Source organism: Bordetella genomosp. 11 (genome assembly GCF_002261215.1).
GTDB lineage: Bacteria > Pseudomonadota > Gammaproteobacteria > Burkholderiales > Burkholderiaceae_B > Bordetella_C.
In genome coordinates this window covers 1-114,922 of sequence record NZ_NEVS01000002.1, presented here as the reverse complement: position 1 = coordinate 114,922, position 114,922 = coordinate 1, and the positions used below count along the sequence as shown (strand labels likewise).

The window sequence follows — 114,922 nt, the reverse complement described above, 5'->3', positions numbered from 1 at the left end:
GGGGTCGGTATTCGAAATGGCATCGATCTGGCCCGTCTTCAGCGCGGTGATGGCACCGGCGCCGGCGCCCACGCCGATGATGGAGACATCGGAGGCCTTCAGGCCATGCTTGGCCAGGAAGAAGTTGACCACCATGTTGGTCGACGAGCCGGGCGCGGTTACGCCGATCTTCTTGCCTTTGAGGTCCGCCGGCGACTTGTAGTTCGCCATGGTCTTGGTCGACACGCCGAAGCCGATCATCGGCGCACGGCCCTGCAAGACGAAATCGCGGTAGAACTGCCCTTTGGACTGCAGGTTCAGGGCGTGCTCGAATGCGCCCGAGACAATATCCGCGCTGCCACCCACGACGGCCTGCAGCGCCTTGGCGCCGCCGGCGAAGTCGGCGATGGTGACATCCAGGCCTTCATCCTTGAAATAGCCGCGGACTTCGGCGATGGTAAGGGGCAGGTAGTAGGTCAGCGGCTTGCCGCCGACGGCGATTGCGACCGCTTTCTTTTCCAGCTTCTGCGCCCGCACGATGGCGGGGGCCAGGCCCAAGGCGCCAGCCGCGCCGGCAAGCTTGAGCCATTCACGTCGAGTCACGGACATTTTCTTGTCTCCAGGTGATGAATCCTATGTGCCGATGGCGCCCGAGGCAGTCAGGGCGGCGATAGCCGCAGCATCATACCCCAGCGATTTCAGTACTTCCTCGGTATGTTCCCCTAAGCGCGGGCCCAGCCACCGTGTGGCGCCGGGCGTTTCCGACAGCTTGGGGGTGACGGCCGGCAGCTTGACCGGCGTGCCGTCCGGAAAACTGTGCTGTTCGATCATGCCGCGTGCCAGGAACTGCGGGTCGCGGAACATATCGGCCACGCTGTAGATCTTGCCGACCGGCACATCCGCCTGTTGCAGCACGTCCAGCGCCTCGTCGATGGTGCGCGTATCGCACCATGCCTGGATGGCGCCATCGATGTCGCCCACCCGCCGTGCCCGGCCGTCATTGCGCGCCAGCGCGGGATCGTGAGCCAGATCCTCGCGGCCGATGGCGAGCATCAGGCGATGGAAGATGGCATCGCCGTTGCCGGCGATCACGATATTCTGCCCATCGCGCGTGGTGTACGTATTGGACGGCACGATACCGGGCAAGGCGCCGCCCGTGCGTTCCCGCACCACGCCGGCGACGTCGTACTCCGGCACCAGGCTCTCCATCATGTTGAAAACGGCCTCGTAAAGGGCCACATCCACCATCTGGCCCTGGCCGCCGGCGCTGCCGTTCCAGCGTCCGCCCGTCGCGTCGCGATGGCGCAGGGCCATCATGGCACCGATGACACCGTGCAAGGCGGCGATCGAGTCGCCGATCGATATGCCCACGCGCACCGGCGGGCGATCCGGATGCCCGGACACATAGCGCAGGCCGCCCATGGATTCCCCGATCGCCCCGAAGCCGGGACGATCCCGCAACGGCCCGGTCTGGCCATAGCCCGACAGGCGGACCATGATGGTGGCCGGATTCAGCGCCCGCAACTGCTCATAGCCGAGGCCCCATTTTTCGAGGACGCCGGGGCGGTAGTTTTCGATGATCACGTCCGCGTCCAGCGCCAGCTTCAAGGCGATCTCGCGGGCCGCGAGGTCCTTCATGTTCAGCGCGACGGAACGCTTGTTGCGCGCCTGTACCGTCCACCACAGCGAGTTGCCCTCGTGCAGGTGACGCCAGGTACGGATCGGGTCGCCGCCGCCCTTGCCGTCCGGGCCATCGGGGGTTTCGATTTTGATGACATCGGCGCCGAATTCGCCGAACAGGCGCGCGGCGAAGGGCCCCGCTATCAGGGTACCCAGTTCAAGGACTTTCAATCCGGCCAAGGCCGACATGGCGGCAGTCTCCGTTGTCTTCGCCAACTGGCGCGCGGGTCCGCCGACCCGGCCTGCCGAGGCTTTTGCTTCTATGCTTTTGGGCTGTCGAGCCGGTCGGCGCGATGGGCGTGGCCGCGCCGAACGATGCGGTCGCGGCCCGCCGGTCGCGAAATCGACAGACTCACGGCGGTCAAGTGGATTTGCGCTCCATCAAGGCCCATGCGATCGTACCCGCGTCCACGTACTCGAGCTCGCTGCCGGCGGGCACTCCCCGGGCCAGGCGCGTCACGGACAGGCCGCGTTCGCGCAGGGCCTCGCCAAGGAAATGCGCGGTGGTCTCGCCCTCCGCCGTGAAATTGGTCGCCAGGATGACCTCCGTCACGGCGCCGTCGGTCGCGCGCGTCAACAGGCGCTCGAAATCCAGTTCACGCGGCCCGATGCCTTCCAGGGGAGCAACCCGGCCCATCAGCACATAGTACAGGCCGCGATAGCCGTGGCTGGACTCGATCATGTTCAAGTCCGCGGGCGTTTCGACGATGCACAACTGGGAGGGATCGCGCTTGGGATTGCTGCACGTGGCGCAGATCTCTTCTTCCGTGAAGTTGTTGCAGCGGGCGCAATGCCGCAGGTTGTGCACCGCCGACGCCAAGGCCTGGCCGAGCAGGTCCGCGCCGCGCGGATCGTGCTGCAGCAGGTGATACGCCATGCGCCGGGCCGAACGCACGCCCACGCCGGGCAGGCGCCGCAGCGCCTCGATCAACGCGCGCAGGGGTTCGGGTTCGGGAAGGGAAGGATCCATGGGACATGCGGACGCCGGCCGGCACGCGTGACGCGTGCGCCGCCGGCGTGCCGGCTGTTCAGAACGGGAACTTCATTCCCGGCGGCATGGGCATGCCGGCCGTCACCGAGGACATTTTTTCCTGGGCGGTGGCTTCGGCCTTGCGCAGCGCATCGTTGAAGGCGGCCGCGACCAGGTCTTCCAGCATGTCCTTATCGTCGCCGACCAGCGAAGGATCGATCACGATGCGCTTGACGTCGTTGCGGCACGACATGGTCACCTTGACCAGGCCGCCGCCGGACGTTCCTTCGACCAGGATGTCGGCCAGCGCTTCCTGCGCCTTCTTCATGTTTTCCTGCATCTGCTGGGCCTGACGCATCAGCCCGGCCAATTGTCCTTTCATCATGATGGAAGCATCCTTTTCAGCGGATAAACAAATAGAGGGTGGCGTGGGCGCCTAACGAGGCGCCGCCGCCGGTGGATCGACGTGGCGGATGGATCCGGGCACGACCTGGGCGCCGAAATCCGCGAGCAGGGAACGCACGAAGGGGTCGGCCTCGACCGCGGCCTCGGCGGCGCGCTGCCGTTCGGCGCGCTCGTGTTGCGCCACCGCGTGCGCGGTGGCATCGCCGGTGGCGCCCACCAGGACATCCAGCCGCAAGCTTTGGCCGAAGTGTTCGCATAGCACCGTCTGCAGGCGCACGCGGCTGGCGCTGTCGGCCAGCGTGCGGACGGCGACGCGAAGCATAACGGTATCGCCCTGCACACCGTGCCACTCGCTCTGCCGGGCCAATTCGGCCGCCAGGCCGGTCACGGGCAGGCGCGCCGCCAATTCCGGCCAGGTAGCCTCGGACATGTCCGTCACGCGCGGCCGCTGGCGAGCGCGGGCGCCGGGAGCGCGCGCGGGGCGCACCGGCGCGGCATCCCGCATGGCGGGCGCACGGGCACCCGTAGCCGCCGCCAAGGTTTCGAAATCGTCATCGTCGGGGCTTGCGATAAAGCCCCCGTCATCGGGGCCGGAGGACGGATAGCCGCCTTCCGCGTCGTCGGGAATGACTTCATCGACCCATGCGGGCGGCGCATCGTCATCGCGCGGCGCGCTGCGGGCCGCCGCATCGGGACCTGCGGCCTGGCCGGAGGTGGATTCCGGCGCCTCGTCCCACGGGGCGATAACGGCTGTCGGCGCGGGCGCGGGGGCGGTGGCCGCGGCTGGCGGTGTCACCGCCAGGGCGGCCGCGCCGGCCGAAGGCATTGTCGACGCCGGTCGGTTCATCGCCATTCCGGCCGCGGGCTCGATTGGGTCCGATACGCTGGGCGTCGTCGAGCGGTTCGATGGCGTCGCGGCGGCCACTGCCATCGGTGCGACAGGCTCAGCCGGAGCAACCGGTGTGGCCGGCGCAGTCGATGCAGACGGCGCAGTCGATACGGACGGCGCCGCGGCCCCGCGCGGCTCGACCGGTGCGGCTGCCGCAACGGGCGCGGGCGCGGGCGCGGGCGCGGGCGCGGCCGCGGATGCCGTAGAGCCTGTCGTGCTCGACGCCGGCGGCATGGCCGGCAAGGGTTGCGGCCCGGCCTCCCCGCTGAGGGATAGCATGCGCAGGCAGGCCATCACGAAGCCGGCGTATTCGTCCGGTGCAAGTGCCAGTTCACCGCGACTGTGCACGGCGACCGAATAGAAAAGCTGCACCGCGTCGGGATGCAGGCTGCGTGCGAGGCGGGCGATATCGCCCGCCAGCGGATCGTCCGACGAGATGGCGCCCGCCACGCGCTGCTCGATGGCCACCCGCGACAATAGCCCCGCCAGGTCCGCCAAGGCACCGCCATACGACAGCCCGCGGGTCGCCAGCTCGTCCGCCACGGCCAGCACGGCCGGCGCATCGCCGGCACCGAGCGCGTCCAGCAGGCGTACCAGGTGCCGCTGGTCGATGGTACCCAGCATGCCTCGCACGGCTTCCTCGGTGAGGTTGCCCGCGCTGTACGCAATGGCCTGGTCGGTCAGGGACAACGCATCGCGCATGGAGCCGGAAGCGGCCTGGGCGATCAGCCGCAACGCCGGCACTTCGAAGGCCAGTTGTTCGTCGCCCAGCACCTGGCGCAAATGGCCGACGATGGAGTCGGGCGGCATCTGCTTCAGGTTGAACTGCAGGCAACGCGACAGCACCGTGACCGGAATCTTCTGAGGGTCGGTCGTCGCGAGGATGAACTTGACGTGCGGCGGCGGCTCTTCCAGCGTCTTCAACATGGCGTTGAAGGCATGGCCGGTAAGCATATGCACTTCGTCGATCATGTAGACCTTGAAGCGCCCCGCCCCTGGGGCGTATACCGCCTGCTCCAGCAATTGCGTCATTTCATCGACGCCGCGATTGGAGGCCGCATCCAGCTCGAGGTAATCGACGAAGCGGCCGGAATCGATTTCCGTGCATGCCTGGCACACGCCGCACGGCTTGGACGTGACGCCCGTTTCGCAATTGAGGGACTTCGCCAGGATGCGCGACAGCGTGGTCTTGCCGACCCCACGGGTGCCGGTGAACAGCCAGGCATGATGCAGCCGCTGGGTATCCAGCGCGTGCGTCAGGGCGCGCACCACATGATCCTGCCCGACCAGGGTATCGAACGAGCGAGGCCGCCACTTACGGGCCAATACGAGATAGGTCATGGGTGGATTGTAGAGCGGGCGGCGCGCAGAACAAGAAAGGACGGAACGATGCCGGGCACCTGATCCGTCCTTTCTGGCGTATGCGGAAGGCGAGCCTTACTCCGGCACTGACCCTAAACGGCTATGGCTGCTTCGTTCCCGACCTGACCAGGTTCACCGCCGGACCATGCGAAGGGGCCCGCCAATCGAGATTCTAGCAGGTCGCGGCGCCCCACGCCCTGGCGCGCGCTGTGCCCGCGTCCGGCAGGCGGTTCATCGTGCGCGCACCCCGGCGGGCGGAGCGGGCGGCGTCACCCATGCGCCGAAGCTGCGCCAGGTAATCGCGTCCGCATTGGCAATAAATTAGGGACATAGAGGAACCGGCCTGTTACCCACCGGCACGAAGCCCCCGCATTGATCGGACCCCGCATCAATAACCACATGGAGTTTCGAAACATGAATACCGGTTCAGTACCGCACATCGGAACAACCTATACGGCCGTGCCTGACGGCGCCATGCACGATACGCTTACGCACCTGGAAAGACGCCTGGCGAAGGAAGACATCGCATCCATCAATGTCCGAGGGGTACACGGCCGCCCCAGAGTCGATAAGGACCGCCTCGTCGCCCTGGCCAGACGCGTTTATGCAGATCCCGCCGAGCCCGACAAGATAAATCCGCCGGCCTATTTCCGCGGAGAGCCGGTGCGGGGCAAGGAGTCGCAAATTGAGTCGACGAATCGCACGCCTGGGCACAGATCCGTGGACAGGCAGGCCGAGGACATCCTGGAGGACAGGCTGTACAACATGGTGACAACCACGGAGATACCGAGCCGGCAAATGACCGCTTTGCTCGAGGAGGCCAAACTCGTGGTCGCCCAGCGCGGCGTCGATGGCGAAGCGCAAGTCGCCGAAGCCATCGAAATCATCGACGCGGTACTTCGCAATATCCAGGGCTTTGAAAAGGCAGGAACATCCGCACAGGCCGGCAAATTCGCCGAGGTCTATTCCCACGCCGTCAAAGAGGCTTGCGAGCTTGCGGTAGGAAACGGCCGAGACCCATATCCCCTGATAGACCAATTACCTCACTGCCACGAAACGGCTGAATCATTCGATAAGAAATTCGACCGCGCGATGGAATCCATACGGCCGCAGGCCCGTTTCATGGCCGAAGAGCTGAAGAATGTTCTGCGCCCTTATGCGCAGATTTCGCGTCCGGACGAGACGCCCGGCGAAGCCAGGAAATTGCCGGACGAAATGCCGGGTGAATCCTCGACCTGGTGGCAAAAGGCATAACGCCATCCGAGGCTCTGTGCGCCGGCATGGTTATGCCCCATGCCGGCCTGCATGCGGCGCATACGCGGCGGGACTTCGACGTCCCGCCCGTATCGCGATTGCCCGGTCTCCCCGGCATTCGCAACGTCCCGGTGGTAATCCCGTCCGCAATGCAACACAAATGGGGACGGGCCGGAACCGCCAGGCCACCCTATGCACGAACGGCCCGTATTGACCGGCTCCCGGATCAATAGCTACATGGAGATTTCAACTATGACCATCAGCGGAAATTCATTGGTAAATGCCATCGTGTTCAGCCGCGACCCGGCGTATCTGGCGCAACGAAACCAAGACGACGCGGAGTTGCAACTTATCACGGGGGAAGATCGCTCGTTTCTCAATGCCCGCGGGATATCGGGAAATGCTCTCTATGACGCGGACCGCGTCATGTGCGTGGCCGAACGCATTTATGCGGATCCCGCCAACCCTGACAAAAGAATGCAGGTTTCGGATCTCGCGTACTACGGCGGAGAGGTCGCCAAGCACAACGAGTCCGCCATCACGTCGCTGGGTTTCATGCTCCGGCAGCCGTTCCTGGACGAGACGGTCAAGGCAAACATGCAGCAGACGCTGGACAACCTTGTTTCGACCCGCGAAACCGCGAAGGGGCAAATGACCAATCTGTTGGCCGAAGCCAAGCTTCTCCTCATGCAGCGTGGGGTCCATGAAGAAGCGCAGGTCATCGAAACCATGGAGATGATCGACGCGGTCCTGCGCAATATGCAAAGCGTCGAAGGGTCGAGCTCGTCGGGATACGCCGCTAAATTTCTCGACCTCTACTCCAAGGAGGTCAAGCGTAATTGCGAGATCGCGGTAGGCCGGGGAAGAGACCCCTTCCCCATGATGGAACATATGTCCAAATCCCGCAGTAGCGGCGCCCCGGACGAGCAAAGGCTGCAAAAAGCGATCGAATCGGTACAGCCGCAGGCCCGCGCCATGGCCGACAAACTGAAAGAGCTCCTGGCTCCTTTTGCGCAGCCGCTACACCAAGATGCCTCCCCGGCGCCCACCCAGGACAAAGCCCAGGGCAAGGTACTGGGCACGTGGCAACTGGCCTAAGGGCTGCGTTAACCGCCTGTCAGCCCCGGACGGCACAGGCTGCGCCCCGTAGGCGCTGCCGACCGGCCACGCCTACTTCGAGATGGCCTTCACGATCTGGTCGGTGTTGAATCGCATCAACTTTTCATAGGTCGGCACGGGGCCCTTCGAGTCCGACAATGCCTCGGGGTAGAGCTCTCCGCCTGGCCGGGCCCCCGTCGCCTTGGCGATCTGCTCCACCAGTCGCGGATCGTTCGAGTTCTCGAAGAAATAGACTCGTACGTGCTCCTTGTTGATCTGCTCGATCAGCTTGGCGACGTCGGCGGCCGAGGCTTCGGTCTCGGTCGACAAGCCCTGCGGCGCGAGGAACTGCACCCCGTATGTCTTGCCGTAGTAGCCAAAGGCATCGTGGCTGGTCAACACTTTGCGGCGTTCGGCCGGCACGGCCGCCAGGTCCGCGCGGATAGCCGCGTCCAGCGCCCGCAAGCGCGCACGATACGCATCGGCGTTGCGCTGGAAGGCAGGCGCGTCGTCCGGGTCGGCCTTGGCCAGGGCCCGCTCGATGTTGCCGACCCAGACCAGGACGTTGGGAATGCTGTTCCACACATGAGGATCGATGACGCGCTTGCCGTCCTCGTCGAAGGTATGCGTTTCGATTCCTTGCGATACGACCACCGGCGGCGCCTTGGCGCCGGCCGCTTTCGCCAGCCGCTGGAACCAGGTTTCCAGGCCTTCGCCGCTGATAAAGGTGACGGCGGCCGCGCCCACCCTCCTGGCATCGGCGGGCGACGGCTCGAAGTCGTGCGGATCGCCGTTCGGCGGCACCAGGCTCCTGACGGCGACGTGGTCGCCCCCGACATGCTTCACCACATCGGCCAACACCGTAAAACTGGCGACGACGTCGATAGTCTTTGCAGCCGCCGCGTTCATCGCCGCGAAGAAGATGACGGCGCTACCGGCCGCCGTGCGCAATACGCGTTTTCCTATCATGCCGACATTCCTTTGCTCTGAATCAGCCCGCCAGGCGCGGACGCTTTAACCGTCGCGCCAGAATGCCCGAGGGCGCTCCCAGCAGCGACAACACGTAGATCCCGCTGATCACCAGGATGATCGTCGGGCCCGATGCGAGTTCGAGGTGATAGGACAGCAACAATCCCAGGAACCCCGAGAATGCGGCCACCGCGGCGGCGATCATGGCCATCGCGGTCAGCGTCCTGCCCCAGAGCTGCGCAACCGCCGCGGGCAGCATCATCATGCCGACCGCCATGAGCGTGCCCAGCGTCTGGAAGCCGGCCACCAGGTTGACGACCAGCAGGAACAGGAATAGCAGGTGGTAGAAGGCCCCATGCCCCTTGACCGAGCGCAGGTAGCCGGGATCGAAGCATTCGGCGACCAGCGGCCGATACACCAGGGCCAACGCGACCAGCGTGAAGGACGCGATGCCCCCGACCATGAAGATGGCATCCCGGTCGATAGACAGGATGGTGCCGAACAACACATGCAGCAGGTCGATGTTCGATCCGCGCAGCGATACGATCAGCACCCCCAGCGCCAGGGAAGCCAGGTAGAACGTCGCGAAACTGGCGTCCTCTTTGAGGGCGGTTCCGCGACTGACCACGCCCGACAACAAGGTGACGCTCAATCCCGCGATGACGCCGCCGATTCCCATCGCGAACAGGGACAGCCCGCCGGAGACAAGAAACCCGATCGCCGCGCCCGGCAGCACGGCATGGCTCATGGCATCGCCCACCAGGCTCATCCGTCGCAGCATCAACACCACCCCGACGGGCCCAGCTCCCAGACCCAAGGCCACCGAGGCCACCAAGGCGCGGCGCATGAATCCATATTCCGCGAAGGGAAGCACGACCGCCGAATACAGGCTCATGCCCTTGCCTCCCCGCGCACGCCGGCATTCTCGTCGCAGGACTCCGTCAAGCCCAAGCCGCGCGCGCGCAGCAGGTTTTCCTGTGTCATGACATCCGCTGTTTTCCCCCAGGCAAGCGGGCGGCGGGAGATCAGCAGCGTTTCAGGAAAATACGAGCGCACCAGGTCGAAGTCGTGCAATACGGCGATAACGGTGCGGCCGTCGCCGTGCCAGCGCCGCACGATGTCCAACAGGTCGCGCGTCGTGGCGGCGTCGATGGCGGTAAAAGGCTCATCCAGCAGGACGACCTTGGCATCCTGAAGCAGGAGCCGCGCAAACAGCACGCGCTGCATCTGCCCGCCCGACAACGACCCGACCTGGCGGCGCTCGTAGCCATCCAGGCCCACGGCAGCCAGCGCGCCTGCCGCCTCTTCGGCGATGGCCCGCGTCACGCCCCGGAAGGGTCCGATGCGTCGCCAGGCACCCAGCAGCACGACATCGGCCACCGTAAGCGGGAACTGCCTTTCGATCGTGCTCGCCTGCGGCAGGTACCCGAAGTCCTCTGTCCTGAGCGTGCCGCGATCGATAAGCCCGTCGATGTGGCATCCCTCTTTCATCAATGCCTTGAGCAGCGTCGACTTGCCGGCGCCGTTCGGTCCGACCACCGCCGTCAGGCTACCCGGGGAAAAGACCCCTGATAGATGGTGCACGGCAGGACGCCGGTCGTACGCCAGGGTGACGTCGGATAAGCGGATGGCGTAGCCCGTCATGGCAGCGCCACCGCCCAGGCGATCGCAAGCCATAAGCCGCAAAGAACGGTCGACACGCACAACAAGCGGTACACGGCCGGCCGGGCCAGAAAGGATCGCTGGTAGACCAGGTGGCGCTGCGCGGAATGCTCTGTGGGCTGCATGGCGATGGCGGCCCAGGGGGGACAGGGCGGCACGAAAACGATGAAAAGACGCGGATGTGAAAAGAGTCAGACGATGAGTAATGTTATAACATTACTAATCTGACGAGAAGCTGGCGTGGACTTGCGCAAACGGCCGGCACCGCCCCCACCCTTCCCGCGCCGGCCAGCCCCGTCGGCGAGCCGTGTCCGGCCATCGCGCCAGGCACCCGCGCCACGTCAGGCCGCAAGGCCGCCGACGCCGAGCGCGACGGCGATTCATGATATAGTTTCGGCCGCACTTAGCCCGGAAAATCAAGGCGTTAGGACTGGCTTCCCAGCTAGCGCCAACGTGCCCGGCCCCCGCCGTTCCAGGCCCGGCCGCTCGTTGCCCCCTAAACGCGAAGCAAGGCGCCATAAAAGACCGGCAGCCGGGGGCTCGCCAACCCGGGAAAAGCACGTCTCGCCGTAGTTAAATGGATATAACCGGCCCCTCCTAAGGGTCAATTGGTGGTTCGATTCCACCCGGCGAGGCCACCCGCTTTTGCACCGCAATCGATGTTGAAGGCGAGCCGCCTACGGCCTGGCCTATTTGCCGCACCGGTTTGCTGGGCATGTTTGCCGGGCCTGTTCGCTGGCTATTCGCGCCCAGCCATCGCCCCCTCTCCCCACGCTATCGACCGCCCGCCCCACTCGAAATCCCCCATTGGCCTGCCCTGACCGGCATGTAATATTCGGTCACGGATCCGCACGCCCTAAGAGTTGTCCTATGGATGCCCTAGAACAGTGCATCACGGCAGCTTAAAAAGATTGTTTAAATTGTCAGGCTAACCCTATAATTCGATTCAATTTTCTGACGCGCTGCCCGCTGGCGCGCCGTTTTGCTTTCCGGATCCGTCCTACCTATGGCGCAATTTCCGACACGTTTGGTCCTGACAGTGGCCGCCCCGTTGCTGGTTGCGGCATCGCTTCTGGTCTCGCCCGGCGCGCATGCCGCCTCCGACCCCTGCAAGGTCAATGCGAAGTCGGCCGCTTGCAAAGCCGCCCAGGCCAAGACCGCGCCGAAGAAAACCACCACGACCACGGTAACCAAGTCGACGACCACCGCGAAGTCCGGCAACAAGACCACGGTGGCGAAAACGCAGAGCAAGACCACCACGGTGGCGAAGAAGACCGCCGGCGGCAAGACGAACACCACGATGCGCAAGGACGTGGTCGCCGACACGACCACCAAATCCGGCAAGACGGTCGTCCGCCACACCACCGCCGCCACGCACAGCAAGGTATCCGCGGCCGCCGCGCCCGCATCGACGTCGGCGCAGGCCGCGGCCCTGCGCTCCAGCGTGGCCTACGTGCAGGATCTGGCGACCTCCACGGTGCTGTTTTCGAAGAACGAAGACACCATCCGCCCCATCGCGTCGATCTCCAAGCTGATGACGGCGCTGGTGGTGGTCGATGCCAACCAGCCCATGGACGAGGTGCTGGAAGTCAGCGATGACGACATCGACCGCCTGCGGCATGCCGCGTCGCGCCTGCCCGTGGGTTCGCGCCTGAGCCGCGCGGACATGCTGCACGTTGCGCTGATGTCGTCGGAGAACCGCGCCGCGCATGCGCTGGGCCGCTATTACCCCGGCGGTATGCCCGCCTTCGTCAAAGCGATGAACGCCAAGGCACGCGAACTGGGCATGATGGACACGCACTTCGTCGAGCCCACCGGCTTGTCCAGCGAGAACGTTTCCTCGCCGCGCGATCTGGTGCGCCTGCTACGCGCGGCATCGCAGCGCCCGCTGATCCACCGCTACACCACCGACACGGAATACGACGTCGACATGGGCAAGGGGCACGTGCGCACCTTCCGCAACACCAACGCGCTGGTACGCAACGCCGACTGGGACATCAAAGTATCGAAGACGGGCTTCATCAACGAAGCCGGCGAATGCCTGGTCATGCTGGCCCACATCGGCGGTCGCGATCTGGCTATCGTGCTGCTAGACTCCCAAGGCAAATACTCGCGCATCGCCGACGCGGTGCGCATCCGCAAGTTCGTACAGAACGAAGTCGCGATGATGTGATGCGTCCCACGGGACGCCACCCGGGGTGGACGGACACGGCCCTGGCGGCGCGCCCGGATGGCGGCGCGGCGGCACATCGCGTATGGCGACCCCGCGCCGCGGTGCATCGCATCAGGAACGCCAGGCCGATCCGCGGATCACGCTGCAGAAGTTGCCGCGATGGAAATGCGGTTCCTTGTCCGCGATGACATCGGCCTTGACGTTGCCGAAGGTGGTATCCGGCTTGTGCTTGATGCCGTCGTAGAAGGTCTGGATGATGTTTTCCTTGAAGCGGTCGCCGCGCGGATGCGCATGCACGACGGCCTCGCGGTCGGCATCGCTGAACGCGGAATAATCGATCCCCAGCACATCCATCTCCACCCCCGCGGTTACCAGCGCGACGACGGGGTGCATATGTTCCGGAATGCCGGGCGTCGTGTGCAGCGCGATAGCCGTCCACACCAGATCGACGTCCTGCGGCGGGATGCCCCGTGCCTTCAGGAAATCGCGCGCCACATTGGCGCCGTCGACTTCGAACCGCAGATGATCGCTGGCATGCCGGTGCGTCAACCCCATGTCATGGAACATCGCACCTGCGTAGAGCAGCTCCGGATCGAACTTCAGGCCGCGCCGCTTGCCGGCCAGCGAGGCAAAGTAATACACGCGGCTGGAATGGTGGAAAAGCAGGGGGGACTCGGTATCGCGGACCAGCTCGGTGATCTCGCGGGCGAGTTGGCTATCGGGGACGGTGATGCCGCCTATGGTCGGGGTCATGATCGCTGCTCCAGGAAAAGTGGGTACAGCCATTGTGGGATTGCCCGCCCATGGCATCAATTGGCGTAACACGCCGTATACTGCCATTTTCCGTCGCATCGGGACATGGCGCCCGCGGCTCTCGAAAAATGCCGAAATCCATTGCTGTCCTGGCCCTGCCCGGCGTCCAACTGCTGGATGTCTCGGGGCCCTTGGATGTATTCGCCCAGGCCAACCAGGAGGCCGGCCGGCAGTACTACACGCTGCAGGTCGTCGGCTGCGAACCCGGGCCGATACGCAGTTCATCCGGTACGCGGATATTGCCGGACCTGGTGGCCGGCCAGGCGGACGTCCGCTTCGATACCCTGCTGGTCGCCGGCGCGCCGCACGCGCATGAAGTGCGCTTGCCCGCGCAGTTGGCCCAGTGGCTGCGCGAATGCGCGCCGCGATCGCGGCGCTACGGTTCGGTCTGCACGGGAGCGTTCGTGCTTGCCGCCGCGGGCCTGCTGGACGGCCGCCGTATCACCACCCACTGGGCCGCCGTGCAAACCCTGACGCAGGCCTACCCGTCGATCACGGTGGACGAAGATGCGCTATACGTGCGCGACGGCAAGCTGCGCACCGCCGCCGGCGTAACGGCCGGGCTGGACCTCGCCCTGGCGCTGGTCGAGGAAGACCTGGGCCGCGAGATCGCCCGCCGCGTGGCCAGCCAGTTGGTCATGTTCTTCAAGCGCCCCGGTGGGCAATTGCAGTTCAGCCGCAAGGGCGAAACCCATCCCGCTGGCCGCTCCGTCCTGCAAGAGGTGCAGCGCTGGGTCGTCGCCAACCCGGGCCTGCGGCATGATGTGCCCAGCCTCGCGCAGCACGCCGGACTCAGTCCGCGCCACTTCGCGCGCCTGTTCCGCACGGAAACCGGCATCACCCCAGCCGCATGGGTGGAAGCGGCGCGCGTATCGGCCGCCCGCTCCATGCTGGAAAGCGGCGCCCGCAGCCCCAAGCAGGTCGCGGCGGAATGCGGCTTTGCCAATGCGGATACGCTGCGGCGCACCTTCTACAAGCATGTCGGCGTGACCCCGGCGGAATACCGCCGCCGCCACGCGCACCCGCAGGACGCATGAACCCGACCGCGTGGCGGTGGCGAAGTCCCGGCGGCGCCGTGGCAGCCTTATCGAGCCGTCGCGCGCCCGTACCGAGCCGGCGTAACTCCCGTTCGACTATTTCGCCTACTCGAGCCCGACGGAAACGGGATGCGCGCCCAGCAGGTCGACCAGTATCGCGGGCGCGATACCGATAAGGTAGCCGCGCCGGCCGCCGTTGATATAGATCGTGGGATAGTCCAGCACGCTGGCCTCTACCCAGACGGGCATGCGCTTGCGCGTCCCGAAAGGCGAGGTGCCCCCTACCTGGTAGCCGGAATGGCGCTGCGCCGCTTCCGGTTGGCAGGGCGCGACTTTTTTCAGGCCGGCCTGCCGCGCCAGGTTCTTGGTGGAGACCTCGCGGTCCCCATGCATCAGCACGATCAGGGGCCGGGCGGATTCGTCCTCCATGACCAGTGTTTTCACGACCGCATGCGGGTCCAGGCCCAGCTGCCGCGCGGCCTCTCCCGCGCCGCCGTGGTCGACGTAGTCGTAGGTGTGCTCGCTGTAGGCGACCTTGTGCTGCTTCAGGAACTGCGTCGCCGGAGTTTCGGATACGTGTCGGGTCTTGCTCATGGCGTCATTGTAGGGATGTGGCGGCACGACGGACGGCCGGCTGCAAATGGAAAAAGCCAGGCTCGCGCCTGGCTTTTTGCCATCGCGCTCGTATCGATTATTCGAGCTTGATGTTCTGCTTCTTCACGATTTCCTTGGCCCAGTCGTATTGCGCCTTGATCTCTTTGGCGAATTCCTCGGGCGTATTGCCGGACGGTTCGGAACCTTGCTCGTCCAGCGCCTTGATCACCTTGGGATCCTTCAGGGCCACCACGGCGGCATCGCGCAGCTTGTTCACGATGGCCATCGGGGTGTTGGCGGGCGCCAGCAGGCCATACCACACCGGCTGGTTCACCGCGGGATATCCCACTTCGGCGAAGGTCGGCACATCCGGCAGGGACTTGATGCGCTTGGGCCACGCCACCGCCATCGCATGGATTGCCTTGGCCTGGATCTGCGGCATGGAAGACGGCAGGTTATCGAACAGGATTTCGATCTGCCCACCCACCGCGTCGGCCAGCGCCGGTCCGGATCCCTTGTAGGGAACGTGCACGATGTCCGTGCCCGTGGCCAGCTTGAACGATTCGCCCATCAGGTGCAGCACGCCGCAGGTGCCCGAGCTGCCGTAGGAATACTTGCCCGGGTTCTTCTTCAGGACATCCAGGAATTCCTTGAAGTCCTTGACCGGCATCTTCTTGGGATTCACCGAGACCACGTTCGCGGTATTGGCGAAGTTGGTGACCGGCTGGAAATCCTTGATCGGATCGTAGGGAAGATCGTTGGGCCGGCAGGCGGGATTGACCGCCATCGTCGACACCGTGGCGATGGATAGCGTGTAGCCATCGGGCGCGGCCTTGGCGCCTTCGGCCGCGCCGATCGCGCCACCGGCACCGCCCTTGTTCTCGATGACCATGGGCTGGCCCAGTTCCTGACTCATGCGCTGGGTGACCAGGCGCGCAATGATGTCGGTGGAACCGCCCGGGGCGAAAGGCACGATTACGCGTATGGCGTGGCTGGGATAGTTGTCGGCGGCCTGCGCGGACGTGGCCAGGCTGCCCGCGCCCAGCGCAATGGCCCACGCCAGCGTGCGGATTTTCATCATCGATCGATCTCCTGTGTGTTCTTCAACCCGCCCTTTGCGGGCTGATTTGGTAGCGGCCGTGCATTTCTTTCGCCTCATGGGCGACGTGCACACTCCTGCACAATCGCGCAGAATAGCAGCAAATGTTTACATGAGGTACCGGGGCAACCCCGAGGTACCCGTTCTATCGCCCACACCCCCATGTCCGTCGCACTGCTGGTTCTGCCCGATTTTCTGCTTGTCGCCCTGGGCTGGGCGCTTCATCACAAACTTCGCTTCGAACGCGATTTCTTCACGGGCCTGGAACGGCTGGTGTACTTCGTCCTGTTCCCCGCTTTGCTCTTCCAGGCCATCGTGCGCACGCCATTGACGGCGGCCAGCGCGCTGATGCTGCTGCAGGCGGTGGCACTGGTGCTCGTGGTGGGCTATATCGCGGCATGGCTGGCGCTGCCGGTCCTGAAGCCGGAGCGCATGGCCTATGCGTCCGTCGCGCAGTGCGCCTACCGCTTCAACACTTATATCGGCCTGGCGCTGGCCGCCAACCTGGGCGGCACGCGAGGCCAGACCATCATGGCGGTACTGGTGGGGCTGGCCGTGCCCATCGCGAATGTCATGGCCGTGCATGCGCTGGCGCGCCACAACGGCGGCAACCTGGGTCGCGAGCTGATGCGCAACCCGCTCGTGGTTTCCACGCTGGCGGGCCTGGCCTGCAATTTCGCCGGCCTGCAACTGCCCGGGCCCGTCGATATTTTCCTGGCGCGGCTGGGCGCCGCGGCAATCGCCGTGGGTATTCTGTGCGTGGGCGCCAACCTGTCCTGGGAAGGCGGACGCCGCCACGGCAAGCTCATCGCCTGGATGCTGGTGGTGAAGCTGCTGGTGCTGCCGTTGACGGCCATCGCGGTGGCACGCGCGCTGGCGCTGCCGCCGCTGGACGCCCGCATGCTGCTGGTATTCGCCGCCCTGCCCACGGCATCGGCCAGCTACGTGCTGGCCATGCGCATGGGCGGCGATGGCCGCCTGGTCGCCGTGGTGATTTCGCTGGGCACGCTGGCCTCGGCCGCCAGCATCCCGATGTGGCTGGCGATGGCGGGATAGCGGGCGGTTGCTCGCCCGCTTTACGGCTTACGGCTTGCGCCTGGCGTTGGTCATGTCCGCGGGCACGACCCACTGCCGGAACTGCTCGTCGGTGACATGGCCAAGCTGCAGCGCGGCTTCTTTCAACGACAGGTTTTCCTTGTGCGCCTTCTTGGCGATCTGGGCGGCCTTGTCATAGCCGATGTGCGGATTCAATGCCGTTACCAGCATCAGCGAGCGATCGACCAGCTCGGCGATGCGCTCCCGATTCGGTTCTATGCCCTTGGCGCAGTGTTCGTTGAAGCTGTGCATGCCGTCGGTCAGCAGGCGCACCGATTGCAGGAAGTTGTGGATCAACATCGGCTTGAACACGTTCAGCTCGAAGTTCCCGCTGGCGCCACCGATGTTGATCGCGACGTCATTGCCCAGCACCTGCGCGCCCAGCATGGTGATGGCCTCGCACTGCGTGGGATTGACCTTGCCCGGCATGATGGAGCTGCCCGGCTCGTTCTCCGGAATGCTGATTTCGCCCAGCCCGGAGCGCGGGCCGCTGGCCAGCCAGCGCACATCGTTGGCTAGCTTGATCAGTCCGGCCGCCAGCGTCTTGAGCGCGCCATGCATGAACAGCAAGGCCTCGTGCGAGGCCAATGCCTGGAATTTGTTGGGTGCCGATACGAAGGCGGCGCCGGTGTCGTGCGCCAGTTGCGCCGAGACACGCGCGCTGAATTCCGGGTGCGCGTTCAGGCCGGTGCCCACGGCCGTGCCGCCGATGGCCAATTGGTGCAGGCCCGGCAACGCCGCCCTTATTTGCTGTTCGGACAAATCCAGCTGCGCGACGTGGCCGGACAGCTCCTGGCCCAGCGTCAACGGCGTCGCATCCTGCAAATGGGTGCGGCCGATCTTGACGATGTCGTAGAACGCCGCGCTTTTTTCCGCCATCGTGGCGCGCAGCGCCTTCAGCGCCGGCAGCAGGTGCTGTTCGACCTGCACGGCGGCCGCGACGTGCATGGCGGTGGGGAAAGTGTCGTTGGACGACTGCCCTCGGTTGACGTGGTCGTTCGGATGTACCTTGCGGCCCTCGCCTCGCTCACCGCCGAGGATTTCCGAAGCGCGGTTGGCCAGCACCTCGTTCATGTTCATATTGCTTTGCGTGCCCGAACCCGTCTGCCAGACCGATAGCGGGAATTCGTCCGGCCACTTGCCGGCGATGACTTCGTCCGCGGCCTTTGCGATGGCATCCGCGATGCCGCGGTCCAGCTCGCCCAACTGGGCATTGACCTGCGCCGCCGCCTTCTTCAGCCGCGCCATCGCATCGACCAGGGGGACCGGCATCTTCTCGGTGGAGATCGCGAAGAACTGCAGCGACCGCTGCGTCTGCGCGCCCCAGAGGTGGTCGGCGGGAACGTCGATGGGGCCGAAGGTATCTTTCTCGGTGCGGGTCTTCATGAGGATGCAGCTCCGTTGTTCGCCCGCGCCTCGCGCGCAGGCGGTTCCTATAATCCCCTGTTTTTACCACTCGACCCGCGCCATGTCCGCTGCCCGCAGCATCACTCTGCATTTGCCCGACGACCGCGCCACCGACGAGCTGGCGCGGCGCTTCGCCCCGCTGCTTAGCGGTGCCGGCCCCTCGGCACCCGGGGGCCGCATTCACCTTTCGGGCGACCTGGGAGCGGGAAAAACCGCCTTCGTCCGGGCCCTGTTGCGCGAAAGCGGCATTAAGGGCCGGATCAAAAGCCCCAGCTACGCCCTGCTTGAAACCTATAAAGTTTCTAACTTATACTTCTATCACTTTGATTTTTATAGATTTAGCGATCCGCGCGAGTGGCTGGACGCAGGATTCCGCGATTTACTGCGGGATGATGTGGTCGTCCTGATCGAATGGCCGGAGCGGGCAGCGGGGCTTTTACCCCCTCCCGATCTGCACATCGACCTGGCTTATGCCGGGCAGGGACGGGATGCCACATTGACCGCGCATACCGCTCGAGGACAACTATGGCTGAACGCGATTGTCCCCCTTCAGGCGCCCCGGCCCACCGGCGCGCCGTCTCCCGGCGACGCCTGATCGGCGCCGCCGCCACGCTGCTCGTCCTTCCCGTCATTCCACGCCTGGCGCAGGCTGCCACCATCCTGGCGGTACGCACGTGGCCGGCGGACGAATACACCCGCGTAACGCTGGAACTGGACAGCGAACTGAAGGCGGAACAATTCACGCTCGAAAATCCCGACCGCCTGGTCGTGGATATCCAGGGGCTGTCCATGAGCCCGTCGCTGAACGAGCTGGCGGCCAAGATCCGCAAGGACGATCCATACATCCGTTCGCTGCGCATCGCGCAGAACCGTCCCAACGTCGTGCGCCTGGTCTTCGACCTGAAGCAGGCGGTGGCGCCGCAGATCTTCACGCTGAAGCCGGTGGCCGACTACCAGTTCCGCCTGGTGCTGGACCTGTACCCGAAGGTGGCCCAGGACCCGCTGATGGCCATCCTGAAAAAACCCGCCGGGCCGGATGTCGACGACCCGTTGGCGCGCATCCTGGAAGACATCTCGCGCAACCCGCCCGGGCCGGCCACGGCCACCATTCCGCCGCCCGCGCCGCTGCCCAATACGCCGCCGGCCGTGGCGCTGCCGCGCCCGTCCGATCCTTCGCCCAAGCTCAGCGGGCGCAAGCGCATGCTGACCATCGCGCTGGATCCCGGCCATGGCGGCGAGGATCCCGGCGCCAGCGGGCGGACCGGCCTGCGTGAAAAAGACGTGGTCCTGCGTATCGCGCACCGGCTGAAGGCATTGATCGACGCCCAGCCCAATATGCGTGCCTATCTGACGCGCGACGACGATTACTTCGTGCCGCTGCACGTGCGCGTGCAGAAGGCGCGTCGCGTGCGCGCCGACCTGTTCGTGTCCATCCACGCCGACGCCTGGATCAAGCCGAGCGCGAGCGGGTCTTCGGTATTCGCGCTGTCGCAGCGCGGCGCGTCCAGTGCCGCCGCGCGATGGATGGCGAACAAGGAAAACGCCGCCGACCTGATCGGCGGCGTCAACCTGGGTTCGCACGACGAGCAGGTCGCGAAGGTGTTGCTGGACCTGTCCACGTCAGCGCAAATCCACGATTCCCTGAAACTGGGCAGCGTGCTGCTGGAAGAGATCAAGAAGATCAACCGCCTGCACAAGGACGATGTGGAACAAGCCGGATTCGCGGTGCTGAAGGCGCCCGACATCCCGTCCATCCTGGTCGAGACGGCTTTCATCAGCAATCCCAACGAGGAAGCGCTGCTGAAGTCGTCGTCGCATCAGGACAAGCTGGCGATGGCGATGTTTACCGGCATCCAGCGCTACCTGACCTCGAACCCGCCGCTGGCGCGCGTGGGTGACGTCACCTGAAGCGATACCGCGCCGCCGGCGCGGTATCAACCATGCGTTGTCCCGCCATGGCGGCGCCGGAAGACCTTCCATAGCCCGGCCAGCACCAGCGGCAGGATGGCCGCCCCCAGGCCGATCAGCACGATCAGGTTCAGGCGTTCCTTGACCATCGGGATGTTGCCGAAGAAATAGCCGGCCGTCACCAGGCTGCCCACCCACAGGATCGCGCCGGTGATATTGAACAGCTGGAAGCGTGCCACGCTCATTTCCGCCACGCCGGCCACGAAGGGCGCGAAGGTGCGCACCAGCGGGATGAAGCGCGACAGGATGATGGTCTTGCCGCCATGTTTCTCGTAGAAGGCGTGCGTGCGCATCAGGGCCGTGCGATCCAGGAAGCGCACGTTCATGGAGAACACCCGCGGCCCGATGTAGCGCCCGACGGCATAGTTCAGCGTGTTGCCGGTAATCGCCGCCACGATCAGCAGTACGCCCAGCAGCATGGGATCGATATGGCCGGAGGCCCCGAACGCGCCGGCGATGAACAGCAGGGAATCGCCTGGCAGGAAGGGAAGGACTACGAAGCCCGTTTCTCCGAAAACGATCAGGAACAGCACCAGATAGACCCAGGAGCCGTACTGGGCGACCCAGACTCCAAGAGTCTGGTCGATGTGCAACACCATATTCAGTAAATCGAGCATGCGGGCGGAATCAGGTTAGGAGACGGGGGCGTAGCCCGCGACTATAGCCGACCCGGGACCGGGGCTAAAATCAATCGCAAACCCTAGTCATACCCGCCCATGCCCGATCGCCGCCCCATCGCCGCCCTACCCGACCTTTTGATCAGCCAGATCGCCGCTGGCGAGGTCATCGAACGCCCCGCGTCCGTCCTGAAGGAGCTGCTGGAGAACGCGATCGACGCCGGCGCCAGGGCCATCGAAGTCAGGTTGGAAGGCGGGGGCATCCGCCGCATCGCCGTCACGGATGACGGCGGCGGCATCCCCCCGGCGGAGCTGCCACTGGCGCTGCGCCGTCATGCGACCAGCAAGATCGCCACGCTCGATGAACTGGAAGCGGTGGCGTCCATGGGGTTTCGCGGCGAAGCGCTGGCATCCATTGCATCGGTGGCGCAGGTAACGCTGATTTCGCGCACGCGCGAAGATGCGCATGCGTCGCAGATCGACGCCAACAGCGGGGAAATCGCGCCGGCCTCCGGGCCACCCGGCACCACCGTCGACGTGCGGCAGCTGTTCGACGCCGTGCCGGCGCGCCGCAAGTTCCTGCGGGCCGAGGCAACGGAGTTCGGCCATTGCCTGGATGCCATGGAACGCATCGCCCTGGCGAACCCGGGCGTCGCCTTCCGCCTTTTTCATCACGACCGCGCGCATCGGCAATGGCTGCCCGCGGACGCGCCGCAACGCATCCGCGACGTTTTGGGCGCGGAGTTCGCCGACCAGGGGGTCCTGATCGATCGGGCGGTCGGGCCCGTCGTGCTTACCGGCATGGTCACGCGGCCCACGGCCGCGCGGGCGCGCGCCGATCGCCAGTACCTGTACGTGAACGGACGTTTCGTGCGCGATCGTACGGTCAGCCACGCATTGCGCAGCGCATATGCGGACGTCCTGCACGGCGATCGCCAGCCGGCCTATGTGCTGTTCCTGGATATCGACCCCGCGGCGGTGGATGTGAACGTGCATCCGGCCAAGCACGAGGTACGTTTCCGCGATAGCGGCGCGGTGCATCGCTTCGTGTCCCAGGCAGTCTCGGATGCCCTGGCGCAGACCGGCGGCAGCAGTGTGGCCGAAGGGCGGGACACCATGGCGGCAGGCGCGGATACGGCCATGCAGCGGGATACCGCGCTGCCCTCCGGCGCCGCGGCGCCGTACCGGCCATACACCGGGGGAGCCGGCGGCGCGCCGTCCGCGGCGTATCGCGCCCCCAATCCCGCATTCCCGGCCGCCAGGCCCCATACCCAGGTGCCTTTCCGGCTGCATGGCGCGCCGGCGGCCGGGACGGCCGACTGGCAAAGCCTCTATCGTCCGCTGGAAGACAGTACCGGCGATGGCGCGCGGGCAGGCGCGGCAGACACGGCGTCCACGGCTGTCGTGGACTATGCCTCGGCCATGACGGACGGCGCGGCCGTGCCGTCTGCCCTGCCCTTGCGCGAACCGGGTCCCGGCAATGCCGCGCTCCCCGCCGACGAGGAACACCCGCTGGGCATGGCGCTGGCCCAGCTGCACGGCATCTACATCCTGGCGCAGAACAAGCGCGGGCTGGTGCTGGTCGATATGCACGCCGCCCATGAACGCGTCGTCTATGAGCAGCTGAAGACCGCCCTCGACGCGCGTACCATGCCGCGCCAGGACCTGCTTGTGCCGGTAGTATTCAATGCGCAGGAAAAGGACGTGGCCCTGGTCGAGGAGTGCGAGGACCAACTGGAAGAACTGGGATTCCGCATGCGGCCCGCGGGGCCGGCATCCATCGCGGTGCGTTCCGTGCCCGCGCTGCTGGCGCGGGGCGATGTCGAATCCTTGGCACGCGCGATGTTGCGAGACCTGGCGACCGTCGGCGTATCGCGCCTGCTGACCGAACAGCGCAACGAACTGCTGGCGACCATGGCCTGCCACGGCTCCGTGCGCGCCAACCGGCGCCTGACCATCGAGGAAATGAACGCCCTGCTGCGCCACATGGAAGCCACCGAACGTGCCGACCAATGCAATCACGGCCGTCCGACGTGGGTGCAATGGTCCCTGTCCGACCTGGACCGGCTGTTCCTGCGTGGCCAGTAGCCGAGCCGCGCTCATGAATATCGACCGCCCGCGCGGCGACACCGCGCGCACCGCGGCCCTTCGCATCACGACATGACGCCCCGCCCCATTCTTTGCCTGACCGGACCGACCGCCGCCGGCAAAAGCGCCGCCTCGCTGGCGGTGGCCCGACGCTGGCCGCTGGAGATCGTCAATGTCGACTCCGCGACGATCTATCGCGGCATGGATATCGGCACCGCGAAACCGGACGAGCACGAACGCGCGCGGGTCCCGCAGCACCTGCTGGATATCCGCGACCCGGCGCAATCCTATTCGGCCGCGGAGTTCCGCGCCGACGCGCTGCGATTGATCGGCGACATCCATGCGCGCGGCCGCATACCCCTGCTGGCCGGCGGCACCATGCTCTACTTCAAGGCCTTGCGCGAGGGATTGGACGATCTGCCTTCCGCGGATCCGGCCCTGCGGGCCTCGCTGGATGCCCGCGCCAGGGAGATCGGCTGGCCGGCCATGCGCGAGGAGCTGGCACGCCTGGATCCCGCGACCGCGGCACGGCTGACGCCCAACGACAGCCAACGCATCCAGCGGGCCCTGGAAGTCTGCATCGTCAGCGGCCGCCCCATGTCCGAACTGCTGAAGCGCGCGTCCGACTCGCGCGCGAATGCGCCGGTGGGCGGCAGCGGCGGCGAAGCGGACACGTACCGCTACATCACCATCAGCCTGGAGCCCTCGGACCGTGCGGCCCTGCACGCGCGCATCGCGGCGCGCTTCGACCAAATGCTGGACCGGGGCCTGGTGGACGAAGTACGGGCCCTGCGCGCGCGCGGCGATCTGCACAGCGGCCTGCCCTCGGTGCGCTGCGTCGGCTATCGGCAGATATGGTCATACCTGGATGGCGAGGTCGACCTGGACGCGGCGCGCGCCAACGGCATCGCGGCGACGCGCCAATTGGCCAAACGGCAGTTGACCTGGCTGCGCGCGCAGCCGGGACGCATCATCGTCGATTGCCTGGCCGGGGATGCCCCCGAACGTGTCGAGGCCGCCTGTGCGGATGTAATGGAAGGCCGCATCGACCGTCCGGACTGAAAAGACATCCGCCCGGCCGTCGCTTCCACCTGCCCCGATTGCGCGCCGTACCGCCCGCTTATCGCACCACGGTCTGCGGGGCGTCGCCCTGCCGGGCGACGATCTCGCCGATGCGCGTCGCGGTTTCGCCGTGTTCGCGCAGGGTTGCCACGACGGCATCCGCCTGGCTGGCATCCACGACGATGACCATCCCGATACCGCAATTGAACACGCGGTGCATTTCCGCGTCTGCCACGCCGCCTTGCTGCTGCAGCCAGCTGAACAATGCCGGCATCTGCCAGGCGTCGCGATGCAGCGTCGCGGCGACGTCGTCCTGCAGGATGCGGGGGACGTTTTCCACCAGGCCGCCGCCGGTAATGTGGGCCAGGCCCTTGATGGCCGTGCCGTGGCGCGCCATGGCGGCCAGCACCGGCTTGACGTAGATGCGGGTAGGCGCCATCACCGCGTCGACCAGCGGCTGGCCATGGAAGTCCTGGTCAGGCCGCGCGCCGGCGCGATCCAGGATCTTGCGGACCAGGGAATAGCCGTTGGAATGCGCGCCGCTGGATGCCAGGCCCAGGATGGCGTCGCCCGGACGGATCGATTTGCCGTCGATGATGGCCGATTTTTCGACCGCGCCGACCGCGAAGCCGGCCAGGTCATATTCGCCATCGGGGTACATTCCCGGCATCTCGGCGGTTTCGCCGCCGATCAGCGCGCAGCCGGCCAGTTCGCAGCCGCGGGCGACGCCGCCGACCACGGCCGCGGCCGTATCCACCGACAACTTGCCGCAGGCGAAGTAATCGAGGAAAAAGAGGGGTTCGGCGCCCTGGACCAGGATATCGTTGACGCTCATGGCCACCAGGTCGATGCCCACGGTATCGTGCCGGTTCCACTGGAAGGCCAGCTTCAGCTTGGTGCCGACGCCGTCCGTGCCGGACACCAGGACGGGTTCGCGGTATTTCCCCGGGACTTCGAACAGCGCGCCGAAGCCGCCGATGCCGGCCAGCACGCCGGGCCGCATGGTGCGGGCCGCCAGCGGCTTGATGCGGTCGACCAGGGCGTCGCCCGCATCGATATCGACACCTGCGTCGCGGTAGGTCAACGGGGCGGAAGGTTGATTTGTCATGAGGAAAACCGTGGGGTATGTAAAAATTGCGGGATTTTTTCGAGTCAGCTTTCCGGATTTTACGATGAGCCCACCATTTCTTCGCCGGCAGGCGCCGGGACGGCCCTTCCGACGCGCCGCGCCCCGTGCCCGCGACGGCGGGGCCGCCTTGTCCAAATGAATCGCCAGCTGCTGCTAGACGTCCTTCCCGAGCCGGCGCCTTCGCTCGGAAACTACATCGCCGGTCCGAATGGACAGGCGCTGGACGCGGCGCGCCGCCTGTCCCCGGGCGGGGCGCTGTACCTATGGGGCCCGGCCGGCTGCGGACGCAGCCACCTGCTGCGTGCCATCGCCGGCGTGCCCGGCGGCCGTTATATCGGCGCCCGGGACGCTGCGGCGGAGCTGGCCAGGCTGGCGCAGGCCGGTCCCGGCGACCCCATGCCGGCCATCGTGGCCGTCGACGACCTGCACCGCATGGACGACGCCGGACAGGCCGCGCTGTTTGCCTTGTACAATCGCTGGCGCGAGTCGGCGGCAACCCAGCATGCTTTCGCCCTGGCCGTCGCGGGCGACCGGGCGCCACTGGCCATGCCGCTGCGCGAGGACCTTCGCACCCGGCTCGGGTGGGACCTGGTATTCCGCCTGGATCCGCTTTCCGATGCCGACAAACTGGCGGCGCTGTCCGCGCAGGCCGCCGAACGCGGCCTGCAGCTGGCGCCGGAAGTCATCAACTGGATGCTTACCCATTACGAGCGCGACATGCGCCGCCTGGCCGCGCTGCTGGACGCCCTGGACCGCTATTCGCTGGCGACGCGCCGGCCCCTGACCATACCGCTGCTGCGCGCAATGCTGGCGGATCCGGATACCCCTACCTCATGACTGCTGTACGCCTGGCCCTCTTCGATCTCGATCACACGCTGCTGCCCCTGGATAGCGATTACCAGTGGGCGGACTTCCTGGCCCGCACCGGCCGCGCCGGCGACCCGGACGAAGCGCGGGCGCGCAACGAAGACCTGATGGTGCGCTATAACCGCGGCGAGCTGACGGCGGAGCAATCGGCGGAGTTCATGCTGGGGCTGCTGGCCGCGCATACGCCGTTCGAGCTGGCCCTGTGGCACGAGCAGTACATGGCCGAGGTCATCCGGCCGGCCATCGAGCACACGGCCACGCGGCTGGTGCAGCAACACCTCGAAAACGGCGACCTGTGCGCGGTGGTCACCGCGACCAACCATTTCGTCACCGCGCCGATCAGCCGCGCCTTCGGCGTGCCGCACCTGATCGCCACCGTACCCGAATACATCGCCGGCCGCTATACGGGCCGCATCGCGGGCACGCCCAGCTTCAAGGAAGGCAAGGTGGTACGGGTAAACGATTGGCTGGCCGGCATGGGGCTGACCCTTGCGGATTTCTCCGAAACGTTTTTTTATAGCGACTCGATCAACGACGTGCCGCTGCTCGAAGCGGTCACCCGGCCGGTGGCGACCAATCCCAGTCCCGCGCTGCGCGAGCTTGCGCAGGCGAACGGATGGCAGGTGCTGGATCTGTTTGCCCACATGGAAGATGCGAAGTCCTGAATTCGATGATCACGGAAACCATAAAAAAATTCGTCGCCCGTCTCTTCCCGGGGCGTGGCCCGCTGCGCATCCCGAAAGAGCGCCATGGCATTGACCGCCGCAATGTATCGCGGCATGCCATCAAGGTGTGCGAAGTCCTGCGGCAGGCCGGCTACGAGGCCTACATCGTCGGCGGCGCGGTACGCGACCTGATCGTCGGCATCGAGCCCAAGGATTTCGACGTCGCCACCAACGCCACCCCGGAAGAAATCCGTCCGCTGTTCCGGCGCGCCCGCATCATCGGGCGCCGCTTCCAGCTGGTGCATGTGGTCTTCGGCCAGGAGATCATCGAGACCTCGACCTTCCGCGCGCTGGCCACGGAAGATACGGAAACCGACGAACACGGCCGCATCCTGCGCGACAACGTCTTCGGCAGCCAGGAGGAAGACGCGGCACGACGCGACTTCACGCTGAATGCCCTGTACTACGACCCCCTGACGGAAGTCGTCATCGACTACCACAACGGTGTCGCGGACCTGAAGAAACGGGTCGTGCGGATGATCGGCGATCCCGCCAAGCGCTATCGGGAAGATCCGGTACGCATGCTGCGCGCGGTGCGCTTCGCCGCCAAGCTGAACGGCGTTATCGACGACCAGACGCGCGCGCCCATCCAGTCCATGTCCAGCCTGATCGAGAACGTTCCGGCATCGCGGCTGTTCGACGAAATGCTGAAGCTGCTGACCTGCGGCCATGCCATGGACTGCCTGCGGCAGTTGCGCGCCCAGGGCCTGCATCACGGTGTGCTGCCCCTGCTGGATGTAGTGCTTGAACAGCCGCAGGGCGAGCAGTTCGTCGAACTCGCGCTGGAACGCACGGACGCCCGCGTGCGCGCCGGCAAGACCATCAGTCCGAGCTTCCTCTTCGCCGCGCTGCTTTGGCAGCAGGTGGAAGTCCGATGGCGCGACTTGTGCAAGCAAGGCGAGCTGCCGATTCCCGCGCTGCTGCAGGCGGCGGATTCCGTACTCGACGAACAGACCGAAAAGCTGGCCATCCAGCGCCGCTTCTCGGCCGATATGCGCGAGATCTGGTTCATGCAGCCGCGCTTCGAGCGCCGCGTGGGCAAGACCATCTACCGCATGCTGGAGCAGCCGCGCTTCCGCGCCGCCTGCGATTTCCTGCAACTGCGCGCCGCGGCCGGCGAATTCGACAGCGTACTGGCGCAGTGGTGGATGGACCTGGCCAATGGCGACGACGCCACGCGCGCCCAAATGATCGACGAAGCATCGCGCGCGCCGCGCGCCAAGGGCGAGGACGCCGCCCCGCAGCGCCGCCGGCGCACGCGCCGGCGCAGCGGTGGCGCCGGCCAGGCCATGGCCGCGCACGGCCACGACGAGTAAGCCGATGGCGGTGTCCGGATCCGACGCCGAACAACGCGCGCCATTGGCCGGCCACGCGCCAGGCGCCACCGCCTACGTCGGCCTGGGGTCCAACCTGGGGGACAGCATCGCTTCCCTGCGCCAGGCCCTGGACGAACTGGCCGCGACGCCGGGTATCGAGGATTGCGTCGCATCGCCTTTCTATCGGTCGGCGCCGGTCGACGCAAGCGGCCCCGACTTCGTCAACGCGGTCGCCCGGTTGCGGACCACCCTGGGGCCGCTGGACCTGCTGGATGTCCTGCAGGGCATCGAACATCGGCATGGACGCGAACGCCCCTATCGGAATGCCCCGCGCACGCTGGACCTGGACCTGCTGATCCACGGCGACGTCCGGCTGGAAACGCAGCGGCTGACGCTGCCCCATCCGCGCATGCACGAACGCGCCTTCGTGCTGCTGCCTTTGCGCGATCTCGCGCCGGCGATGATGCTGGGCGAAAACACCCTGGATACATGGCTGGCCCGGTGCGGCGACCAGGCCATCCAACGCATGCCCGACCAGCCAGGCGAACGTTGACCTAGCGTCTGGCCAGCGGCAGGGAAGCGCCCGAGGCGGCCGTATCGCCGCCGCCCCGCCCCGCCAGCAACACAGCCGCCGCGGCGATCTGAACCGCCATCGCGGCGGCGAACAATCGCCATCCGTGTCCGCCATCCAACGACGGGCCAGGCTGTCCGGCGTACAACAGCATCCCGAAAACCGCCGGCGCGAAGGCATAAGCGGCTTGGGCGATCGCCACGATCAGGCCCACTACCCTCGAGACATCGGCCTCTGCAAAATCGGCTTGCGCGATGGCGGGCGGCAGCGACGTGGCGTTGCCGATGCCGGCGCCGAACAGCGCGACTCCCAGGACGATGAGCCACACCTGCCCACCCCACGCGCCCCACAGGATGGCTGCGCCCAATGCCTGTACCGCATAGCTTGCCGCCGCCACACGGCGACGGTCGCTCATCCGTAAAGTCCCTGGTGCGGACGGGACGCCGCGGGGCGAGACCATCCGTACCGCCAGCGAACGCCCCACGATGGCGCACGCGGTACAGCCGCCCATCAGAATCCCCGCGGCCTGCGCGCCCAGGATGGGGGCAAGCTGGGTGAAAAGGTGGGCCAGCAAGCCGATCTGCGCGAATAAGCCCAACGCCATGGCGCCCGCCAGGGTCAGGAAGGCCCGGTCGCGCCATAGCGCTTTGCGCGGCGACTCTCCATGCGGGCACCGATGGCGCGCCGGTCCCGCGGGCGCGGCGATGCCGCCGTCCGGCCGCTGCCCAAGACTTTCTGGGGTACGCGAGAACACCGAGCGGCTCATCGCCGCGACGACGAGGAACATCGCCACACCCACGCCTGCCGCCGCCGCCGGAAACCCCCAGGCATGGATCAGGGCCACCCATAGCGGCGAAAAAATCACCCCGCCCACGCTGGCGCCGTTGTACGCGCTGGCCAGCGCCCCCGGGCGGCCGGCCACATACCAACGCGCGATGATGGCATTGACGGCCACGGCGCCCATCGCCACCCAACCCGCCCCGCTGAGCAGGGCGGCGGCGAACAATTGCCAGCTTTGCCACGCCGTCGCCCAGCCGAACACCCCGATGCCGGTCATCAGCGCGCCGGCCGCGGTCGTCGACGCCAGTCCAAGGCGAGCATGCAGGCGCGGCAAGTTCGCGGCCACCAGCGCGCCCACCAGGAAATGCAAGGTGACCGCCGTCGAGATCAAGGCCAGCGGCCAGCCTGTCCGGGCCGCTACCTCGGCCAGATAGACGGGCGGCCCGTAGAAGCCCGTTCCCCAGCCGAAAACCGCCAAGACGAAGGCACACCGTACCACCCGTGTGCCGAGGAACCGCGAAGGCCGCGGCGCGGATTCGATATGCATGCGAGACGCTCCAATCAGCCTTAAGGCGCCACGACAGCCGCGGCAGCCGCGGCTGCCGGCACATTCTGAATCGGATCGGCGCGCCGATGCTACGGCGCCTGCCGTAGCGTGCGCGTGGCCGCAAAAGCGAAACGCCCCGAACGCTGGATCCATCTCCAACATTCGGGGCGCGCGACTTCGGAACGAACGGTACGCATAAGCGCCGGGCCTCTCCCGCCGACCGCCGAGGCCATCGCGGAACCGGCGGCTGCGACGCCCAGCCATGGCCGGGCGTCGCGGCTTACGGGCGCATCAGACCACGGCGACCGGGATCTTGCCGATCCTGGCCTGCCATTCGCGCGGGCCGGTGGTGTGCACGGAGGTTCCCTGCGCATCCACGGCCACGGTGACAGGCATGTCCTTGACGTCGAACTCGTAGATCGCTTCCATGCCCAGGTCCTCGAAGGCCAGCACCTTGGCGGCGCGGATGGCCTTGGAAACCAGGTAGGCCGCGCCGCCCACCGCCATCAGGTAAGCGGATTGATGCTTGCGGATGGCCTCGATGGCGACCGGGCCGCGCTCGGACTTGCCGATCATGGCGATCAGGCCGGTCTTGTCCAGCATCATGTCGGTGAACTTGTCCATGCGCGTGGACGTGGTCGGGCCTGCCGGCCCCACTACCTCGTCGCGTACGGGGTCGACCGGGCCGACGTAGTAAATGACCCGGTTGCGGAAGTCCACCGGCAACGGCTCGCCCTTGGCCAGCATGTCCTGGATGCGCTTGTGCGCGGCATCCCGGCCGGTCAGCATCTTGCCCGACAGCAGCAGCGTCTGCCCCGGCTTCCAGCTGGCCACTTCTTCCTTGGTCAGCGTATCCAGGTTGACCTGTTTGGACTTGTTGTAGTCCGGCGCCCAGCGCACTTCGGGCCACTCGGACAGCGAGGGCGGCGCCAGGTGCGCGGGGCCGCTGCCGTCCAATTCGAAATGCGCGTGGCGGGTGGCCGCGCAGTTGGGAATCATCGCCACGGGCAGCGAGGCGGCATGCGTGGGGAAGGTGGCGATCTTGATATCCAGCACCGTGGTCAGCCCGCCCAGGCCCTGCGCGCCGATACCCAGCGCATTGACCTTTTCATAGAGCTCGATGCGCAGTTCCTCCAGCTTGTTCTGCGGGCCGCGCTGCAGCAGTTCGTACATGTCGATATCGTCCATGAGCGACTGCTTGGCCATCAGCATGGCTTTTTCGGCCGTGCCGCCGACGCCAATGCCCAGCATGCCGGGCGGACACCAGCCGGCGCCCATGGTGGGCACCGTCTTCAGCACCCAGTCCACCAGCGAATCGCTCGGGTTCAGCATGGCGAACTTGGATTTGTTCTCCGAACCGCCGCCCTTGGACGCCAATTGCACGTCGACCTTGTCGCCCGGGACCAGCTCGACATTCACGATACAGGGCGTGTTGTCCTTGGTATTGCGGCGGGCGAACAGCGGATCGGCCAGCACGGAGGCGCGCAGGGGATTGTCGGCGTTCGTGTAACCGCGCCGCACGCCTTCATCGCACAACTCCTGCAGGCTGCGCGACGTCTCGAAGCGCACGTTCATGCCGACTTTCAGGAAAACGTTGACGATGCCGGTGTCCTGGCACAGCGGCCGCTTGCCTTCGGCGCACATGCGCGAGTTGGTCAGGATCTGCGCGATGGCGTCGCGCGCCGCCGGGCTTTCCTCGCGCTCGTAGGCGCGCGCCAGGTGGCGGATGTAGTCCACAGGGTGGTAATAGCTGATGAACTGGATGCCATCCGCGATGGACTGGATGAAGTCTTCTTCCTTGATGAGGGTCATGACGTACGGTAGCGGTAAAGGGGGTGGGCGGTGGCGGCCGGCGGGACCGCGGCCGGAAGTATAGGACGGCGTGCCGCCTTTGTCGGCGCGGCACGCCGGATGGGGTTCACTTTCCTTGCCAGACGGGCTTGCGCTTTTCCTTGAAGGCGGTCGAGCCTTCCTTGGCGTCGGCCGAGGTGAAGATGTGCGCGATCAGGGGCCGCTGGCGGTCGAACATGCCGGCCTGGTCCCAATCCACGGCCTGGGACACGATGCTCTTGGCGGTCTGCACCGCCAGCGGGGCGTTCTCGACGATGGCGCGCGCCAGCGCGGTGGCCTCGGCCAGCGCCTGGCCGGGCTCCGACAGGCGATTGACCAGGCCGTAGGAATGGGCACGCTCGGCACTGAGCATGTCGCCGGTAAGGATGACCTCCATGGCGATGTGATAAGGCAGGCGACGCGGCAGGCGCAGCATGCCGCCGGACCCCGCCACCAGCCCCCGCTTGACTTCGGGCAGCCCGAAACTTGCGTTGCGGGCGGCGACGATCAGGTCGCAGGCCAGCGCGATCTCGAAACCGCCAGCCAAGGCGTAGCCTTCGACGGCGGCGATCAGCGGCTTCTTCGGCGGCGCCTCGTTCAGCCCGGCGAAGCCGCGTCCGGGGATCAGGGGGCGTTCGCCGCTCTGCGCGAAGGCCTTCAAATCCATACCGGAGGAAAACGTCTGGTTGGCGCCGGTCAGGATGCCGATGCGCGCGGCCGGGTTATTGTCGAGCTCGTCCAGCGCCGCGGCCATGGCCTGCGCGGTTTCCAGGTTGATGGCATTGCGGGCGTCGGGACGGTTGATGGTGATGGTTTGAATACCGTCGACCAGTTCAACCTTGATCAGATCGGCCATGGCGTAGTTCTCCTTCCTAGGGGCGGCGCGGGCGGTCTGGGCCGGCTGGCCGCGGAAATGGAATGATACGACCAACGGCGACAGCGTTTTTCCGGCAGGCGGGCCGCCTCCAGTAAAATGCCGGGTTTCCCATCGGCAGGCCGACCCGGCGATTTCCCCAGCACCATGCTCACTTTTCAGCAAATCATCCTAAAACTCCAGGAATACTGGGATAAGCAGGGTTGCACGCTGCTGCAGCCCTACGACATGGAAGTCGGCGCCGGGACCTCCCATACGGCCACCTTTCTGCGCGCCATCGGCCCGGAGCCCTGGCGCGCGGCCTACGTGCAGCCGTCGCGGCGTCCCAAGGATGGCCGCTACGGCGAAAACCCCAATCGCCTGCAGCACTATTACCAGTATCAGGTGGTGCTGAAGCCGGCCCCCCCGGAAATCCTGGACCTGTACATCGGTTCGCTGAAGGCGCTGGGCATCGACCCCACGCGCCACGACATCCGCTTCGTCGAGGACGACTGGGAAAACCCCACGCTGGGCGCCTGGGGCCTGGGCTGGGAAGTGTGGCTGAACGGAATGGAAGTCACCCAGTTCACGTACTTCCAGCAGGTCGGGGGCCTGAACTGCGCGCCCACCACCGGCGAGATCACCTACGGCCTGGAACGCCTGGCCATGTACCTGCAGGACGTCCAGAGCGTCTACGACCTGGTATGGACGGTCGGACCGGACGGCCGCCCGGTCAAGTACGGCGACGTCTTTCACCAGAACGAGGTGGAACAATCCACCTACAACTTCGAATATTCCTCGGCCGACATGCTGTTCGCGCATTTCAACGACTACGAATCCGAGGCCAAGCGCCTGATGGAAGTCCCGCTGGCCCTGCCCGCCTATGAAGCGGTGCTCAAGGCCGCGCATACCTTCAACCTGCTGGACGCGCGTGGCGCCATCAGCGTGACCGAGCGCGCCGCCTACATCGGCCGCATCCGCAACCTGTCGCGGGCCATCGCGCAGGCCTATTACGACTCCCGCGAACGGCTGGGCTTCCCCATGCTGGCCGGCCGCGCCGCTGCGGAGGCCGCGCAATGAGCGACGTCCGCCCGCTGCTGGTCGAACTGCTGACCGAAGAACTGCCGCCCAAGGCCCTGCGCAAGCTGGGCGACGCTTTCGCGGAGGGCATCCGCCAGGGCCTGGCGCAACGGGGCCTGCTGGCCGCCGATTGCCGCATGCAACCCTATGCCACGCCGCGCCGCCTGGCCGTGCACCTGTCGGCTGTACTGGCCCAGGCGCCGGACCAGGAATACGCCGAAAAGCTCATGCCCGTCAAAGTGGGCCTGGACGCCGAAGGGCGGCCCACGCCGGCCCTGCTGAAGAAGCTGGCCGCCAAGGGCCTGGATGCGGTCGATGCGGCCACGCTGGCGCGCGAGTCCGACGGCAAACAGGACTACCTGGTGGCGCGCGGTACGGCGCCGGGCGCCCGCCTGGCCGACGGCCTGCAGCACGCGCTGGACGCGGCCATCGCCGGGCTGCCGATTCCCAAAGTGATGGGTTACCAGCTGGCGGACGGCGTGACCACCGTGAAGTTCGTGCGCCCCGCGCACGGCCTGGTGGCGCTGTTCGGCCCGGACGTGGTCGATATCGCCGCGCTGGGCCTGTCCGCCGGCCGCGACACGCTGGGCCACCGTTTCATGAGCGAAGGGCCGATCGCCCTGCGCGATGCCGACGCCTACGCCGGCCAACTGGCCGAAACAGGGCGCGTCATCGCCGGTTTCGATGCGCGCCGCGACGAAATTTCGCGGCAGCTCGACGTGCACGCCAGCCGCCTGGGCGCCACGCTGGGCAACGATCCGGAGGTCCCGGCGCTGCTGGACGAGGTCACAGCACTGGTCGAACACCCCACGGTCTACGTCGGAGAGTTCGAACCGCGCTTCCTTCAGGTGCCGCAGGAATGCCTGATCCTGACCATGCGCCTGAACCAGAAGTATTTCCCGCTGTTCGCGCCGGACACCGGCAAGCTGACCCACCGCTTCCTGATCGTCAGCAATATGCAGGTGGCCGATCCGGTCAATATCGTGGAAGGCAACCAGCGCGTGGTGCGGCCGCGCCTGGCCGATGCGCAATTCTTCTTCGAAACGGACCGCAAGACGCCGCTGGCCGCGCGCGTGGACCAGCTGGGCAGCATCGTCTATCACAATAAACTGGGTACCCAGCTGCAGCGCGTGGAACGCGTGCGCGCCGTAGCGCGCGGCGTGGCGCAGGCGCTGGGCGTGGCTCCGCAGGCGGCGGATCGCGCCGCCCTCCTGGCCAAGGCCGACCTTGGCACGCTGATGGTCGGCGAATTCCCCGAATTGCAAGGCGTGATGGGTGCCTACTACGCCGAAGCCGACGGCGAGGCGCCGGACGTCGTGCGCGCGCTGCGCGAACAGTACCGCAACCGCCTGGACGCGCCGGTCGACCGCGACGGCCTGACCATGGCGACCCTGTTCATCGCCGAGCGCGCCGAGACGCTGGTGGGTATCTGGAGCATCGGACTCGCTCCCACGGGCGAACGCGACCCGTATGGGCTGCGCCGGGCCGCCCTTGGCCTGATCAGCGCTTTCGAACAACTGGCCGCGGGCGGCTGGCTCAAGCCCAGCGAAAACGGCCCTCTGTCCGTGCAGGGCGTGCTGCGCCTGGCCGCGGACAGCTTCGGGCCGGACCAGAAGATCGCCGCCGAGGTCTTGGGCGAAGTCGGCGATTTCATCTACGAGCGCTACCGTAACCAGCTGGCGGCGGAATTCGACCGCAACGCGGTCGATGCCGTGATCGCGCTGACGCCGCCGCTGCACCAGGTCGCCGCCCGGGTACGGGCCGTCACGGCCTTCGGCGCGCTGCCGGAGGCCGCCAGCCTGGCGGCCGCCAACAAGCGCGTGGGCAACCTGCTGAAGAAAACCGAAGGCGATATCGGTGCCGTCGACGCCGCGCGCCTGGTGGAACCTGCGGAACTCGCGCTGGCCCAGGCAATCGAACGCCTGAGTCCCCGCGCGCAATCGCAGTTCGACGAGGGCGACTTCGCCGGCAGCCTTAGCACCCTTGCCCAGGCGCGCGAACCGGTGGACGCGTTTTTCGCCGACGTCATGGTCATGGCCGACGACCCGGCCGTGCGCGCGAACCGCCTGGCCCTGCTTGGCGAACTCCATGGCTTGATGAACAAGGTCGCAGACATTTCCCGGCTCGCCCAGTGAAACTCATCATTCTCGACCGCGATGGCGTCATCAATCAGGACAGCGACGCCTTCGTCAAATCGCCCGACGAATGGATCGCCCTTCCTGGCGCGATCCAGGCGATCGCACGCCTGCACCAGGCCGGCTGGACCGTCGTCGTGGCGTCCAACCAGTCCGGACTGGGGCGCAGGCTGTTCGACATGAGCACCCTCACCGCCATCCACGCAAAGATGCGCCGCGAACTGGCCCAGGCTGGCGGCGCGATAGATGCCATCTTCCTGTGTCCGCACCTGCCGGAAGACAACTGCCGCTGCCGCAAGCCGCTGCCCGGCATGTACGAACAGATCGCGGAACGCTATGACGTCGACCTTACCGGCGTCCCGGCGGTCGGCGATTCGCTGCGCGACCTGCAGGCCTGCGCGGCCATGGGCTGCACGCCCTGGCTGGTGAAAACCGGCAACGGGTTGAAGACGCTGGCCTCAGGCCAGTTGCCGGAGGGCACGCAGGTGGCCGACGACCTGGCCGCGGTGGTGGACATGCTGCTGGAAGAAAAAACCGCATGAGGGCCATTTCCTTTTTGCGCTCGCTGCTGTACCTGATCTTCCTCAGCGTCACGGTCATCCCTTATGCGCTCGCCTGCCTGCTGTGGGCGCCCTTGCCGCTGCATTGGCGCTACCGCCTCACGGTAGGTTGGCCGCGCCTGGCGGTCTGGGGCGCGCGGGTCTTCTGCGGCATCCGTTGGGAAGTCCGCGGCTGGGAAAACCTGCCGGACGGCCCGGCCATCCTGCTGTCCAAGCACCAGTCCGCCTGGGAAACGCTGTACTTTCCGGCCTACATGCCGCGCGAAGTCTGCTTTGTCTACAAGCGCGAACTGCATTGGGTGCCGTGCTTCGGCTGGGGCCTGGCACTGTTGCGCATGATCCCCATCGACCGCAGCAAGGGCCGCGACGCCTTCGAGCAGGTCGTGCGCCAGGGCCAGCGCCGGCTCAACGAAGGCCGCTGGCCTCTGCTGTTTCCGGAAGGCACGCGCATCGCGCCCGGCAAGACGGCGCGATTCAAGATGGGCGGTGCCCTGTTGGCATCGCGCACGGACAGCGTCGTCATTCCCATCGCGCACAATGCCGGGGAATGTTGGCCGCGCAACGCTTTCGTCAAACGCCCCGGTCTGATCACCGTTTCGATCGGCCCCGCGATAGAATCCAAAGGAAAGTCTCCCGAAGCCCTGAACCGTGAAGTCCAGGGCTGGATCGAAGGCGAAATGCGCCGCCTCAACCCTGAAAGGTATGTCTCGGAATAACCAGCTCGAACTGCTGTTCGACGCGCCGCCCAGCGACAAGGGCGGCGCCGCTGCCGAGTCGCCTTCGGACTCCCTGCTCCTGGATCTTGGCTCTGCCCCAGGCGAAGGCCCGCTGCCGTTGCGGCAGCCGGCCGCCGCTTCCGGGCACCATGCGGACTTCCAGGACACCCCTGGTACCGGCATGGACGTTGGCGGCGGCCATGCAGATGCTGGTCTTGGCTCCGATAACGGCCTTGGGTCTGGCGGTGATGCTGTTGTCGACCCTAATGCTGTTGTCGGCCCCGATGCGGGTGTCGGCCCGGGTAATCGCGCTGGTGGTGGCACAAGCCCCGGCGGGGTTAACGCCGCCGAACCGTCCGCCACGCGCGGGGCGGCAGACCGTTTCGACCTTAAACCCTCTTCCGCCAGCCCTTTCATCGTTGCCACGCCTTGCCCGCCCAGCCTGCCGCAGAATGCCCGCTGGCGCGTCGTCGCGACGCCACAGCAGGAAATCGGCTTCGTCCTGCTGCGTTCACGGCGCCGCACGATCGGCTTCGTGATCAGCGACGACGGGCTGCGCGTCACCGCGCCGAACTGGGTCACACTGAGACAGGTCGACGAGGCCGTGGTCGAAAAAGCCGGCTGGATACTCGCCAAGCTGCGTGACTGGCACAAGCGCCGCGAACAATTGGCGCTGTCGCAAACCCAATGGCGCGCCGGCGGCGAACTCCCTTACCTGGGCAAACGCATCGTCCTGGAGCTCGGCTCGCGGGAACGCCGCGCCACGCTGGCGGGCGACGCCGATGCGCCGTGTGACGGCGACGCGCTGCGCCTGGCATTGCCCGCCGATGCCGCGGCTTCGCGCATCCGCGATGCCGCGCAAGCCTGGTTGCAGCAGCGCGCGGGCATCTGGTTCGGTGCGCGGCTGGCGCACTTCCTGCAAGCCAGCGGACTGCAGATCCGCCGCTGGCGTCTGTCCTCGGCCGCTACGCGCTGGGGGTCGTGTACCAGCGATGGCAACATCATGCTGAACTGGCGATTGATCCATTTCGCGCCGGCCATCATCGATTACGTTATCGCGCACGAATTGGCGCACCTGCGCGAAATGAACCACAGCCCCAATTTCTGGACCGAGGTCGGGCAGATCCTGCCTGAATACCAGCAGGCTCGCGACGTCCTGAGACGCCACGACCCGGCCATGCTTCCGCAGTTCTGACCGGCAAGGCAACCATGCTACTGCTCATACCAGGCCCCGTTACCACGGCAGATGCCGTCAAGAAGGCCCTGGCGCAGGACTATGCGCCCTGGGACAACGATTTTCGCGCGATCGTGCGCAAACTATGCGTCGATATCCGCGAAGCCGCCGGCGGAGCGCCGGAGACCCACGTCGCGCTGCCGCTGTCGGGCAGCGGCCATTTCGCGCTGGAAGCGGCTGTGCGCACCTTCGTGCCGCGTACCGGCAAAATACTGATTCCCGCGACCGGCGCCTACGCCGCCCGCTTGCAGCGCCTGGCCAGCGAAGCCGGTCGCACGGTAGTCACCATACCGGTGGGAACACGCGAGCGGGTGGCGCCGGCCCGCCTCGCTGAGGCCTTGTGCGACGATCCGCGCATCACACATGTGGGATTGGTCTATAGCGAAACCGGCAGCGGCATCTGCCACGATGTACCGACACTGGCCCAAGTCGCGGGAGACCTGGGCCGGCGCGTCATCGTGGACGCGGTCTCGGCCTTCGGCGCGTTGCCGCTGGACGTCTCCGCCCTGCCGGCGGTGGATGCCGTTATCCTGACATCCAACAAATGCCTGGAAGGGCCGCCAGGCGCCGCCTTCGCCGTCTGTCGCATCGACCGCCTGGAGGCGTCGCATGGCAACGCCGGAAGTTGGTCGCTGGATCTGGCCGACATCCACGAACACGGCAAGACCAACAACGGCGGCGCGCGCTTCACCCCTCCGGCACCGACACTGGCCGCGCTGTCGGTCGCCATGGATCTTTACCGCCAGGAAGGCCGCGCCATGCGGCTGGCGCGCTACACCGCGAACCAGCGTGTGCTTTACGAAGGCGTGATGGCGCTGGGCCTGACGCCTTATCTGCCGCCCGACCTGCAAGGCCCCATCATCGTCAATGTGGAATCGCCCACGACGCCGGGTTGGACCCTGCAAGGCTTCGTCGATGCCCTGAAAGCGCGCGGCTTCGTGATCAGCAATTTCTACAACACCGAACAACCCACGTTCCGGGTGGGCTGCATAGGCGCGATCACGCCGGCCGATATGGCCCGTGCCGTGGACGCGATGCGGCAGGCGCTGACGTTGGCGCCCATCGCGGCCTAGCCTTGCCGGCCGCCTCTCGATGCCGTCCGGTTCCACGTCCGGCTGCATCAGGGTACGGGCGATGGCGGCACGGCTGCCCCGTCCGCCGGATCCGTCACGATCTTGCGTTGGCGAAGGACTTTCATCCACCTGTCGGTTTCTTCCGCGATCAGGGCCCCGAAGGCCTCCGGCGTATCGGGCGAAGGCGGGACGTAGGCCAATTGATCCAGGGCTTCCTGCAGCTCCGGCTTGGCCAGCACCGCGTTGATGGACTGGTTCAACCGCCTGACGGCCGCTTGCGGTGTCCCTGTTGGCGCCATCAGGCCGTACCAGGCGTCCAAGGCCAGCCCGGGGAAACCTGCCTCCGCGATGGTGGGCGTATGGGGCAACCCGACCACCCGTGTCGCCGACATCACAGCGATAGCCCGCAGATTGCCCGCGACAATCTGGGGTAGCGCTGCCGGAAGCGGGGCGAAATGCATGTCGACTCGTCCACCCATTACATCGGCAAATGCTTGCGCGCTACCACGGTAAGGAACGTGTGCGATCTCCGTTCCGGTCTCCTGCTGGAACATGACGCACAGAAGATGGTCGCTGGTACCCACTCCAGCGGATGCGCAAGTTGGCGTACTCGGATAGGCTTTCGCGATTGCCACGATATCCTGCACGGATGCGATCGGCGTATCCTTGCCTACGACGACAACGTAGGGCATCGTGGCAACGAGGCCCACTGGCATAAGGTCCCGCGAGAAGTCGTAGTCAAGCTGTGGGTAGATTGCCTTGTGGATCGTATTCGGCCGCCCACCGAGATAGATGGTGTATCCATCCGCCTGGGTACGTGCCACGCTCTTGGCCCCGATGTTGCCCGCAGCCCCTGGCCGATAGTCGACTATGACGTTTTGCCCGAGCTCCGCCGCCATATGCCTGGCAAATAGCCGGGCCAGCGCATCAGCTCCGCCCCCCGGCGGAAAGCCGATAACCAGCGTGAGCTGTCGTTGAGGATATGAGACTTCCATGCCTTGCGCCGTGACGGCCGAGGGGATGATGCTGCCCAATAAGGCCAGAACGGCCAGTTCGCGTTTGCAAAAATTCATTCTTGTCTCCGTCCAGGCTGTACCGTAAGCCGCTATCGAATGCTGATAGCCGGCATACAGCCGTATGCGGCCGGGTAGGTGCCGGCGCGGCGGGAGTGGTTCCATCAGGGAACCGGGCGATGGGGACCGCCCTGCCGACAAGTTCTACAATGCCGAAGAATCAACGGGCGCCTGCGCCCGGCCCTTCCCGCCAAGTCCAAAGGAAACCACCATGCGCCTGCTTCACACCATGCTCCGTGTCGGCAATCTGGACCACTCCATCGATTTCTATACCAACGTGCTCGGCATGCGTTTACTTCGCCGCAAGGACTATCCTGAAGGCAAATTCACGCTGGCCTTCGTCGGCTACCAGGACGAAAAGGATGGCGCGGTGCTGGAATTGACCCACAACTGGGACACCGAGCGCTATGACCTGGGCAATGGCTACGGGCACATCGCCATCGATGTACCGAACGCCTACGAAGCCTGTGACCGCGTGCGCGAACGCGGTGGCAAGGTCACGCGCGAGGCCGGGCCGATGAAACACGGTACGACGGTGATCGCTTTCGTCGAGGATCCGGACGGCTACAAGATCGAGTTCATCCAGAAAGGTTCGCAGAACGACTAGAACGGGCTGGCCACGGCAGGACCTCCGCACCCGTCGGGCGGCACCGCCTGGGAGATCGATCCGAGTTTCCCGATGGCGGTGGAAGCCGGCGGACCGCGCGGCCTAGAATGCGCGAAGCCCTACTGGGCTCCGCTCGGAAATCCTTCCCGGCCCATTTCGACCTCTCGATGCCCACGCCATGATCCACGATATCCTCAAAATGGGAGACCCGCGCCTGCTGCGCGTGGCCGCCGCCGTTCGCGAATTCGACACTCCGGAACTGCATGCCCTCGTACAGGACATGTTCGATACGATGAAGCACGCCAAGGGCGCCGGCCTGGCGGCGCCGCAAATCGGCGTGGACCTCCAGGTGGTGACCTTCGGTTTCGAGCGCAACGAACGCTATCCGGATGAGAAACCCGTTCCGCAGATTGTCCTCTGCAACCCCATCATCACCCCGCTGTCCGACGACAAGGAAGATGGCTGGGAAGGCTGCCTGTCCGTGCCCGGCCTGCGCGGACTGGTGCCGCGCCATACGCATATCCGCTATACCGGCTACGATCCGACCGGCAAGATGATCGAACGCGAAGCCCGGGGTTTTCACGCGCGCGTCGTGCAGCACGAATGCGATCATCTGATCGGCCGCCTCTACCCGACCCGCATGACCGACCTGACCAAGCTTGGCTTTATCGAAGTGCTGTTTCCGGGACTGGGCCCGAAAAGCGACGATTGAACGGGCGATCCCGCGGTTGAAGTCGGTTAAAGTCGATGCTCCGCGATTTGCCGACTCACCTTCGACAAGGGGCGCGCCACGCGATGCTCAATCACGTATGGCTGGCTTTTTTCCTGATTAGTGCCCTGACAGGCGTCTTGCGTTGGCTGGTCGGCGGCCATGCCGAGGTCTTTTCCTCCATGGTAGCCGCGCTGTTCGACATGGCGCGCCTGTCGGTCGAAGTCATGGTGCTGCTGTTCGGCACGCTGACGCTGTGGCTGGGGCTGCTGCGCATCGCGGAACAGGCCGGAATCGTGCGGGCCCTGGCCTGGCTGCTGGGGCCGCTTTTTTCCAGGCTCATGCCCGAGGTGCCGCGCGGCCATCCCGCGATCGGGCTGATCACCCTGAATTTCGCGGCAAACGCATTGGGACTGGATAACACCGCGACCCCCATCGGCCTGCGCGCCATGCGCGAACTGCAATCGCTGAATCCCCGGCGAGACACCGCCACCAATGCCCAGATTTTGTTCCTGGTGCTGAATGCGTCGTCGCTGACCGTGCTGCCGGTCACCATCTTCATGTACCGCGCCCAGCAGGGCGCATCCGATCCCACGCTGGTGTTCCTGCCGATTCTGCTGGCGACCTGCGTATCGACATTGACCGGCTTGCTGGCGGTCGCCTGGTGTCAACGGCTGCGGCTTGCCGACCCTGTCGTGCTGGCATGGCTGCTCTCGGGGCTGTTGTTGTTTGGCGGCTTCGTCGCCCTGCTCGCGACCCTGTCGGCCGCTGCTCTCGCCGCCCTGTCCTCGCTGCTGGGCAATCTGGCGCTGTTCGGTATCATCATCGCCTTCCTTGCGCTGGGCGCCTGGAAGAAAGTGCCCGTGTACGAGAGCTTTATCGAGGGCGCGCGCCAGGGTTTCGATATTGCGCGCGACCTGCTCCCCTACCTGGTGGCCATGCTGTGCGCCGTCGGCGTGCTGCGGGCCTCCGGCGCGCTGGATGCCGCGCTGGACGGTATCCGCTGGCTGTCGCACGCGGCGGGATGGGACACCCGTTTCGTCGATGCCCTTCCCACGGCGCTGGTCAAGCCGTTTTCCGGCAGCGCGGCGCGCGCGATGATGATCGATACGATGTCGCACTTCGGCGTGGACAGCTTTCCCGGCCTGCTGGCCGCGACCATGCAAGGCAGCACGGAAACCACCTTCTATGTGCTGGCGGTGTACTTCGGCGCGGTGGGCGTGCGGCGCGCCCGCCATGCCGTGGGCTGCGCGCTGCTGGCCGACCTGGCGGGCGTGCTCGCCTCCATCGGGGTCTGCTACTGGTTTTTCGGTTAGCGACCCTGGCGGCTATTCCACCTGCAGCAGCTTCATGCCATTGGTGCCGCCGCTGTCCCGGTAGAAATCCCCTTTGGTAAGGATGACCCAATCGCCCGGCTCGACGCGCCCACGCTGCTTCAGTTCGGCAATCGCGGCGTTGCTCAATTCCGACGGATCGCAGGATGACGGATCGAAAGGTACCGTGTACACGCCGCGGAAAAGCGCGGCACGGTTCTGCGTGACGGGGTGCGGGCTGTAGCAGTAGATGGGCACGCCGGAGCGGATGCGCGACATGATCAACGGGGTATGCCCGCTTTCGGTCATCGAGATGACGGCCTTGATACCCGGGAAGTGATTGGCGGCATACATGGCGGCCAGCGCGATGGTTTCGTCGCAGCGCGAGAAGGTTTCGCCCAGGCGATGATGCGAATGCGTGGACGTGGGATGCTTTTCCGCCCCCAGGCAGACGCGGGCCATGGCCTCCACCGCTTCGACGGGATACTGGCCGGAAGCGCTTTCCGCCGACAACATCACCGCGTCGGTGTAGTCCAGCACCGCGTTAGCCACGTCCGATACCTCGGCCCGCGTGGGCAACGGACTGGAGATCATCGACTCCATCATTTGCGTTGCGGTGATTACCACCTTGTTCAAGGTGCGCGCGTGCTGAATGATGCGTTTCTGGATGCCGGCCAGTTCGGCATCGCCGACCTCCACCCCCAGGTCGCCGCGCGCGACCATGACGCCGTCGCTGGCCCGTATCAGCGCGTCCAGCGCTTCGTCGTCCGCCACGGCTTCGGCTCTTTCGATCTTCGCAATGATCCAGGCTTGGCTGCCGGCGGCGCGCACCAGTTCGCGGGCTTCGTCGATATCCGAACCATGGCGGGGAAAGGACACCGCCACATAGTCCAGCTGCAGTTCGGCCGCGACTTTGATGTCGGCGCGGTCCTTGTCCGTAAGGCTGGGGGCCGACAAGCCACCGCCGCGACGGTTGATGCCTTTGTTGTTCGACAGGGTGCCGCCGACCATCACGGTGGTCTGCACCGAATCGAGCGCAACGCTGTCGACGCGCAGCACCACGCGCCCATCATCGAGCAGCAATTCGTCGCCCGGACGGCAATCCTGCACCAGCTCCGGATAGTCGATGCCGACGATTTCCGTCGTCCCCTCATCATAGGGATGGCTGTTGGACAAGGTGAATGTCGCGCCGACCTTCAATGTCACCTTGCCGTCGGCGAACCGGGCGATGCGTATCTTGGGCCCCTGGAGATCGCCCATTAAAGCCACAAAGCGTCCCTGCCTGGCCGCCGCTTCGCGCACCATCTGCGCGCGCTGCCGGTGATCGTTCGTATCGCCGTGCGAGAAGTTGAGTCGAGCCACGTCCATGCCCGCGCGTACAAGCGCTTCGATCTTCTCTGGCGACGAGGTCGCGGGACCGAGGGTAGCGACAATTTTGGTGCGACGCAGCACTGCCATGACGGAATTCCTCTGGAAGTTGAGCAAGCGTCCTATGGTACGCCTGCGAGCGCGCCGCGGTCATGCACGCACGGCCGCGGCGTTATCATGAGCGCCTCCCCGCCGCGCTTCCGGCCATACAACGACGCACGCAAGCAACGAGACCCGACAGTGAAAATCGTCATCGCGCCCGACTCCTTCAAGGAAAGCCTTTCCGCTCCCGACGCCGCGCTCGCGATCGCCCGCGGCGTTCGCGCCGCGTGTCCCGATGCGCAGATCGTCACCATTCCCATGGCCGACGGCGGCGAAGGCACCGTGGCGGCGGTCCTGGCCGCGGCAGGCGGCCAGTGGCGTTCGACGGACGTCACGGATGCGCTGGGCGCCAGCGCGCCGGCGGCCTGGGGCTGGGTAGGCAACGATACGGCGGTCATCGAGATGGCGGCCGCCGCCGGCCTCGAGCAGGTCCCGCCCGACCGCCGCGATCCGCTGCGCGCGACGAGTCGCGGGGTGGGCGAACTGATTCGCGCGGCATTGGATGCCGGCGCGCGTCGCATCATTCTCGGCCTGGGCGGTTCTGCCACCAATGACGGCGGCGCCGGCATGCTGTCCGCGCTGGGCTTGCGGATACGGGATGCCCAGGGCGAACTTATCGACGATGGCGGCGCGGCCCTGGCGCGGGCGACGCGCATCGAAACCGATGCGCTGGATCCCAGGCTGGCGACCGTTCGCATCGAAGTGGCTTCGGACGTCGACAATCCCCTGTGCGGACCGCATGGCGCATCGGCGGTCTTCGGCCCGCAGAAGGGCGCGACGCCGGAACAGGTGCGGCAGCTGGATCTGGCACTGAGTCACTACGCCGACCTGTGCGCACGAACGCTCGGGCGCGACGAACGCGACCGGCCCGGCGCCGGCGCCGCCGGCGGTCTCGGCTTTGCCGCTCATGCATTCCTGAACGCGGCATTCCGCCCCGGCGTCGAGGTGGTCGCCGAGCTCGGTGGATTGGCCGAGGCCATGCGTGGCGCGACGCTGGCATTTACCGGTGAAGGACGCATGGACGAACAGACCCTGCACGGCAAGACGCCGGCCGGCGTGGCGCGTATCGCGAAACAGGCCGGCGTGCCGGTGGTGGCCCTGGCCGGCTCGCTGGGACCGGGTTACGACAAGCTCTACGAAGCCGGCATCACGGCGGCGTACAGCCTGGCCGCTGGGCCGATGACGCTGGCGCAGGCTTGCGCGCAGGCCGCGGAACTGCTGACCGACCGGGCACGCGACGCCACACGTTTGTTCCTCGCGGGAGGCCAACGGTAAAGGGCTGCCTTGTCCCGGCTTGGCGATGCGTAGCGCGCGCTGGTGCGGCGCGTGAGCGCCCGGGCTTGGGTCAGGCGTCCAGTTCCGCGCTATGCGGCCGATCGGGCCCGACCAGCCCGGCACTGAGCAAGACGTCCGCCAGGGCGATGAATTTTTCCACGGGAACTTCTTCGGCGCGCGCGGTGGGCGCGATGCCCAGATCGTCCCAAGGCACGTGCGGCGCCCATTCCGCCAGGGCCCGGCGCAGCATTTTGCGCCGCTGCGCGAATGCGCGCGCCACGACCTGCTCCAGCGCCGCTTCGCTGCGCGGCCGGATGCGGTCCGCCGGCAACGGCACCATGCGCACGACCGCGGAGACAACCCGCGGCGGCGGGTCGAAGGCTTCCGGCGGAACGTCGAAAAGCTTTTCGATGCGGTAGCGCGACTGCAGCATCACCGACAGCCGTCCATAATCGGACGACGATGGATGCGCCGCCATGCGATCGATGACTTCACGCTGCAGCATGAAATGCTGGTCCCGCACCCGCTCGCTGACCGTCATTAGATGGAACAGGATGGGGCTGGAAATGTTGTACGGCAGATTGCCGACGATACGCAGGTCGTTGCCGAACTGCGAGAAATCCACCGTCAGTGCATCCGCCTCGACAACCGCGAGACGGTCGGGCGCATGGTCGCGCCGCAGGCGTTCGGCAAGGTCCCGGTCGATTTCGACGACGTTCAAGCGCCGCACGCGGGCCAGCAGGGGCCGCGTCAGCGCCGACAGGCCCGGGCCGATTTCGATCATGCAATCGTCCGGAGCGGGCCCTATGGCACGGACGATGGCGTCGATGACGCCCTCGTCGACCAGGAAATGCTGTCCGAACCTTTTACGCGCCTGGTGCTGGGGCATGTGTCGATGAAACGAAGGCAGGCTTATCGCGTACCGCTGTCCTGGCTGGCCTGCTGGTCCCGCTTTTCCAGCCGGTTATCGATATAAGCCTGGTCGCGCAGCTGTTCCAGGTAATCGTCGAAGGCCAGTTCCGAACGCCGTTCGAACAACACGCGGCGTGCCTGCAGGCGTTCGACCTCGTCCTTGACGTCTTTTTGCCGACGCTCCAGTACCTGGATGAGGTGCCATCCGAAGCGGCTATGGATGGGCTCGCTGACCTGACCGGGCTGCAAGGCATTCATGGCCTGTTCGAATTCCGGAACGGTCTCGCCGGGATTGAGCCATCCCAGATCGCCGCCTTGCGGCGCCGTGGCATCCTGCGAATTCTGCCTGGCCAGGGCGCCGAAATCTTCATGGCCCTCGACGATACGCTGGCGCAGCAGCTCCAGGCGCTGGCGCGCCTCGTCGTCGGTCATGACGGCGGAGGTCTTGATCAGGATATGCCGCGCATGCGTCTGGGTGACCTGCACGGGCCCTTGCGGCAGCGGGACGGCACCGTCCGAGCTGGGGTTGGGCGGCGGCGCGGCGGGCGCCGTGGCCGGCGTCTGCGCAGGATTGCGCGCCGGCGCGGGCGCGCCGGCAGCGCGACGGTCCAGCACCTTCAGGATATGGAAGCCGTTACCGCTCTGGATAATGCCCGATATGTCGCCCTTCTTCAGGTTGCCAATGGCATTGACGAACAGATCGGGCCAGCCTTCCAGCGGCCGATCGCCCATCGCGCCGCCCTGCAAGGCTTCCGGACCGTCGGAGCTGGCGGCCGCGATGCTGGCGAAATCGGCGCCGCCCTTCAGGCGCGCCAGGATGTCCTCTGCTTTCTTGCGCAGCCCGGCCACCTGTTCCCGCGACGCGCTTTCCGGCACACGTACCAGGATCTGCGCCAGACCGACGATTTCCGGACCGGCCGGCACCTGGGCCTGCGGCGCGGCCGCGGCGGCCGGTCCCGGCCCGGCGGGCGCCGCGCCCAGCGCGCCCTGGCGGCGCTGCTGCTCCTTGAGGAAGGCATCGACGTCCGCATCGGAAATCACCAGGCTGGCGTCGACCGTGCGCTGACGCAGGCGATCCGCCAGCACTTCGCTGCGAATATTCTTGCGATAGGCCTGCCAGGAGACCCCTTGTTTTTCGATGGCCTGGCGCAGCTGCTCCGTCGACATCTGGTTGCGCTGGGCCACGGTGCCGATCGCCTGGTCCACTTGCGCATCGTCGATACGGATGTTCAGGCGCTTGGCTTCCTGGCGCTGCAGGTCTTCCATGATCAGGCGCTGCAGCACCTGGCGCTGCAGGACCTTCACATCGGGCAACTGGATGTTCTGGCGGCTCAATTCCTGGGTGGCGGTCTTCACACCCTCGTTGACTTCCCGCATCGTGATGACGTCTTTGTTCACTACAGCCGCGATACCGTCGGCAAACTGGTCGCCTTGCGCGGCCGACGACGGGGCGGCCGTGTCAGCCGGCGCCGGCGCGGGCGCGGCCGGCTTCGCGGCCGGTTTGCGGTTTTGCGCGGCGGGTCGTCCGTGGGACGGGGCTTGCGATTGCGCGACCGCCGCCATGGGCAGCGCGACGCAGGCAACCAGCATCAGGACGGCGCGCGTAAGGCTGGCCGGCAAAAACACACTACGCATCATTCATACCTTTCGAAAGTCGTTCCAGGCTGCGGCGGCGGGTTGACCGACTCGTAGCCGGGTATGCTGCGACGCATCAGTTTCAAGGGGTCGGTGCCCAGCGCGCCCAGGCCGGTCAGTTCCAGCTGGAAAAATACCGCGGTGTTGACCTCGTCGGCCGCCACGGCATAGCGTTGGAACACTACCCGACCCGTCCAGCAGCAGTCGCCTTTGTACTCCACACCGGCGATGGCTTGGGTAATCCGGCGCGAATCCTGCACAGTTTCATTTGCGGAATTCAGGATCGGACCAGTATGCAGCGAATAATCTATTCGCCCGATACCATAGACGCGCTGACTGAAGGGCCACTGGAAAGCGAGGCTTACCTGGTTTTGCCCTTGAGGCAGGTACGCCTGTTGGGCACCTGAACTCAGTGTGGGAGGATCACGTTGATAACGATAGGACAGGGATATCGACGTCAACCGCTGCGGAGACCAGCGCGCGGCAACCAACCCCTGATCGAACTGGCTATTGTACGGATCGTATTGCGCGCTGACTGTGGTGCTTAACGTGTCCGTAAGCGCCGCGGTCGTTTCCGCCAGAAAGTTCGACCGGACATTAGTTCGGGGGGTCTCGCCGGGCAGGGTAACTTCCTGGTCCTGAAAGTACACCTGCTGGCCTATCGAAGCCGAAAGCCGCTCGATACCAGTACTCGCGTCCAGCCAGCGCGTCGTCAGAGCAGCAGTCAACTGGTTTGCATTGGCGATCCGGTCCCAGCCTCCCGTGTAAATATTCTCCTGGAACGCCTGAGAGAAACTGAAGTCCGCCAGCGACGTGTCATAAACGGGTATCCGGGATTGGTCTCGATACGGCACGCGCAAATAGTATAGGCGGGGCTCCAGCGTCTGAATCGAGTCCTTGCCGAACAGCGTCGTGTCACGCTCGAACGTCATGCCGGTATCGACCGAGAAAATCGGAAGTCCACGAGAAATGCTGCTGGGATATCCGCTGGTGGTTCCCAGGAAGTTCCAGTCGCCGCCGAACCAGTTCGTGTTTTGGTATTGAGTGTAGTTGTAGCCCACCTTGGGAGTGATGTACCAGCCCGGCCGCACGATGGGAAACGCGATAGTCGGATACGCCTGCAGGCGATCGCCGTCAGGGCCATAATGTCCATTTATGGCACCCGGGAAGCTCTCTCCAACGCCGACAAGCGTACGCTGGAATCGCACCGCCGAACTGTCAAGTTCCAGGTCAAACCCATGCCAGTCATAGCGCTGGCCTTTTAGTGACAGCTCAGGCACTTTGTCGTACGGCGGCAGAATAGGCGCATCCGGGTCCTGCAGCGTCTGGTATTTGTAGACCTGCACGTAGGTCTGCCAGTACTGGTTATTCCAGCCCACCATCCCTTGCTTGGGCAAATAGGTGGTCGACGCCTCGTTCAGACCGATCGTGGAAAAGTCACGGTAATAATTGTCGTCAGATACGCCGTTAACGTTCCAGGTCGTATAGAAGCCGTCACCGAGCGATTGATAATGCCGTGAGGAATACATCCATCGGTTTTGACCCGTCTGGTTATCACTGGGCAGATAAGTGCCGGCCAGGATGCCACCGTAGGACGAACCTAGATAACGGAATTCCCCGCCCAGCTGGAGCCCGCGCTTGGATAGCAATCGTGGGTACAAGGTTGCGTCGTAATTTGGCGCTAGATTGAAGTAATACGGCGCCTGGAATTCGAAGCCGCTGCGACTCGTGGAGCCGTAGGTCGGCAGCAGGAAGCCGGATTTGCGTTCCTTCTTGACCGGGAAGGTCATGTAAGGCGACGCCAGGATGGGCACGTCCTTGAAATACAGGACGCCGTCGCGCGCCACGCCTTCGTTTTCGTCGAAGTCCAGGTCGACCGATTTGGACTTGATATACCACGAGGGTTCCGCGCAGGCGCAACCTGTGTAAGTGGTGTTCTGCAGGCGCATCGTGGAACGGCTGAAGATGTCCGCGTGGTCCGCCTTGGCGAAGCCGCCCGTGGCGCCCAGCCAGAAATCGGGCGAACTCAACTGGCCGCTGTCGGCGTCGATGTTGTACTTCATCGCCGGCGCGGTCACCAGCGTGCCGTCCCGCATCAGCCGCGCGCTGCCCTGCGAATCGACTTCACCGGATGCGCGGCGATAGGTGATCTGGTCGCCCTTCAGCACGGAATCGATGCGGCGAACCTGGGCGCTGCCCGTCAACGTCACGTTGGAGTCCGGATCGCCGTCCATGGTGTCCGCTTCCAGGTAGGCAGGCGCCTGGTCGCTGGTCAGCCGGTGCACGCGCAGCCTGGGCGACGAGCGCAGCCCCAGGACTTCGACATCCGGCGATCCGCTTTGGGAAACAGACGGCGCCGACGACTTCGAATTCGCTGACGTATCCGTTGCGACTTGGGCCTGGGCGACAGAGACCGCGCCAGCAAGGAATAGGATCAACGACCGGACGATGCGCACGTACGAGGAGACCTGAAAAAAGGGCAATGCGGCTGGAACGGCGGGCTACGCCCATCCCGTGAAACCCGCGAAGAGCCGGTATTATAGATAAGCTGAGCGTCAGCGCAGCCGCGGGTTTGCCGGCATGCGCGATATCGCCGTATAACCGGACGCCCGCACCCCGAAAATCGCCACTTTCCGCCTACAGGTCGTTTCCTTGTCCACCTCCGCCGATTCCCGCCTGGACGCGCTGCGCCATTGGCTGCGCGGCCTGCCCGCATCCCTGGCCCTGCAGCACGATACCTTGCGTCCCGCGTCCAGCGACGCCAGTTTTCGCCGTTACTTCCGGCTGGATGCCGGCGCCGGGTCCGTCATCGTCATGGATGCGCCGCCGGGCCATGAGGATACCGGCCCGTTCCTGCACGTCGCCGGCCTGCTGCGCGATGCCGGGCTGAATGTGCCCGCCATCCTGGCCCAGGACCAGGGACAGGGCTTCCTGCTGCTGTCCGACCTCGGTCCGTGCACATACTACCAGCGCATCCAGGAAGGGTTGGACGACGCGACGCTGCAAACGCTGTATCGGCAAGCCCTGGCCGCGCTGGTACGCATGCAGCAGGCATCCGTCCGCGGCCTCGCGCAGTACGACAGCGGCCGGCTCATGACGGAACTGGAACTGTTCCCCACCTGGTACGTCGCGCGGCATCACGGCATGACGCTGGACCCCGCCTCTCAAGAGGCATTGCAGGGCGTCTTCTCGCTGCTATCCACCGCCAACGGCACGCAACCGTCCGTGCTTGTGCATCGGGACTTCCACTCGCCCAACCTGATGGCAACCGATGGCGACCGCTACGGGCCAAACCCCGGCATTATCGATTTCCAGGATGCGCTGGCCGGCCCCATCACCTATGACCTGGCTTCGCTGGTGACCGACGCCCGCACCACCTGGGAAGAGCCGCAGCAACTGGACTGGGCCATCCGATACTGGGAAATGGCGCGCGCGGCGGGCTTGCCGGTAGCGGCGGATTTCGCCGATTTCCATCGTGCCTACGAGTGGATGGGGCTGCAGCGCAATCTGCGCATCCTGGGCGTATTCGCGCGCCTGCACCACCGCGACGGCAAAGCCGGTTACCTGGCGCACATACCCCGCGTCAACACCTACGTCCGTCAGGTGGCGGGCCGCTATGGCGCGTTCTCGCCCCTGCTGCGCCTGCTCGATAAACTGGACGACCGCCAGCCCACGGTGGGATACACCTTCTGATGCGCGCCATGATCCTGGCGGCAGGCCGTGGCGAGCGCATGCGGCCATTGACCGACACCCTGCCCAAGCCGCTGCTGCAGGCGGGCGGCAAGCCGCTGATCGCCTGGCATATCGAACGGCTGGTCGCGGCCGGCATAAAAGACATCGTCATCAACCACGCCTGGCTGGGGGATCGGCTGGAAGCGGCGCTGGGCGACGGCTCTGCCTACGGCGCCCGGCTGGCGTATTCCCGCGAAGGCACGGCGCTGGAGACGGCCGGCGGCATCGCCCTGGCCCTGCCGCTGCTCGGCGCGTCGCCTTTCCTGGTGATCAACGGCGATGTCTGGTGCGACTGGGACCCGGCACAGGCACCCGCCCTGGCGCGGGACATCGATGGCGTCGCGACGCTGGCGTGGTTGCTGATGGTCGATAACCCCGAACACCACCCTGCCGGCGACTTCCTGGCCAGGCCGGACGGCAGCCTGCATCCCACGGAAGGGCTACGCCTGACATTCTCCGGCATCGGCATTTACCACCCGGCCCTGTTTGCCGGCATAACGCCGGGTGCCCCCGCGCGCCTCGGTCCCTTGCTGGCGCAGGCCATCGCGCGGCACACGGTGCGCGGTGGACGCCACGGGGGGCGCTGGGTGGATGTCGGCACACCCCGGCGCCTGGCCGACCTGGATGCCAGCCTGCGGGGCGGCGACCGGGCCTGACGGGATATTTCACAATATCAAGGTAGGCAACCAGGCTTGTCGAAATAGCTAAGCCATGGCCCGGCGGGTTATCCTTTCAGGCTTTCATCGATCGGCACGCCCTCCGGGCGGCCTGGTCGACGGGCACGGCACTCATGCGAACCGCGCCATTACCAGACCGCCAGCCCCGGCGGCGGGACGTCAGGCAAGGCTTGTTTTCTCGTCCAGGGCCGCTCCAAGGCAAAAAGGCCCGTGGAGCAGCCGGCGGACTTGCCGGTGCAGCATAGGGGCGTTTTCTTTTTTGGATGGATGGGATGTTCGGACGGTCGCAGCGCGCGGTTTTCAAACCTTCGGTTTATCAACCCGGAAAACGTTCGCGGCGCATGCCGCGCTGGCTGGTACTCATGCTGGCCGGTATTGTGCTGGGCGCCGGCGGCGTATTGTTCCTGCAAACCAACTATGGCCCGCAACGGCTTACGGTCGAGCAATCCGAACAGTTGCATGGCGAGCTCAGCGCCGCCAATATCGACCGCCAGCGCCTGCAAGGCCAGGTCGAGGAACTCACCCAGCAGCGTGACGCCGCGCGCGCCACGCACGACAAGCTGACGGCGGACCTGGCGCAGGCGCGCCAGCAGATCCAGGGCTTGAACAAGGATCTCGCGCTGTTCCAGGACGCCGTGCCGCCGGATCCCCGCGGCGGTCCCATCGGCATACGGTCGGCAACGCTGTCGCGCCAGCCCGGGCAACTTACTTACCAGGTGCTGGTCATGCGCGACAAGGACACGGCCGGTGTACCGTTCAAGGGCACCATGGAGTTCGCCATCGAAGGCCGTTATCCGAACGGCCGCAGCGGCACCATCACGCCGGATGCCTTGCCCATCGACATGGACCGCTTCGACAACCTTAGCGGCACGCTGCAATTGCCCGACGGATTCATCGCGCGCGGCGTCACCATCAAAGTGATGGACTCGGCGCAAAAGCAGCAGGCGATGCGTATCTACTACGTACGGGGCTGACGCGGCTGGAAGCCGCCGCGACCTGCGGATTGCGCGGGCGGTGTCGCATGCACGGGCTTGACGCGACCGCGCGCGGGGCTGGACGGCGGGCAAGCGCCGTCCAGCCCTTTGAGCTTTAACGCCACAGCATCTTGCGCAGGGTGCCGTCCTTCAGGACGTACTGATGCCACAGCGCCGCAAGCGCATGCAGCCCGATCAGGTAGTACAGCGTATTGCCGACGAATTCATGGATGTCCTCCAGGGTATCGGCAAGACCGTTTTCTCCGATAAGCGAAATGGAAATCCCCGTACCCATCAGCCGTACGGGATGGCCATCGGAATTGATCATCAGGATACCCAGCAAGGGCTGCGCGATCAGCAGGATATAGAAAAGCCAGTGCAGCGAGCGCGCACAGGTTTGCAGCCAGCCTCCGCCTTGTTCGGCCGCGGGCGCGCCATGGACCAGTCGCCACACCAGCCGCGCCACCGTCAGGCATAGAACCGTCACGCCAGCCCACATGTGGATACCGGTCCAGAAGGCTCGCGAATCGCTGCCACGCGGGCCTCTGATTTCGATGGCGAACAACGCCAGCGCGACCACGAGAAAAATCAGCCAATGCAGAATGATCGCGGGCCGGCTATACCGGGCCGGACCGTGGGAAGCTGCGGAAAGCGTGTCGGACATCGGTGGCTCCTGTAAATGGCGAGGTGCGGCACCGGCCGAGGCATCGGGATGGCCGCCGGCAGGACCGCGCTGGGACGTGCAGCGACAGGCAGTGTATCGCCAGATCTACGACGAAATACGCATTGCGCAGTCGAGCAGCGCGCGGTCGCGCCCGCGCGCCGCGATCAAAGACAAGCCCACGGCATACTGGTTCCCCACAACCACGGGCATGGTCAGTTGCGGCAAGCCCGCCAGGCTGGCGATGCAAAGCAGGCACAGGGCGCGTGTACGGTCCTCCGCGGCCGTGGGGGAACCCTTGACCGGCGCGACGAAAGAAACGGTCGGCAGGCAAAGAACCGCATCTCCCAGCAAGTCGTCCAGGCGCGCGGCGATCCGCCGGCGCTCCGCGGCGGCGGACTGCGCCTCGTCGGCCGTGATCGTCGAGGCCCACTTGAAGCGCTCGCCGATATCCGGACCGAAACGCGGCGCATGGCGCGTGATCCATTCGCCGTGCGCGGCCCAGACCTCGCGCCCCTGTATCACCCGGAAGACCTGCTGCCAGGCCAGCAATCCTTCGTCCGCGAGGGTCACATGTTCCACGACGCCGAACTTTTCCATCATGCTTTCCTGGGGCTTGGCCAGGCCTTGCCGCACGTCCTCGGACGCCAGCGACCAGGCATCGTCGGCCACCAGCAGCCGCCCGGGCAGGCCGCCCTGGCCGGCGGCCGCCGCGGGCAGCACGGTTTGCCCGACGCGCGCCAGCGTAGCGGCATCGCGCGTGATCCAGCCGACGACGTCGTAACTGGGCGCCAGCGGTACCACGCCCTCGCTCGACACGGCCCCATGCGTGGGCCGCAGGCCCCAGGCGCCGCAGAAGGTCGCCGGCAGGCGGATGGAACCGGCGGTGTCCGTACCCAGCCCGATATCGCACAAGCCGCTGGCCGCCGCCACCGCCGACCCGCAGGACGAGCCGCCGGGAATACGCGTGGGGCTGACCGGGTTCACCGGCGTGCCGTAATGGAAGTTCTCTCCATTCAGGCTGTAGGCCAGTTCGTCCGTCATGGTCTTGCCGACCACATCCGCACCGGCAGCCAGCAATTGCGCCACCACGGGCGCATGCCGGGTCGCGACCCCATGCGTGGCGAGCCAATCCGGATTGCCGGCACCGGTGATGCGGCCTTCGAGGTCGATCATGTCCTTCACGCCGACGCGCAGCCGGGCGAGCGGGCCGTCGGCCGCGCCCGCCAGCTGGAACCTGCCTTGTGGCGCGAAGGCGCCGCCGGGATTGGCCGGATCGAAAGTCGCCGGTCGTCCGCCGGCGGGCGCCGGCGCTGTTTTCGCTTCTGTCATGGGGTCACCGATACAAGAGGGTTCCGATTACATTCACTTCGTTGCGCAGCAATGGGTATAGGGCGGCCTGCCGCGCCGGCGTCATGCGGCTGGAAATCGCCGCGATCGCCAGGGCGGCCACGGGCGCGCCAAAAGGGTTGCGTACCGCCAATCCGATCGCCGTTACGCCGGGCACGGCCTTTTCGCCGATGGCGGCATAGCCCTGCGCGCGGCCGGCGGCGATGGCATCTTTCAAGTCGCGTTCGTCCAGTTCGCCATAGGCGCCGATCCGCGGCCGGATGGCCTCGACCACACGTTCGACCTCGCCGGGCGCCAGGGCCAGCAGGATGGCCAATCCTCCCGCGTTCACCCCCAGCGGTTGCCGGCTGCCCACGGTAACCACGGGCGTCTGGATGGGGAAATGCCCCTGTACACGGCTGATGCATACGGCATCGTTGCCGCGCCGGATAAACAGGAAGGCGGTGTCGCCGGTCGCCTCGGCCAGGCGCTGGAGCGAAGCGGCGCAGAGTTCGCGCAAATTGAATTGCGGGGCAGCCACCAACCCCAGTTCGAAGACCAGCGTACCCAACCGATAGCGGCGCCCACGGGCATCCCGCGACACCATGCCCTCTGCCACCAGGGCCTTGAGCATGCGGTGAGCGGTGGGGGCTTCCAGCCCGCACAGGCGCGCCACATCGACGAAGCGCAGGCCGGTTTCCTGGTGTTGCGCCAGCGTTTTCAGGACACCGACGACACGGCGGATGGCTTGCGTGCCGCCGGGCGCGGGGCCGGCGGCAAAACCGGGGGCGAGAATATCGCCCGCATCCGGTTCGACAACGGACTCAGGGTTAACCACGACGATAATTTCCAGATTATGGATACTTTATTGAGGATCGTTGACAGGTATTTCACTGCTAAATACATTGCCCTGAACAATACAGAGGCGGAATGCCCGGGTCAAACATCCATTATATGGACTATTCATGATACCCAAGGAACGCATCGATTACTCCGCGATCATCGATCGCCGCAAGCTGAACCCGCCCGACGGGGCGCGCGTGATCGTCTGGCCCATCGTCAACGTCGAGGACTGGCAGATCGACCGCTACATGCCCCGGCAGGTACTGCCGCCGCCCACGGGCGTCACGGCGCTGCCCGATATCGCCAACTGGGCGTGGCACGAATACGGCATGCGTGTCGGTTTCTGGCGGCTGAAGGCCGCGCTGGACAAGCTGGGCATCGTACCGACACTGTCCATCAACGGCAGTGTCTGCCTGAACTATCCGCGCGTCGCGGAGGAAGCCCACAAGTCGGGCTGGGAGTTCATGGGCCATGGCTTTATCCAGATGCCGACGCACCAGGTGGATGACCAGCGCGCGATGATCAAGCGCACGGTCGACACCATCGAACAGTTCACCGGCAAGAAACCCGTGGGCTGGCTTGGCCCGGGACTGACGCAGACCCTGGAAACCATCGACTACCTGCACGAGGCGGGCATCCGCTACATCGGGGACTGGTGCCTGGACGACCAGCCCTGCAAGGTACGCACGGCGACCGGCGATATGGTGGCGATGCCTTACGCCCTGGAGCTGAACGACATCCCCGTGGTGGCCGTGCAGCACCACTCTTCCGACGAATTGCTGATTCGCGTCAAGGACACCTTCGACCGCCTCTACCAGGAAGGCGCGGACCAAGTGCGGGTCATGGGCATCGCCGTCCATCCCTTCCTGAGCGGCGTGCCGCACCGGATCAAATATTTCGAGGAAGCATTGGCGTACGTCGCGGGCCATGATCACGTGAAGTTCATGACCGGCGCGCAGATACTGGACTGGTACCAGGCCCAACACGCCTGAACCGGTCACGGCAGAACAAGTGGCAACCGGACACCGGCCCATGCCCGCGGGGGCATGGCCGGGGCCGAAAAAATCAAGGGGTTCGGGCGGTGGGGGAAAACAAAGGACGCAAGCGTCCGCAGTCATCGCGCGGCACATCGAACCAGCCGCGCTACCGCCTGATTATTCAAATCCGTTCGGAGTTTCTATGCGTACCCGCAGTCTATTGACCGTTTTCGCCTGCCTCTTCGCCCTATCCGCCAGCACCGGCGCCAGGGCCCAGGCCGACGACTATCCCAACCGGCCGATCCGCCTCCTCGTGGGCTTTCCGCCCGGCGGCATTTCGGATGTCATCGCGCGCACGGTCGCCTCCAAGGCCAGCTCGATCCTGAAGCAGAACATCGTCGTGGAAAACCGGCCGGGCGCGGGCACCACGATCGCGGCCGACACCGTGGCGCGCTCGGCCCCCGATGGCTACACGCTGCTGCTGCAGGACACGACGACGCACGCCATCAATGCCAGCCTGTATCCCAAGCTGCCCTTCGACACCGTCAAGAGCTTCACGCCCATTTCGCTGGTTTCGAGTTCCCCGCTGATGCTGGTGGTCAAGGCAGACTCGCCCGCCAAGGACGTCAAGGGCCTGATCGCCCTGCTCGCATCCAAGCCGGGCACCTACGCCTACGGGTCGTCAGGCAACGGAACCATCATCCACCTTGCCAGTGAAATGATGGACCGCGCGGCCAATGTGCAGGCCGTCCATATCCCGTACAAGGGCAGCGCCCCCATCATCCAGGCCCTGTTGTCGGGCGATGTGGCCTACGCATGGAGCAGCATGCCGCCAGCCATCTCCCAGGTGAAAGCCGGCAAGCTGCGCGCGCTGGCGGTCAGCACGCCCAAGCGCATTGCGGCCGCGCCTGACGTGCCCACCATCGCGGAAGCCGGCGTACCGGCCGCCGAAGTGATCCTGTACAACGGCGTGCTCGGCCCCGCCAATCTGCCGCCGGCCATCGTCAAGCGCCTGAACGCCGCCTTCAACGAAGCCGCCAACAGCGACGAGGTGAAGACGGTCTACGCGACCCTGGGCGCCGATCCGGTCGCCGTTACGCCGGAACAAATGCTGGCCCAGATCGAGGCCGATATCCCCAAGTACGGCAAGGTCGTGAAGGAAGTCGGCGCCAAGGTGGACTGAAGCAGGTCCGGGTCACACCGCCCCGCCATAAATCAAAAGCCCAGGTTCCTGTGAAGGAACCCGGGCTTTTTTTACAGGCTTGCGCCCCCGGCGCGCCGGCAACCGGCGCAACCGCGAATGATCAGCTGAAGAATTCCTTCACGCGATCCGTCCAGGATTTGCTTTGCGGCGAATGCCTGTCGCCGCCGTCGTTCAGCGAGGCCTCGAACTGCCGCAGGATGCTCTTCTGCTCTTCGCTCAGGCGTACCGGCGTCTCTACCACCACGTGGCAGTAAAGGTCCCCCGGATAGCTGCCCCGCACGCCGCGTATCCCCTTGCCGCGCAGGCGGAAGGTCTTGCCCGACTGGGTGCCTTCCGGAATGGTGATTTCTGCCTTGCCCCCCAGCGTGGGCACCTGCAGGTCGCCGCCCAGCGCCGCCGTGGTGAACGGGATCGTCAGCTCGCAGTGCAGGTCGTCGTTGTCGCGCTGGAAGATCTTGTGCGGCTTGATGTGGATTTCCACATAAAGATCGCCCGGCGGACCGCCGTTCAATCCCGGCTCGCCGTTGCCGGCCGAGCGGATCCGCATGCCGTCGTCGATGCCGGCAGGTATCTTCACCTGCAGCGTCTTGTTGCGGCGGATACGGCCCACCCCATCGCAGTTGGCGCAGGGATCGGTGATTTCCTTGCCGCTGCCATGGCAGGTCGGGCAGGTTTGCTGGACGCTGAAAAAGCCCTGCTGCATGCGTACCGCCCCCGAACCGCCGCAGGTGCGGCAGGTCTTGGGCGTGGTGCCGGGCTTGGCGCCGGAGCCGTGGCAGACCTCGCAGTTTTCCCAGCTGGGCACGCGGATTTCGGTATCGAAGCCGTTGGCCGCCTGTTCCAGGGTGATCTCCAGCGCGTACTTCAGGTCGGCGCCCCGATACACCTGCGGACCGCCGCCACGGCGCGCCGCGCCGCCGAAGATCTCGCCGAAGATATCCCCGAAGGCATCGGCGAAGCCGCCGCCCATGCCCGCCCCCATACCGCCGGCGGCGTTGGGATCGACGCCCGCGTGGCCGTACCGGTCGTACGCGGCGCGCTTCTGCTCGTCGGTCAGGACCTCGTAGGCCTCCTTGGCCTCCTTGAACTTTTCCTCGGCATCCTTGTTATCCGGATTGCGGTCCGGATGGTATTTCATCGCCAGCTTGCGATATGCCTTCTTGATGTCATCGTCCGAGGCGTTTTTGGCAACACCCAGGATTTCGTAATAGTCACGTTTTGCCATGATCTTCCAGAGGCTTTTCTTCTTGCGAGGGCGCCGCCGCATACGCCGGGACGTGCCCGCGCCGACCAAAACCCTGTTTACATACGACCGCGCCCGGGCACGGAAATCATCCGGGCCCGGGCGTGTTCACCGTCATACCGCGCGGCGGTTCATCACTGGTCGCGCTTCACTTCCTTGAAGTCGGCATCGACCACATTGTCGTCCGCCGGCTTGGCATTGTCCGCCGCCGTTTGCTGCTGCGCGGCCTGCTGCGCCTGCATGTCGGCGTACATTTTCTCGCCCAGCTTCTGCGACGCCGTGGACAGCGCCTGCACCTTGGCATCGATCGTCGCCTTGTCGCCATCCTTCAGGGTGGCTTCCAGGTCCTTGATCGCGGCCTCGATGCTTTCCTTTTCGGCAGCCTCGAGCTTATCGCCATACTCGGTCAGCGACTTGCGGGTGGCATGCACCAGCGCGTCCGCCTGGTTGCGCGTCTGCGCCAGCTCGGCCAGGCGATGATCCTCGTCGGCGTTGGCTTCGGCATCCTTCACCATGCGCTGGATCTCTTCTTCCGACAGACCCGAGTTCGCCTTGATGGTGATCTTGTTTTCCTTGCCCGTGCCCTTGTCCTTGGCGGACACGTGCAGGATACCGTTGGCGTCGATATCGAACGTTACTTCGATCTGCGGCACGCCGCGCGGCGACGGCGGAATGCCTTCCAGGTTGAACTCGCCCAGCGCCTTGTTGCCCGCGGCGATCTCGCGTTCGCCCTGGAAGACCTTGATGGTCACCGCCGGCTGATTGTCATCGGCCGTGGAGAACGTCTGCGAGAACCGGGTGGGGATGGTCGTGTTCTTCTGGATCATCTTGGTCATCACACCGCCCAGGGTTTCGATACCCAGGGACAGCGGGGTCACGTCCAGCAGCAGCACGTCCTTGCGGTCACCCGACAGCACGGAGCCCTGGATCGCGGCGCCCGCGGCCACGGCTTCGTCCGGATTCACGTCCTTGCGCGGCTCGCGGCCGAAGAATTCCTTGACCTTCTCCTGCACCTTGGGCATGCGCGTCATGCCGCCGACCAGGATCACGTCGTGGATTTCCGACACCTTGACGCCGGCATCCTTGATCGCGACGCGGCACGGTTCGATGGTGCGCTCGATCAGGTCTTCGACCAGCGCTTCCAGCTTGGCGCGCGTGATCTTCAGGTTCAGGTGCTTGGGACCGGAAGCATCGGCCGTGATGTACGGCAGGTTGATTTCGGTCTGCTGGCTGGAGGACAGCTCGATCTTGGCCTTTTCGGCCGCTTCCTTCAGGCGTTGCAGCGCCAGCACGTCTTTCGACAGATCGACGCCCTGCTCTTTCTTGAACTCGCCGATGATGTAGTCGATGATGCGCTGGTCGAAGTCCTCGCCACCCAGGAAGGTATCGCCGTTGGTGGACAGCACCTCGAACTGCTTTTCACCGTCGACGTCGGCGATCTCGATGATGGAGATATCGAACGTGCCGCCGCCCAGGTCATACACCGCGATCTTGCGGTCGCCCTTTTCGGCCTTGTCCAGACCGAAGGCCAGCGCGGCCGCGGTCGGTTCGTTGATGATGCGCTTGACTTCCAGACCGGCAATGCGGCCGGCGTCCTTGGTCGCCTGGCGTTGGCTGTCGTTGAAGTACGCCGGCACCGTGATCACGGCTTCGGTGACTTCCTCGCCCAGGTAGTCCTCGGCGGTCTTTTTCATTTTGCGCAGCACTTCGGCCGATACCTGCGGAGGCGCCAGCTTCTTGCCATGCGCTTCGACCCAGGCATCGCCGTTGTCGGCCTTGGAAATCTTGTAGGGCATCAGGTTGATGTCCTTCTGGACTTCCTTTTCGTCGAACTTGCGGCCGATCAGGCGCTTGACGGCGTACAGGGTGTTCCTGGGGTTGGTCACGGCCTGGCGCTTGGCAGGCGCGCCCACCAGGGTCTCGCCGTCGTCCATGTACGCGATGATGGAAGGCGTCGTGCGGGCACCTTCGGCGTTTTCGATGATGCGGACCTGGCCACCGTCCATCACAGCTACGCAGCTGTTGGTCGTACCCAGGTCGATGCCGATGATCTTGCTCATGATGGATTACCTTGAATTAGGTCGGTTCTAGGATTGGTAAAAAACTCGGTTAGCGAATAAGTGGGGCTGCCGCCAGGGTTTTCAAGCGTGAAATCACCGCTTTTCCGCTTGCAGCCGCCCAACGGCCGCGGAAAACTCCGGCAAGCCCGGCCACCCGGTGATCCGGCCCAACCGCTTGCCGGACCGGTACATCACAAAAGTGGGGACGCCATGCAGCGAAAACCGCCGGCCCAGCGCCACGTCGGCATAAACGTCCGCCTGGAACCAGGTCAGCCCCAGACCCAGCAACGCATCCTTGTGCAGCAGGGCAGCCTGCTTGAAGCGATTGCAGTTGTAGCAATCGGTGCCCCACAGGAATACGCAGCGCAGGTCGTCGCCCGGCGCCTGGACGACCTCCCGGTCGAATCCGTCGCTGTCGACGGGGCGCATGGCGAAGACCTGGAACACCTGACCGGGATCGAAAGCCTGGGCGGCGGTCACGACGCGCTCCGTCAGGCCTGCTGTCCCGCCGACACCACGACCAGGGCCGGCCGCAGCACGCGGTCGACGATCAGATAACCCTTCTGCAGGGTCTGGACCACGGTATTGGCGGGCTGATCGGACGGCACCGACGAGATGGCCTGGTGCTGATGCGGGTCGAACTTGTCGCCGGCCGCGGGGGCGATCTCCATCAGCCGGTTGCGTTCGAAGGCGGAGACCAGTTGCTTGAGCGTGGCTTCCACACCTTCACGCAGGAGCTGGGCGGTCTGGTCCTGCTGCGCCAGCGCCGCCTCGAGGCTGTCCTTCACGGGCACCAGGCTTTCGGCGAACGACTCGATGCCGAACTTGTGCGCCTTGGAGACATCCTCCTGCGCGCGGCGGCGGATGTTCTCCGCGTCGGCGCGTATGCGCAGCAACTGGTCGTAGTGCTCGGCGGCCTTGGCCTGGGCCGCTTCCAATTCAGCGCGCAGGGCCGACAGCAAATCCTGCTGCTCATCCGCGCCGTTCGCGGGCGTTCCGTCCGCCGCCGGCGACTCGTGGTCGGGCCTTTTCTCGGCAGGCTCGTTCTGTGCCGTCATGGATACATCCTCCGGGTGACAAATAACGTTTGCCATCCACTATGGGGGCCGATGCCCCCATTTCAAGGCGGGTTAATGGGAAACGCCCGCCTGGCGCCCAAATATTTGAAATTATTCGTTTTTTTAAACCGTGCTGGGCCAGCCCTGCAGGTTGCGCTGCACCAGGTCGGTCAGGGCGCGGATCCACGCCTCGTCGTCGTTGACGGCCGGGATATACCGCAAGCGCTTGCCGCCAGCGGCCAGAAAGGCATCGCGGGCCTCGACCTGGATCTCTTCGAGGGTTTCCAGGCAGTCCGCCAGGAAGCCGGGGCAGACCACGTCGACCTCCGTCACGCCATCCTGGGCCAGACCGATCAAGGTGGGCGCGGTGTAGGGCTCCAGCCAGCGGGCCGAGCCGAAGCGGCTTTGGAAGGTGACCAGCGCCTGTTCCGGCATCATCCCCAGGCGTTCGCGCAGCAGGCGGCCGGTACGCAGGCAATCCTGATAGTAAGGGTCGCCCAGCTCCACCGAGTAGCGCGGCAGGCCGTGAAAGCTCATGACGAGCTTCTGCGGCCGGCCATGCTCGCGCCAGTAGTCCTCGATGCGTCCCACCACCGCCTGCAGGTATCCGGGATCATCGTGGAAACGCTTGACGAAGCGCAGCTCCGGCTGATCGCGCAGGCGGCCCGCATGCCGGGTCACCGCGTCCACGGCGGTCGCCGTGGTGCTGGCGGCGTATTGGGGGTACATGGGCACGACCAGGATGCGCTCGCAGCCGCGCCGGCGCAGATCGTCGATCGCGTCGGCCACCGATGGCGACCCGTAGCGCATGCCCAGCGCCACTTCCGCCTGGATACCCCGCCCCGCCAGCTGCCGCCCCAGCCCTTCGGCCTGCCGGCTGCTGTAGACCATCAAGGGCGAGCCGCCGTCCATCCAGATGCCACGATAGCGCGGCACCAGTTTCTTCGGGCGCAAGGTCAGGATCAGGCCATGCAGGATGGGCCACCACAGGTAGCGCGGGATTTCGATCACGCGCGGATCGGCCAGGAATTCGCCCAGGTAGCGCCGGATATCCTTGGCCGTGGGCGCGTCCGGCGTGCCCAGATTGATCAGCAGCACGCCGGTCTTGCCGGGCCCGGCGTGGGCCTGCTCTGAAAACGGATCGGCCTGCTCGGGTTCCGGCAGGAAACGCTCGGGCCAAAGATACTTGAACGCACGCAGGAACACGCGGATACCTCGCCAGCCATGCCGTCCCCCGCAGGGACCGCCGGTTTATTTGTGGTTATGACTCAGGGCGTTGGACAGCAGGCGCGCCGTAATATCGACGATGGGAATAACGCGCTCATAGGACATACGGGTAGGGCCGATCACGCCCAGCGTGCCGACCACCTTGCCGTCGACGCCATAGGGCGCCGTGATGACGGAGACTTCCTCCAGCGGCACCAGTTGCGAATCGCCGCCGATATAGATCTGCACACCCTGCGCGCGGCTGGAGACATCCAGCAGCTGCAGCAGGTCGGTTTTTTTCTCGAAAAGCGCGAACATCTTGCGCAGCCGGTCCATGTCCGAGGTAATGTCCGTCACGTCGAGGAGCTTGCGTTCGCCCGAGATCACCACCGCGTCGCCATCCTCGATGGCCTCGGTGCCGGCCTCTACCGCCGCCTGCATCAGGCGCGAAATATCGTCGCGCAGTTGCGCAAGCTCGGTAGCCAGGGTGCGCCGCACTGCGTCGAAGGACTTGCCGGCGAAATGGACGTTGAAGAAGTTCGCGGCCTCCAGCAGTTCGTGTTCGGCATAGTCGCGTTGCACGAACAGGATACGGTTCTGCACGTCGCCGTCGGGGGTAACGATGATCAGCAGGACGCGCTTGTCGGAGAGCCGGATGAATTCGATTTGCCGGAACACCTGGGCCCGCTTGGGCGTCAGCACCACGCCCGCGAACTGCGTCAGGTTGGACAGCAGCGCCGCCGCCGCGTTGACGGCGCGCGCGGGTTCGGCCGCCGGCAGGCTTTCGCGGATATGTTCCGGCTGGATGTCGTAGCTGCGCACCGCGAGCAGGGAATCGACGAACAGGCGGTAGCCGCGCGGCGTGGGGATGCGTCCCGATGACGTATGCGGGCTATGGATGAGGCCGGAGTCTTCCAGATCCGCCATCACATTCCGTATCGTGGCGGGCGACAGGTCGAACACCTTGGAAAGGGTGCGCGATCCGACCGGCTGGCCGTCGGCGATATAGCGTTCAATCAACGCCTTGAGCAGTGCGCGTGCGCGGTCGTCCATGTCGTTATTTTATGGAATCTTTTTTGCAACGGTGCCAATTTTGTCCCGCAAAGGCAAATATGGCCCCATATAATCGTTGAATCCTAGCCTAAACCCACCCCGGAAGCTCGCCTCCAGCATGCATTTCCCCACCGTCGCCCTCATCGGCAGGTACCAGGACACCGGCCTGGATGCGCCGCTACGCGCCTTGGCCCAGATGTTGACCGAGGAAGGCCGTGGCGTGCTTATCGAACGCGATACCTCCCACAATACAGGACTGGCGGAATTTCCCGTCGCCGGCATCGACGAGATCGGCCAGCGCGCCAGCCTGGCCGTGGTCATGGGCGGCGACGGTACCATGCTGGGCGCGGCCCGCTACCTGGCGCCCTACGGCGTGCCGCTGATCGGCGTCAACCATGGCCGCCTGGGCTTCATCACCGACATCCCCCTGCATGACGCCAAGAACGCCCTGGCGCGGGTCCTGGAAGGCAATTTCGAGGCCGAAGACCGCATGCTGCTGGAAGGCAGCATCTGGCGCGGCGACACCCAGATGTTCAATGCCTCGGCGGTGAACGACGTGGTGCTCAACCGGGCGGGCCGCGGGGGCATGATCGAAGTCCGCGTCGAACTGGACGGCGTATTCATGTATACCCAGCGGGCGGACGGCCTGATCGTGGCGACGCCGACCGGCTCCACCGCCTACGCGCTCTCGTCCAACGGCCCCATCCTGCATCCCGGCCTGCAAGCCATGGTGCTCGTGCCCGTCGCCCCGCAGACGCTGTCGAATCGCCCCATCGTCATTCCGGACAACGGCGAACTGACCATGACGCTGACCGGCATGGGCCGCGTCGAACACGGCGCCTCCTGCCATTTCGACATGCAAACCTGGTCGGATCTGCAACCGGGCGACCGCATCGTCGTGCGGCGGGCGCCGCACACCATCCGCTTTCTGCACCCGGAAGGCTACAGCTTCTTCACCACCCTGCGCCGCAAGCTCCACTGGAACCTGATGCCGCAGGCCACGGACAGCGGAGAATGACGCCGCCATGCTGCGCACGCTGCATATCCGGGATTTCGTCATCGTTGAAAAAGCCGACATCCATTTCGGTGCCGGTTTCACCGTCTTTTCCGGCGAAACCGGCGCCGGCAAGTCCATCCTGATCGACGCGCTGGCGCTTACCCTCGGCGAGCGCGCCGATGCATCCGTCCTGCGCGAAGGCGCGGCGCGCGCGGATGTCAGCGCGGTCTTCGACACGCCTGCCCATCTGCGCGAGTGGCTGGCCGAACGCGAAATCGATGCGGAAGAAGAACTCGTCCTGCGCCGCGTGGTCGACCCGCAAGGCCGCAGCCGCGCATTCATCAACGGCGTGCCGGCCACCATGGCGCAGTTGCGCGAACTGGGCGACAGCCTGGTCGACATCCACGGACAGCATGCGCATCAAAGCCTGATGCGGCCGGACGCCCAACGCGACCTGCTGGACGCCCAGGGCGGCCATGGCGAACTGCGCCAGACGGTCGCGCAGGCCTGGAAGCGCTGGCGCCAGCTCGCCAGGCAGCTGGAAAGCGTGGAACGCGACAGCGCCTCGCTGGAGGCGGACCGCGAGCGCCTGCAATGGCAGCTCGACGAACTGGACAAGCTCGATCCCCATCCTGGCGAATGGGAAGCCCTGCAGACCGAACATACCCGCCTCGCGCATGCGCAGTCCCTGCTGGATGGCGCGTCGCGCACCCTGCAGGCGCTGGACGGTGACGACGAATCGGCGCACAACCGCGTGGTCTCGGCGGTGCATGTGCTGGAACAACTGCGCCGCCACGACCCTGCCCTGGCGGGCGTGTGCGAAGAACTGGAATCCGCCCGCATCGCCATTGCCGAGGCCGTCTCGGACCTGAACAACTATGTCAGCCGGGTCGAACTGGATCCCGCCCGGCTGGCGCAGGCCGAGGAAAGACTGGGCGCGGTCTTCGAGCTGGCACGCAAATTCAAGACAGAGCCGGAAACCCTGCCCGCCCTGCGCGAATCGTTGCGCGGCCAATTGGCTGAGATGTCCGCGGCGGCCGACGTCGATGCACTGCGTGCGCAGACCGAAGCGGCGCAGGCCGACTACGCCAAGGCGGCCGGCAAGCTGTCGGCCGCCCGCCGCAAAGCGGCCAAGGAGCTCGGCAAGATCGTGACGGAAGCCATGCAGACGCTGGCCATGCAAGGCGGCCGCTTCGAAGTATCGGTCGAAAAAGCGGCGGCCGCGTCGGCGCAGGGCGACGACGCGGTGGAATTCCTGGTAGCCGGCCACGCCGGCACCACGCCCCGCCCGCTGGCCAAGGTGGCGTCCGGCGGCGAGCTTTCCCGCATTTCCCTGGCCCTGTCCGTGATCGCCAGCCGTGCCGCGCGCGTGCCGACGCTGATCTTCGACGAGGTCGACAGCGGGGTGGGCGGCGCCGTGGCGGAAGTTGTCGGCCGCCTGCTGGGAGAACTCGGCCAACGTCACCAGGTGCTTTGCGTGACCCACCTGCCCCAGGTGGCGGCGCGTGGTGGCGCGCACTATCAGGTAAGCAAGGCGGAGAAGGCGGGCACCACGCATTCGCGCATCGTGGAGCTCGATGCCGATGCTCGCGTGGAAGAGATTGCGCGCATGCTGGGCGGGATCAAGATCACAGCCACCACGCGGCAGCACGCCCGCGAAATGCTCGGCGCCTGATGAAGGCCGGGGTGGACTCAGGGCGTCCCCGGGGCGCGCCCTGGGCGACCGGCGGGGCCCCGAGGGCGCCTACCGGCCCCTCAAGGCCCGGGTGCCCTCAACGCTAGCGCCGGCTGCCGCAGTCGCCGCACGTGCCGTACAGCACCATCGCATGGCTTTCCAGCAGGAAGCCGTTGTCCTTGGCGATTTTGTGCTGGCGCTTTTCGATATCGATGTCGTTGAATTCAACGACTTTGCCGCAGTTCGTGCAGATGAGGTGATCGTGATGATCCCCATCGTTCAGTTCGAAAACGGCCTTGCCGCTGTCGAACTGGCTGCGCGCCAGGATACCGGCCTGCTCGAACTGCGTGAGCACGCGATAGACCGTGGCCAGCCCGATTTCGACGTTTTCGCCGATCAGGGCGCGGTAAACGTCTTCCGCGCTAAGATGGCGCTGCTCCGCTTTGCGGAAAATATCCAGGATCTTCAGGCGCGGAAAGGTGGCCTTCAAACCCATGGTCTTGAGGTCGCTTTGATCGGTCATGGTCCAGTAGAGAGAGTTCCGCGCCGTCGACCCGGCGGGAACCTGGGCGGCGTAGCCGCCGACCCGATTCCCCTGCGCTTTCGCGCCCTGTCGCCTACGCCACGCGGAATGACTTGATAAACCTTTATGATAACGGTTTTGCCAGTATCCATTACGGGGAACCCCGAGTGTCCAGAATCGTACGATCCACATCCCGCTGCCTGAGGGCGGCCATCGCCGCTACGGCGATCGCTGCCGCTCTCGCGGGATGCTCCTCCGGCAAATGGGGTTTTCCGTATATTGCGCCGGTTCAGCAAGGCAACTGGATCACCAGTGAACAGGTTGCCCTGCTGCGCCCCGGCATGACGCGCGAACAGGTGCGCTTCGCCCTGGGCAGCCCCACGCTGACCAGCGTGCTCCACGCCGACCGCTGGGACTACCCATACTACTTCAAGCCGGGCTACGGGCCCAGCCAGGAGCGCAAGTTCACCGTTTTCTTCGAGAACGACAAGCTCACCCGCTGGGAGGGCGACAAGCAGCCGGACGTCCAGCCCTTCCAGCTGGCGAACGATCAGGCCACGCAGGCCAAGGCCCCCGGCAATGGCGGTGCCGCGCCGCAGAATCCGGCTCCGGCCAGCACGGGGCCTGTCGGCCCTGCCGGCGGCGGGCTGCCCGCGGGGGTTACCTCGTCCGGCAACAGCCCCGCGGCCGCCGGTCCGTCGGGCAATACGCCGGCCCAGGCTTCGCCCGCCGGGTCCGCGCCCGCGGGCACGTCCCGCACCGCGCAGCCCGGGACGCCTGCCGGCGCGGCGCAGTAGGCCGCGGCCGGACCGGCCGCGCCCACGCAGCCGGCAGAACAAACGCCAGTGCCAGCGGATTCCGGCAGATGCACGTAACGCGATAACTCACCAACGACAAGGAATTTCCCATGCGCATCGCCATTGCCGGCGCAGGCGGCCGGATGGGCCGCATGCTGATAGAAGCGGTCCTGGAACACCCCGACATGACGCTGGCCGTCGCCCTCGATCGCGCGGGCAGCAGCCATATCGGCGAGGATGCCGGCGCGTTCCTGGGACGGGATACAGGGGTCGCCATTACCGACGATCTCCAGGCCCTGGCCGGCGCCGATTGCCTGATCGATTTCACGCGGCCCGAAGGGACGCTGCGACACCTCGACGCCTGCGTGCGGCATGGGGTCAAGGCCGTCATCGGCACCACCGGCTTCGATGACGCCGGCCGAGCCGCCATCGCGCAGGCCGCGCAACGCATCGCCATCGTATTCGCGCCGAACATGAGCGTAGGCGTGAACGCCACGCTGCGCCTGCTGGAGGTCGCCGCGCGCATCCTGAATTCCGGCTACGACGTGGAGGTCTTCGAGGCGCACCACAACAAGAAAGTCGATGCGCCCTCGGGCACCGCGCTGAAGATGGGCGAAACCGTCGCCAAGGCCTGGGGCGTGGACTTGCCGGATGTGGCCACCTGGACGCGCCACGGCGAAACCGGCGTGCGCGAGCCGGGCACCATCGGTTTTTCCGTAGTGCGCGGCGGCGACATCGTGGGCGACCACACCGTCTACTTCTGCGGCACCGGCGAGCGCATCGAGATTACGCACCGTAGCAGCAGTCGCTCCACCTATGCACAGGGCAGCCTGCGGGCGGCCGCCTTCCTGCGCGACAAAACGCAGGGTTTGTTCGACATGCAAGGCGTGCTGGGGCTATAGCGCGATCGCGGCGGATAGCCGCGACCTTGCCGGTACTACCAAGCCGCGGCAGATCAAGGACGCACGGGCTCCGGTTCCAGCTCGACGCCATAACGCGCCTTGACGTCGGCCCGAATGGCATCGGCCAGCGCCATGATGTCCGCCGCGCGGGCCCCACCCCGGTTGACCAGTACCAAGGCCTGGCGGTCGTGTACGCCGGCGGCACCCATCGTGCGCCCTTTCCATCCGCATTGGTCGATCAGCCATCCGGCCGCCAGCTTGCAGCGTCCGTCCGCCTGGGGATAAGCCACCAGGCCGGGAAAGCGCTGGCGCAAGGCGGCATACCGATCGGCACTCACGATAGGGTTCTTGAAGAAGCTGCCAGCGTTGCCGATAACGGCAGGATCCGGCAATTTTTCCCGGCGTATCGCACAGACGGCATCGAAAACCGCACGGGCGGAAACCCCCGCGCCATTCGCCGGCGGGGCTGACCGGTCGGCCCCGCTGCCCAGTGCAGGATGCCGTTGCAGATCCGGATAGTCCAGCACCGGTCGCCACGGCCGGGGCAGCGCGAAGCGCACGGCGACGATCGCCCAACGGCCCGGGGCGTCATGCTTGAACCGGCTGTCCCGATAGGCGAAGCGGCAATCCCGCGCCGATAGCTCTACCATCTCGCCGCGCTCGATATCCCAGGCACTCAGGCCAAGGAAGCGCTGGTCCAGTTCGACGCCGTACGCGCCGATGTTCTGCACCGGCGCGGCACCCACGGTGCCCGGTATCAACGCCAGGTTTTCCAGGCCGTCCCAGCCGTGGCGCAGGCAGTGCGCCACGAACCCATGCCAGTTTTCGCCGCCGCCGGCTTCGACGATCCAGGCGTCGGGCCGTGTGTCCAACAGCCTGATGCCGGGGATCGCCATATGCGCGACCAGGCCCGCCATGACCGAAGGCAGGACGACATTGCTGCCACCGCCCAGCACGAACACTCGCCCATGGCGCCGCGCCAGCGCCGACAAGGCGGGAAGCTGGCGAAGGTATTCAATGCGTACGTAGGCCTGGGCCGAACAAGCCAGGCCCAAGGTGTTCAAGGCCGTGAGGTCCGCCGCAATCGGCTTGAGCATGTCCGTATCGGTGGATGACGCCGACGGGTTTGACATTACGTTTGGCAGCCTGATATAGTTTCGTTCTTGACTGATTTTACGCGATGCCAGTTCGCATCGAATGAGATCAGTCGAATGCAATCAGTCGCAAGACAACGCGGGAATAGCTCAGTTGGTAGAGCGCAACCTTGCCAAGGTTGAGGTCGCGAGTTCGAGACTCGTTTCCCGCTCCAAATTATGATCTACAGACTTCCACTGGGGTCTGTAAGTCGTTGAAAAGAGGAGCTTCGGCTCCTTTTTTCATTCCAGCAAAAGCCACTGGAATCCACCGACAGCCAGCGTTTTTGAGGCCAAAAACAAGGCCAAAGAATGCGGGCGGTGCCGGTTCCGGTTTGTTGCTGGGGTTGGATCGGGATGACCAGCAGCATCGGGCCTAAGTCCAAGACTTAGGAGCTTCGATGATGGCACTCTCTGATCTGACTGTGCGGCAAGCCAAGGCCGCTGACAAAACCTACAGCCTCCCCGATACCGATGGCCTCGGCCTGGTGGTCGCCCCTACCGGCGGCAAATCGTGGCACCTGCGCTACTACTGGCTCGGCAAGCAAAAGCGCATCTCCCTGGGCAACTACCCCGAGATCGGCCTGCGTGAAGCGCGTACCTTGCGCGACGAAGCCCGCGCACTCTTGGCTAGGGGCATCAACCCTCACACCGACCGCAAGCAGAAACGCCATGCCGTGAAGCTGGCGGCCGACTACACGTTCAAGGCGGTCTTCGATGCCTGGGTCGAGCATCGGCGCAAGGAACTCAAGGAAGGCCGTCAAAGCACCCTCTCGCAGATCCTGCGGATTTTCGGCAAGGACGTGCTGCCCGCCCTCGGGAAGATGTCGATCTACGACATTCGCCGGCCCCAGCTTCTGGGCGTCCTGGCAAGAATCGAGGAACGCAAGGCTTTCACCACGGCAGAAAAGGTCCGCACCTGGTTGAGCCAGTTGTTCCGCTATGCCCTCGTGATCGTCGAGGGGCTGGAGGCCAATCCGGCTTCTGACCTGGATGTGGTGGCGGAGCCCAAGCCTCCGGTGAACCACAACCCGTACTTGCATTTGCCCGAGCTGCCGGAATTCCTTCAGAAGCTCCGGCTCTACAACCCGCGTGGCTGGCAGACCCAGCTCGGCATCCGGCTGCTGTTCCTGACCGGGGTGCGAACCGGCGAGCTGCGGCTGGCGACCCCGGATCAGTTCGACCTGGACCGCGGCCTCTGGATCATTCCGCCCCAGATCGTCAAGCAGCTTCAGGATGAGATGCGCAAGGCCGGCAAGCGCCCCCAGGATGTGCCGCCCTACATCGTACCGCTGTCCCTTCAAGCCATCGAGATCGTGAGCTACCTTCTGGGGGTGATACGGCCGGCCCAGCGCCACCTGCTGGCGCACCGCAGCGAACTCAAGAAGCGCATCAGCGAGAACACCCTCAATGCCGCCTTGAAGCGGATGGGCTACGAGGACCAACTGACCGGCCACGGCATCCGGGGAACGATTTCGACGGCGCTCAACGAGATCGGCTACCCCAAGATTTGGGTGGACGCGCAGCTCTCGCACTCCGACCCGAACAAGGTGAGTTCGGCTTACAACCATGCCAAGTACGTTGAGCCGCGCCGCCGGATGATGCAGGACTGGGCGGATCGCCTCGACCTGCTCGAACAGGGCCAGGTGGAGGCGGCCAGCGCGCACCTCACCATTCACATCGAGGGCGTGCCGGCCATGGCAGAGGAGGACAAGCCCGACGCCATCGTTGCAGCGTCCTCTGCGGCACCCGTTCCGTCGATGGTGACCGCTCCCATCGTCGTGACGCCGAACGACGGGAGCATCACGTTCCAGCGGCTGTCGCAGGTGCCGCCGCCTCCGACGCATGCGCCAGAACCGGAAGTATCTGCCATCCAGCGCGAGCGCGAGGAAATGCTGGCCATCTATGAATCGCCGAGCAGCCTGCCGGTCCCCCTGTTCGGCAAGTTGGCCGGGAAGTCCAAAGACCAGATCAACCGCGAGTTGAAGGCCGGCAAACTGCTATCCGTCAGCTTGGGCAACCGGGGCCAGCGAGTTCCCGATTGGCAACTGGTGCCGCTCAAGCACAAGCTGGCCCAGGTGCTCATGCGCCAGTGTCCGCAAGCGGATTCGTGGGAGCTTTACCGCATGCTGACCCGGCCACACCCGGACCTGGGCGATCGCGCGGCCATCGATTTGGTGACGCCAAGCAATCTGGGCATGGTGGTCCAGGTCATCGCAAGCGGCCAGTTCCATGCGAATGCGCCAGAGACAGTCCCACCGCGGCCTATCCCAGAGGAGGTGCGGCAGAGCGTTCGCCGAATGGTGGACAGCGCCGTGGTTCTGGACGGCGCATAGGGCTACCAGCCCTTGCGGGCGCCTTGCGGCCCCCGCGCTACGCTTGTACAGCCTGCACGAGTTCGCTCAGCGTGCGCGGGGCGGACGCAAAGAACACGGCACCAGTGTGCGCCGTCGAGAAATCGAGCAGGCGGTCGTTCATGCCCGGCGGATCGCCGAGGAACATGCGCTTCAGCATCTTCTGCGTGACGCACAGATGCCTGGAGTAGCCGATGAAGTAGGTGCCGTATTCGCCTTGGCCGGGGCGGCCAAAGGGCATGTTGTCGCGCAGGATGTCGTGCTCGGTACCGTCAGCACCCACGATCGTGGCGAGGGTCTTGTGCGACTTCTGGCCGCTCGTCGCATCGGGCAATTCGATATTGCTGACGATCTCCCGGCCGATGATCTGCTCTTGCTGGTCCTCGGGAAGCCGAGCCCACGGCTGCATTTGATGCAGATACATCTGCACCACCACGTAGCTCCCGCCGGCGAATTCCTGATCCTCACTGCCGACCAGCGTGGATGCGCCGATTTCGTGCCCGGTCGGATTGGCTGTGCCATCGACGAAGCCAAGGAGATCGCGGGAGTCGAAATAGCGAAAGCACGCCACCTCGTCGGCCACCGTCACGCTGCTGCCCAATTGGTCCAACAGCAGGCGCTCGAATTCAAAGCAGAGGTCCTCGCCCTCGGCCCGGATATGAGCCGGGCGTGGCCGGCGCGGTGTGCTTCGCGCCCTTGATGGGTGCGAAGGGACGCAGTTCTTTCGGGCGCCTTCCGGCCTGGAAACGGTCCCACAGCGCCGATCCCAGGGGGGTGATGCACGACAGCCGGCCGTTGAGATCGCGAAGAAAGCCCACCGTCTTGATCAGGTCGTCCAGGCCGTCCAGGACGCCGGCGACCGCCTGCAGGGACTCTCGGCCCTCGGCGACCGTCAATGTGAGAAACACCGCCGCGCGCGACAGTGGCGCATCGATGCTTTGCGAGTCGATGGGTACTCGGTCCCAACTACTTCCAACCATTGGCATCTCCATAAGGCCGGTTTAATTCGTCATGTTGCCAGAGATGAAAACGCGATGCTGGCGCATTGACAGCGCGTGCCGTTGCAATTACCAGGAAGCAGTGAATTCCCGCGCCGATTACGGATGCCTGGCGTCGGCATCTGAGTGGAGAGCACGCAGCGCGAGTGAGCTATCGGGTATTCGAGTAGGCCGCGCTATCTTTGGCAACCTGCATCGCCCTGCGCTCGAACAGCTCAGAAATGGCGCTGGCTCGCTCCCTGGGCCGCTGCAGATGTGTCACGACCTCGTAGGGAGCATCAGAAAGCGGCCGCATGGTGATGCCCCAGGCATGGGCGCGCTCAATACGCGATTGCGCAGAGATCCCGACGCCATAGCCAGCGGCGACCCATAGCGCCAAAATCTCAAACGAAGTGACATGCTGCATGCTCTGCTCGCTCAGCGGCGGGAAGGAGGACAACCGCTGATCCAGCAGCGGGCAGGTCTCTGCTTGCCAGCGAAACCCGGGGTAGTCCAGAACCTCGGCGGTCGTGAGCGTTGCCCGGCCAAGCAAGGAAGACCGCAATGGCATGGCGACAGCCATGTTATCGATCCACAAAGGCTGGCTTCTCAGGAACGGAGCACTCACGTGCCGAAGCGATATTCCTGCGTCATAGCGGCCTTCTTCAAGGCCGATCACCAGGTCGTCACCCGAGGCTTCAAAGAAGGCGATGGGGGTGTCCGGCTCTTCCGTGCGCTGCAGGGCGAGAAGCGTGGAGAGGCATGAGGACGGCACCCCGGGTGCTATAGCAAGCCTGAAATGAGAAAACTGGCTGGTGGCATGCATGAGGACCCCCAAGAAGCGATCTGGCCAGGAAGGCGAACCAACATCGTGGTTAAGAGTGAAGTTTAACGTCGTTAAAAATAACGTGGTTAATTTTGGAAGATTGTTTGACGCTTCTGCTAATGCAGAAATCAACAATCCAGCCAGGCCGCCCTACTGGCACATCAACGTATGAATCCGAGTCGGCGTTGGCCTTCGGACAGGCCGTGCGCGCTGCCCGCGTCGCTCAGGGAGTCGCGCAAGACGAGTTCGCGTCTCGGGCAGTCATCTCGCGCTCGCACATGGGCAAGATCGAGCGCGGTGAGCACGTGCCCACACTGCCTCTCATACTGAGAATTTCTACGGCGCTCAGGATAAGCGCGGCTGAACTGATGACGGCGACCGAACGCAATCTGCGTGCCGAAACCGATCCTTGAGGATGTCCGCCGGCAGGACTCCGTCAACCGTCGGACGAGTCGCGTAACCGAGCGATAAACCGCTCCAGCGAAGCCGACAAACTGTTGCTTTCAGGCCGAAGCAAGTAGGTGGTGATCACCGCGGAATCCATCGCCAAGGGACGAATCACCACATCCGGCCATTGGCAGACCGGAATCTTGGTCGCCGTCATGAAGCCGACGCCATATCCTGCACCGACCAGCGTGAGCATCATGTCCAGCGAAGACACTTCCTCGACGATGTTCAGCTTGTGCTCCAGCACCTGCAAGAGCCGCCCCAATTCGCGGCAGTACCCCTCGCATGCGTGAGGGTCGCACAAGACAAGCGGATGCCCCCGGAGTTCATGAAGTGGGACCTTCTTGTGGACGAGCAGCGCGTGCCGAGCTGGCACGGCGATCACCAACGGATCCCGCCAGATGGGTTCGGCAACAATGTCGTCACCGACTTCGGCCGTGTGCGCGAATCCGATCGTGAAGTCGCCTGACCGCAAGCCGCGTAGCTGCTCGGCCAACGGCACCTCGGATAGGCGTATCTCTATCTCCGGTTCCTCTGCGCGGCAGCGGACCAGAAATGCTGACAGTCGAGGATCGATCGCACCATCGGACACTGCAATGCGCAAGCTGCCTCGCAAGCCTGAGGCGACAGCCTTGGCGTTTTCTCGTGCCTGCTCCAGGACGGTGAGCAGGCGTCGAATATCCTGCAAGAAGGCAGCACCTGCTGCGGTCAGAACGGTTCCACGGCGATTTCGGTCGAAAAGTACCACCCCCAGTTCGTCTTCAAGCTCTTTGATGGCGCGAGATAAAGGGGGTTGCTCGATATGCAGGCGCTCGGCGGCCCGTGTGAAATGAAGCTCTTCGGCCAAAACGATAAAGCAACGCAGGTGTCGCAGTTCCATGAGCAATGTTCCTATTCAGACGCTGACGACCTCCTTCTATTTGCTCCACGCTATGCAGGTTGAAAACTTCTAGGCGATGTTTTTTGCATATGCTCTTTGAGCACGAGATGTAGGCGTTCAACTTTTCCAAACGAGAGGCCGGGCTGTGTTTGACTGAGCATTCAAGAGCCCTGTTTATCTACGGCGCTAAGGTTCAATCTTTACGATGTCACCAATGTCATGCACGTATGCGAGTGCATAGGCCATCTCTCCAGAGGTTTGCGCATGCAAAAACATCAATGATTGTCCGCGTGTTACCTCGTCACCTAAGCGCACTTGCAATTGAATCCCTGCGGCTGGACTCTCAGGCGCTCCGGCTAATTTGGCTAAACGGGACAGCTTACGGTTGTCGATGTGTACTGCTCGGCCTGAAGTGGTTGCCAAAAGCGGTTCGACATAGAGAGCTTGGGGCGGCTCACGAAATCCCCCCTGAGCCGCGCAGATTCTCTGAAATTTTTCCCAGGCGCGGCCACTGCTGATCGTCTCGTGAGCCAACCGAAGTCCGTCCCCTTCTTTGGCGACACCGCCAAGCTCAAGCACCGCGCCCGCGACCAACGCCACGCGGTCACATAGGTCTTGCGGCGCATCCGCCTCGTTGCGCAATACGGCCAACACGTCGCGCGCCTCCAACGCCGGGCCGATACCTCTGCCGACAGGCTGATTCCCGTCTGTAAACAGGCAACGCAATACAAGGCCAAATGACGCGGCGACTTCCGAAAGGTGATGCGCAAGATGCTCGGCAGTTTCCCGGCTGCGGACTTTTGCGGTTGGCCCAACCGGAATATCGATCACGATGTGGGTCGCCCCTGCTGCAATCTTCTTGGATAACACCGAGGCAATCAGTTGTCCTTGCGTGTCGATATCCAGTTCACGCTCAATACGCACGAAGATGTCGTCCGCGGGGCTGAGGTGCATCGCGCCGCCCCACGCCACGCATCCACCCTCTTTCTCCACGACCTTTCTGAGCGTATCCAGGTCCAGGTCTACAGGAGCCAGCGTTTCCATGGTGTCCGCGGTGCCAGCGGGAGAGGTGATGGCGCGTGATGAGGTCTTGGGCATCACCAATCCATTGGCTGCGGCGATGGCAACCACCAACGGCGTGGTGCGATTTCCCGGTAATCCGCCCACGCAATGCTTGTCCACAACAATCGGAGCCTGCCATTGCAGGTGATCTCCGACATCGACCATCGCACGGGTGAGATGGATGGTCTCTTGCATATCCAGAGGCAGTACCGCCGTTGCGGTCAGGAAGGCCGAAAGTGCGACATCGGTATAGCGACCATCGACCACATCACGGACGATCGCCTGCAACTCCGTCGTTTGCAGTCGGTGGCCGTGAATTCGCGCACGCACGGCCGACAACGATTCGAGCAGCGGAGGATGCCGAACCTGCACAAGATCGCCCTCATGAATGTCCAGGGCATCCCAGGCGGCCTCGGACAGAGCGATCTGTCCGGTTTTGAGCAGATCGCTGTCGATTTGGTACAGTAGCGCTTGCACAGTGCGGTCGCCGGCAATGATCAGTACCTGTGACCGCGGTGCCAGCCCTTCGGCACGGCAGACATGGCAATCGGTACGCATCAAGACGACGGGTTGATGCTGGGCATGCAGTCGCATGCGCAATGCTTGCAAGGCGGGTGTCTGGGGAGTGATGCGGGCACTCACAGGGCGAACTCCTGGTTTTGCATGGGCACCGATGCGTGCCATTTGAGTTCGCGCTGAATACGTTCGCGCAGCGCCTCGGAGGCATTGGATTCACCATGAACAATGAACACCCCTTCCGGCGCCCGGGTAAAGCCGCCCAGCCAACGCATCAGTTCATCGCTGTCGGCATGAGCCGACAACATCGCAAGCTCGGCGACCTCCGCCTTGATCGGCATCCAGCGCCCATGAATTTTGACTTCGCGAGCGCCCTCAAGCAGCTTGCGTCCGCGCGTACCTGCTGCCTGGAATCCAGAGAACAGCAGCGTGTTCTGATGACTGCCGCCAAACGCTTCTATGTGATGCAGCACGCGGCCACCGGTGGCCATGCCGCTGGCGGAAATAATCACCTTGGGGTAGCGATTCGCCGATAGCGCCTTGGACTCTTCAACGTCGCGCATGTATGTGACTTCTGAGAATGCCGCCTCGAAATCGTGTTGTGCGAGCTTGTGGTCGTCGGCATGGCGGTGCAGCAGCGCAGTTGCGCTGGTGGCCATGGGACTGTCCAGATAGACGGGCACGGTGCGGAGCCGACCGCGCTGTCGCAACAGCCATAGGTCATAGATCAACGACTGCGCGCGTCCAACGGCAAAAGCGGGAATCACTACGGTGCCTCCGCGGCGAGTCGTGCGCTCGATGATGTCGCCCAGCGCTTCGACGGCATCGGAACGGTCATGACGACGATTGCCATAGGTGGACTCGATGATGATGTAGTCCGCTGCCGTGACGGGTTCAGGATCAGGCATGACCACATCGTCATAGCGCCCCAGGTCGCCGGAGAACACCAAACGCTTGCCGCCAATGTCGATCTGAACCGTCGCCGCCCCAAGAATGTGACCAGCGCTGCGCAGCAGTAGACGGGCATTGCCCGGCAATTCCGTCTCTTGATGCAGCGGCACCGGTTTGAACTGCAGGAGCGCACGTTCTGCATCCCGAACCCGATACAGCGGAAGGGCTGGCTTGTGTTTGGAAAATCCTTTTCGATTGGCGAACTCGGCGTCCTTCTCTTGCAACCAGGCACTGTCGAGCAGGATGAGTTCGGCGACATCTCGCGTGGCTGAGGTCGAGAAAATCTTCCCGCGGAACCCGTCCAGCACCAATCGGGGCAGATACCCACAATGATCCAGGTGCGCATGCGTCAGTACGACCGCATCGATGTCCTTGGGTTCAACGGCCAGGCGCTGCCAATTAAGTTCGCGCAGGTTTTTCAATCCCTGGAACAGTCCGCAGTCGATCAGGATGCGGGTATTGCCATGGGTGATAAGGTGCTTGGAGCCGGTGACGGTGCCGGCACCACCCAGGCTGGTCAATGAGAGCATGTATTTGTCTCCTCTCTTGTTGGTGGGTTGTGAAATCAGGAACCGGCGCGGTCGCCGCGGACCGCGTCAGAACCACTTGAAATTCGCGCGTCGGTCGCGGCCGCAGCAACCTGCGAACTGTTCCAGCCGGTCACTTGCGCAGCCGCATAGATGGCGTCCGCCCAGGTGCAGCGGTTGGCGATCAGCATTCCAGCCACATCGAGTGTGCCGCCGCGGTTGATGTAGCCCAAAGCCCGCGTCTTCGAGGGGCCGCTGTCAATGCGGCGCAGCACGCCCAGCATCGGCTCAGGGCGGGTATGGCTCATCAACACGCGCGGCAGGTGAGGCGGGAAGAGCGCTTGCAGTGCTTCGTCACCGAGCACGAAGGCGGCCTCAAGGTCGTCTCGTGGAATGCGCAGACGGCCGGGCTCGATCGCCACGGTGACGCACGACGTAAACCCATGGTGCCCCAGGCGGGCGTGGGCTTTGAGCGCTTCCTCCAACTGGTAGGCGCCAATCGCCACGAACTGCAGTTGTGCTGTAGCCGGATCGCCGGCTACATGGGCTGCGCCGTGCTCGATCAGCGATTGAGCGGCGGCGGCATTGAAGTGATTCGGCGTGTCGCGCTTGGAGACCACAACACAAGCCACTTGGCCCCGGCTGGCGTAGACCGCTCGCAGCGCGGCGCACGCCGTGTTGGCATCCACCGGGAACAACACGCGTGCGGTGTCCGACATCTCCCCCAGCAATGCTTCGCCAATGGTCGGGTCCTGGTGTGACTGCTCGTTCTTGCTGTTCTCCCAGGTGTGGGATGTGACGATCAGCGGGACGGAGATCCAGCCTGGCGGCTGGCCCAGTTCCTTCTGCCGACGCGCGAAGATGATCTCCTGGCGCATCAATCCAAGCATCTTGACCGCGAAGGCCTCGTAGCTGACGATCAGGTTCAGCCCCCCTTTGTTGGCGAGGGCGGCGGCCGCAACGGCTTCTTCATTGAGTGCGGTGACCACCGAGCCATCCGTCGATTCCGGGGCGCCGGGTTCGGGCACGTTGACGCGGTGCCTGAGCAGCGCCAGCGTGGCACCCATCTTGTTGCTGGCCAGTTCATCGGGATTGCCGATCCGGATGCGCAACTGTGGATTTGCCTGCACTAGCTCCACGAACCAACGGTCCAGTGCGGACATGGCGCTGCCCGACACCTCGGTTGGCACCCAGGCCGGCATCGGCAGATGAGGGCTCGCTGGATGGCGTCGGGCCATGGGGTGCTCGCTTTCGCGCGAGCGCTGGCTCTGGCCGTGATTCGCCAGGACGGTGAACGCGTTTGCCAGTTCGCTCTCAGGCACGAACAGCGCCGCAGCCCCTGCGTTGAAGGCCTCGCGTGCCTGCGCATCCTCGCGCGGATTGCCGTTCAGCGGCAGGTTGTGGGCGGCATTGGTCGCCGCGCCCGGGAAGCCAAAACCTTTCTCCGTCTCGGCGATCACGTAAGGCAGCTTGACCGGATAGCGCCGATCCGAGCGTGCAGCGAAGGCGCTCAGCGTGTCTTCGGCTTCAACAATGGCCCATGCGATCGCCACTGGATCGCGTCCATCGACGATGACGGGATCGAAGCCGTTGTGGCGCAGGTCTTCGGCCAGCCAGGCAGCGCCACCTTCCTGCACGATCTGGGTGCGCTGCTCGATGCGCCGTCCGTTGAGAATCATGACCGGGATGGCGAAGCCGCAGTCCTCGGCGCGCCACCAGCGCGGCGCCCAGTCCGAGCCACGTTGTTCCTCGAAAGCGCCATCACTGAGGAATGCCACCAGGCTTTCTCCCGGCAACGGCGTGTGCACATACTGCAGCCCGGCGAACCCCAGATAGCCGCCTTCGGAGATCGCGCCGGCCGTGTTCGGCCCGGCATGGCTACCCAGCGGTACCGCGGGCCGACCCTGCTTATCGATGGCATAGGAGTAGAAGTCCGCGATCAGGAGCGACAGGCCCGCCTCGCTGCGGTCGTAGCGTCCACGCTGGGCGGCGGATACATCGCCGGTCAGTGCGTTCACCGCCTCGATCGCGGCCACGCAGTGCCCCTGCCCCATGAGCCAGCCGCGTGTCGTCCCGGTCAGCGCGTTGGCCAACAGATAACCCACGAAGGCTGGCACCATGTTGAGCGAGCCGCCGGTGTGGCCTTCGGGCGTTTGTTTGAAATCATCGGAGCCCAGTGGGCAGCCGCTTCGGTCGATGCGCCGGGCATAGGTCATATGCGCCACTACGCTCATGGCCGTGCAGGCCACCCGGTCGGCTGCAGCCAGCAGCGCATGGGCCGAGGCTTCGTCTGCTATACGCCTTTGCGCGACCAGACGTTGCACTAGGGCCTGCATACGTTCGATGGTTTCAGACCTGTGCGCGATGGGCCCGTAACCAGCACGCCAATCGGTTGCGAGGTTAGCTTGAGAGGACATTTCAGGTCTCCTTGAAAATAGTTGGATCGATAAAAAGATCAGCCTCGCGGATCGGTTTTCCCGCTAGAGAGAGCGTCGGCAATCAGCGAAGCGAGACCAATCCGGTTGCTCGGATGCGGTACTGCGTCGGTGGACGTAATTCGGGCAAACAACGGTGTCAATTGGGCCCAGGCATCCTCGGCGAACAGGGCATGCACCACTACGCACTCCGGCTTGCGCATTCCTTGCTCGGCGAGCTTGCGCGCCGCGACGGCGAGCGTGCGGCCTGATGATGCGATGTCGTCCACAAGCACCGGCGTTCTGCCGCGCCAGATCGACAGGTCGGGAACATCGATGTCCACGCTGCGATCGCCATGGCGTGTCTTGCGAAGCACAGCGTGCGGTACGCCGATGCGGGACGCGATGGCGCCGGCCCACTGCTCGCTTTCCTCGTCGGGGCCCACGATCAAAGGTTCTTCGACATGATTCGCGATCCAGTCGGCCAGCAGTGGTGCGGCATGCAAGGTGATGGTGGGGATCGTGTAGACCGCTGATAGTGTCGGATAGCGGTGCAGATGCGGATCCACCGTGAGCAGCTTGTCGAAGGTCGATGAGACCAGACGTGCGAAGGACCGCGACGTCACGCTTTCTCCGTCATGGAATCGCTTGTCCTGGCGCATGTAGGCCAGATACGGTGCGATCAGGTTCACCTCTTGCGCGCCAAGTTCGCGCGCCGCGTCAGCGGCAAAAGCCAGAAGCAGGAACTGCGGATCAGGATGGGCCAGCGTGCAAATCACATCCACGATCCGATCGGCAGGTTCGCCATGCAACCGGACATAGCTCTCGCCATCGGGGAATCGGCGCGTTTCGATGCGGCCGGCTTCGCTGCCGCATGCCTGCGCGATGCCGCGGGCCAGATCTTCATTGCCGGGTAGGGCCAGGGTGAGTCGTTGCATCCATTTATCTCCTTATTTGTTGTCCTTGGTCTCTTATCGAGCGCGGGTGCCTTATCGTTCAGCTCGCTGTGTTCACCTTGCCAACTGGCTAATGACGACGGCATTGGCAGTACTGCGTCGACGTGGTAGCTCCACAAGCAACCAGGCTCTTGTCATGAACAGCAACAGAGTGGCTTGCATGGCGTTCAAGGAATCGATCTGCATCAGAATCGCCGTCCTACGGTGATCGTTCCGTAGACCGGGATTTCCTTTTGTCCACGAAATTCGCGGGTGCGGTGGTAGCGGGCTATCGCGATGCGCCAGTTGCCCTGAGTCATCGCGATGCCATAGCCCACATCGGCCACGAATGGCCGTTTATCAACACTATGACTGGACTTGAACGTATTGCCGTCCAACGTGATGTCGTGCAAAACCCAGCGACCGTCGAGTGCCACGAACAGGTGCCCGTTCCAGTTGCTGCCAGCGGTCTTACGCACGGGCGAGGTGTTTTCTCCAGCCGGGCGCAGCGGTGCGGTGCCTAAGTCGTCCGGCAGGCGTAGGCCATAGCGCAGTTCTCCGCCGACATTCGCGTAGGTGGCGAAATTGCCCAAGCTGCCGCCCCAGTGGCGGGTCAGATCCCAACCCCAACCGCTGACGTTTTCTTGCCTGATGACTCGTGTTCGGCGTTCGTGGAGCAACTGCAGCACGGGTTCGTCGCGCAGTTGATGTCTCCAGCCATTGAATCTGTCCACTCCGACGGTGTCATGCCACCAGTTCTGGACTTGCCTGGCCTGGGAGGAGGGCCCCACCACCCCCACGCGGAGTTGCGAAGTGCGCAGCGTATCGCCCCGCCTCGCGTTATAGCCAAGGCTCAACATCAAGGCGCCCGCGAAAGGACGATCATCCTTGATGAGATCGCTGCGCGTTTTGTCGTTCGGGGTGTACATCATCTGCCCGAAGCCGATGGTCATGTTCTGTTCGTCGAAGCCTTGGGGTTGGAGCATCGTGAGAAAGCGATTCAGCCCACGGACGAGACGCGGTAGACAAGGGTCATCGCTATAGTCCACGAGGTTGGGGGAAACCCAACTGGCGAGAAACCCGTTGGAGTACCCTTGATCCTGTCCCATGCCGCCGAACATGTCGTTGTCGATCCGCAGATTGAGCGTTCCGGTCGAGCGCAGCGGATTGTCACGGTGGCAGGACTGTGCCTGCGCGCAGGCACTCAGCGACAGCAGCAGCAAGGTAGCTGCGACTCTGAGCCTCCATTCAGCGAGGTCAGTGGGCTGAACTTTCGTCACGCTGGCATGCCACCGTGCCCAGGGGTTGCAGTAGCAATGACAGAATGGGGCTGGCGTACCAGCATCACGGGAACCGGTGCGATCCGAGCGAGCTGCTCGGCATCGCTTCCCAGCAGCAGCCTGTCCACGCCCCGACGTCCGTGGGTGCCCAGCACCACCAGCTCGCATCCGGTAGCCAGTGCCTGCTGCGCGATAAGTACCGAGACGCGCTCGCCCTTGCTCTCCAGAAGGACGGTCTCTACCGTCAAGCCTTCCTGTCTCAGCCAGAGCGCCGCCTCGTCGAGCAGCTTCTGCCCGGCCGCCAGGAAGCCTGGCCTTACTTCTTCAAGGTAAATTCTCGGCCTCTCGAAGCCGTTGCTGTGCTTCATTTCCTCGATAATGTGCAGCAAGATGATGGTTGCACCGCTTAGGCGTGCCAGCACCGCGGCGTGGTGGAGGGCCAAATTGGCGGTAGAACTTCCGTCGAGCGGAACCAGCAGTCTTGAGTACATGAATGTCTCCAGTTATCAAAGTAGGTGGGGTGTCGAATAGATATTGCGCATAGCGTGTCGCAATAGCGGACGCGGTATGCGCGTATTCAGCTGCGTACATATTTCCCCGGGGCGTCGCAAATAGTGGGATATCCACGGGATTCGGCCCCCATGAGCGGAGGCGCAACACCTTCACCAGAGCGCTCTCGAAGCCATGCTGACCATGCCGGCCACCACGAATCTAGATGCGTCTGTGCAGTGGCTTGCCACTCGTCCGGCGCCATGTATCCATCACCGGCCGCGCGGGTATGGATTTGATATTGGCGCTTACCTCGGCCGGGCTCGCTCACGATGCCGCCGTTGTGTCCTCCAGTGGTCAGCACGAAAGTCAGCTCGGCCGAAGACAGGAGATGCAGCTTGTAAACCGAGCGCCAAGGCGCAATATGATCCGAGGCAGTGCCGACGCAAAACACCGGCACAGCGATGTCTCCCACTGAAACGGGGCGACCCGTGACGGGATAACGCCCCGCGCTGAGATCGTTATTCAGGTAAAGGCGTCGGAGATACTGCGAATGCATCTTCGCGGGCAGGCGAGTCCCATCGGCATTCCAAGCCATCAGGTCGGTCATTGGCCGGCGATCGCCCAATAGGTATTCGTCAATCATGCGAGACCATATGAGATCGTAGGAGCGCAGTAGCTGAAAAGCTCCGCTCATCTGGTCGGAGGTCAAATAACCGGTTTGAGCCATGCTGGCTTCCAACAGCGCCACTTGACTCTCGTTGATGAAAAGACTCAGCTCGCCCGGTTCGCTGAAGTCCGTCTGTGCGGCAAGCAGGCTTACCGACACCAGCCGCGTATCGCCATCACGCGCCATGGCTGAAGCACCAATGGCCAGTAGCGTTCCGCCCAGGCAATAACCAGCCGCGTGGATTCCCTGCTCGGGGACGATGGATGTCACGGCGTCCAGCGCCGCACGCAAGCCGAACTCAAGATACTCATCCATGCCCAAATCTCGATCCTCAGCATCCGGATTTCTCCAGGAGATGCAAAAAACCGTATGCCCTTGCGCAACCAGATACCGTATCAGCGAGTTATGGGGAGATAGATCGAGTACGTAGTACTTCATGATCCAGGCAGGAATGATCAGTATTGGCTCAGGATGGACTTTCGCGGTAGTGGGCGTGTATTGAATCAACTCGATTAATTGATTCCTCAGTACGACTTTTCCTTCCGTCACCGCCACGTCGCGCCCAACGACGAAGTTCTCGGTTCCCGCAGGAGGCTCACCGGATAGTTGTCGGCGCAGGTCATCGAGAAAGTTGGACATGCCACGCGCCAGGTTGGCGCCTTGTTCTTCTATCGTTTTTTTCAGGACAACGGGGTTAAAAAGCGCAGAGTTGGTCGGCGATACCATTTCCAGCCATTGCTTTGCGCCAAACGCCAATAGGCGTTCGTGTTGTGGATCAACACCCCATACACCTTGCGTGGCTTGCTCCCACCATTTGGATTGAATAAGAAAGGAACTGCGGAAAAGGTTGTAGGGCCATTGATCCCATGCCGGATCGTTGAAACGACGGTCATTGGTAGGTGACGGTTCAGGAGATGCAACTTCCTGGTCCGGACTGACCAAGCTCTTTTTCAGCAGAGACATCCATTGCTCAGACAAGGAGCCTGCAAAAGACAAAAGCTCCGATTGCTTTCCGGGGCTGTTCGCTAAATGGCTTGCCCAGTCCGTCCAAGCCAACAGCGACGATTCAGGTGAAATTGAGGACCAAGCCTGGGCCCAAGCCATATGCGCTTGCATATCCAGTGCCGGAACGATTGTCGATGAAGTATTACCTTTCTTGTTTTTTGTCAAAACGCATTACCTCAATTGCTATTCAAATAGATGGAGCGCCCTCGTTTGAACACGGGGGTAGTTGTGCTCGCTTGTGTTCATGCACACCGGCACTCATGTCACCAGCGCTTTTGCGATGACACCGTGCCAGCGTGCTAGAGATGTCTCCGCCTGCCGGCGCATTCCGTTAATTCTTTCGTCTTAACCGGCCATCAGGCTGATCACCAGTGCGTTCGCAATGTCGATGACGAACCCGCACACCAGGGGCACCACAATGAACGCCTCGCGCGCAGCGCCATGCTCCCGAGTGACCGCCGTCATGTTGGCGATGGCGGTGGCGGTAGAGCCCAGCGCGATTCCGCCGAAACCGGCACACATCACTGCAGCCTGGTAATCCTTGCCCATTGCCCGAAAAACGATCAGAAAAACGAACGCGATGACCAAGATGATCTGCACCAGCATCGCCACCGTGATGAAGGCAAGCACAGGCTGCAGTTCCCAGAGCCTGAGCCCCATCAGCGCCATGGTCAGAAACAGGCCCAATGACATGTCGGAGACCAGGGCGATGCCTGGCTGCATGCTTGGCCAGTTCCATAAACGCCCGCGCCCACTCGGCCTCATCCAGTCGGCCACCATGCGCAGGAGAATTCCGGCCAGCAGGCAGCCCACAAAGGCGGGCAGCGTGACAGGGGTAAGCGCGACCAAGGCATTGATTCCTGAGCCCAACATCAAGGCGCAGTTGAGCCAGAGCAATGCCAGCAGCACGCCGTAGTAGTCCAGGCGGGCATGCTGCTCATCGCTGTGCAGCGTGCCAATTTCCAGGGCGCTGTCTCCGGAGGCTCGAAGTCGATGCCTGCGCATGAGCAGACCTGCGATCGGGCCGCCGATGGTGCAGGCCGCGATCAGGCCGATCATGTTCGCCGCCAACCCCAGTTCCTGCGCTTGCGCAATGCCGAGGTTTTGAACGAAGTAATCGGACCAGGCCAAGGTGGTGCCCACCCCTCCGGTCAGGGAAATCGAACCGACCATGAGACCGGCGCGCGGATCCAGGCCGAATGCGCGGGCCGTCTCCATCCCGACGAGGTTCTGCAGCACCATGAACCCGATGGCCAACCCCGACAGGATCAGCAAAGGCCGTCCACCATGGCGCAGTGTGCGGGCGTCGGTACTCAGTCCAATGGCGGCAAAGAAGTACAGCAGCAGCGCATCGCGCGCTTCCAGATCGAAACTGACCGTGACCCCCATCCCGTAGTACAGGACGAAGACAACCAAGGCGCAAGCCAAGCCGCCCACCAAGGATTCCGGGATGCTGTATCGACGCAAGATGCCCGAACGCGCTACCAAGCCCTTGCCCACAAACAACAGCAGAATGGCGAGCGTGAATCCATGGAAGGCATCGATCTTCATCGCACCTTCTCCCTGTCCAGGCAGGACAGCGCATGGCTGGCGGCGATCCACTCTTCATTGGTGGGTTCGATCGCCACGATGACCTGGCTGTGGTCGCTGGAAATCGTCGCCGCGTGGCTGGCATTGGCGTCGGTATCCAGGGCAATGTTCAGAAAACCCAGTGCCGCACCGATGCGCTCGCGAATGAACGCATTGTGTTCACCGACACCTGCCGTGAACACCAGCATGTCCAGACCGCCCAGAACAGCAACCAAGGCACCGATCTCGCGCACGATGCGACGCACGTAGAGGTCCAGCGCCAAGCGCGCTCGCTCACCCGTTTCACCTTCATCGTTCTCGTGCCGGACAATGACGCGCGGCTCGGCCGAGATTCCCGAAACGCCGAGCAGACCGGACTCGTGATAGAGGACACGCCCCACTTGTTCCAGTGAAAGCTTCTCGATCTCCATCAGGTAGAGCACGGCGCCTGGATCGAGCGCACCGGTGCGGGTGCCCATCATCAGCCCGTCAAGCGCGGAGAAACCCATGGTGGTGGCCACGCTTTTGAGTCCTTGCATAGCACACAGGCTGGCGCCACTGCCCAGGTGGGCAACGATGGTGCGCCTGCGCGCCGCGTCGCCATGGCGTTCGGGCAAAGCCTCAGCCATGTACTCATACGACAGGCCGTGAAATCCGTACCGGCGCAGACCGCGCTCCCATGCGGCGTAGGGCAACGGCAGGAGCTGCTCGAGCTTGGGGATGGTGTGATGGAAGCCGGTGTCGAAGCAGGCCACCTGAGGCAGCTCCGGCTGTTCGCGCAGCAGAATATCGATGGCTTCCAGCGCGAACGGCTGGTGCAGTGGCGCCAGCGGGATGTATCCCTGCAGATCGGTGAGCACCTGGGCGTCCACCCGCACTGGCTCGAAATACCTGCTGCCACCGTGGACGATCCGATGAGCGACCGCACCTATCCGGCGGCCGTCGAGCCGCTGACTGACGCGATCGCGGATGATGCGCAGCGCGGCACGATAGGGATGTGCCGTGTCCAGTTTGATCGGGAACGGCGCAACCCCGGTCTCTTCGAAATCCGGATCGGCGCCGCCGATTCCCAGCACTTTGCCATTCCACAACGCCTGGCGAGGCAGTGGCGTGGCCGAAGGGTCGAATACCGCAAACTTGATGCTGGATGAACCGCAGTTCAGTACAAGGATCAGTCCGTGCCCGGGGCGTCCGGAGCGGGCCGTGGTCGCATCCATCATGTCGTCCTCTTTTTGCCCGGCCACGGTGACGTCGCCACGGTGTTCGGATATGCCTGCACGCTCATCGTCGTCAGATTCAGCGTGCCGTATAGCCGCCGTCGGCGATGAGCTGGGTGCCCGCAAAGAAGCTGCTTCCTTCCGATAGCAAAAACGCCACGGCATGGGCGATTTCGTCCGGGGTGCCCAGACGGCCGATCGGATGCAGGCCAACAGCTTCCTGAAGGGCCGATTCGTCGAGGAAATCCAGGATGGGCGTCCGCACGTAACCGGGATGGATCGAGTTGATCCGGACTCCCTTGGCCGCATAGGCCAGCGCTGCCGAGCGGGTCAGCCCGGTAACAGCGTGCTTGGCTGCGACGTACGCTGGGTTTCCTGCATCGCCGACCACCCCCAGGATCGAAGAGACGTTGACGATGGCGCCGCCACCCGAACGCAGGATGGCGGGAATCTGATGGCGCAGGCCATAGAACACGCCGTTCAGGTTGATATCGATTACCCGGCTCCAGGCGGCAGGATCCAGTTCCCCCACTGGGCTCTGGTCGCCACTGATACCGGCGTTGTTGACCGCAAAATGAAGGCCGCCGAACATATCGACTGCGCAGGCCACAGCAGCCTCAACGTCATTGATGCGTGCCACGTCGGCCACATTGGCCACGGCTTGGCCGCCATCGGCGCTGATGAGCTTGGCGACGCGCTGCGCATTGTCGGCGCTGACATCCGAGACGACGACACTCACGCCGTTACTCGCAAGAAGTCGCGCGATGGCCTCGCCAATGCCGGATCCTGCACCGGTGACCAGGGCTACGCGGCCAGAAAATGAGTACTTCATAGTGTTTCCTCCAATGGGGTGGATACGTTGCTGATAAGTCGATTCACGGGGGTGACAGCCGATAGTGGTGCGCCAGCATCAGTGCAATCGCGCATGAGGCGATGCGTGTATCGCGCGAGTCGGCGCGGCTGGTCAGAATGACCGGCACTTTCGCTCCGAGGACGATTCCGGCGCTGGCTGCGCCGCCCAGGAATATCAACTGCTTGGCAAGCATGTTGCCGCTCTCCAGGTCAGGCACGACAAGGATGTCGGCCTGCCCGGCGACCTCGGAGACGATCCCCTTGGTGCGCGCAGCGGCGATGGAGATCGCGTTGTCGAAGGCCAACGGCCCGTCGAGCAGGCCGCCAGTGATCTGGCCGCGATCGGCCATCTTGCACAGCGCCGCCGCGTCGAGCGTGGCCGTCATCGTCGGGCTGACCGTCTCGACTGCGGCCAGGATTGCGACCTTGGGTTCGCGCACGCCGATCACCTGCGCCAGCTCGATGGCGTTGCGGATGATGTCTGCCTTCTGTTCCAGAGTCGGGGCGATATTGATCGCTGCATCGGTGACGATGAACGGGCGCGGATAGGCCGGTGTCTGCAACAGGAAGCAATGGCTGACCCGGCGCTTGGTGCGCAACCCCGCTGCTGCCGAAACCAGCGCGGACATCAGCTCGTCGGTGTGCAGGCTCCCTTTCATCAGGGCTTCGACTTCACCTGCGGCTGCCAAGGCGACGGCTTGCTGCGCAGCGGCGTGGCTGTGCGGGACGTCCACAATGGCGACGTCGGCCAGATCCAGCCCGGCCTCGGTGGCGACTGCTTCGAGCCGCCCTCGTGGCCCGACCAGCACCGGCTCGATCAACCCCGCGTGGCGCGCTTCAAGCGCAGCGGACAGGCTGGGGACATCGCACGGATGGACGACGGCTACCCGAATCGGTTGCAAGTGCGCGACATGCGCCAGCAGGTGCTGCAGGCCTGTGCGGCCCTGCGCATCCGGATGGATTTCCGGCAACGCCGTGCGCGTTCTTTCAATGCGCTCAGTGGGCGCTACGACCTCTACCTGGCCTTGGAAAATCGCCACCCCCTCCTGGCTGGTGCAGGTGCAGTCCAGCGTGACGTGATGGGTGGCCGTGTCCTTGCTGCTCACCTGCATCTGCACGGTCAGCCTGTCGCCGGGCCGAACGGCTCCGAGCAAGCGCAGGTTCTGGCTGACATATTGGGTTCCAGGCCCCGGCAGGCGTGTTCCCAGCACAGCCGAGATCAGGACGTTTGCACAAATGGCCTCCGTGGTGTCCCGCGAGGGCGAAGACACCGAAGATTCCGGATCCACATCGCCCGATTGCAGCGCGAACATGTGGATGTCTTGCGGCGAAAACGTGCGTTCGAGGCTGGCGCTGTCGCCGATGGCGATCTCGTCGAAGGTGCGGTTGCGCAGAACCTGCAATGCGTCGGCGGCGCCATCGACCGGTGCGGAGGACGTCGTCATTTGCCTTTCCCTCGCCGTGTTTGACTTGTCCGCGGGGCGGCTGGCGTCTTGGACACAGTTTTCTGCGCAGCAGTTTTCTTCTGAGGCGCCTTAGGCTTTGGAGAGGATGTCTTGGAGGTCGTGTTTATGGCCGGAGCGGAGGTGTCACTGGCGGAGCTCGGCATGGCTGGCGCCGCATTCGCATCCTCGACCGCAGCGGATGTGCCACTGGCAGAGCGTGGCATGGCGGTTGTCGACTTCGCGTCCACGACCGTAGCGGAGGTATCAGTGGCGGGACTTGTCACGGCGGGCGCCGAAGCCGCCTGCGCTTGGCGCTCGGCCTGCTCGAACAAGGTAGAAACCTGTTCCAGCCTGGCTTGTTCTTGTGCGGACAGCACACCGCCGCTGCCAATCACTTGCACGATCATTCCCGCCACCTGGCGGATGTCATCGGGCGCTATGCCGTTGAGCAATCCGGGGATGGCGGACACCGTGGCGTCCTCGTCGAGCCTCATGAGCAAAGCCTGCCGACGAACGAGGTGGCGAAAGACCTGCATGTCGAAGTCGTTTGCCAAATGGGGGCGCGCGACTTCCTCTGCGTGCCGGAAGTGCCGCCCGTCGGCCTCGCCACGCGCTGCAAGCACAAAGAACAGCGCCCGTATGGAGGCTTCGGTGATCCCGCCGCTGTGAATATCCGCTTCGAGCCGTGTCAACTCTTGCGCCAGATACTGGCGATGCTCGGGCGTCTCGCTGGGATGGGGTCGCGGCGGTGCATCGTCGTGCAGGCTCTGTCCAGTCATGGCCTGCACCAGCGGCAGGCTGTACAGCGTGTCAAACGCCTGTGCGTAGATCTGGTCGCGGCAATCACGGAATTGATCCAGCATCTGTTCGACGGCGGTGGAAAACTGCGCCTGCAGTTGCAGGAAAGGGTTGGCCTCGGAGACGGGCTGACGATGGTCGCGCACGTGTTGCGCAGCCTCATGTACTGCGGCGGCGAGCGGATGCCTGTCAGACCACAATTCATAGCCCATGCGCAGCGGATGCAGCGGCTCCAGCCACTTCGCACCCTGGTCCGTGACCAGGGCACGCATCCATGGCTGCACGAAGCTGCGGTAGCAAGCCAGGTTGACCTCGGAGATCCGCGCAACGGCGGCGAACCGGCGATCGTTCTCAGGGTCGGGACGGACGATCTCACGGACTTCATCGATGTTGCTGCGCTGGATCCGAGTCAGGTAGGCGTTCCCGGTCGGCTCGCCTTCCTGCGACCCGTCGGGATTTTCATCGACCAGCATGCGGTGGATACCGGCCGGCAGCACGTCGATGACGTCGATGTTGGCGGCGAACTCCTGGTGCTCTTTACGCCCGACGCTGCCGGAGACGAAGATACCCAGATGCCCGATGCTGTCATGGGTGGCGTAGACGATGGTCTGGTCATGCCCCATCACGTCCAGATCGTTGCGGTACAGATCGGTGATCCAGCCCAGGGCCTGGGGCGGTGGCGTGATGTTGTCCCCATAGGAGCAGAACACCACGATCGGCGAGCGAATATTGCGCAGGTCGATGCGCACGCCATCAGACGTCACCAGCTGCGCCGTACTCAGTTTGTTGCCGATGAACAGGTTATCGACGATGTACTGTATTTCCACATCGTTCAGGAACACGTGGCCGCCCCAGTACTTCTCGAATTGCAAGTAGCGCGGGCCTTCCGTGTCGACCTTGGCGTACAGGTTGTACTGTTTGCTCCACAGCGTATTGGCCGGGTCCAGGTTCTCGAAGTTCTGTACCAGCCAGGCGCCGTCGAAGCGGCCGGCGCCCAGATCGCTGGTCAATGCCGTCAACCAGCTACCGCCGGTCAGACCGCCCGCGTAGCGCATCGGCATGTCGCCCGCCCAGTACGACAGCGGCGCACCGGCCACGATGATCGGTCCGAACAGTTCGGGCCAGACGGCGGCTGCCATCAGGATCTGCCAGCCTGCCTGGCAATTGCCGATGACCGCAGGCTTGCCGCGGCTGTCGGGGTGCAGCTCGCCGACCTTGCGCACGAAGGCCGCTTCGGCGCGCATGACGTCTTCGACGGTCTGGCCGGGAACGGGATCGGGCAGAAAGCCTACGAAGTAGCAGGGATGGCCAGCCTTGAGGGCCGCGCCGACCTCGCTATCGGGTTTGAAGCCGCCGATGCCTGGGCCGTGGCCCGCGCGTGGATCGACCACCACGAACGGTCGCTTGTGGGGATCGCTCGGCGTGTCGGCTGGCGGCAGGATACGTACGAGGCCATAGTTGACCGGCTGCGGAAGGTCCAGCCCGGACATGATGACCTCAGAGGCGAAGTCGAGTACGTTCGGCGTCTGCTCCTGCAAATGCTCCTGGTACTGGTTGCCGCGTTGGCGGCGAACGTCGGCATACAGAATGGACCGCTGCCAGGCATCCACTGCATACTCGCTTGCCATCGCCGATAGTCGCAACGGGTCCCACAGCAACTGCCCCCAATCGGCCGTTGGTGATGTCGTGGTGTCTCGATTCATGGCGATGGGCATTCCCTCTATGATGAAACTGAAAAATTGAATGGAAAGGGGCCGCAGGCACATCGTCTTGCCGGCCCTTCCTCACTCAGTACATGTGCTGGCCACCATTCATCGACGCATTGCTGCCGGTCATGAACCCCGCAGACTCGCTGGCGATGAATGCAACCAGTGCGGCGATTTCCTCAGGCCGTCCCAGACGACCCACGGGAATACCGGCAACCACCTGCTTGACCACTTCCTCCGACATGCTCGTCACCATCTTCGTATCCAGATACCCCGGCGAGACGGTGTTGACCGTCACGCCCTTGCGCGCCACCTCCTGCGCGAGGGCTTTGGTGAATCCATGCATCCCGGCTTTCGCGGCGGAGTAGTTGGTTTGGCCGAACTGCCCCTTCGAGCCGTTGATGGAGGAGATGTTGATGATCCTGCCCCAGCCCCTTTCGAGCATGCCGTCAATGAATGGCCGAGTGACGTTGAAAACGGAGTCGAGATTGACGCGCAGGACCGCATCCCAATCGGCGTAGCTCAGCTTGCGGAACGTAGCATCACGCGTGATGCCCGCGTTGTTGACCAGAATGTCGATGTGGTGACCGTCTGCTTGAATGAGGCCGGCCAGCTCCTGGCAGGAGGCATGGTCGGCCACATCCGCGCCGTAGGCGATGAAGTTGTAACCTTCACCCGCCTGGGCTTCCAACCACGCGCCGATGCTGGCATTGCCTGGCGAGTGGACGACGATCACGGTATGGCCAGCATCGTGTAAGGCCCGGGCGATGGCCTCGCCCAGGCCACCGTTGCCGCCCGTGACCAGGGCGGTGCGTTGTTCAGCCGGCATTGCGGCCACCGGTCTTGCCCGGTGCCTCCTTGTCCTGGGCCGAGGCCCACACGGCTCCCCACTGTTTGAAAATATCCTGGAACGGGAGTACCGCATCGCCCTGGCCTACGGCCTGCGTAACCGATTTCTGCCAGTCTTGAATGGCTTTTTGCAGGCCTTGGGTGAAGGTTGTCTGGTTCTTGATCGCGACTTGTGTCAGCGCCTGCGCGCCGCCCACGTGGTGCTGAAACTGACGCCAGAAGGTTTGTGCGGGCAGCGTGGCCAGTTCCTGCCAGTTCTCCGCCTTAAGCAGGCTTTCGATTTCCGCGCCGGACTCGGCAATGCCGTCTTTGCCCGCGCGCACGGCGTTCTCCAGCCATTGCTGGCCGTTTTCCTGCATCAGGCGTTGGAGGCGCAGCTGCAGTTCCAGGTTCGCCTTGAACAGGTTGGGAGGGATGGTTTCATTGCTCATGGTCAAACTCCTTACTGGGTTGAGTGCCCACTCGGGCGGTCAAACGATCAGGCCATCTGGCCGATCGTTTTGCGAAAGCGTGCTAACGACAGGAAAAACAGCACCGTGCCGATCAGGGCCAGCGCCAGGAAGGGCTGCCATACCGTCTCCAGGCCAGCGCCCCGGTAGAGGATGGCCTGGCTCAGCTCCACGAAATGGGTGGTGGGTGCGATCAGCATGATGTTCTGCACGATCTCGGGCATGCTCTCGCGCGGGGTAGACCCACCCGAAAGCATCTGCAGCGGCATGATGGTGAGCATCATCAACATGCCGAATTGGGGCATGTTGCGCGCCAGGGTGGCGATGAAGATGCCCATCGAGGTGGTGGCGAACAGACTGAGCGCCGCGCCAGCGAAGAACAGCGCAATGGAACCCTCGACGGGAACGCCCAGAACGCCGCGCACCATGAGATTGAGGGACAGGAAGGAGGCGATCAGCACGACCAGGGCCATCGACCAGACCTTGGAGAGCATGATCTGCGCGGGCGTGACCGGCATCACCAGCAGGTGCTCGATGGTGCCGTGCTCGCGCTCCCGGATCAGCGCCGCGCCGGTCAGGATGATGGACAACAGCGTGATGTGGTTGATGATCTGCACCACCGAGCCGAACCAGGCCTTGTCGAGCGCGGGGTTGAAGCGGGCGCGCAATGCCAGATCCACGGGTGGCGCGTCGGTGCCGCGGTAACGCTTGACGAACTCATTGACTTCACCGGTGAAGATCTGCTGGATATAGCCACTGCCGGTGAAGGCCTGGCTCATGCGGGTGGCGTCGACATTGAGCTGCGCGGCGGGTGATCGCCCCGCCAGCACGTCACGCTGGAAGTTGGGCGGAATGACCAGGGCGAAGGTGTACAGCCCCGCATCCATGCCCGGGTCCACGTCCCCATAGTCGATCATGGCCGGTGGCGTGAACTGCGGCGGGTAGAAGGCCGAGGCAATCCGCTGGGACAGCGCCGAATTATCCTCGTCGACGATGGCGATGGGCGCGTTGTGCAGCGTCTCCGGCATGGACGTGGCCGAGGTGTAGACCGACGCGGTGAACACATAGACGATGAGTACGAGCATCATCGGATCACGCCAAAGGCTCCACAGCTCCTTGACACCGAGGTCGTAGATGTTGGCAACGTTTCTTCCGCTCATCTCAGCGCTCCTGCTTCTTGAGTAGCAAAACGGCCGCACCGAGAATCACCGGAACCGACAGCAGCATCGACCACAACGGCCCCGCCAGATCGGCCAGGCCGAGCGCTTTGCTGAACACGCCACGGCTGATGGAGATCATGTGCGTGGCGGGGTAGATCTCGCCGATGAACTTGCTGGAGCCTTCAAGCGAGGACACGGGATCGATCAGGCCGGCGAACTGGGTGGCCGGAATGATGGTGCCGATCATGGCAAAGAACATGGCGGCGATCTGGCTGCGCGTGACGGCCGAGGCCAGCAGCCCCATGCCTGTCGCGGCGAAGGAGAAGATCAGCGCGGCCAGCGACAGGGTGAAGAAGCTGCCCGTGACCGGCACACCGAAGACGGTGACCGCGAGCAGGCTCATCAGCAGGAAGTTCACCATGGCCAGACCGACATAGGGCAGTTGCTTGCCAAGCAGGAACTCGATGCGCGTGACCGGCGTCACGTACAGATTGGTGATCGACCCGGTTTCTTTCTCGCGCACCACCGCCAGCGCAGTCAGCATGGCCGGCAGCATGAGCAGCAGCAGAGGGATCACCGCCGGCACCATGGCTGGCAGACTCTTGACATCGGGGTTGTAGCGAAAGCGCGTCTCGACGCTCGCATTGCCTGCGGCGCTGGCGCCGCTGCGTTCGCTGGCCTGTACGAGTAGCCAGTGCTGGTGCATGCCTTGAACGTAGCCCTGCACGGTTTCCGCGCGTTGCGGCATGGCGCCGTCGAGCCAGGCGCCGATCTGCACGTTCTGGCCCCGCAACACGTCGCGGCTGAAGCCAGGGGGGATCTCAATGGCCAGCGACAGTTCGCCGCTGCGCATGCGCCGGTCAAGATCGTCGTAGTCGACGATCGGCGCGTGCTCGGTAAAGTAGCGCGAGCCGGCCAGGTTCAACGTGTAGCTCTGGCTTAGCGTGGTCTGGTCGCGATCGAGCACCGCATAACTCAGATCCTCGACGTCCATGGTGATGCCGAAGCCGATCACGAACATCAGCAGCAGCGAACCGCCCAGCGCCAGGGTAGCGCGGACCGGATCCCGCTGCAGCTCCAGGGTCTCGCGCCATAGATAGCTGAACATGCGCTGCAAGCTGAAGCCTCCAGAGCGGTGCCCGCGGTGTTCAGCGGGTACCGCGGATGGCGGCTCCTCGTGATTGTCGGCCTCAGGCTGGCTGGGCGGGGCGGCTGTGCCGCCCTCGGCTTCGAGGAGGTAGCCGATGAAGGCCTCTTCAAGGGTTTTGGCGCCGCGTTTCTCGACCAGTCTGGCGGGCACGTCGCTGTCGAGCACCTTGCCGGCATGCATCATCGACATGCGGTCGCAGCGTTCGGCCTCGTTCATAAAGTGAGTGGAAATGAAGACCGTCACCCGGTCGCGCCGCGACAATTCAATAAGCAGCCGCCAGAACGCATCACGCGCCACCGGGTCGACGCCGGAGGTCGGCTCGTCCAGAATCAGCAGCTCGGGCTTGTGCACCATGGCAACGGCCAGCGACAGGCGCTGGCGTATGCCCAGCGGCAGACTGGCCGGCAGGCTGTCGATGACGTCCGCCAGCCCAAAGCGCTCCACCATCTCGTCCACGCGGCCCGGAATATCGTTCGGGGACACACTGAACAGCTTGGCGTGCAACTCCAGATTCTGGCGTACCGTGAGTTCACTGTAGAGCGAGAATGCCTGCGACATGTAGCCGACACGGCGGCGGGTGTCCAGGTCATGCGGATCGACTTCGTGGCCGAACAGCCAGGCCCGGCCCTCGCTCGCCGGCAGCAGGCCGGTGAGCATCTTCATGGTCGTGGACTTGCCGCAACCATTGGAGCCGAGGAAGCCGAAGATCTCACCGCGCCGGATACGGAAGGAGACACTGTCGACAGCAACGAAGTCGCCAAAGCGCATGGTCAGCCCCTCGGCTTCGATGGCGATATCGTCCGCGCCGTCCTCAGGCAGAGGCGGAATGACAACCGCTTGGTGTCCGCGCTTTTTCTCTTCCGGGAGCAGGCGGATGAATGCCTCTTCCAGGTTCGGGCTGTTTGTTTTCTCCAGCAATTCCTTCGGCGTACCGGTGGCGAGGACCTTGCCGTCGTCGATGGCGGCGAGCCAGTCGAAGCGCTGTGCCTCATCCATGTAGGCGGTAGCCACGATCACGCTCATGCCGGGGCGATCGGCGCGGATGCGCTCGATCAGGTCCCAGAACTGTGCGCGCGCCAGCGGATCCACTCCGGTCGTCGGCTCATCGAGAATCAGAAAATCCGGGTCGTGAATCAGTGCGCAGCACAGGCCGAGTTTCTGCTTCATGCCCCCGGAGAGCTTGCCTGCCGGGCGCTCCAGGAATTTGAGCAGGCCAGTGGCCTGAGTGAGCTCATCGATACGCTGGCGGCGTTCCGCAGAGCCATGACCGAACAGGCGCGCGAAGAACTGCAGATTTTCCTCGACCGAGAGCGTCGGGTACAGGTTCTTGCCCAGTCCCTGCGGCATGTAGGCGATGCGCGGGCACACTTTATTGCGATGGGCCTTGCTGGCCATGTCGCCACCCAGCACCTCGACCGTGCCCTCCTGGATGATGCGCACACCCGCCAGCAATGAGAGCAGACTGGATTTGCCCACGCCGTCGGGGCCGATCAGGCCGACCATCCGTCCGGCGGGAATGTCCAGATCGATGCCATCCAGGGCGATGACGTCGCCGTAACGCAAGCGCACCTGACGGACGCTTGCAACGGTCGTGGGCTGCGCACTCGCACTGTGGCTCATACCTTACTCCGGCACGCGAAGGGACAGGTTTTGAGGCCACTCGGCATTGGCGTCGAGCTTGACCCAGGCCACGCCGGGCAAACCGGTCTTGACCTGCTGCAGGTGTTCACGCAGCAGCTCCTGCGAAATCTGCGCGCGCACGCGGAACATCAGCTTCTGCCGCTCGCTGGCGGTTTCGACCGTTTTGGGGGTGAACTGCGCCGCGCTGGCGACGAAGGAAACAGTGGCTGGTATCACATACTCCGGCGCGGCATCCAGAATGATGCGGACCTCGGAACCCAGCGCGACGCGGCCGGCCACGGTCTCGGGCAGGAAGAAGGTGATGTAGACGTCCGACAGGTCGATAAGATTCAGGACGCGTCCGCCCGCTCCCAGCACCTCGCCGGGTTGCGCCACCCGCACCTGCACCCGACCGTCACGCGGCGAGCGCAGTTCGCTATCGCGTATGTCGGCTTCGATGCGGTTGATGCTGGCCGTGGCAGCGGACACGCTGGACCTTGCACCTACGAGCTGCGCCTTGGCGGCCTCGACCGCGGCGCGGGCAGCGGCGGTCTGGGCTTTGCTGGCCGCGAGCGTCGCCTGTGCGCCCCGCACGCGCGCCCGGTCATCGTCCAACTCTTGTATCGAGGCGGCGCCTTCTTGGGATAATGTCTGCGAACGTTTCAGCCGCCGTTGCGCGGCATCGAGCTCCGACTCGCGCTGGCCGACGAGTGCCTGCGCCGCAACCACGTCGGCTTCACGCAGCGCCACCTGGGCCTGTGCTGCGGTCACAGAATGCTCGGCCTGTTCACGCATGGCGAAGGCTTCGTCGCGCTGCGCCTCAAGCGTTTCCAGTTGCATCCTGGCCAGTGGCTGGCCCGCTGAGACGAAATCGCCTTCACGGACCAGAATGTCTTCGATACGTCCGGGCAGCTTGGTGGCGATGTCGATCTCCGTGGCTTCGATGCGGCCATTGCCGTTGACGAATCCTTTGCCGGGGCCGGTATCGGCAAACTTCGTCCAGCCCCACCAGGCCAGCGCGACAACAACAGCTGCGGCGGCAGCGACCAGGAGTTTTTTCTTGAGAGAGGGTGAGAAGGTCATGGGTTCGGCGTGCCTTAACGGATTGATGGGGTGGGAGCGGGCGCCGAGGTCGCACCCTGCGCCCCGTCGGTTGCTGCGAGGGTGCCGCCGCCGAGCGCGGCATACAGTGCCACCTGGCTAGACAGCAGCGCACGGCGCGCCTGCACCAGTTGTTGTCCGGCATCCAGCAGATCGCGTTGGGCGTCCAGCACCTCCAGGAAAGCGGCCGAGCCGTTGTCGTAGCGCAACTGGGCCAGCCGCGCGCGTTCGCTTTGCGCTTCCAGATTGGCCCGCTGGATCGTCAATTGCTCAGCCAGCCAGTACTTGGCGCTCAGTGCATCGGCCACCTCGCGAAAGGCCGTTTGAATGGTCTTCTCGTATCCGGCAACGGCGATGTCACGACGCACTTCGCTCAGTTCCAGGTTGGCGCGCCGCCGCCCGCCATCGAAGATGGGCAGCGACAGGGTGGGCATGAAGGTCCAGGCGCGGCTGCCGGAATCGAACAGGCCGTCAAGATCGGAACTGGCCGTGCCGAAGCTGCCGGTCAGCGCAATGCGCGGCAAGAACGCCGCACGGGCCGCGCCGATGTTGGCATCGCCGGCACGCAATTGGTGTTCGGCGGAAATGATGTCCGGGCGACTGACCAGCAGCTCCGAGGGCAGGCCGGCCCGGAGTTCGGCCAGCACCGTTGTTTCATCGAAGGGTGCCTTGGTGGGCAGCGGGCCAGGATCGGCACCTACCAGCAGTGCCAGCGCGTGCAGTTGCGTGGCGCGTGCTTGCTCAAGCTGGGTTAGCAGCGCCTGAGCCTGGTTCAGCAAAGTTTGGACTTGAGTGAGGTCCAGCTTCGAGGTCGAGCCGACTTCAACGCGGCGCCGGAAAATGCGATAGGACTCCTCGCGGGTCGCGACGGTTTGACGGGCGATAGCCACGCGTTCGTCTATCTCGCGCAAGCCAAGATAACCGTCGGCCACCTGGGCGATTAGCGCCAGGTGGACGGCCTGGCGGGCCGCGTCGGAAGCCAGCCAGCTTTGCAGGGCGGCGTCTTCCAGGTTGCGGACCCGGCCCCACAGATCCAGCTCCCAGGTGCTCAAACCCACCTCGGCCCGATATTCGCCGCCCACCTGCGACCGGCCCGACATGTTCAGATCGCCAGGGACGCGGGCGCGTCCACCCTGGGCACCCATGCCCACGGCAGGAAATCGATCCGAGCGCTGAATGCGGAATGCGGCGCTGGCTTCCTCGACACGCAGCGCGGCCAGGCGCAGATCGCGGTTGTTCTCCAGCGCGGTCTCGATGAGGCGTTGCAGCAAAGGGTCCGTGAAGTAGGCCTGCCAGGCAAGTTCTCCCGCGTGGGCACCGTCGGTGCCTGATCCAAGATGCGCAGGCCAGGCTTCGGGCACGGGCAGCGGCGGGGTGTCTGGCGCCGGAGCGAGCGACATGCAGCCGGTCAAGACGACGGCGCTCAGGGCCAACGAGGCAGTGCGCAAGCTGAACGCAGGAAACAACAGGGAAGCTGGGGGCATGGTCACGTTCCGTACGGGTATCGGGCTGAAGAGGGTCTGGTTGCAGAGGAGGGGATAGCTGCCACCCACGCAATGCGGAGTTCGTGGCCGATGTCCGCAGGCCTTCTTTTCCTGCTTGCAAGTGCTGTCAAGTCCACTTCATCTCCTTGTTGATATGTGCATCCCCGTGTCCCCTGGCTGGTTGATTAGGTGCTCTTCCTGTGTCACATCCCGATGTGCCGGGTTCGTTCGCGCCTCTGAGTTGGCTTGCATCGTGAAATTTGAAAACAAACGACTGGACGGTTGTTTTTAATTATACGTTACAATCCGGGAACCGCAATCAGCGGGCTCGTCGGTCATTGACGCAGATCAATTCGAGCTGCCGGCTTGGGTTCAAGGAAGGCCCTGATTTCTGGTAGAGCCGGTGACCGGCCCGTGGGAACACCCCTCAGATCTTTGAACAGAGCCTTTGAATGCTACCCAAGAAAGATGACGCGCCCGACAAGCGCCGCTACCTGTCCTCTGCCGCCAGAAAAGAAGAAATACTCGACGCGGCCTTGGTCGAATTCGCGGATCGGACGTACAACGCCGTGTCAATGGAGCGCCTGGCGGAATGCGCAGGCTTGTCCAAGGCTGGCATCTACGCCCACTTCAAAAGCAAGGAAGAAATTTTTCATGCCTTGCTCGAACGTACGACAAAGCAGATTTGCGATTTCCAGGGCTGGCTCCCGGATGAAGATCTGACGTTGCCAGAGCTGGTAGATGTCTACCTGGATCGCCTATACGCGACCTTTAGCTCCCCTGCCACGATGTCGATTTACCGGCTGCTTCTGGCCGAAAGCGCCAGAACACCAGAGCTGGTGCAGCGTTGGCACAACGAAGTTGCGCACGGACTGAAAGAGCGGGCGCAGCTCATCATCCAACGCAACATAGAACGGGGCATCATTCGTCCGGGCGTCTTGACCGAGCACTTTTTCCCGCTGGCACTCGCTCCCGCACTGCTATGGCTGAGCTCGTCAATGCTATCCAGGGGCAACCCTTCCATAGCGCTGGTGCAGTTACAGGATGCGCATCGGCAACTGCTGCTTGAGCTTTTGGAGCCTCGATGAGCAAGGTGACGCAAAAAGTCAGGCACCTCCCCATGCGCCTGGCGTTCGGCATTGCGGTGCTATTGCTGACTGTGTGGGGCGCCCTGGCCCTGTGGCACCAGATGCCGCAACATTCAGCGGCTCGCTGGATCGCCACTCTGGCTTGGTCTGCCTCGGGGCTGTCCGTCGCCGTGTCGCTGGCAGGCCTGCTTGAAAGACGGACACGCAGGATCGCCGGATTCGTGTTCGGGGCCGCAACGGCAGCCCTGCTCATGTGGTGGGGAACGCTGCAGCCATCACACCAACGTGCATGGGCTGACGATGTCGCCCAGTTGCTGGAGGCCAGGATCGACGGCGATCATGTTCAACTGAAAAATGTACGCAACTTCGAATGGCGCAGTGAAACCGATTACACGCCGCGTTGGGAGAACCGTACCTACGACCTTACCCGCCTGCGTAGCGCCGACCTGGTACTTTCCTACTGGATGGGGCCGAACATCGCTCACACGCTCGTATCGTTCGGCTTCGACGATGGCGAGCGGGTGGTGTTCTCACTGGAAATACGCAAGGAGCGCCACGAGACCTTCTCAGCGGTCGGCGGATTTTTCCGTCAGTTCGAGCAGATCCTGGTAGCCGCCGATGAGCGTGACATTGTGCGTACGCGCAGTAATGCGCGAGGCGAGGACGTTTATCTCTATCGGTTGCAGATAAGTCAGGCAAAAGTCCGCGCGTTGTTTCTGGAGTATTTGGATGCGGCCAATGGCCTGCGGCGCGCGCCACGCTTTTACAATACCTTGACCAGCAACTGCACGACCATCGTGTTCGAGTTGGCTCGGCTCATTGCGCCAGCGTTGCCGGCGGACTATCGCCTGCTGCTGTCCGGACACTTTGCGGAATACATCCATGACCTGCACGGATTGACGCCCGGCCATCGCTACGCAGAACTGCAGGCACTGGGGCACATCAACGAACGCGCACTGGCCTCTGACGCATCAGGAGACGACTTCTCGATGTCGATTCGACAAGGTGTGCCCGGCGTGCCGGCCGACGAGGTATCTCCATGAGGTTCCAGCAGTCTTGCCGCATGGCAGTGTGGCTCGTCATTGCCCCGCTGTTGCTGGGGGGCTGCTCGATCCTGCGTGAGTTCGGCCCAGTGGTTGAGGTTCATACACTGGATGCGGGCGAGGCCATCGAACTCAAGCGCGGCGATATCCTGACACGCGGCAAACTCAGCGATGCGACGACCCAGACCATCAGGGTGGCGGCATTGGATGCGCAGGCTTGCGCAAAACCGATCTCAGCGGATTGCGTCGAGGCCCTGGCCGCCGTGACCGGCGTTGCCGCGGATCGACGCCTGGCTGCACTGTCCGAACTGTGGCTGGCGCAGGCTCAGGCCATGAAGCCCGGATCAGAGCAGCAAGCCGCCTGGCTTGAGACCATTCGTTATGCCTATGCCTACCTGTTCTTCGGTGACCATACGCCTGGGGAGCGAGCCTTCGAGGATCGCCAGACGCAAGTGCGGGATTGGTATAACTATGCGGTCGAACGTGCCGCCACCGGGATGTTCGAGGTTCGGCAACAAATGTCTACGCAGTTGCCAGCGCAGACCCGCTGGAACATTGCAGGCTGGGAGCTGCAGCTGGATATGCGCAGCGCGCGCTTGCCGGGCAGTACGGCGGTGCCAGCCGAACTCCTGCCAGCCTCGTCCCTGTCTTTCCGCGGACTGCGCAGCCTCTACCGGCGCGACGGTTTCGGCGCCGAGCTGGTGGCGGTCATGCCGGACGAACCCCTGACTTCCGCCCCCACCCGGGATGGCCATCCAGCGGCCAAACGCAATCAGCAGCCTCTACCCTGGAGCGAGATGCCCGCGCCGTCCATGACGATTCTGCTGCACCCGGACGGAGACGACCTGGACAGCGTGCTGCATACCCGCACTGTCCGTTTGACGGTGCATGACCCCTATGTGGAGTCGGCCATCATGCTGCGCGGGCAGCGCGTACCGCTGGCGGCCAATTTCACCGCCGGCTACGGACTGTGGCTGGCCCGCGCCAACTTCAACCGGCAGTCGCTGCGCAGCCTGCTTGGGCGCGAGGGTGGAATCGACCGTCCGCACGTCTACCTGATGCAGCCCTACGATCCGAACCGACGGATCATCGTCATGCTGCACGGACTGGCCAGTAGCCCGGAAGCCTGGGTGGAACTCGCCAACGAAATCCTGGGCGATGAGGCGCTGCGCCAGCATTACCAAATCTGGCAGGTCTACTACCCGACCAATATGCCGATCGCATTGAACCACGCGATGATTCGCAGAGCGCTCGGGGATACGCTGGCGCATTTCGATCCTTCCGGCCAGGCGCCGGCATCGTCCGACCTTGTACTGGTGGGGCATAGCATGGGCGGGGTCATCGCGCGGTTGATGGTGTCGTCAACCGACCAGTCGCTGGTGCAGCTGGCTGCGGATCGCAGTCGGCTGACGCCGCAGCAGATCAAACGCATAGATCCGATGTTGCGTTTCGAGCCCTTCCCGCATGTCGGCCGCGCCATCTTCATCGCAGCACCGCACCGGGGCACGTCGGTCGCAGGTGGACGCCTGGGGCGCTGGATGGCGGGATTCATTCGCTTCCCCGTTACGGTGCTCGAAGAACTCGCCCACACACTAGCACCCAATGCGGCGGCCAGCAGCCACGAAAGCCTGGGGCATATCCCCAATAGCGTCGACAACCTCGACGAGAACGATCCTTTCGTGCGCGCGGCGGCGGACTTTCCCATCTCTGCCCAGGTGAACTATCACTCGATCGTGGCCCAGGCCAATGCCGAAGTGGCCCTCGCTGATTCCGATGATGGTCTCGTGCCTTACCGCAGCGCTCATCTTCCCGGGGCGCAATCCGAGAAAATCATCATTTCAGGACACAGCGTGCAACAGAGCGCGGCGGCAGTGCTGGAAATCCAGCGCATTCTGAGAGAGGACATTGCTCTGCGGGAAGCGCATTTCATGCAGCCATAGACAACTGCCATCTGCTGTACGCAGCCGAGCTGATTTGGGCAAGCTTCTATCTTTCAGATGGGCGTAGTGCACTCCTCTGTAATGCGTAGGTCGTAGGTTCGATTCCTATTTCCGGCACCAGATTTAAGCTAACAAGCTGTAAGAAAGCATCGAAAAATCAAGGGGTTGGCCGGGTTCCCGTCCAGCCCCTTTTTTCATGCCCTCCCGGTCCGTCCCGGTGTTAGTGCCGACCCAAAACTGACCATCTGGGGGTGCGGACGAAAACTTGGACTACCAGGAGGTAGTTCATGTATTCCTACGAAGATCGAATTCGAGCGGTTGAGCTCTATATCAAGCTGGGCAGGCGCGTCAGGCCCACGATCCGCCAGCTGGGTTATCCAACAAAGAATTCTCTGAAGGGCTGGTACAACGAATACCAGCAGAAGCTCGACTTGCCAGCGGGCTATGCGGGCCGGAGACCCAAGTTCTCGAAGGAACAGAAGGCGGCAGCTATCGAGCATTACCTCGCTCACGACCGCTGCATTGCGGCCACCATGAGGGCACTGGGCTACCCCTGCAGAGGGACGCTAACCGCTTGGATTCGCGAGGCCCTTCCTGAAGCCAGAAGGCGTGTCGTCGGCAGTACGGTGCGACGAAGGTATTCCGGGGAGCTGATGCAAGCAGGAGTCATGGAACTCTGCACTCGCGAGGAAAGTGCCCAGGCTGTAGCCGACAAGTTCGGCGTGTGCCGGCCAACGCTGTACAACTGGAAGAACCAACTTCTGGGACGTGAAGCACCCGCATCCATGAAACGTACCAATCCATCTTCGCCTTCGCAGGAGCGCGATGAGCTCGAGCGCCAGGTTGAGTCCCTGCGCCGCGAAGTCAGGCAACTGCGCCTCGAGCAGGATCTTTTGAACAAGGCCAACGAACTGTTAAAAAAAGGCCTGGGCGTCGACCTGCAGCTCCTGTCCAACCGGGAGAAGACACTGCTGATTGACGCCCTCAGGGAGCACTATGGCCTGCCAGAGCTCCTTGCACAGTTGGATCTTGCGCGCAGTTCGTATTTCTATCACCGGGCCCGCGCAGCGGTGGGCGACAAGTACCTGAAGGTTCGGCAATCCATCACCGACATCTTTGAGTCGAACCACCGCTGCTATGGCTACCGCAGGCTGCAGGCATCTCTGACCAGGCAGGACGTCACGATCTCAGAGAAGGTTGTACAGCGGTTGATGAAGCAGGAAAGCCTGGTTGTTCCAAGGCCCAGAAAGCGCCGCTATGCGTCTTACCTTGGCGAAATCAGCCCAGCGCCTGAGAACCTCATCGATCGCGACTTCCAGGCCGCGGTGCCCAACGCGAAATGGCTCACGGACATCACGGAGTTCCAGATCCCGGCTGGCAAGGTGTACCTCTCGCCCATCATCGACTGCTTCGACGGAATGGTCGTCAGCTGGACCATTGGGACCAGTCCGGACGCGGAGTTGGTCAACACGATGCTGGACGCAGCCATCGAGACGTTGGCCGACACGGCTGATCGTCCCGTGGTCCACTCCGATCGGGGCGGCCACTACCGCTGGCCGGGTTGGCTCTCAAGAATGAGCAACGCGAACTTCATCCGCTCGATGTCTCGCAAAGCATGCTCACCTGATAACGCTGCCTGCGAAGGCTTCTTCGGTCGGCTGAAGAATGAGCTGTTCTATCCTCGGGACTGGAAGACCGCCACCATTGAGCAGTTCGTCGAGGCGGTCGACTCGTACATCCGCTGGTACAACGAGAAGCGGATCAAGATCGCACCCGTATTCTTGTCAGCGGTGACAGCGCAGGCGGCGGCCTCGCGGCGGCGCTGGCATTGCTCGCGCGCGATAGGGGTAAGTATGCGATCGCCTACCAGCATCTGGTCTTCCCAATGATCGATGACCGCACGGCGATTGATCCCGACGTATCACCCTATGCAGGGGAGTTCATCTGGACGCAGGCCTCAGATCTGTATGGCTGGACATCATTGCTCAATTGCGCGCCCGGCTCGCGCGAGGTGTCCTGCTACGCCGCTGCGGCACGGGCAGAAGATCTTGCGGGATTGCCACCCACATTCATCATGTGCGGGGCACTAGACCTATTCCTTGAGGAGAGCCTCGAATATGCCCGACGGTTAATGCGGGCTGGGGTGCCCGTCGAAATGCACATCTACCCTGGCGCTCCACACGGGTTTCAGATGGTGCAGACAGCAGTGGTGAGCCAACAGGCAGTTCGCGACTCCACGGCAGCGTTGTCAAAAGCATTACGAGGGACGAGACACGAATGAGCGGTGATCCGCTGCTCATTCGGCGCAAATGCGATCAGCATGGATTTCTTTGAAACTGGTCGTTTTGCGTCGTATTGACGCGCAGAAGCGGCGCTCCGCACTAGTAGCTATAGTGCGGCGCCCTTTCGCCTTGGGAAGGCGTGGCGACGGTGGCGAAACATTGTCTTAAGAAGGCGACAGTCATCAGGGCGGCCTCTACGTCGGTTTGTCGCTATATTGCGTTTGCTCAAGGAAATCCACAATCCGTTCGTGGTAGTCCTGTCGATGACTCGGACGTCCACTGCCCGCCAAGGAATGCGTGCCCCCAGGGCAAAGGACCATCGTGGCGTCGGCCTTGCCACTGCGCACTAGAGCGGATTTCACCCGTTGGGTGCTGGCCCGGCTGCGCCACCATCGCTTCGACACCGTCGCCCAGGTCGATGCAGCCATCACCGAACTGCTATCGAGCGTGAACGACCGGCCGTTTCAGAAGCTGCCCGGCAGCCGCGCCAGCGTGTTCGCCGAACTGGATGCGCCGACACTGATGTCGCTGCCGCGCCAACCCTATGAGCTTGCCCGCTTCAAGACGGTGAAGGTCCACATCGACTACCACGTCGAGATGGAGGGCCACCGCTACAGCGTGCCGCATGCGCTCGTCGGCCAGGCCCTGGAGGCGCGCCTCACCCGCCACGGCGTGGAGTTGCTGCTGCGCGGCCAGCGCGTGGCCGCCCACGCTCGCAACGAGCGCCGCGGCGGCTACACCACGGTGGAGGCCCACATGCCTGCTGCCCACCGCGCCCACCTGGAGTGGACGCCTCAGCGGCTGATCGATTGGGGCCAACGCATCGGCATGGCATGCGGCGAACTCATCACCCGGCTGCTGCAGACCTACAAGCATCCCGAACACGGCTACCGCTCCTGCCTGGGACTGCTGAACCTGTCGCGCCGATATGGCGAGGCACGGCTGGAGGCGGCCTGCGAACGGGCCCTCGCTCTGGGTGCCTTCCGCTACCACCATGTGCGCGACCTGCTGGCCAACAACCGTGACCAGGTGCCGCTGGATGCCGAAGCCGAATGGACCAGTCCGACGCACGCCAACCTGCGCGGACCGGGCTACTACCAGTGAGGACGACCGACCTCACCAGCCCAGAGCCCACCATGAACCCATCCAATCCATTGCACCCACACGCCATGCTCAACAACGCCACCCTGACCCAACTGCGCGCGCTCAAACTGCAGGGCTTCGCCGACGCCTTGCAGCAGCAGCAAGAACAGGCCGACTGCCTGAACCTGTCGTTCGACGAGCGACTGGCCCTGCTGGTCGAGCGCGAGGTCTACGCCCGAGGCGACCGCAAGCGGGCTCGGCTGCTGCAGCGTGCCCAGCTGAAGTACCCCACGGCCACCTTGGAGGACGCCAGCTTCGAGACGGTGCGCGGCATCGACAGGTCCACCTTGATGGGCGTCGCACTGTCGACCTGGATCGAGCGGGGCGAGACGCTGACCTTCGCCGGCGCCACCGGGCTGGGCAAGACGTGGCTGGCCTGCGCGCTGGCCCAGTACGCCTGTCGCCAGGGACACTCGGCGCTGTACCTGAGGGTGCCACGTCTGGCCGAGGAGCTTCGCATCCTCCACGGCGCAGGCACCTTCCGACGTTGGCTCGAGCAGCTTGCCAAGGTCGACGTGTTGATCCTGGACGATTGGGGGACGGGTCCGATGGACAGTGTCACCCGGGGTGACCTGCTGGAGGTCATTGATGACCGGGTAGGCCACCGCGCGACGATCATCACGCACCAGTTGCCCATCGAGCATTGGCACGCCTGGCTGGGCGACGCCACGATCGCCGACGCCATCCTCGACCGATTGATGCAAAGCTGCCGGCGCTTCAATCTCGAGGGCGAGTCGCGTCGCACCGGCAAGGCCGCGCGGGCGGCAGCCAAGTCAACAAGGGCAGTTCAGGAGGCCAGCCAATGATCTGAGCGAACCTGACCGCCCCTAAACTCTGCCCCCTGCGCAGCACCGCCATCGACCTGGGCGGTCACGATCACCGAAACGCGTGGTCACGTTGCCGAAATGACGCCGAATTCACCGCTCGGCGTGCCGGTCACGATGGACCGAAATGGGCGGTCACGTTCGCCGAAATACGCATTTTCTACCTGCGGCCTCCCATGGACGTGGAGATCGACCCGAAGACCGGGATCCTCCATGCCTACGCGAAGATCTTCGACAACTCCTGGTATCCCCACTCCCCAGGGTTTTTGCCCACGGCAGTGGTGGGTGCATCCCCGCTGGGAAAGGGATCAGCGGTGGTTGGGGTGGAGCACGGAGGCCGTTACCACGCTGCCTTGCGCCTGAAGCCTGAAGACGTGGCTGAGCTGAACCGGGTCGGGCGCGACGCTACCGGGGATCGAATCTTTTTCAAGGTCCTGAAGGGCGGCCTTCAGCCCAACGGCCTGCCAGACATCGTTCTCCAAGTCGACCGTTTGGAGATCGGCTACAAAAACCAGGTCATCGGCATTACCCCATCCAAAGACAAGGACGCTTGAATGAAGCCACAGACGAAGTTTGCCGCAGCCCTGGGGGTGCAGCCGGGTTGCCCCGTGCAGGTCACGTAAGGAACTGGCGCAAGCGCCGAGCTGCTGGGCCACTCCCAGCGATAGGGGTTGTTCGTCTTCCCCACCAGGTCGGATGCGCAGGCCTGGCGACAAACCGCCATGGATGTGCCCCCACCGGTCCAGTTGTAGTCGCAGTAGTGCATACCCGCGTAACCCTTCGGGCGCAACTTGACAGGTCGGTTGCGCTTGGGCTGTTCCCATCAGATCAACGACAGATACGGATTGTTTGGAGGCACCTCCGTAAACAACAAATGGGGGTCTTGCAAAAGGTAGCCATGCAGGCGCCGTGATTTTCGCGGACCTGTCACTTCGCTGGCCCAGATGTTCAAGCCGTTGGGATGCTTGCGATGCAACTGCACCCGCTCGAAGCGCTTTTGCACCCATTGCCAATCTTGTTGGCTCTCCTGCTTTGCCAGCATGCCCACTTGTGGGTGTTCTTGTGCGTACCGCTGGAACACGCCAGGGCTGACCAGATACGCGGTGTCGCTCACGGTATGCACGAGCGCCTTCGCATCATTGATGATGAGCTTGCGTAAAGCGATACCCTGGCGCAGCCACTCCATGAAATGCTCACCGGATGGCCGTGCGCTTAAGGGTGGCGGTGCAGCTATGGCCGTGGATACAGGCGACGTTGGCGAGGTCACAGCCATAGTCGGCATAGGAGCCTCGGAGCGTGCGGCAGATGTGTTGGCTGTATCGGCCTGCTCATTGTGAGAAACGTCGGGCGGATCGCCCATGCCTACCATAGCTAACATGTCTTCCATGGCATCGGGCATGGCCGGGGAAGCGGGCGGGGGAGCCTGGGCAGCGATGTCGCCGCTTTCCTCCCAACGCTTCGGCTCCTGACCCTCGGCGGCTGGCTTTGTCGCGATCGCGGCCGGGGGTACGAAAGCATCGGTATCTTTGGCTGCAGGCGCTACGTCGATTACCACGGTGCCAGCGAACGGTGTCGGCCGCTGGCCAGATTCCCAGATCAGCGCAGGAGCGATGCGCAGCAGCGTGAACGAGTGAGACCAGCCGCTGGGGCTGGTCACGGTCGCCCGCCAGACCGCCTTGTCGTCCGGTGTGGGCTGCAACATACCGTGGTCCTGCAGCACATTGAACACCGCCGTGTTGTTCGCCGGGATGCCATCGATGCCCTGGGATAGCAGGTGCGCACGCAGCTTGTCGGAGACCGTCTTGCTCACCAGCCACAGCGCGTCCTCGGTGAGCCAGCCATCGGAGGCCTCGGGCTGGTTCAGTTTCAACTCTTCCTTGAGCAGATAGCGCAGCCCGTCGAGTAGCTTGCGTTGCAGTGCGTGCTTGGGCGCGGCCATGACGCGGGCCGGATCACCACCCAGCTCCTGCGCCACAGAAGCGCGATCAGCCTGCACGACAAGCTCGCCCAGGACCCCGGCGTGCTCATACTGCCCAGCCAGAACGTAGAGCAGCGGTGCCCACAAGGACGGATAGCCGCTGAGCCAGTCCAGAAGATCGCAGTCGAGCAGTTGTCGGTAGAGCAGGCCTGTCGCAGCGCTGTGGAGCCGGTATTCGCGATCGTCGCGGTAGCGGAAGCGGTACGGCTGATGCAGCGGGCCGTGCCACGGGTGCCAGGTACTGCCGTCGGCCAGCTCGACGTGCAGATCGACGGCAATCTTGCCGATGTCGTGCAGCAGCGCCGCGTAGGCGACGGCGGCGGTCCAGGCCTCGGACTGCGCCGCCTGGTCCTCGGGGCTGGCACCGATGGGCAGCAGATGGGACTGCCGCAGCTTCAGGCTGTAGGCGACGATTTCCAGGCCGTGGTCCAGCATGCCGCCCGGGTAAGCGTGGTGGTGGCTTTCGGAAGCGGGAAACTGCTGGACCAGCTCGGCGTAGCGTTCCAGCGGTGCGCGGTACAGGGTGGCGAACTGCCTGCGCGACAGCGACGTGCGCTGCCAGATGTGTTCCAGCAGTTTCTGCCGGCGCGGTGTTGCCAGCAGCGCTGCGGCGGCTTCTGGCCGCAGCAGCCCTTTCGGGAGATCGGTGGTGGGTGCTGGCGACGGAGCGGGGGCGACAGAGACCCTTTTTCGCTGGAACAAGGAGAGCATGTAGGTGTCCTGTTGGCGGGCCGGCCGGGAGGCCTTTTCGCCTTTGTATGGACGCCTCCTGTTTTGCAAGTGCTTTCAGTGTGATGCCGAACAGAATGCGGCTGCAGTTTTGTATCCGGCCTGTCATGCAGGTCGATACCTGCTGGCCCCGATGGAATCCGCTGATCTGCTCCTCATTTTTCGAGTGGGTTCGTAACCCGAGGCCAAAACCAGGTTTGGCAGATCACGGTCCGACCTGTTTGCCATCACATTTCAGTGCACCTGCAGAACTCGTAAGCAATCCATTTCTACCCAGTCGGTTAAAGGGAGCCGGACCGGCTATGCCGGCCGGCTTGCGTAATTCGGTTCGTAAGCGCGCCCATGAGCCAAGAGCGCCCACAGCGTTCGGGCGGTTCGGTTCGCTATCGCCACCGCAGCGACGTTGACGTGTCGATGCCGCGTTGCAGAAGCTGCCCACGACGGCAGCTCTTTACTGTTCCAGAGCACCGAGCGGGCACCGTGAATGAGCAGAGTTCGCAGATAGGTGTCGCCCCGTTTGCTGATACCCAGCAGCTTGACCTTCCCGCCTGTCCCGACCTGGCGTGGCACCAGCCCCAGCCATGCGGCGAACTCACGCCCAGATTTGAATGCAGCGGGATCACCCATCGTTGCCACGGCAGCGGTTGCCGTCAGCAGACCTACCCCTGGAATCTCGGCGATCCTTCGGCACGCTTCGTTCTGCTTGAGCCACGCCTGAAGGCGGCGTTCGATCTCAGTGACCTGCTTGTTCAAGTCGCAGATCCTGCTGAACTGTTCGCGCAGGGTGTCAATCAGAACGGTCGGCAGCTTGTCTACCAAGCGAGCGAGAACGCCTGGCACTGCCTTGGCGACGGCTGCAAAGCCTTGGGGCATGACTTCCCCGTACTCCGTCAGCAACCCGCGCAGAGCGTTGATCTGGGCGGTGCGAAACTTCACCAGTTGCTGACGCATGCGGTGCATCGCAAGAACGGCCTGCTGCGCCTCCGATTTGACGGCCACTGCCTTGACCCCGGGCTGCTGAACAGCCGTCCAGATGGCCCTCGCATCTGCGGCATCGTTCTTATTGCCATACACGAATGCTTTCACCTGCATTGCCGGCAGGAGCTTCACCGCATGCCCCATCGCCATGAGCTGGCGAGCCCAATGGTGCGCGCCACCACACGTTTCCATGCCAATCAGGCAGGGTGTGCGGTTGACGAAGTGCTCCAGGAACTTCTCACGTCGTAACTGCAGGCTGATGATCTCGCCGGTTTGCCAGTCGACTTCATGTACCTGGAAAACGCGCTTGGCGATATCAACACCGATGACGGTCTGCTTGTCGGTCATGTCGAACTCCCGATAAGGTGGGTGAGCGATAGGTTTAACACCGGCGCCTTTTGCTGCGGACCTTTTGAGCGGTTCGCCGCAGGTGGAGGCGTCCATACCATTTTTCGAGGTAGGGCCTTTCCCCTTGCGCGCCATTCCCTTGCCATTTCGACCCTTTGGCC

The 114,922-nt window shown here is 64.3% G+C and carries 97 protein-coding genes, 2 tRNA genes, 1 other RNA gene and 2 pseudogenes (1 of these 102 cut by a window edge); 44 read left to right on the top strand and 58 right to left on the bottom strand.

Annotated elements, in window-relative coordinates:
- The 6 genes from CAL28_RS07080 to ffs all read right to left on the bottom strand — a co-directional run.
- On the bottom strand, window positions 1-588 hold the 5' portion of the coding sequence (locus CAL28_RS07080; RefSeq protein ID WP_094840740.1) for an ABC transporter substrate-binding protein. It extends 459 nt beyond the left edge of the window; the window shows 588 of its 1,047 coding nt (coding positions 1-588); its start codon is at window positions 586-588; its stop codon lies off the left edge, out of view.
- A gap of 24 nt (window positions 589-612) precedes the next feature.
- Window positions 613-1,848 (bottom strand): CaiB/BaiF CoA transferase family protein, encoded by a 1,236-nt coding sequence (locus CAL28_RS07075; protein ID WP_094840739.1) that lies wholly within the window; start codon window positions 1,846-1,848, stop codon window positions 613-615.
- 172 nt (window positions 1,849-2,020) lie between these two features.
- Window positions 2,021-2,629, bottom strand: a complete 609-nt coding sequence (gene recR / locus CAL28_RS07070; RefSeq protein ID WP_094840738.1) for a recombination mediator RecR — start codon at window positions 2,627-2,629, stop codon at window positions 2,021-2,023.
- Between the two features lie 58 nt (window positions 2,630-2,687).
- Window positions 2,688-3,014 carry a YbaB/EbfC family nucleoid-associated protein gene (locus tag CAL28_RS07065; RefSeq protein WP_094840737.1) on the bottom strand — a complete coding sequence of 109 codons (327 nt, stop codon included), beginning with the start codon at window positions 3,012-3,014 and terminating at the stop codon, window positions 2,688-2,690.
- A 51-nt stretch (window positions 3,015-3,065) separates the two neighbouring features.
- Entirely contained in the window at window positions 3,066-5,264 is a 2,199-nt protein-coding gene (locus tag CAL28_RS07060) for a DNA polymerase III subunit gamma/tau (RefSeq protein ID WP_094840736.1), read from the bottom strand.
- Between the two features lie 85 nt (window positions 5,265-5,349).
- An RNA gene (gene ffs, locus CAL28_RS07055) (signal recognition particle sRNA small type) lies at window positions 5,350-5,447 on the bottom strand.
- 252 nt (window positions 5,448-5,699) lie between these two features.
- Between ffs and CAL28_RS07050 the strand changes: the two genes are divergently transcribed.
- Together CAL28_RS07050 and CAL28_RS07045 are read left to right on the top strand one after the other, a co-directional pair.
- Window positions 5,700-6,539: a hypothetical protein gene (locus CAL28_RS07050; RefSeq protein WP_094840735.1), complete on the top strand. Its 840-nt coding sequence runs from the start codon at window positions 5,700-5,702 to the stop codon at window positions 6,537-6,539.
- Between the two features lie 252 nt (window positions 6,540-6,791).
- On the top strand, window positions 6,792-7,637 hold the full coding sequence (locus CAL28_RS07045) for a hypothetical protein (RefSeq protein ID WP_094840734.1): 846 nt from the start codon (window positions 6,792-6,794) through the stop codon (window positions 7,635-7,637).
- Between the two features lie 72 nt (window positions 7,638-7,709).
- Here the strand turns inward: CAL28_RS07045 and CAL28_RS07040 are convergent, their stop codons facing one another.
- From CAL28_RS07040 to CAL28_RS07030, 3 genes are read right to left on the bottom strand one after another with little or no spacing between them, the layout of a single operon-like run.
- A complete protein-coding gene (locus CAL28_RS07040) occupies window positions 7,710-8,606 on the bottom strand; it encodes a metal ABC transporter solute-binding protein, Zn/Mn family (RefSeq protein ID WP_094840733.1) in 897 nt (298 codons plus the stop codon).
- A 22-nt stretch (window positions 8,607-8,628) separates the two neighbouring features.
- Window positions 8,629-9,501, bottom strand: a complete 873-nt coding sequence (locus CAL28_RS07035; protein WP_094840732.1) for a metal ABC transporter permease — start codon at window positions 9,499-9,501, stop codon at window positions 8,629-8,631.
- Window positions 9,498-10,250 carry a metal ABC transporter ATP-binding protein gene (locus CAL28_RS07030; protein WP_094840731.1) on the bottom strand — a complete coding sequence of 251 codons (753 nt, stop codon included), beginning with the start codon at window positions 10,248-10,250 and terminating at the stop codon, window positions 9,498-9,500. The genes CAL28_RS07035 and CAL28_RS07030 overlap by 4 nt, the downstream gene beginning before the upstream one ends.
- A gap of 581 nt (window positions 10,251-10,831) precedes the next feature.
- Here CAL28_RS07030 and CAL28_RS07025 point away from each other — a divergent pair.
- A tRNA-Arg gene (locus CAL28_RS07025) sits at window positions 10,832-10,906 on the top strand.
- Between the two features lie 368 nt (window positions 10,907-11,274).
- Window positions 11,275-12,441 (top strand): D-alanyl-D-alanine endopeptidase, encoded by a 1,167-nt coding sequence (pbpG, locus tag CAL28_RS07020; RefSeq protein WP_094840730.1) that lies wholly within the window; start codon window positions 11,275-11,277, stop codon window positions 12,439-12,441.
- Window positions 12,442-12,552: 111 nt separating this feature from the next.
- Here pbpG and CAL28_RS07015 read toward each other — a convergent pair whose 3' ends face one another.
- Window positions 12,553-13,194 (bottom strand): HD domain-containing protein, encoded by a 642-nt coding sequence (locus CAL28_RS07015; RefSeq protein ID WP_094840729.1) that lies wholly within the window; start codon window positions 13,192-13,194, stop codon window positions 12,553-12,555.
- Between the two features lie 128 nt (window positions 13,195-13,322).
- On the opposite strand from CAL28_RS07015, the gene CAL28_RS07010 reads away from it, so the two are divergent.
- Window positions 13,323-14,291: a GlxA family transcriptional regulator gene (locus CAL28_RS07010; RefSeq protein ID WP_094840728.1), complete on the top strand. Its 969-nt coding sequence runs from the start codon at window positions 13,323-13,325 to the stop codon at window positions 14,289-14,291.
- Window positions 14,292-14,396: 105 nt separating this feature from the next.
- On the opposite strand, the gene ybaK is transcribed toward CAL28_RS07010, so the two are convergent.
- The gene (ybaK, locus tag CAL28_RS07005) at window positions 14,397-14,885 is read right to left on the bottom strand and encodes a Cys-tRNA(Pro) deacylase (RefSeq protein ID WP_094840826.1); all 489 of its coding nucleotides are present in this window, start codon (window positions 14,883-14,885) and stop codon (window positions 14,397-14,399) included.
- Window positions 14,886-14,982: 97 nt separating this feature from the next.
- A complete protein-coding gene (locus tag CAL28_RS07000) occupies window positions 14,983-15,966 on the bottom strand; it encodes a tripartite tricarboxylate transporter substrate binding protein BugE (RefSeq protein ID WP_094840727.1) in 984 nt (327 codons plus the stop codon).
- Between the two features lie 180 nt (window positions 15,967-16,146).
- Between CAL28_RS07000 and CAL28_RS06995 the strand changes: the two genes are divergently transcribed.
- On the top strand, window positions 16,147-17,040 hold the full coding sequence (locus CAL28_RS06995) for an AEC family transporter (RefSeq protein ID WP_094840726.1): 894 nt from the start codon (window positions 16,147-16,149) through the stop codon (window positions 17,038-17,040).
- 27 nt (window positions 17,041-17,067) lie between these two features.
- On the opposite strand, the gene fumC is transcribed toward CAL28_RS06995, so the two are convergent.
- On the bottom strand, window positions 17,068-18,465 hold the full coding sequence (gene fumC / locus CAL28_RS06990) for a class II fumarate hydratase (protein WP_094840725.1): 1,398 nt from the start codon (window positions 18,463-18,465) through the stop codon (window positions 17,068-17,070).
- A gap of 82 nt (window positions 18,466-18,547) precedes the next feature.
- Here fumC and tsaE point away from each other — a divergent pair, with 82 nt between their 5' ends.
- Window positions 18,548-19,081, top strand: a complete 534-nt coding sequence (gene tsaE, locus CAL28_RS06985; protein ID WP_094840825.1) for a tRNA (adenosine(37)-N6)-threonylcarbamoyltransferase complex ATPase subunit type 1 TsaE — start codon at window positions 18,548-18,550, stop codon at window positions 19,079-19,081.
- Window positions 19,012-20,394 carry an N-acetylmuramoyl-L-alanine amidase gene (locus CAL28_RS06980; RefSeq protein WP_094840724.1) on the top strand — a complete coding sequence of 461 codons (1,383 nt, stop codon included), beginning with the start codon at window positions 19,012-19,014 and terminating at the stop codon, window positions 20,392-20,394. Before tsaE ends, CAL28_RS06980 begins: the two co-directional genes overlap by 70 nt.
- A gap of 26 nt (window positions 20,395-20,420) precedes the next feature.
- On the opposite strand, the gene CAL28_RS06975 is transcribed toward CAL28_RS06980, so the two are convergent.
- Window positions 20,421-21,071, bottom strand: coding sequence for a VTT domain-containing protein (locus CAL28_RS06975; protein ID WP_094840723.1), 651 nt, complete (start codon window positions 21,069-21,071; stop codon window positions 20,421-20,423).
- 99 nt (window positions 21,072-21,170) lie between these two features.
- Here CAL28_RS06975 and mutL point away from each other — a divergent pair, with 99 nt between their 5' ends.
- Window positions 21,171-23,159, top strand: coding sequence for a DNA mismatch repair endonuclease MutL (mutL, locus tag CAL28_RS06970; RefSeq protein ID WP_094840722.1), 1,989 nt, complete (start codon window positions 21,171-21,173; stop codon window positions 23,157-23,159).
- 72 nt (window positions 23,160-23,231) lie between these two features.
- A complete protein-coding gene (gene miaA, locus CAL28_RS06965) occupies window positions 23,232-24,221 on the top strand; it encodes a tRNA (adenosine(37)-N6)-dimethylallyltransferase MiaA (RefSeq protein WP_094840721.1) in 990 nt (329 codons plus the stop codon).
- A gap of 58 nt (window positions 24,222-24,279) precedes the next feature.
- On the opposite strand, the gene purM is transcribed toward miaA, so the two are convergent.
- Entirely contained in the window at window positions 24,280-25,329 is a 1,050-nt protein-coding gene (gene purM, locus CAL28_RS06960) for a phosphoribosylformylglycinamidine cyclo-ligase (protein ID WP_094840720.1), read from the bottom strand.
- Window positions 25,330-25,485: 156 nt separating this feature from the next.
- On the opposite strand from purM, the gene hda reads away from it, so the two are divergent.
- The 4 genes from hda to CAL28_RS06940 are packed head-to-tail and all read left to right on the top strand — an operon-like array spanning window position 25,486 to window position 28,811.
- Window positions 25,486-26,187, top strand: a complete 702-nt coding sequence (hda, locus tag CAL28_RS06955; protein WP_094840719.1) for a DnaA regulatory inactivator Hda — start codon at window positions 25,486-25,488, stop codon at window positions 26,185-26,187.
- Window positions 26,184-26,882: an HAD family hydrolase gene (locus CAL28_RS06950; RefSeq protein ID WP_094840718.1), complete on the top strand. Its 699-nt coding sequence runs from the start codon at window positions 26,184-26,186 to the stop codon at window positions 26,880-26,882. Before hda ends, CAL28_RS06950 begins: the two co-directional genes overlap by 4 nt.
- A gap of 5 nt (window positions 26,883-26,887) precedes the next feature.
- Window positions 26,888-28,258, top strand: coding sequence for a polynucleotide adenylyltransferase PcnB (gene pcnB, locus CAL28_RS06945; protein WP_094840717.1), 1,371 nt, complete (start codon window positions 26,888-26,890; stop codon window positions 28,256-28,258).
- A 43-nt stretch (window positions 28,259-28,301) separates the two neighbouring features.
- On the top strand, window positions 28,302-28,811 hold the full coding sequence (locus CAL28_RS06940) for a 2-amino-4-hydroxy-6-hydroxymethyldihydropteridine diphosphokinase (protein WP_440588368.1): 510 nt from the start codon (window positions 28,302-28,304) through the stop codon (window positions 28,809-28,811).
- Window position 28,812: 1 nt separating this feature from the next.
- Here the strand turns inward: CAL28_RS06940 and CAL28_RS06935 are convergent, their stop codons facing one another.
- The 3 genes from CAL28_RS06935 to CAL28_RS06925 form a co-directional block, all read right to left on the bottom strand.
- Window positions 28,813-30,156: an MFS transporter gene (locus CAL28_RS06935; RefSeq protein ID WP_094840715.1), complete on the bottom strand. Its 1,344-nt coding sequence runs from the start codon at window positions 30,154-30,156 to the stop codon at window positions 28,813-28,815.
- A gap of 291 nt (window positions 30,157-30,447) precedes the next feature.
- The gene (locus tag CAL28_RS06930) at window positions 30,448-31,968 is read right to left on the bottom strand and encodes a fumarate hydratase (RefSeq protein WP_094840714.1); all 1,521 of its coding nucleotides are present in this window, start codon (window positions 31,966-31,968) and stop codon (window positions 30,448-30,450) included.
- Between the two features lie 106 nt (window positions 31,969-32,074).
- Window positions 32,075-32,842, bottom strand: coding sequence for a crotonase/enoyl-CoA hydratase family protein (locus CAL28_RS06925; RefSeq protein ID WP_094840713.1), 768 nt, complete (start codon window positions 32,840-32,842; stop codon window positions 32,075-32,077).
- A gap of 165 nt (window positions 32,843-33,007) precedes the next feature.
- Between CAL28_RS06925 and glyQ the strand changes: the two genes are divergently transcribed.
- The 6 genes from glyQ to CAL28_RS06895 all read left to right on the top strand — a co-directional run bounded on the left by glyQ (window position 33,008) and on the right by CAL28_RS06895 (window position 39,637).
- On the top strand, window positions 33,008-33,919 hold the full coding sequence (gene glyQ / locus CAL28_RS06920; protein WP_176463908.1) for a glycine--tRNA ligase subunit alpha: 912 nt from the start codon (window positions 33,008-33,010) through the stop codon (window positions 33,917-33,919).
- Window positions 33,916-36,054, top strand: a complete 2,139-nt coding sequence (gene glyS / locus CAL28_RS06915) for a glycine--tRNA ligase subunit beta (RefSeq protein WP_094840711.1) — start codon at window positions 33,916-33,918, stop codon at window positions 36,052-36,054. Before glyQ ends, glyS begins: the two co-directional genes overlap by 4 nt.
- Window positions 36,051-36,596 (top strand): D-glycero-beta-D-manno-heptose 1,7-bisphosphate 7-phosphatase, encoded by a 546-nt coding sequence (gene gmhB, locus CAL28_RS06910; protein ID WP_094840710.1) that lies wholly within the window; start codon window positions 36,051-36,053, stop codon window positions 36,594-36,596. Before glyS ends, gmhB begins: the two co-directional genes overlap by 4 nt.
- 5 nt (window positions 36,597-36,601) lie before the next feature.
- On the top strand, window positions 36,602-37,330 hold the full coding sequence (locus CAL28_RS06905; protein WP_094840824.1) for a lysophospholipid acyltransferase family protein: 729 nt from the start codon (window positions 36,602-36,604) through the stop codon (window positions 37,328-37,330).
- A gap of 415 nt (window positions 37,331-37,745) precedes the next feature.
- The gene (locus CAL28_RS06900) at window positions 37,746-38,525 is read left to right on the top strand and encodes a M48 family metallopeptidase (protein WP_254926044.1); all 780 of its coding nucleotides are present in this window, start codon (window positions 37,746-37,748) and stop codon (window positions 38,523-38,525) included.
- 14 nt (window positions 38,526-38,539) lie between these two features.
- Entirely contained in the window at window positions 38,540-39,637 is a 1,098-nt protein-coding gene (locus tag CAL28_RS06895) for a 2-aminoethylphosphonate--pyruvate transaminase (RefSeq protein WP_094840709.1), read from the top strand.
- Window positions 39,638-39,684: 47 nt separating this feature from the next.
- Here the strand turns inward: CAL28_RS06895 and CAL28_RS06890 are convergent, their stop codons facing one another.
- Window positions 39,685-40,815 (bottom strand): Bug family tripartite tricarboxylate transporter substrate binding protein, encoded by a 1,131-nt coding sequence (locus CAL28_RS06890; RefSeq protein WP_094840708.1) that lies wholly within the window; start codon window positions 40,813-40,815, stop codon window positions 39,685-39,687.
- A 106-nt stretch (window positions 40,816-40,921) separates the two neighbouring features.
- On the opposite strand from CAL28_RS06890, the gene gloA reads away from it, so the two are divergent.
- The 3 genes from gloA (at window position 40,922) to CAL28_RS06875 (ending at window position 43,342) form a co-directional block, all read left to right on the top strand.
- A complete protein-coding gene (gene gloA, locus CAL28_RS06885) occupies window positions 40,922-41,317 on the top strand; it encodes a lactoylglutathione lyase (RefSeq protein WP_094840707.1) in 396 nt (131 codons plus the stop codon).
- A gap of 178 nt (window positions 41,318-41,495) precedes the next feature.
- A complete protein-coding gene (gene def / locus CAL28_RS06880; protein ID WP_094840706.1) occupies window positions 41,496-42,029 on the top strand; it encodes a peptide deformylase in 534 nt (177 codons plus the stop codon).
- Window positions 42,030-42,112: 83 nt separating this feature from the next.
- Window positions 42,113-43,342, top strand: coding sequence for a nucleoside recognition domain-containing protein (locus tag CAL28_RS06875; protein ID WP_094840705.1), 1,230 nt, complete (start codon window positions 42,113-42,115; stop codon window positions 43,340-43,342).
- Between the two features lie 12 nt (window positions 43,343-43,354).
- Here the strand turns inward: CAL28_RS06875 and pyk are convergent, their stop codons facing one another.
- Window positions 43,355-44,797, bottom strand: a complete 1,443-nt coding sequence (gene pyk, locus CAL28_RS06870; RefSeq protein ID WP_094840704.1) for a pyruvate kinase — start codon at window positions 44,795-44,797, stop codon at window positions 43,355-43,357.
- A 150-nt stretch (window positions 44,798-44,947) separates the two neighbouring features.
- Here pyk and CAL28_RS06865 point away from each other — a divergent pair, with 150 nt between their 5' ends.
- Window positions 44,948-46,084: a glycerate kinase gene (locus CAL28_RS06865; protein ID WP_094840703.1), complete on the top strand. Its 1,137-nt coding sequence runs from the start codon at window positions 44,948-44,950 to the stop codon at window positions 46,082-46,084.
- Between the two features lie 70 nt (window positions 46,085-46,154).
- On the opposite strand, the gene rsmA is transcribed toward CAL28_RS06865, so the two are convergent.
- From rsmA to CAL28_RS06850, 3 genes are read right to left on the bottom strand one after another with little or no spacing between them, the layout of a single operon-like run.
- Window positions 46,155-46,973: a 16S rRNA (adenine(1518)-N(6)/adenine(1519)-N(6))-dimethyltransferase RsmA gene (gene rsmA, locus CAL28_RS06860; protein ID WP_094840702.1), complete on the bottom strand. Its 819-nt coding sequence runs from the start codon at window positions 46,971-46,973 to the stop codon at window positions 46,155-46,157.
- A 23-nt stretch (window positions 46,974-46,996) separates the two neighbouring features.
- Window positions 46,997-48,634 (bottom strand): peptidylprolyl isomerase, encoded by a 1,638-nt coding sequence (locus CAL28_RS06855; protein WP_440588366.1) that lies wholly within the window; start codon window positions 48,632-48,634, stop codon window positions 46,997-46,999.
- Window positions 48,631-51,087, bottom strand: coding sequence for an LPS-assembly protein LptD (locus tag CAL28_RS06850; protein WP_094840822.1), 2,457 nt, complete (start codon window positions 51,085-51,087; stop codon window positions 48,631-48,633). The genes CAL28_RS06855 and CAL28_RS06850 overlap by 4 nt, the downstream gene beginning before the upstream one ends.
- A gap of 196 nt (window positions 51,088-51,283) precedes the next feature.
- On the opposite strand from CAL28_RS06850, the gene CAL28_RS06845 reads away from it, so the two are divergent.
- From CAL28_RS06845 to CAL28_RS06835, 3 genes are all read left to right on the top strand, one after another.
- Window positions 51,284-52,324, top strand: coding sequence for an aminoglycoside phosphotransferase family protein (locus tag CAL28_RS06845; RefSeq protein ID WP_094840701.1), 1,041 nt, complete (start codon window positions 51,284-51,286; stop codon window positions 52,322-52,324).
- Window positions 52,324-53,019, top strand: a complete 696-nt coding sequence (murU, locus tag CAL28_RS06840; RefSeq protein WP_094840700.1) for an N-acetylmuramate alpha-1-phosphate uridylyltransferase MurU — start codon at window positions 52,324-52,326, stop codon at window positions 53,017-53,019. The genes CAL28_RS06845 and murU overlap by 1 nt, the downstream gene beginning before the upstream one ends.
- A 293-nt stretch (window positions 53,020-53,312) precedes the next feature.
- Window positions 53,313-54,014 (top strand): DUF6776 family protein, encoded by a 702-nt coding sequence (locus CAL28_RS06835; protein ID WP_094840699.1) that lies wholly within the window; start codon window positions 53,313-53,315, stop codon window positions 54,012-54,014.
- A gap of 115 nt (window positions 54,015-54,129) precedes the next feature.
- Here CAL28_RS06835 and CAL28_RS06830 read toward each other — a convergent pair whose 3' ends face one another.
- The 3 genes from CAL28_RS06830 to CAL28_RS06820 all read right to left on the bottom strand — a co-directional run bounded on the left by CAL28_RS06830 (window position 54,130) and on the right by CAL28_RS06820 (window position 56,842).
- A complete protein-coding gene (locus CAL28_RS06830; protein ID WP_094840698.1) occupies window positions 54,130-54,678 on the bottom strand; it encodes a cytochrome b in 549 nt (182 codons plus the stop codon).
- Window positions 54,679-54,783: 105 nt separating this feature from the next.
- The gene (locus CAL28_RS06825; protein ID WP_094840697.1) at window positions 54,784-56,007 is read right to left on the bottom strand and encodes an amidase; all 1,224 of its coding nucleotides are present in this window, start codon (window positions 56,005-56,007) and stop codon (window positions 54,784-54,786) included.
- Between the two features lie 4 nt (window positions 56,008-56,011).
- Complete coding sequence (locus tag CAL28_RS06820) at window positions 56,012-56,842, bottom strand: IclR family transcriptional regulator (RefSeq protein WP_254926034.1); 831 nt, start codon at window positions 56,840-56,842, stop codon at window positions 56,012-56,014.
- Window positions 56,843-56,969: 127 nt separating this feature from the next.
- Between CAL28_RS06820 and CAL28_RS06815 the strand changes: the two genes are divergently transcribed.
- Together CAL28_RS06815 and CAL28_RS06810 are read left to right on the top strand one after the other, a co-directional pair.
- Window positions 56,970-57,839 (top strand): polysaccharide deacetylase family protein, encoded by an 870-nt coding sequence (locus tag CAL28_RS06815; protein ID WP_094840696.1) that lies wholly within the window; start codon window positions 56,970-56,972, stop codon window positions 57,837-57,839.
- Between the two features lie 187 nt (window positions 57,840-58,026).
- A complete protein-coding gene (locus CAL28_RS06810; RefSeq protein WP_176463907.1) occupies window positions 58,027-59,007 on the top strand; it encodes a Bug family tripartite tricarboxylate transporter substrate binding protein in 981 nt (326 codons plus the stop codon).
- A gap of 121 nt (window positions 59,008-59,128) precedes the next feature.
- On the opposite strand, the gene dnaJ is transcribed toward CAL28_RS06810, so the two are convergent.
- The 6 genes from dnaJ to hrcA form a co-directional block, all read right to left on the bottom strand.
- A complete protein-coding gene (dnaJ, locus tag CAL28_RS06805; RefSeq protein WP_094840694.1) occupies window positions 59,129-60,253 on the bottom strand; it encodes a molecular chaperone DnaJ in 1,125 nt (374 codons plus the stop codon).
- A 152-nt stretch (window positions 60,254-60,405) separates the two neighbouring features.
- A complete protein-coding gene (dnaK, locus tag CAL28_RS06800; protein WP_094840693.1) occupies window positions 60,406-62,331 on the bottom strand; it encodes a molecular chaperone DnaK in 1,926 nt (641 codons plus the stop codon).
- Between the two features lie 93 nt (window positions 62,332-62,424).
- Entirely contained in the window at window positions 62,425-62,760 is a 336-nt protein-coding gene (locus CAL28_RS06795) for a thioredoxin family protein (protein ID WP_094840820.1), read from the bottom strand.
- 62 nt (window positions 62,761-62,822) lie between these two features.
- A complete protein-coding gene (grpE, locus tag CAL28_RS06790) occupies window positions 62,823-63,389 on the bottom strand; it encodes a nucleotide exchange factor GrpE (RefSeq protein ID WP_094840692.1) in 567 nt (188 codons plus the stop codon).
- A 123-nt stretch (window positions 63,390-63,512) separates the two neighbouring features.
- Window positions 63,513-64,595: a ferrochelatase gene (gene hemH / locus CAL28_RS06785; RefSeq protein ID WP_094840691.1), complete on the bottom strand. Its 1,083-nt coding sequence runs from the start codon at window positions 64,593-64,595 to the stop codon at window positions 63,513-63,515.
- Window positions 64,596-64,640: 45 nt separating this feature from the next.
- Entirely contained in the window at window positions 64,641-65,648 is a 1,008-nt protein-coding gene (gene hrcA / locus CAL28_RS06780) for a heat-inducible transcriptional repressor HrcA (RefSeq protein WP_094840690.1), read from the bottom strand.
- A gap of 118 nt (window positions 65,649-65,766) precedes the next feature.
- On the opposite strand from hrcA, the gene CAL28_RS06775 reads away from it, so the two are divergent.
- On the top strand, window positions 65,767-66,666 hold the full coding sequence (locus CAL28_RS06775; RefSeq protein ID WP_094840689.1) for an NAD kinase: 900 nt from the start codon (window positions 65,767-65,769) through the stop codon (window positions 66,664-66,666).
- Window positions 66,667-66,673: 7 nt separating this feature from the next.
- On the top strand, window positions 66,674-68,320 hold the full coding sequence (recN, locus tag CAL28_RS06770; RefSeq protein WP_094840688.1) for a DNA repair protein RecN: 1,647 nt from the start codon (window positions 66,674-66,676) through the stop codon (window positions 68,318-68,320).
- 103 nt (window positions 68,321-68,423) lie between these two features.
- On the opposite strand, the gene fur is transcribed toward recN, so the two are convergent.
- Complete coding sequence (gene fur / locus CAL28_RS06765) at window positions 68,424-68,843, bottom strand: ferric iron uptake transcriptional regulator (RefSeq protein ID WP_094840687.1); 420 nt, start codon at window positions 68,841-68,843, stop codon at window positions 68,424-68,426.
- Window positions 68,844-69,019: 176 nt separating this feature from the next.
- On the opposite strand from fur, the gene bamE reads away from it, so the two are divergent.
- Window positions 69,020-69,640, top strand: coding sequence for an outer membrane protein assembly factor BamE domain-containing protein (bamE, locus tag CAL28_RS29970; protein WP_254926041.1), 621 nt, complete (start codon window positions 69,020-69,022; stop codon window positions 69,638-69,640).
- A gap of 110 nt (window positions 69,641-69,750) precedes the next feature.
- Window positions 69,751-70,542 (top strand): 4-hydroxy-tetrahydrodipicolinate reductase, encoded by a 792-nt coding sequence (gene dapB / locus CAL28_RS06755; RefSeq protein WP_094840686.1) that lies wholly within the window; start codon window positions 69,751-69,753, stop codon window positions 70,540-70,542.
- 53 nt (window positions 70,543-70,595) lie between these two features.
- On the opposite strand, the gene murB is transcribed toward dapB, so the two are convergent.
- A complete protein-coding gene (murB, locus tag CAL28_RS06750; protein ID WP_094840685.1) occupies window positions 70,596-71,675 on the bottom strand; it encodes a UDP-N-acetylmuramate dehydrogenase in 1,080 nt (359 codons plus the stop codon).
- 100 nt (window positions 71,676-71,775) lie between these two features.
- On the opposite strand from murB, the gene CAL28_RS06745 reads away from it, so the two are divergent.
- A tRNA-Gly gene (locus tag CAL28_RS06745) sits at window positions 71,776-71,851 on the top strand.
- Between the two features lie 228 nt (window positions 71,852-72,079).
- Entirely contained in the window at window positions 72,080-74,011 is a 1,932-nt protein-coding gene (locus tag CAL28_RS06740; RefSeq protein WP_197913183.1) for a tyrosine-type recombinase/integrase, read from the top strand.
- Between the two features lie 37 nt (window positions 74,012-74,048).
- Here the strand turns inward: CAL28_RS06740 and CAL28_RS30290 are convergent, their stop codons facing one another.
- The 3 genes from CAL28_RS30290 to CAL28_RS06730 form a co-directional block, all read right to left on the bottom strand.
- The gene (locus tag CAL28_RS30290) at window positions 74,049-74,639 is read right to left on the bottom strand and encodes a Dyp-type peroxidase (RefSeq protein ID WP_269475623.1); all 591 of its coding nucleotides are present in this window, start codon (window positions 74,637-74,639) and stop codon (window positions 74,049-74,051) included.
- Window positions 74,640-74,655: 16 nt separating this feature from the next.
- A complete protein-coding gene (locus CAL28_RS30285) occupies window positions 74,656-75,009 on the bottom strand; it encodes a Dyp-type peroxidase domain-containing protein (protein ID WP_425357293.1) in 354 nt (117 codons plus the stop codon).
- Between the two features lie 169 nt (window positions 75,010-75,178).
- Window positions 75,179-75,832, bottom strand: coding sequence for a substrate-binding domain-containing protein (locus CAL28_RS06730; RefSeq protein WP_012112376.1), 654 nt, complete (start codon window positions 75,830-75,832; stop codon window positions 75,179-75,181).
- Window positions 75,833-75,951: 119 nt separating this feature from the next.
- Between CAL28_RS06730 and CAL28_RS06725 the strand changes: the two genes are divergently transcribed.
- Window positions 75,952-76,245 (top strand): helix-turn-helix domain-containing protein, encoded by a 294-nt coding sequence (locus CAL28_RS06725; RefSeq protein ID WP_012112375.1) that lies wholly within the window; start codon window positions 75,952-75,954, stop codon window positions 76,243-76,245.
- Between the two features lie 23 nt (window positions 76,246-76,268).
- On the opposite strand, the gene CAL28_RS06720 is transcribed toward CAL28_RS06725, so the two are convergent.
- From CAL28_RS06720 to CAL28_RS06630, 19 genes are all read right to left on the bottom strand, one after another.
- Window positions 76,269-77,159, bottom strand: a complete 891-nt coding sequence (locus CAL28_RS06720; RefSeq protein WP_012112374.1) for a LysR family transcriptional regulator — start codon at window positions 77,157-77,159, stop codon at window positions 76,269-76,271.
- A 186-nt stretch (window positions 77,160-77,345) separates the two neighbouring features.
- Window positions 77,346-78,863, bottom strand: coding sequence for a thymidine phosphorylase family protein (locus CAL28_RS06715; protein WP_046482877.1), 1,518 nt, complete (start codon window positions 78,861-78,863; stop codon window positions 77,346-77,348).
- Complete coding sequence (locus CAL28_RS06710; RefSeq protein ID WP_012112372.1) at window positions 78,860-80,218, bottom strand: MBL fold metallo-hydrolase; 1,359 nt, start codon at window positions 80,216-80,218, stop codon at window positions 78,860-78,862. Before CAL28_RS06710 ends, CAL28_RS06715 begins: the two co-directional genes overlap by 4 nt.
- A 35-nt stretch (window positions 80,219-80,253) precedes the next feature.
- Window positions 80,254-82,632, bottom strand: a complete 2,379-nt coding sequence (locus tag CAL28_RS06705) for a D-xylulose 5-phosphate/D-fructose 6-phosphate phosphoketolase (protein WP_012112371.1) — start codon at window positions 82,630-82,632, stop codon at window positions 80,254-80,256.
- 38 nt (window positions 82,633-82,670) lie between these two features.
- Window positions 82,671-83,567 carry a ribose-phosphate pyrophosphokinase gene (locus CAL28_RS06700; RefSeq protein WP_003050021.1) on the bottom strand — a complete coding sequence of 299 codons (897 nt, stop codon included), beginning with the start codon at window positions 83,565-83,567 and terminating at the stop codon, window positions 82,671-82,673.
- Window positions 83,568-83,770: 203 nt separating this feature from the next.
- On the bottom strand, window positions 83,771-84,787 hold the full coding sequence (locus CAL28_RS06695; protein ID WP_003296535.1) for a lipid A deacylase LpxR family protein: 1,017 nt from the start codon (window positions 84,785-84,787) through the stop codon (window positions 83,771-83,773).
- 53 nt (window positions 84,788-84,840) lie between these two features.
- Window positions 84,841-85,335 (bottom strand): universal stress protein, encoded by a 495-nt coding sequence (locus CAL28_RS06690; RefSeq protein WP_012112369.1) that lies wholly within the window; start codon window positions 85,333-85,335, stop codon window positions 84,841-84,843.
- 86 nt (window positions 85,336-85,421) lie between these two features.
- Window positions 85,422-87,173: a PHA/PHB synthase family protein gene (locus tag CAL28_RS06685; RefSeq protein WP_254926032.1), complete on the bottom strand. Its 1,752-nt coding sequence runs from the start codon at window positions 87,171-87,173 to the stop codon at window positions 85,422-85,424.
- Window positions 87,174-87,353: 180 nt separating this feature from the next.
- Entirely contained in the window at window positions 87,354-88,559 is a 1,206-nt protein-coding gene (gene gltS, locus CAL28_RS06680; protein ID WP_046482864.1) for a sodium/glutamate symporter, read from the bottom strand.
- Window positions 88,556-89,797 carry an acetate/propionate family kinase gene (locus tag CAL28_RS06675; RefSeq protein WP_046482862.1) on the bottom strand — a complete coding sequence of 414 codons (1,242 nt, stop codon included), beginning with the start codon at window positions 89,795-89,797 and terminating at the stop codon, window positions 88,556-88,558. The genes gltS and CAL28_RS06675 overlap by 4 nt, the downstream gene beginning before the upstream one ends.
- Window positions 89,798-89,873: 76 nt before the next feature.
- Complete coding sequence (locus CAL28_RS06670; RefSeq protein WP_094840683.1) at window positions 89,874-90,626, bottom strand: SDR family NAD(P)-dependent oxidoreductase; 753 nt, start codon at window positions 90,624-90,626, stop codon at window positions 89,874-89,876.
- Between the two features lie 43 nt (window positions 90,627-90,669).
- The gene (locus tag CAL28_RS06665) at window positions 90,670-92,091 is read right to left on the bottom strand and encodes a bifunctional enoyl-CoA hydratase/phosphate acetyltransferase (protein ID WP_094840682.1); all 1,422 of its coding nucleotides are present in this window, start codon (window positions 92,089-92,091) and stop codon (window positions 90,670-90,672) included.
- Window positions 92,088-94,592 (bottom strand): DUF3141 domain-containing protein, encoded by a 2,505-nt coding sequence (locus CAL28_RS06660; RefSeq protein ID WP_094840819.1) that lies wholly within the window; start codon window positions 94,590-94,592, stop codon window positions 92,088-92,090. Before CAL28_RS06660 ends, CAL28_RS06665 begins: the two co-directional genes overlap by 4 nt.
- Window positions 94,593-94,677: 85 nt before the next feature.
- Complete coding sequence (gene phbB / locus CAL28_RS06655; RefSeq protein WP_003296527.1) at window positions 94,678-95,424, bottom strand: acetoacetyl-CoA reductase; 747 nt, start codon at window positions 95,422-95,424, stop codon at window positions 94,678-94,680.
- Complete coding sequence (locus CAL28_RS06650) at window positions 95,414-95,875, bottom strand: phasin family protein (RefSeq protein WP_094840681.1); 462 nt, start codon at window positions 95,873-95,875, stop codon at window positions 95,414-95,416. Before CAL28_RS06650 ends, phbB begins: the two co-directional genes overlap by 11 nt.
- 47 nt (window positions 95,876-95,922) lie before the next feature.
- On the bottom strand, window positions 95,923-97,053 hold the full coding sequence (locus tag CAL28_RS06645) for an ABC transporter permease (protein ID WP_003296525.1): 1,131 nt from the start codon (window positions 97,051-97,053) through the stop codon (window positions 95,923-95,925).
- 1 nt (window position 97,054) lies between these two features.
- Window positions 97,055-99,823 carry a ribosome-associated ATPase/putative transporter RbbA gene (rbbA, locus tag CAL28_RS06640; RefSeq protein WP_094840680.1) on the bottom strand — a complete coding sequence of 923 codons (2,769 nt, stop codon included), beginning with the start codon at window positions 99,821-99,823 and terminating at the stop codon, window positions 97,055-97,057.
- Window positions 99,824-99,826: 3 nt separating this feature from the next.
- Window positions 99,827-100,906, bottom strand: a complete 1,080-nt coding sequence (locus tag CAL28_RS06635; protein WP_094840679.1) for an HlyD family secretion protein — start codon at window positions 100,904-100,906, stop codon at window positions 99,827-99,829.
- Window positions 100,907-100,920: 14 nt separating this feature from the next.
- Window positions 100,921-102,408 (bottom strand): efflux transporter outer membrane subunit, encoded by a 1,488-nt coding sequence (locus CAL28_RS06630; protein WP_094840678.1) that lies wholly within the window; start codon window positions 102,406-102,408, stop codon window positions 100,921-100,923.
- Window positions 102,409-102,860: 452 nt separating this feature from the next.
- Between CAL28_RS06630 and CAL28_RS06625 the strand changes: the two genes are divergently transcribed.
- The 8 genes and pseudogenes from CAL28_RS06625 (at window position 102,861) to CAL28_RS06590 (ending at window position 111,282) form a co-directional block, all read left to right on the top strand.
- On the top strand, window positions 102,861-103,496 hold the full coding sequence (locus tag CAL28_RS06625) for a TetR/AcrR family transcriptional regulator (RefSeq protein ID WP_094840677.1): 636 nt from the start codon (window positions 102,861-102,863) through the stop codon (window positions 103,494-103,496).
- Entirely contained in the window at window positions 103,493-104,539 is a 1,047-nt protein-coding gene (locus tag CAL28_RS06620) for an Lnb N-terminal periplasmic domain-containing protein (protein WP_094840676.1), read from the top strand. The genes CAL28_RS06625 and CAL28_RS06620 overlap by 4 nt, the downstream gene beginning before the upstream one ends.
- A gap of 20 nt (window positions 104,540-104,559) precedes the next feature.
- Complete coding sequence (locus tag CAL28_RS06615) at window positions 104,560-106,479, top strand: esterase/lipase family protein (protein WP_246358991.1); 1,920 nt, start codon at window positions 104,560-104,562, stop codon at window positions 106,477-106,479.
- A gap of 287 nt (window positions 106,480-106,766) precedes the next feature.
- Window positions 106,767-108,272 (top strand): annotated as a pseudogene (locus CAL28_RS06610) (IS3 family transposase); the annotation flags it as partial.
- Window positions 108,221-108,760, top strand: coding sequence for an alpha/beta hydrolase fold domain-containing protein (locus CAL28_RS06605; RefSeq protein ID WP_083762631.1), 540 nt, complete (start codon window positions 108,221-108,223; stop codon window positions 108,758-108,760). The pseudogene CAL28_RS06610 and the gene CAL28_RS06605, both read left to right, overlap by 52 nt.
- A 364-nt stretch (window positions 108,761-109,124) precedes the next feature.
- Window positions 109,125-109,865: pseudogene (locus CAL28_RS06600) on the top strand (Mu transposase domain-containing protein); the annotation flags it as partial.
- Between the two features lie 65 nt (window positions 109,866-109,930).
- A complete protein-coding gene (gene istB / locus CAL28_RS06595; protein ID WP_012112352.1) occupies window positions 109,931-110,710 on the top strand; it encodes an IS21-like element helper ATPase IstB in 780 nt (259 codons plus the stop codon).
- 194 nt (window positions 110,711-110,904) lie between these two features.
- Entirely contained in the window at window positions 110,905-111,282 is a 378-nt protein-coding gene (locus tag CAL28_RS06590) for a hypothetical protein (protein WP_012112351.1), read from the top strand.
- A gap of 269 nt (window positions 111,283-111,551) precedes the next feature.
- Here the strand turns inward: CAL28_RS06590 and mobH are convergent, their stop codons facing one another.
- Window positions 111,552-113,417 (bottom strand): MobH family relaxase, encoded by a 1,866-nt coding sequence (gene mobH, locus CAL28_RS06585; RefSeq protein WP_094840674.1) that lies wholly within the window; start codon window positions 113,415-113,417, stop codon window positions 111,552-111,554.
- A 318-nt stretch (window positions 113,418-113,735) separates the two neighbouring features.
- The gene (locus CAL28_RS06580; RefSeq protein WP_094840673.1) at window positions 113,736-114,761 is read right to left on the bottom strand and encodes an IS110 family transposase; all 1,026 of its coding nucleotides are present in this window, start codon (window positions 114,759-114,761) and stop codon (window positions 113,736-113,738) included.
- Between the last annotated feature and the right edge of the window lie 161 nt (window positions 114,762-114,922).

What these genes read in the sequence shown, in the direction of transcription:
- CAL28_RS07075 (WP_094840739.1), bottom strand. Translation starts at nt 1,848, where the DNA reads ATGTCGGCCTTGGCCGGATTGAAAGTCCTTGAACTGGGTACCCTGATA.
- recR (WP_094840738.1), bottom strand. Translation starts at nt 2,629, where the DNA reads ATGGATCCTTCCCTTCCCGAACCCGAACCCCTGCGCGCGTTGATCGAG.
- CAL28_RS07065 (WP_094840737.1), bottom strand. Translation starts at nt 3,014, where the DNA reads ATGATGAAAGGACAATTGGCCGGGCTGATGCGTCAGGCCCAGCAGATG.
- CAL28_RS07060 (WP_094840736.1), bottom strand. Translation starts at nt 5,264, where the DNA reads ATGACCTATCTCGTATTGGCCCGTAAGTGGCGGCCTCGCTCGTTCGAT.
- CAL28_RS07050 (WP_094840735.1), top strand. Translation starts at nt 5,700, where the DNA reads ATGAATACCGGTTCAGTACCGCACATCGGAACAACCTATACGGCCGTG.
- CAL28_RS07045 (WP_094840734.1), top strand. Translation starts at nt 6,792, where the DNA reads ATGACCATCAGCGGAAATTCATTGGTAAATGCCATCGTGTTCAGCCGC.
- CAL28_RS07040 (WP_094840733.1), bottom strand. Translation starts at nt 8,606, where the DNA reads ATGATAGGAAAACGCGTATTGCGCACGGCGGCCGGTAGCGCCGTCATC.
- CAL28_RS07035 (WP_094840732.1), bottom strand. Translation starts at nt 9,501, where the DNA reads ATGAGCCTGTATTCGGCGGTCGTGCTTCCCTTCGCGGAATATGGATTC.
- CAL28_RS07030 (WP_094840731.1), bottom strand. Translation starts at nt 10,250, where the DNA reads ATGACGGGCTACGCCATCCGCTTATCCGACGTCACCCTGGCGTACGAC.
- pbpG (WP_094840730.1), top strand. Translation starts at nt 11,275, where the DNA reads ATGGCGCAATTTCCGACACGTTTGGTCCTGACAGTGGCCGCCCCGTTG.
- CAL28_RS07015 (WP_094840729.1), bottom strand. Translation starts at nt 13,194, where the DNA reads ATGACCCCGACCATAGGCGGCATCACCGTCCCCGATAGCCAACTCGCC.
- CAL28_RS07010 (WP_094840728.1), top strand. Translation starts at nt 13,323, where the DNA reads ATGCCGAAATCCATTGCTGTCCTGGCCCTGCCCGGCGTCCAACTGCTG.
- ybaK (WP_094840826.1), bottom strand. Translation starts at nt 14,885, where the DNA reads ATGAGCAAGACCCGACACGTATCCGAAACTCCGGCGACGCAGTTCCTG.
- CAL28_RS07000 (WP_094840727.1), bottom strand. Translation starts at nt 15,966, where the DNA reads ATGATGAAAATCCGCACGCTGGCGTGGGCCATTGCGCTGGGCGCGGGC.
- CAL28_RS06995 (WP_094840726.1), top strand. Translation starts at nt 16,147, where the DNA reads ATGTCCGTCGCACTGCTGGTTCTGCCCGATTTTCTGCTTGTCGCCCTG.
- fumC (WP_094840725.1), bottom strand. Translation starts at nt 18,465, where the DNA reads ATGAAGACCCGCACCGAGAAAGATACCTTCGGCCCCATCGACGTTCCC.
- tsaE (WP_094840825.1), top strand. Translation starts at nt 18,548, where the DNA reads ATGTCCGCTGCCCGCAGCATCACTCTGCATTTGCCCGACGACCGCGCC.
- CAL28_RS06980 (WP_094840724.1), top strand. Translation starts at nt 19,012, where the DNA reads ATGGCTGAACGCGATTGTCCCCCTTCAGGCGCCCCGGCCCACCGGCGC.
- CAL28_RS06975 (WP_094840723.1), bottom strand. Translation starts at nt 21,071, where the DNA reads ATGCTCGATTTACTGAATATGGTGTTGCACATCGACCAGACTCTTGGA.
- mutL (WP_094840722.1), top strand. Translation starts at nt 21,171, where the DNA reads ATGCCCGATCGCCGCCCCATCGCCGCCCTACCCGACCTTTTGATCAGC.
- miaA (WP_094840721.1), top strand. Translation starts at nt 23,232, where the DNA reads ATGACGCCCCGCCCCATTCTTTGCCTGACCGGACCGACCGCCGCCGGC.
- purM (WP_094840720.1), bottom strand. Translation starts at nt 25,329, where the DNA reads ATGACAAATCAACCTTCCGCCCCGTTGACCTACCGCGACGCAGGTGTC.
- hda (WP_094840719.1), top strand. Translation starts at nt 25,486, where the DNA reads ATGAATCGCCAGCTGCTGCTAGACGTCCTTCCCGAGCCGGCGCCTTCG.
- CAL28_RS06950 (WP_094840718.1), top strand. Translation starts at nt 26,184, where the DNA reads ATGACTGCTGTACGCCTGGCCCTCTTCGATCTCGATCACACGCTGCTG.
- pcnB (WP_094840717.1), top strand. Translation starts at nt 26,888, where the DNA reads ATGATCACGGAAACCATAAAAAAATTCGTCGCCCGTCTCTTCCCGGGG.
- CAL28_RS06935 (WP_094840715.1), bottom strand. Translation starts at nt 30,156, where the DNA reads ATGCATATCGAATCCGCGCCGCGGCCTTCGCGGTTCCTCGGCACACGG.
- CAL28_RS06930 (WP_094840714.1), bottom strand. Translation starts at nt 31,968, where the DNA reads ATGACCCTCATCAAGGAAGAAGACTTCATCCAGTCCATCGCGGATGGC.
- CAL28_RS06925 (WP_094840713.1), bottom strand. Translation starts at nt 32,842, where the DNA reads ATGGCCGATCTGATCAAGGTTGAACTGGTCGACGGTATTCAAACCATC.
- glyQ (WP_176463908.1), top strand. Translation starts at nt 33,008, where the DNA reads ATGCTCACTTTTCAGCAAATCATCCTAAAACTCCAGGAATACTGGGAT.
- glyS (WP_094840711.1), top strand. Translation starts at nt 33,916, where the DNA reads ATGAGCGACGTCCGCCCGCTGCTGGTCGAACTGCTGACCGAAGAACTG.
- CAL28_RS06895 (WP_094840709.1), top strand. Translation starts at nt 38,540, where the DNA reads ATGCTACTGCTCATACCAGGCCCCGTTACCACGGCAGATGCCGTCAAG.
- CAL28_RS06890 (WP_094840708.1), bottom strand. Translation starts at nt 40,815, where the DNA reads ATGGAACCACTCCCGCCGCGCCGGCACCTACCCGGCCGCATACGGCTG.
- gloA (WP_094840707.1), top strand. Translation starts at nt 40,922, where the DNA reads ATGCGCCTGCTTCACACCATGCTCCGTGTCGGCAATCTGGACCACTCC.
- def (WP_094840706.1), top strand. Translation starts at nt 41,496, where the DNA reads ATGATCCACGATATCCTCAAAATGGGAGACCCGCGCCTGCTGCGCGTG.
- CAL28_RS06875 (WP_094840705.1), top strand. Translation starts at nt 42,113, where the DNA reads ATGCTCAATCACGTATGGCTGGCTTTTTTCCTGATTAGTGCCCTGACA.
- pyk (WP_094840704.1), bottom strand. Translation starts at nt 44,797, where the DNA reads ATGGCAGTGCTGCGTCGCACCAAAATTGTCGCTACCCTCGGTCCCGCG.
- rsmA (WP_094840702.1), bottom strand. Translation starts at nt 46,973, where the DNA reads ATGCCCCAGCACCAGGCGCGTAAAAGGTTCGGACAGCATTTCCTGGTC.
- CAL28_RS06855 (WP_440588366.1), bottom strand. Translation starts at nt 48,634, where the DNA reads ATGATGCGTAGTGTGTTTTTGCCGGCCAGCCTTACGCGCGCCGTCCTG.
- murU (WP_094840700.1), top strand. Translation starts at nt 52,324, where the DNA reads ATGCGCGCCATGATCCTGGCGGCAGGCCGTGGCGAGCGCATGCGGCCA.
- CAL28_RS06835 (WP_094840699.1), top strand. Translation starts at nt 53,313, where the DNA reads ATGTTCGGACGGTCGCAGCGCGCGGTTTTCAAACCTTCGGTTTATCAA.
- CAL28_RS06830 (WP_094840698.1), bottom strand. Translation starts at nt 54,678, where the DNA reads ATGTCCGACACGCTTTCCGCAGCTTCCCACGGTCCGGCCCGGTATAGC.
- CAL28_RS06825 (WP_094840697.1), bottom strand. Translation starts at nt 56,007, where the DNA reads ATGACAGAAGCGAAAACAGCGCCGGCGCCCGCCGGCGGACGACCGGCG.
- CAL28_RS06815 (WP_094840696.1), top strand. Translation starts at nt 56,970, where the DNA reads ATGATACCCAAGGAACGCATCGATTACTCCGCGATCATCGATCGCCGC.
- CAL28_RS06810 (WP_176463907.1), top strand. Translation starts at nt 58,027, where the DNA reads ATGCGTACCCGCAGTCTATTGACCGTTTTCGCCTGCCTCTTCGCCCTA.
- dnaJ (WP_094840694.1), bottom strand. Translation starts at nt 60,253, where the DNA reads ATGGCAAAACGTGACTATTACGAAATCCTGGGTGTTGCCAAAAACGCC.
- dnaK (WP_094840693.1), bottom strand. Translation starts at nt 62,331, where the DNA reads ATGAGCAAGATCATCGGCATCGACCTGGGTACGACCAACAGCTGCGTA.
- CAL28_RS06795 (WP_094840820.1), bottom strand. Translation starts at nt 62,760, where the DNA reads ATGCGCCCCGTCGACAGCGACGGATTCGACCGGGAGGTCGTCCAGGCG.
- grpE (WP_094840692.1), bottom strand. Translation starts at nt 63,389, where the DNA reads ATGACGGCACAGAACGAGCCTGCCGAGAAAAGGCCCGACCACGAGTCG.
- hrcA (WP_094840690.1), bottom strand. Translation starts at nt 65,648, where the DNA reads ATGGACGACCGCGCACGCGCACTGCTCAAGGCGTTGATTGAACGCTAT.
- CAL28_RS06775 (WP_094840689.1), top strand. Translation starts at nt 65,767, where the DNA reads ATGCATTTCCCCACCGTCGCCCTCATCGGCAGGTACCAGGACACCGGC.
- recN (WP_094840688.1), top strand. Translation starts at nt 66,674, where the DNA reads ATGCTGCGCACGCTGCATATCCGGGATTTCGTCATCGTTGAAAAAGCC.
- fur (WP_094840687.1), bottom strand. Translation starts at nt 68,843, where the DNA reads ATGACCGATCAAAGCGACCTCAAGACCATGGGTTTGAAGGCCACCTTT.
- dapB (WP_094840686.1), top strand. Translation starts at nt 69,751, where the DNA reads ATGCGCATCGCCATTGCCGGCGCAGGCGGCCGGATGGGCCGCATGCTG.
- murB (WP_094840685.1), bottom strand. Translation starts at nt 71,675, where the DNA reads ATGTCAAACCCGTCGGCGTCATCCACCGATACGGACATGCTCAAGCCG.
- CAL28_RS06740 (WP_197913183.1), top strand. Translation starts at nt 72,080, where the DNA reads ATGGCACTCTCTGATCTGACTGTGCGGCAAGCCAAGGCCGCTGACAAA.
- CAL28_RS30285 (WP_425357293.1), bottom strand. Translation starts at nt 75,009, where the DNA reads ATGGTTGGAAGTAGTTGGGACCGAGTACCCATCGACTCGCAAAGCATC.
- CAL28_RS06730 (WP_012112376.1), bottom strand. Translation starts at nt 75,832, where the DNA reads ATGCATGCCACCAGCCAGTTTTCTCATTTCAGGCTTGCTATAGCACCC.
- CAL28_RS06725 (WP_012112375.1), top strand. Translation starts at nt 75,952, where the DNA reads ATGCAGAAATCAACAATCCAGCCAGGCCGCCCTACTGGCACATCAACG.
- CAL28_RS06720 (WP_012112374.1), bottom strand. Translation starts at nt 77,159, where the DNA reads ATGGAACTGCGACACCTGCGTTGCTTTATCGTTTTGGCCGAAGAGCTT.
- CAL28_RS06710 (WP_012112372.1), bottom strand. Translation starts at nt 80,218, where the DNA reads ATGCTCTCATTGACCAGCCTGGGTGGTGCCGGCACCGTCACCGGCTCC.
- CAL28_RS06705 (WP_012112371.1), bottom strand. Translation starts at nt 82,632, where the DNA reads ATGTCCTCTCAAGCTAACCTCGCAACCGATTGGCGTGCTGGTTACGGG.
- CAL28_RS06700 (WP_003050021.1), bottom strand. Translation starts at nt 83,567, where the DNA reads ATGCAACGACTCACCCTGGCCCTACCCGGCAATGAAGATCTGGCCCGC.
- CAL28_RS06690 (WP_012112369.1), bottom strand. Translation starts at nt 85,335, where the DNA reads ATGTACTCAAGACTGCTGGTTCCGCTCGACGGAAGTTCTACCGCCAAT.
- gltS (WP_046482864.1), bottom strand. Translation starts at nt 88,559, where the DNA reads ATGAAGATCGATGCCTTCCATGGATTCACGCTCGCCATTCTGCTGTTG.
- CAL28_RS06675 (WP_046482862.1), bottom strand. Translation starts at nt 89,797, where the DNA reads ATGATGGATGCGACCACGGCCCGCTCCGGACGCCCCGGGCACGGACTG.
- CAL28_RS06670 (WP_094840683.1), bottom strand. Translation starts at nt 90,626, where the DNA reads ATGAAGTACTCATTTTCTGGCCGCGTAGCCCTGGTCACCGGTGCAGGA.
- CAL28_RS06665 (WP_094840682.1), bottom strand. Translation starts at nt 92,091, where the DNA reads ATGACGACGTCCTCCGCACCGGTCGATGGCGCCGCCGACGCATTGCAG.
- CAL28_RS06660 (WP_094840819.1), bottom strand. Translation starts at nt 94,592, where the DNA reads ATGAATCGAGACACCACGACATCACCAACGGCCGATTGGGGGCAGTTG.
- phbB (WP_003296527.1), bottom strand. Translation starts at nt 95,424, where the DNA reads ATGCCGGCTGAACAACGCACCGCCCTGGTCACGGGCGGCAACGGTGGC.
- CAL28_RS06650 (WP_094840681.1), bottom strand. Translation starts at nt 95,875, where the DNA reads ATGAGCAATGAAACCATCCCTCCCAACCTGTTCAAGGCGAACCTGGAA.
- CAL28_RS06645 (WP_003296525.1), bottom strand. Translation starts at nt 97,053, where the DNA reads ATGAGCGGAAGAAACGTTGCCAACATCTACGACCTCGGTGTCAAGGAG.
- rbbA (WP_094840680.1), bottom strand. Translation starts at nt 99,823, where the DNA reads ATGAGCCACAGTGCGAGTGCGCAGCCCACGACCGTTGCAAGCGTCCGT.
- CAL28_RS06635 (WP_094840679.1), bottom strand. Translation starts at nt 100,906, where the DNA reads ATGACCTTCTCACCCTCTCTCAAGAAAAAACTCCTGGTCGCTGCCGCC.
- CAL28_RS06630 (WP_094840678.1), bottom strand. Translation starts at nt 102,408, where the DNA reads ATGCCCCCAGCTTCCCTGTTGTTTCCTGCGTTCAGCTTGCGCACTGCC.
- CAL28_RS06625 (WP_094840677.1), top strand. Translation starts at nt 102,861, where the DNA reads ATGCTACCCAAGAAAGATGACGCGCCCGACAAGCGCCGCTACCTGTCC.
- CAL28_RS06620 (WP_094840676.1), top strand. Translation starts at nt 103,493, where the DNA reads ATGAGCAAGGTGACGCAAAAAGTCAGGCACCTCCCCATGCGCCTGGCG.
- CAL28_RS06615 (WP_246358991.1), top strand. Translation starts at nt 104,560, where the DNA reads ATGGCAGTGTGGCTCGTCATTGCCCCGCTGTTGCTGGGGGGCTGCTCG.
- istB (WP_012112352.1), top strand. Translation starts at nt 109,931, where the DNA reads ATGCTCAACAACGCCACCCTGACCCAACTGCGCGCGCTCAAACTGCAG.
- CAL28_RS06590 (WP_012112351.1), top strand. Translation starts at nt 110,905, where the DNA reads ATGGACGTGGAGATCGACCCGAAGACCGGGATCCTCCATGCCTACGCG.
- mobH (WP_094840674.1), bottom strand. Translation starts at nt 113,417, where the DNA reads ATGCTCTCCTTGTTCCAGCGAAAAAGGGTCTCTGTCGCCCCCGCTCCG.
- CAL28_RS06580 (WP_094840673.1), bottom strand. Translation starts at nt 114,761, where the DNA reads ATGACCGACAAGCAGACCGTCATCGGTGTTGATATCGCCAAGCGCGTT.